The following is a 115,343-nucleotide window of genomic DNA, read 5'->3' as shown; positions in this document are numbered from 1 at the left end:
TTCGGAAAGGACCTTCATGCGCCCCTGATGTTGGTCGGTAATGATGAAGTAAGATACCGCAAGGCCAAGGCCCGTGCCACGTCCCGGTCCTTTGGTGGTGTAAAAGGGCTCGAAGATGTGTTTCAGCACTGCCGCGTCGATTCCCGGGCCATTATCCTCGATCTCCACAACGCCATAGCCGTCCTCTATCCGTGTCCGTAACAGGAAGCGGGGCGCTTCGTTTTTATATTCCTTGTCAGCCATCGCCTGCGCGCCGTTTCTTAAAATATTCAGAAATACCTGTTGGATCTCGTTTTCTATGCAATGCACCAAGGGCGCGTTTGTCGCATACTCTTTTGTAATCTCAATCATTTTGAAAGAGAAGTTCTTCTGGTGGTCATACTAGTTGAAGGCAAGCTCCACGGCATTGTCCAGCATCTGGTCCATGGCCTTGTAGTCCATGCTTTTGCCACTTTTGCGGCTGAAATTGAGCATGTTTTCAACGATTTTAGCGGCTCGTATTCCGGAATCGTAAATGCCCTGAAGCATGGAGGGGATATCCAGCATCTCAAGATATTCGCGGATCTTGTCTTTGGGCACCCCGCACGCATGCGCCGCTTTTTCGCTCTTTTTGCTGTCGGAAAAAAGGCGGCGCCGGGCATTCACGGTGAAGCCAATCACTGCGGTCAGCGGATTGTTGATTTCATGGGCAATACCCGCTGCCAGCCCCCCTAGGGAGGACATCTTGTCTGTCTGTGCCATCTTCTCATACATGCCGGTAAGCTGTGATACATCTTCGAAGATGATTATGATGGCGTAATCCTGTGAATCCAGCTCCACAACCTGTCCCGATATAAGGCAGCGGATGGAGGCTTGGTTCCTTTTTGCGACCTCGGCTTCATGGGACTCCACCTTGCCTTGCTCATGCAGTTTTGCGCCAATTTGCGCGGCAACTCCGTGTTGCACAAAAATACGCAGCTCGTCGAAAGTCTGCCCCTGCACCGCTTCGGGGGTGTAGTCCAATAGGGCCTGAAACGCGTTGTTCGTATCCTGGATGGTCATGTCTGAAAGCCGTACCAGGGCAATGGGGGTGGGGGAGAGCAGGAACAGTTTGGAAAAGGTTTCCTCCGATGTTCTGAGCCAGACCAGCGCCCGCCATAATTCAACGAGCGTGAAGATGACCAGAAGCAACGTTGCAAGAGAAATGGAACCGCTGATCCACCCCAGCCGGGTTGCCGGGCTGAAAATTTCATCTTCATCCATATCCACAACGAGCAACCACCCGGAGCGGTCGTTGTGTTTTGCAAGAAGAATGTGTGTTTTTGCATTCTTATGCAGTTGAGCTGTGCTGTCGCTTTTGAGGGCCGCTCGCAACTGGTTCAGGTCGTCTTGTGACCATGTTTGACCAATGGTTTCCGTGTTGGTGGAAGCCAGTACCAGACCGTTTATCCCGAGTATGGAAATGGAGCTCGACGTGCCGAAGTCTGTATCTTCAAAAGCACTTTCAGCGTAGTTGGGAATGTCAATGATACCCAGCATGACGCCAAGGGTAGCGCCATGAATATCTTGGAGAGGAGCCGCTATCACCAGCAAAGGAAGACCAGTGGGGCGGCCGATGTCCAGGGTTTCGATGTTGAATTCACCCGACATGGCGCGATGAAAGTATTTTCTGTCATCCACCTTGAACCGTTTGGGGGCCTCGGTAGTCGAGGCGATGATCAGTTTTCCAGTGGGGCCGACGATATACATTGCATCCAGCGCGCTGTGCCGCACTCGCGCCTGCATGCGCTCAACTGCGGTCTGTTGTGCAGAGCGGCCGAGGTAAGAATCCTCCAGAGCCAGACGGAACACGTCTTCATGACTCCAGATGCGCATGTTCATAATGGCCTGCGTCACTTTGGCGTCCAGTTCCCGATTCAGGAAGTGCAGGGATTCTGCAGCATGTGACAGGGCCAGATCGGTCACTGTTTGGCGTGTATAAAAATACCCGAACAGCGTGCTGATCAGCACTCCGAGAAAAACAATGGAGAATATGGGCAATAATCTCCGGGCAAGGGGAAAATGGCCGCTTTTCCTGGTTACACTCACTTGATTACCTCCCCTGCAGCTTCGATGAATCTGTAAGGGATCTGAATGTTCAGCTGTTCAGCTGTTCTCAGGTTGAGAAATACTATTCCCTTGTCATTGATGCCCACAGGCAGTTCCCCGGCTTGAATGTCTTTTTCAATAATGGTGCGGGCCATTTTGCCAGCCAGGTACCCCTGTTCATGACCCGATTCGAGGATGCCGCAAAGAATGCCATGCTGCACGGCGATGTCCGAAAAACCGAGTGTTGGATTGTTCATTGTCGCGTTGGTCCAGGCCATTATTTTATCAGGAGAAGCCACCTTGCCTGTTTTCTCGTCCAAAATGGAATTGTACAGGCCCAGGGCCAGAACATCAGCGTTTTTACTGTAGTAGAGTATGCGGTGCTGCCATTGCTTGAAGGTTTGTATTTTTTCAACGCCTGCGAGGGTCAGGGCGTATGGGCCGTCCTGTTGCAATTCCTCCAGGAGGTCGTGCAGAACGTAGCCCCCGGATTCAGAATCCTCCACGAGAAAAGCAACAGTTTGCGCTTCAGGTAGTATTTTCTTCATGAGGGCGAACGCATCTCTGAAATGCCAGCGTTCGCGGATGCCTGAGACATTTGCAGCGGGATAGCCGTATTTTTCCAGTGGTGCGTTTACACCACAAAAAACAACCTGCGGGGAGTTCTGGCCCTTCAAATATTTTGCTGCAAGGTATTGTTGCGCGACATCATCCACACAGATGACGATGTGTGGATCATTTTCCTTAATGAACTGTAGTGCTTCTTGCGCGACATGATTCAAATGCTCTGGCGATGGCAATCTTTTCGCATCCATATATATTATTTTGTCTATAGTTCCATGCCCCGCCAGGGCGTCGCGTATTCCCTCATTGATACGCTGTGTCCAGAGATACTCAGGATCATAGCTATGGACAACCATGATATCTGTTTTGCTACCCGCAGCATCACCGCAAAGGGCTATAGTATACAGTAAGGTGCATAATACAATGAAGAAGATGGTTGTTGTTTTGCTTTGCACAGCACCCTGCATTTTGTAACCTCGTCCGACTAAGCAAGTGTTAGGGGTATGTTAAAATACCCATAGCATTATTTTTCATTTTTGTCTTTTATAAATCCGGAAATAGGCAGACGTTTCAACTTCTGCACAATATGGCAATTCTTTCTGAACAGATTTCGCTGCCTTGATGGAGGGTAAGCGCGCCTGCCAGAATTTGCCGTTTGGGCTTGGAATCCATGGGGGGGAGTAGAAAAAGAAAAAGGGACATTCCGAAAAACGGAATATCCCTGTGAAAAATGTGGTCGGGGCGAAACGATTTGAACGTTCGACCCCCTGCTCCCAAGGCAGGTGCGCTACCAGGCTGCGCCACGCCCCGACATGAACTGAGCTATTTAACCTTTTCGTTTCTGTTTGGCAAGTGATTTGAAGCGGCGAATATGATTTTCACATGCCGCATGCGCCATATGGTTATATTGACAAGAACAATGCCCGACCGATACCAATTATAATACACATGACGTTTTTTGCGCCGTCTGCTCTTTGTTTGAAAAATGGTGCTTTGTGCTGCGGCGGTGCATGTCCGATTCCGGTTATTTTTTGTATATTCTGCTGTACAGCTAGTTATTTTTACTGAAATACCTAAAGCTTCAGGGCTCGGATTTTTGGCGTGGACGTTAAGCCGCATCGCCTCCCGGAAGCCTGTGCGGAGTGACGGATAATGGCGAATGTGTTCAAGAAGGGCCAAGAAGGGACCGGACAACTCACGAGTATACACTCGCGCATGCTCGTGACGTTCATCCTTCTGGTGCTGCTTCCCACTGCAGCCGTCAGTCTGACCTCTGTTTACATGGGGTATCGTAATGGCAAAGAACAAGTCTACAATCAGCTGGAAAGCGTGGTCGCACTCAAAAGGGCGGAGCTGCTGACCTGGACCGAGTCACTGCATACTGAGCTTTTTCCCGTCATGACAGGCACGGAAAGCTACCGTTGGGTGCAACGGCTTATACGCCACCATTTCAACGAAAAACCCACCCAACAACAGGTATTTACTCCCAAACAAGCTTATCTGCTACTGCGTGACAGTTTCCTGCGTGTCACGGAATCTTCCCGCAACCCGTATCCAGAATGCTGACAAACCCTCGCCAATCGGCGAGGGTTTTCTTATACTATCTTCATGCTAAAGCCGCCCAAAAATCAGCAGGTGAAAATGGAGTTTGTTTCGATCAACGAACTTGTCCCCATGAATCATCTGCTTCGCAAAATTGCCAAGGTTATTGATTTCTCCTTTATTCATGAGCTCACCAAGGATTTGTATTGCGAGGGCAATGGCCGTCCGGCCATTGAACCGGTGGTGCTCTTCAAAATGCTATTCATCGGCTATCTGTTTGGCATCCGCAGCGAGCGTCAGCTTGTCAAGGAAATCCAGGTCAATGTTGCCTATCGCTGGTTCCTTGGCCTGGGATTGCAGGACAAAGTGCCCGATGCCAGCACCATCAGCCAAAACCGGCGGCGCAGATTTAACGACACCAGCGTTGCCCAGGACATTTTTGACGGTATAGTGTTCCAGGCCATGAAAAAGAGGCTTGTCGGCGGACACACGCTTTACACCGATTCCACCCACCTGAAAGCCAACGCCAACAAGCATAAATTTACGGAAAAGCTCGTTGCCCAAAGCACGAAGTCATACTTGGGCGAACTTGAAGACGCCGTGGAGGAAGACAGGCGCAGGCATGGAAAGAAACCGCTGAAGCAGGACAACCGCGAAGCGGGGTCCAAGCGGATCAAGCAGAGCACAACCGATCCGGACAGCGGGTACATGGTACGCGAGGGCAAGCCTAAGGGCTTCTTTTACTTGGATCATCGCACTGTGGACAGCCGACACAACATTATCACCGACAGTTACGTAACTCCGGCCTCGGTGCATGACAGCATGCCCTATCTCGATCGGCTGGACCGACAAATCAACCGCTTCGGCTTTGCTGTGAAGCACGTCGGCCTCGATGCAGGATATTTCACCTCACACATTTGCAAGACGCTGGAAGAAAAGCATATTTATGGTGTCATTGGCTATCGTCGTCCCACTCGTCGCAAAGGGATGCTCCCCAAACGCGCCTTTGAATACCTGCCGGACAAGGACTGCTATCTTTGCCCCGAAGGCCAGGAGCTTCACTACTCCACCACCAACCGCGAAGGATATCGTCTCTATGACTCGTTACCAAAGATTTGCCGCCGCTGTCCGTTACTGAAAGAGTGCACAACAAACCGGAATTGCAAGAAAACAGTGACACGCCATGTGTGGCGGGAATACGTGGATACGGTGGATGCGCACCGGCTCACGGAATTCGGAAAAAGAATCTATGCTCGCCGGAAAGAGACCGTAGAGCGCAGCTTTGCCGACGCCAAACAACTGCACGGGCAACGCTATGCTCGGTTCTGCGGCCTGGCTAAGGTCCAGGTTCAAAGCCTGCTTTCCGCCACATGTCAAAACATGAAGAAAATGGCCTTGCTGCTGGCCCCTTTGGAGCTGTCATACAAATATTTGCAGCCCAAATGCCTGTACTTTCTACCTCAGTCTCTCTGTCTCGTTCGATTGGGGCCGATCGAGCCAACATCCCAGCTGGCAGCGGCCTGAAAAGAAATCGGTTCATAAAAACAAACCCCACTTTGCAAAAAGCGGGGTTTGTCAATGAGCTGATCTTAAGGAACTGTTTCTTGTCGCCAGAGACGGCAAGGTCCTGCTTTCGACGGATATTTGGAATGAGAGGCTGGACCTGTCTGCGCAGCATTTTTTTATTTCAGGACTTGAAAAACCTGGTTTGCATGTGGAACGTCTTATTCCTGGCGCACCCAGGCAAGGTGTCTGGGGTATCTTTGTCGTTGAGCCCATCAAGGGTGAACACGGCGAAGCGATAGGCGTTCTTGTTGGCAGAGCTGATATGGACAAACTGAATAGCGCAATGGTTGAACGCAGCGGCCTGGGAAATACGGGGGAAACTTTTCTGGTGGGGACTGGGGGCGTGATGCTCACGGACTCAAGATATCCTGGCTACTCAGGAGGCGATAGCGTTCTGCCGGATGCGTACCTGCAACTGTTTAGCAAACAGCAGAAAGGCCGCGGTATGTATACTAATTATCGCGGTCAGTCCGTCATCGGAGTTTTCAGGCATCTTGTGGATACCGAGCTTGTATTGATTGCAGAGCAGGGGCAGGCCGAGGCCTTTAAGCCCATCTATACGACTTTGCGTTTGAATCTTCTTGTGGCGCTGGTGGCTGTCATTTTGGCGGTCATGGCTTCCGCCGTATATACGCGAGGGCTGGCAGGGAGGTTGAACAGGCTGGCGAGCACGGCGCGATCTATTTCCAGGGGAGAGTTGACGGCTAGCGCTCCTGTGGCTGGAGAACGAGAGATTCGAGCGCTTGCGGCTTCTTTCAACGCTATGACCGCTCGTTTGAACAGGCGTATTGAAATCGAAAATTTGGTGGCTGTTGTCTCCAGAGAGCTAATCCGTATTTTGCCCGAAAATACGGAAGAAGTCGTCCTGGATGTGCTTGAAAGGGTCGGTGGTTATTTGGATGTGCAACGCATGCGTGTTTTCGAGCTGGAGGAAGATGGCGCTCTCAACATGGTATTTGAGTGGCAGCTGGAGGATGTGCCTGCCTCGGATATTCCGATTGAAAATCTTACCTTTGATATGTTTCCGTGGTTTTTTGACACCCTGAACAGACAAGGGATGGTTCATGTCTCCAGGCTGGGGGATTTACCCCCGGAAGCGTCCAATGAACTGCGCCACTGGATCGCCTACAACATCAAGTCCTTGATTGTGAAACCGATAAGGCCTGGAGGAAAACTGCGTGGGTTTCTTTCCTGTGAGGCATGTTGGGGCGAGCGCTACTGGTCGGATGATGAAATTGGCCTGCTCGAACTGGTGGCGGATAGTGTGGGAAACGCCATGGAGCGTGTGGCGAATTTGCGCGCCCTGCATCATAGCGAAGAGCGCTACGCCCTTGCCCAGCAGGCAGCAAACATAGGCAGTTGGGATTGGGATATCATAAAGGGAAGGGTGCACTGTTCCGATGGCTTTGAGTCCATCATGGGACTCAAGCCCGGTCAGTACGACAATACCTTCCGCTCTTTTCTGAAACTGAGCCACCCGGATGATCGTCAGGTCATTATAAGAACCATACGCCGGAATTTGCGAGACAATTCCGACTTTTCACTGGAGCACAGGCTGGCCGCCCCCCGTGATGGACAAACACAGTGGATTCATGTGGCGGGGGCGCTTTACCGCGATACAGAGGGCAGGGTCACACGAGTTCTGGGGATTGTCCGCGATATAACCCTGCGCAAGCGGGCGGAAGAAGAACTCGCCGGCATCAACCGGGAGCTGGAAAGGCTTGTGGATGAGCGCACCCGTGACCTGGAACTCAAGGCGCAGGAGCTGCTCAAGGCCAACGAGCAGTTGCGGGAGCTGGACCAGCTCAAATCATCTTTTTTGGCCTCTGTTTCCCATGAATTCAGGACTCCTTTGACGTCTATCCTTGGATTTACCAAACTTATAGACAAGGATTTTTCGCGCCATTTCAAGGATTGCACTGAAGGGAGCAGCGCCGGAAAAGGTGAACGCATCAAGGCCAACCTTGGCATTATCTATAAGGAAAGCGAGCGCCTGACCCGTTTGATCAATGATGTGCTGGACCTGAGCAAGATAGAAGCCGGCCGCGTGGAGTGGCGAGATCGTGAAATAAGCATGGAGGCGTGTATTCGTAGCGCTGTTGATGCGACCTCCATGGCGTTCGCCAAAAAGCCGGCTGTCTCATTGGAAATTGAAATTGCTCCTGACTTGCCTTCGTTGTTTATGGACCAGGACCGTATCACCCAGGTGTGCATCAATCTTCTTGATAACGCAGCAAAGTTCACTGAAAAGGGGCGGGTTCAGCTTCATGCCGGCATCAGGGGCGACAGGCTGCGTCTTACAGTGGAGGATTCTGGCCTTGGGATAGAGCAGGGCGAGTTGGAAAAGGTCTTTGATTCCTTTCACCAGGTCAGCAGGTACCAGTCCCTGGAGGACAAGCCAGAGGGCACCGGGCTCGGCCTGGCCATCTGCCTTCAGATAGTGGAACACTACCAAGGCCGGATTTGGGCCGAGTCAGAAATCGGAAAAGGCTCCAGATTTATTGTTGAGCTGCCTTTGGAGCACACCGCTGAGAATTCTCTGGGGTAGCTTCCCGGGGCGGCGCAACTGCCTACGGGAGCCTAGAATTCTATGCCGCGCTGCGCCGTTACGCCCTTTTCAAAGTGGTGCTTTATGGGGGTCATCTCGGTGATGAGATCGGCCGATTTGGCTAACCATTCCGGTACGCCCCTGCCGGTAACCACTATATGCGCACCCTTGGCCATGCCGGCGTTGATGCATTCTTTGAGTTCTTCGGCGGTGATGAGTCCTGCGCTGAGTGCGTAGAGGGATTCGTCCAGTACAAGCAGTTCAGCGCCTTCGTAGAGTTGGTTTTCAGCCCAGGCCAAGGTTTTTTGGGCAGCTTCGCGATGCGGTTCTCTATCCTGCCCGGGGCGCAGAAAGCCCAGCCCCCCGATGTGGCAGCGGTCTCCCAGTAGTTTTTTGAGCAGGGCCTGCTCCCCGGCCTGGCCAGGGCGTTTCATGAACTGGCAGAAGGCGACCCGCATATCCTGCCCCATGGCGCGAATGGTCTGCCCCACGGATGCGGATGTTTTACCTTTGCCGTCTCCGGTATAAACGAGCAACATGCAGTTTCCTTTAGTGCCTCCGGTTGCAAAACAGCCGGGCGGCTCTCACACGACGAGGTTTATGTTATTGCCCGGCCGGTCAATTGCGACCGCGGGACAAGGTCTCCATCCCCACTCCCGGAATGGTGGCGCCGCAAACATCGCAGGCTGAGGAACATTTGCCAAGGGTGAATCCACGCCGTTCGATGACCGGGCCACACCCCGCGGGACACATGGTATTGTTGCCGTTGTGCCCCGGCACGTTTCCTACGTAGATATACTGCAATCCTGTTTGTTTGCCTATCTCATAGGCGCGCTCCAGGGTCTCCACCGGGGTGGGCCCCCTGTCGGTAAGTCGATAGCTAGGGTGAAAGCGTGAAATATGCCAGGGGGTTTCAGCCCCCAGTTCGTCCTTGATAAAGGAGGTCATTTCCGCCAGCTCTTCCGGGGCGTCGTTCAGGTTCGGAATGAGCAGTGTCGTGACTTCCAGCCACCAGCCCAATTTTTTGATATGTTTGAGGGTTTGCAGCACCGGTTTGAGTCTGGCCTGACACTGTTCACGATAAAAATGGTCACGAAAGCTTTTCAGGTCGATATTTGCTGCATGAATGTAGGGAGCAAGGGCGTCCAGACAGGCCGGGCTCTGGTAGCCGTTGGAAACCATGATGTTCTTAAGCCCCTTTTCCACGGCCAGTTTGGCTGTCTGCAGCATCAGTTCAAAAAAAATGGTGGGTTCCGAGTAGGTGTAGGAGATGCTTTGGGCGCCGTTGTCCAAGGCAGCCCTGACCATATCTTCCGGGGTCAGCTTCTGTCCCGTAATGGGGCGCCCTTCACGGGGCGGTTGCGAAAGGGAAAAGTTCTGGCAGAAGGAACAGCCTACGTTGCACCCCATGGTGCCGAAAGAAAAGGTCATTGTGCCCGGCATGAAATGATAGAGCGGCTTTTTTTCCACAGGGTCCAGATTGATGGCTGCCACACGATCCGCAACGTGGGTGAACAGTTCCCCGCCCTTGTTTTCCCGCACACCGCAGAAGCCGCGATGGCCAGGGGCTATGCGGCAGTATTGACTGCACAGCCCGCAAAGAACGTCTTCACTATCTTCGGCCTTGCGCCAGAGCATTGCCGGTTGCATTGGGGGCGCCTCCTTCACGTTTTGGGTGGAACTTGGCAATTATCGAGGGCGGACTTTTATTTCCGGCTGAATGAGCAGCATGTTGGGGGATTGTTGCTCGGGTTCCTCCCGCCTGGGCGGTGTCACCTGGATGATATTGTCGCCCGTAACGGGGTCGGGCTCCATGATGATGCCTTCGTTCGTGGTGCCGAAAATATTGTCTTTTCGCTGCTCCTGCAAACCTTGCGCATCCGGGGCGGTCCTTGGGGACTGTCCAGGAGAGGGGGCAGCGTTGCCATTATCAATAGTGCTTTCCGGTGTGCCTGCAGGTGGGGGTGCAAGTTCTTGAGAATATACGTTTGGACACAGGACAACGGAAGCAGAAAGGAGTATAGTGTACATGAGTGCTATGAGCAAAGGGCGGGGTGAAAGCGGACGTATCATAAGGCTTCTCCTCTTGCGCTCGGCTTCTTAAAAGAATAAGTAAGCGCAGCCGTCAGCAGCTTATAAGATTACAGAGAAAGTCTGCTCTGGACTTTTTTAAACGGCCTTGGCAAAACGCGGTTTCGCCGAGGCATACGGATCGCTTTCACTTGTGTGGTGCATTTCCGATCCGGTGCGCCGTCCTGGCGCCAAGGAGACCCGCATACACGGGGTCTCTTATGAGAGAACAAGGAGCAAAGAGCATGCCGGAACGTAGTAAAGCCTATACTGACGCAGGCGTCGACCTGAACGCCGCGAACACCCTGGTGTCGCGTCTCAAGTCCATCGTCAGCGCAACCCACACCAAGGGCGTGCTCTCGGATATCGGTGGCTTTGGGGGCCTTTTCAAACCCGACCTCGACGGCATGACCGAACCCGTGCTCGTTTCCTCCACCGACGGTGTTGGCACCAAAATCAAGCTTGCCGTGGAGTATGCCCGCCACCATACCATAGGTATCGACCTCGTGGCCATGAGCGTGAACGACGTTCTTGTTCAGGGAGCCCGACCGCTCTTTTTTCTGGATTATTTTGCCACGGGAAAGCTTGATCCTGCAACTGCGGAAACCGTTGTTTCCGGTGTGGCGGAAGGGTGCAACCGCGCAGGCTGCGCGTTGCTTGGCGGCGAGACTGCTGAAATGCCTGGCATGTACGCTCCGGGCGATTATGATCTGGCCGGCTTCTGCGTGGGGCTGGTGGACAACTCCAAGATCGTTGACGGATCGGGTATGCATGTGGGCGATGCTGTCATCGGCCTGGCTTCCACGGGGTTTCACAGCAATGGCTACTCCCTGGTGCGCAAAATAGCGGCTCAGGAAGGCTTGCAGCCGGAAGACCCCATGCCATGTCTTGCGCCTGAAGACGGGCGCACGGTTGCCGAGGCCCTGCTCGAACCCACAGCCATCTACACAAAACCCGTGCTCAACCTGCTGCGTGACTTCAAAGTGAAAGGCATGTGCCACATCACTGGCGGCGGGTTTTACGACAATATTCCACGAGTGCTGCCCTACGGCGTGGGAACGGAAATCGAGTTCGGCTCATGGGATATGCCCGGCGTTTTCACCTGGATCAAAAACGCAGCCAACCTTTCCTGGCCGGAAATGCTGCAGATATTCAACTGCGGCATCGGCTACGTGCTCATAGTGGACAAGCAGCAGGAAGCCGAAGTCCTCAACCGCCTTAACCGTGCCTTTGAGCAGCCGGCCTGGATCATTGGCCGCATCAATCGCCACGAACAGGGCAAGAGCGAAGACGAGCGGGTTTCCATCTCCATTCCAGAAGAGCCGGACGCCTGCTGATAACGCCGCATACGATCATTTCAGGGAGCTTCTCACCAGGGAGGCTCCCTTTTTTTATTGTGGGGGAATGTGCAGCACCCTTGCCGCACGCCGTGTTGCCGGCATGGTGTTGCGCGTTTCCTGGAGCAGTGCCTGCAGGTCTGCCAAGTCGTCCACATCGCGCAGGCAAGGGGCGAACACCGTATGTAAACCGGCAGCGCGCTGCAGACTGTGGTTGAGAACATGCGGGCCGCTCCAGGCGATCTTCTCGAACAAATGGGGGGAAAATGCCTCGCGTCGCATGCCCACCAGGTAGTAACCGCCATCCAAAGCAGGGCCAAAGGTCAGGTCCGCATGCATAAGAGCGCGCCATGCAGAGCGCACCGCCCACGGCGAGATTTGAGGAACGTCGGTCCCTACCAGCAGCGCGGCTGCTGCCCCTGCGCCTCCTGCGGACACCGGTGCAAACGCGCGGGCAAACGCATTGGACATGCGCTTTCCAAGATCTGCGCCGTGCTGCCACCAAAAAGGGGGCGGCCAGTCTTCGCGGATTGCATGGGGACTGGGGGCAGGGCAGCAGCGGAGCAGAGCGCCCGCTCCTCGTACTGAGGTCAGTACATCCTGCACAAAAGCCCGATACAGTGCTGCTGCACGCATGGCCCCAATGCTTTTTGCCAGACGCGTTTTCACCCTGCCAGGGGCAGGGCGCTTGCAGAAAACCATGACAAAAGGGGGTTCTTTTTGGAGGAGTGGACAACGCGCAGGCATGGTTCACTCTCCATGGGGGCGATAAGCCCTTGCCAATGTGTCTGGCGAAACGCCTAGTCGAAAGAGAATTCTGAGAAGCTGGTTGCGGCAGGCAAAACGCAACAAGCCTTCGTGTTCTATGCGACGCGCCGAGGTGAGCGCTTTTTGAGGCAGGATGCGGATGCGGTGACCTCCTTGTTTGAGCCTGAGCATGAAGGCCACATCTTCCATGATGGGAATTTCAGGGAATCCCCCTACGTGATCAAAAATGGAGCGACGCACAAAAATTGCCTGATCCCCAAAGGGGACGCGCGTCAGGCGGCTGCGCACAGTGGCGACGGTCTGCACCATACGCAGTATGGGGCGTGTGGAATCAAGACTCAGGGAAAAGGCGCCGCCTGTAATGTCAGACTGGGAAAGGGCTGCCTCTATTGCGGGCAGAGCATCGGCAGGCAGGTGGGTATCTGCGTGGAGAAAGAGCAGGATTGATCCCTTGGCGCGTTTGGCGCCTTCGTTCATCTGCCGTCCGCGACCTGCAGGAGAAACCAGGGGGCGCACCCGTTTTTCCCAAACAGGGGGTGCTGTTTCCATGCTCTGATACAGTGCATCCAGGGTGGCGGCTTCCGGCCCCCCGTCAACCAGAAGCAGCTCTGCGTACTGCATGCTCCCCGGCAAGGCGAAAATGCGGTCGACAAAAGCCCGGATCCCTGCCTGTTCCTGATATACGGGCGCTATAATGCTGTATTTGACGTATGTGCCGGTTGCAGGGCTCATGCATTGCCCCCGGAAGCAGCAATCAAGTGTCGCTCTCTTTGGAAACAACAGGGCGCACTTGCAGCCCCTTGCGTTTGCGGTACCAGCCCAACCCCTTTTTCATCGCCAGGGGGAAGATGCCGAGCAAGGCAAAGGAAACCAGTAAGCCCGGAGAAAAGATGCCGGACAACGATTCCAGTTCTCCCAGCTCCCGCCCCGCATTGAGATAGACGATGGTGCCGGGCAGCATACCCAGTTGGGACACCCAGTAGAATGTCCAGAGCCGCATGGGGGTGAGTCCCATGGCCAGATTTATGATGAAAAAGGGAACGGCTGGGATAAGCCGCAGGGTAAACAGGTAGAACGCGCCTTCCTTTGCAACACCGTTGTTGATGCGCATCAGCTTGTCTTCAAAGCGCGCCTGGACCCAATCGCGGAGCAGGTAGCGCGATACCATGCAGGCCAGTGTGGCCCCAAGGCTGCTGGCAAAGGAAACCGTGATCAATGCAGGCCAGAAACCGAACAGCGCGGCCCCTGCCAGACTCATCACCACGGCGCCGGGCAGATTCAGCGTCACCACTATGATATAAAACAGAAAGTAGCCCGAAAGCGTCAAAAATGCGTGCTGTTCGTAATATTCGCGGAACGCCTGCTGCTGCGATTTCAGGTAAGAGAAGGTGAGATACTGCTGCAGGTCAAAGACGAAAAAGGCTGCGACAAGCAGCAGCAATGCGCCTACCAGGGCAAGTTTTTTGATTGTCTGTGCGCGCACGGTTTCTCTAGCTCCCTGAAAAGCGCCTATTTGTATGGCGCATCGAGTTTGCCGTCCACCAGGGGCGGATTGAAATAGCCGAATTCCAGCCAGGGCGCTGCCTTGCGCAGTCGCTTGCGAAAATTGGTCAGCCCCATGCTTGGGCTGCCGGTGTATGGTGCCGCCAGGTCAACGTACCGTTCGGGGTCCAGGTTCAGGTTGCGCAGTTGGATGAAATCCACATGAAGGGTGGTTACGAATTCCAGCAACGCTTCGAGTTCCTCTTCCGTGTCGGTGACTCCTGGGAAGTATAGCAAATTCAAGGAGACGAACAGCCCGTTCTGCTTGGCCGCATGGATGGTTTCCCGGACATCTGCAAAGCCATACCCCTTGGGGCGGTAATATGCTTCGTACAAGCCCTGGCGGGCGCTGTTCATACTGACGCGGATGGAGTTCAGTCCGGCCTGGGCCAAGGGCTGTATTGTTGCGGGCAGGCTGGCGTTGGTGTTTATATTCACCGTACCGGTGCCGCCCTTTTCCCGGAAGTCGGCTATGGCTGCGGCAATGATTTCCGCTTCGGTCAGGGGTTCGCCTTCACACCCCTGCCCAAAGGAAAACACAGGGCGGGGTTCCCGCTTGCAATGGTACAGCATAAGCTCGCTGATTTCTTGCGGTTTAGGGCGAAAGTCGATACGTCGCTGGGTTGCCGGAAATCCGGAATCCTCTGACTGATGGGATATGCACCCGATGCAGGCGGCATTGCACACGCGGGACGTGGGCAGGGGGGCTTCGAAACGCCCCAGACAAAGATTGCGTGCGGCGGGGCAGCAGTTGCCCAAAGCGCAATGCGCCAGATGTTTTACCAGGCGGTTCTTTGGCAGTGCTTTGAGGATTTTCTGCGCGCCTTGCTCTATGCGCTTACGCGGGATTCTGGAGAAGACTTGCCGCCGGTCTTCATCCACGCGTTTTGCGGTGACGTAAAACCGGCCATTGGCAAAGCCCACCGCAGCATAGGCAAAGAGCGGCAGCACGGGGGGAGGGCACTGTGCATCCTGGTGGCTATGGTAGGCTGTCACACCGGTCAGGGTATGGCCGGGGCTGACAAAAGCTGCAACGGGCCTGACGCCCTCGATGTCCCCAGACATTTCCACGGCGCCGGTTTCAGGGTCCAGACCAAGGGCCTGGCGTCCAGGAAGAAGGAATAATTCACTTTCTTCGGGCAAGGGCATGAGTTCATCGGGGCGCGGTTGTGCGAGATCGCCCCCTCTTCTACAGAGCATGAGCAGCTCTGGATGGTCGAAGATATTGCCTTGAGCGTCTGCAAAAACCATATGTGGAGTTACTTTTGATTTAGCCATAATACTTTGCTTTCTTTCACGCATTGTGGTAGCGCGATATTCAGTAGATTCGGTATTCCATAGCCGGGCATCCACCTTAGCGGAGTTCAAGCGAGGATGAAATGGAAATTTTGGGGCAATTGTTGCAGGGGTATACCCCTATTCTGCTTTTTATACTGATCTGTTTTGCGGCGTTGTTGGTGATGTTCTACAAGGTTGTACGCAGCCTTGACGATGTTGCCCGCACCGTTACTCAGGATCGTGAAAGCCTGCATGAAAGCGTGCGACAGATAAGCGACATGCTTGTCATGCTTGCGCGTAAGCAGGTTGAAGTAGGAAACGCCTTGCAAAAGCTTGGCGCGTCTGATGTTACATCGCCGGTTTCCTCTCCTGAGCAGCCAGTAAAGCACGAAGAAACCGAAAAGCATGATGATCTTGATGCAGCTCTTGCAATGGCTGCCGGCACCGTGCTTCATGAGGCAGCACAAGATATGGCTGCACCTGCTGCCCCCCCTCAGGAATCACAGCCTGCCCCGCATGATTCCGAGAAAGAAGCCGAAGACGAATACCTCGCAGAACTTTTCAATGCCCCCCGTGATGATGAGAGCGACCATATCGCCAGCGATTTGAGCCTTGGCCATGTCATTGAAGATGAAGATGACTACGACATGACCATGACTGCAGAGTCTCTTCAGGTCGCGCCTGAGAGTGAAGAGAGCGTGCTTGAGGTGCCGGAAGACGAGGCGGATTTTACGCTGGACGGGCCTTCTGGCGTAGCGGAAGACGCCCCGGATTTTATGGAGCCCAGCACAGAAGATATTGACGAGGCTTTGATCACCCCGCCTGAAGAAGATGATGAAATCGCCCTTATTGAACCCCCGGAAGATGACGACGAAATCGTAGTAGCTGCGCCGGTGGAGGAACCGGCCGGGGATGATCTTTTTCTGGAAGGGCCTGAAATATCAGAAGAATCACCCGAAGTTGAGCAGTCCGGAGATACCCTGGCTGGCGACGACGATGCAGTGGTGTTTACCCTTGCTGAGGAAGAGGAGCCTGCTGCGACTGAGCGGGAGTGGGTTGGCGAAGAGGACCTTGGCGGTATGGACTTGCCGGAACCCGGGATGCCGGAACAGGAGCCTCCTGCGCCAGAGGAAAGCGCAGTGCATCTGGGTGCTTTTGACCGAGAATCCGAAGATGATGCTGCCATTGATTTTTCGCTGGAAGCCACAGACAGCGAAAGCGGTCCGCTGCTGACAGAAACCGAACAGGAAGTGGCCGAGGTCGAGGAGTCTGAGGCCGAAGAGGCCGAGCCCGGAGATTCTGAGCCCGGAGATTCTGAGGAAGACGTGATGCTTCTGGACGAGCCTCTGCATGCTTCCGCACTGGATGGGGCGGTCTCGGATTCGATGGATGTGGATCTTGATCTGGATGCAACCGAGCCCGATGCCGGGTTTGCGGCCGCTTTTGTACCGGAGCCGGAGGCAGACCTCGAAGAAGAACCCGTGCAAGAGCCCGGCATGGCTACCCTGGAAGTGCCTGATGAGGAAGAGAGCATCCAGTTTGACCAAACTATGGATGAAGACCTTGATATTATAGTGGAATCCAAGCAGGAGGTCGCTGAAGACGATCTGCTTGAAGACCCCCATTCTGCAGATTTTTCTTTGGAAACGCCCGATGCGCCGGTCGCACCGCCGGAGATGCTGCACGAAGAGCAGGAAACAAGGGTTACCTTTGAAGAGGCCGTTGAATTCAATCTTACCGATGAAGATGAAACTGACGCTGCAGCCGCCCCCGAAGAAGAAGGGGAGTATGATCTGGACATGGCTGAAGAGGATATGTTCAGTGATTCCCTTGGGATCGTTCCCGAGATGTACGAAGAGGACAGCACGGATGCGTTTTCCGAAACATTCGATGCTGACACGGTGGCGGCTGCACCGTTTGCAGAGACCACGGATGACGCGGATGATCTGGAAATCCCTGGCATTGAAGTCGATGAAGACGAGGCAATCGTATTCGATACAGCGGCTCCGGAAGACGATCTGCCTGTAGCGGCTGAAGAGGATATGGCCACCGGGCCGACAACGCTGGACCTGGGCATGGCTGGTGATCTTGAGGAGGAATTGGAAGACGCCGACGCCATGGTCGACTTTGAAATGGCAGCACCGCCCGAAGAGGCACGTTCACAGCCCATGGAAGCGTTTAACGGCATGGACGCTGACGCCCTGGATGCCATGAACCAGGACGTTGATGTGGACTTTGACGAGGATGAGGAAGAAATCGACCTGGACGCCGATTTGCACGAATCCGGAGACAGTAGCGATTTCAACCTTTTTGGTGACGAGGCGCAGGGCGAGGACATCACCCCCGAGGACGAGGCTGATATCAGTTTGGGCGCCGCATTGGCTGAAGAGGATGAATTTACTCTTAGCGACGATGAGCCTACCGAACAACATGTTGATATTACCGATGCTGATGCGCAAGACCAGCATCTGGATGTCCTTATCGAAGACCTGATGGATGTTGAGGAAGACCACGCCCAGCCTGATGATGATCTTCCCGTTTTTGATACGGAAATCGTGCTCGACGAAGAGGAAGATGACGAGCCCGAGACTATTCTGGACCTTTCGAGCCAGCGCCCTATGCGTCAGGCGCCGCCTTCGGTCATCTCCATGGATGAGGACGAAGATGAGGACGAAGGCGAGCTGAACTTTTCCCTTGCCGAGGATGATGACGAAGACATTCCGGATATCCCGGACATCCCAAACGTTGCAGGCGGCATGACGGATAAGTTGGAAGCTGAGGACGGTGAGGAAGAACTCTCTTTTTCCCAGGTTGATGAGGAGGAAGAGGCTGTCTTGAATTTCAACGCTCCCGACCTGGAAGATATGGAAAGTCTGCAAGAGGTGGATGATGCAGACGATGGGGGTGACGCTGACCAGGAATTGAGCCTCAGCTTTGAGGATGACGACTTTGCCATTATTCCTGAGGAAGACACCGGCGATGACCTGGACCAGACCATGCCGGACCTTTCGCCGATGATGGGCGGAGGCGCAAGAAACCTCGGCGGCGGTGGTGAAGATTTGGACCTCACCGATCTGGATATCGTTATCGAGCCCGGGGGAGATATGGATGCGCCCGAAGCAGATCAGGGAGATGCGCCCCGGGATGTTCTTGCGGCTGCCCTCGAATTCGAGGATGAAGACGCTCCTGCCCAGCGCAGAATGCCCCGCAAGGATGCAGGTGCGACGCCGCGCAAACCTCCCCAAGATGATGACTTCGACATCGACTTTGTGCTCGATGATGAGGACGATCACTAGCGCCTTCAAAAAAGCGCATTGCCGCTACAAAAAAGGGCCGCCATAGCGCTCTGTCAGCCTGTCGCTCTCTGCGAGGTCAAAAGAAGGGCGGAAGATATCGAGCCCACTATCGCACTAAAAATCCCTGTTGCACTACGCAGCAGGGTTTTCTCCATTTCAGTCTTAAGAGATCAGTTTGAGGGGGAATTTTTCCGATGCTCCAGAGTCTTTTCGGTTTTGTCGCGCTGCTTGCCATTGCCTGGCTGGCAAGCGAAAACAGGCGCAAGATTGACAAGCGCATCCTGATTGCCGGCGTTTTGTTGCAATTCGGGCTGGGCCTTTTGCTTTTGAAAATTCCCATGATCAAGGGCGCTTTCCTGCATCTCAATGCGGTAGTGAACCTGATAGAGACCTCCACAAAAGCCGGCACCTCCTTTGTTTTTGGCTATTTGGGGGGCGGTACGCTGCCTTTTGACGAGCCATACCCAGGCGCTGGCTATATCCTTGCCTTCCGGGCGTTACCCATCATTTTGGTGATGAGCGCCATCAGCGCAGTGCTGTTTCACTGGCGTATTCTGCCCCTGGTGGTCAAAGGCTTTTCATTGCTGCTGCGGCGGGCAATGGGCATCGGCGGTGCTTTGGGCGTGGGTGCCTCCGTCAATATTTTTGTGGGCATGGTGGAGGCGCCGGTGTTCGTGCGCCCCTATTTGCCACAAATGACCCGTAGTGAAATTTTCGCGTTGATGACCACAGGCATGGCGACGGTGGCCGGCACCATGCTGGTGCTCTACGCCGGAATCATCGAACCTGTGGTGCCCGGTGCGCTGGGGCACATACTGGTGGCGTCCGTGCTCAGCGCTCCGGCAGCAATTATGGTATCGCGCCTGATGGTGCCGGAAGACGGGGACGCAACAGCGGGGGAAATGACACCGGCGGTAGATACCATGGGCACCATGGACGCCGTGGTCAAAGGGACTGTGCAGGGCGTGGAGCTTTTCATTCCCATTTTGGCCATGCTGCTTGTCTTTGTGGCCCTGGTGGCCATGATCAATACGCTTTTGGGGCTGTTTCCCGAGGCCTGGGGAGCGCCTATGACCCTGCAACGCATACTTGGCGCGGTCATAGCTCCCGTGGTGTGGTTGATGGGGGTTCCCTGGAGCGAGGCGGGCACTGCCGGTCAGCTCATGGGGACGAAAATCGTGCTCAACGAATTTATCTCCTACCTGGACATGGCCGCCCTTCCCAAGGGCGCTCTTTCAGAGCGCAGCGCTCTGATAATGACCTACGCCATGTGCGGTTTCGCCAACATGGGAAGCCTGGGCATTCTCATCGGCGGACTTGGCGCAATGGTCAAGCAGCGGCGGCAGGAGATTGTGGCCATGGGGATGCGCTCCGTATTTGCAGGTGTGCTGGCCACCTGCCTGACAGGCGCTGTTGTTGGCGTGATTTATTGACCACTGATTTTTCAGGCAGGGGCGAAGTCTGGGGCCCTGGTTATGGGAAAGTTTTGTATGGGCTCTTTCTTCGAAAAAAACGTTCTGGACAAGTTTTGTAAGCGTATGGATAGACAACATATTTCACGTTATTTGCGGTGGTGTGATTGTACGCCCGTTTTTCTTGGGATACTAGGCGTGTGCCTTGCTGTGCTGCTGGGCGGGTGTGCAACAGATCCTGCCTCTTGGAATCAAAAGCAGGTGCTGGAGCAGATTGCCCCCACCCCTGGAGTGGGGAACTTTGCGTCGCTTGGCCCTGCTCTGGAGGGAAGTCTGCGCTATGTGCGCTCCAAGGCCAAGAAGGAGGGCGCCACAGCGTTTGCGGCGAGCGATCCCGAGTCCCCTGTCAGAAGTGTGACATGGGGGCAGATGGAGACCACGCTGTTGCATCTGCAAGAGCTTCTTCCTCACCTGGACGCAAGGCCTGAGCTTTTGCAACAGGAGTTTGTCTGGATGAAGATAGGCGCGTCCACGTTGCTCACAGGGTATTACGAGCCTTTTCTGGAGGCTTCGCTCACACCGCGCCCCGATTATCCGTATCCGTTATACGCTTTGCCCCCTGAGGCCAAACAAGGCGCCCCTTTACCTGCACGTGCGGAAATAGATGGCAAGGGGGCGCTCGCTGGCCGCGGCCTGGAAATTGCCTGGGCAAAAAACGCGGTGGATGTGTTTTTCCTTCAGGTGCAAGGCTCGGGGCGTTTGTTGCTGCCGGACGGCAGTCAGGTGCGCGCGCGGTATGCGGGGGGTAATGGTTACCAGTATGTCAGCCTGGGCAAGAAATTTATCGAGATGGGGCTTTCTTCCCGTGATGAAATGAGCATGCAGAAGATCCGCGAAATTTTGGAGGGTTCTCCTGAAAAAATGCAGGAGCTGATGTTCCTGAATCCCAAGTATATTTTCTTTGCCATTGATGATGATGGGCCTTTTGGCGCGACGGGCGCAAAACTTACCCCAATGCTGAGCTGCGCGAGTGATCCCTCATGGGCGCCCATGGGTTCGGTGATAATGGCGGCTGCTGCCTTGCCCGAAGATGCCGCCGACCAGTCACAGGTTCCTGAGAACCTGGTGGGGCTGCTGCTGGCCCAGGATACGGGGACAATGCAGCGCGCTCATCTGGACCTGTATTGTGGTTCCGGACCACGCGCCGCAGCATTGGCAGGACGCATGAGCGGCAGGGCTGCCGCCTGGGTGCTGGTTTCCCGGAGAGCTTTGGATAATTGATAGGGTAGTGTGATTCTGGCACGAGAGATGCATTTGATTCTGCAATAAGTAACCGCCAACCCCTTTAGCTCAGGGAGGTGCACCATGCAGACCATCAATACTACCGAAACCATGAATCCCGCGTGCCTGCTCGCCCCCAATGCTCGGAGCCGCGATGCATTTTGCCAGATCGACATATTTGCGGATGAGGATTTGTTCTTCAACGTGCGTGTGATCTGTGGACGCATGCGCTTTGTCGCCGGTGGCTTCATGAATCCGGACGAAGCCCAGCGCAAGGGCATGGCTGCCATGTTGGCCATGCACCGTCCTGGCGAGTAGGGAATGGGTGACTGTCTGATGCGACTGTCGGAAAAACGACGGCGTCAGGCTTTGCCCAGCCATTCCTCAAGGGTCGGCGGCATGTCGCCGAGCCCTATCACAGGCTTCCAGGCGCATTGCGCCGTCAATTCCACGCCCCCGTGAATGATGGAAACGGGGCGATCTGAAGAGACAACAACCACAGCGATGTTTTCATGCGCTGCGGTAAAGCGGAGGGCGGAGTTGAAACGCGCTCCCCTTGCGCGGTTTTCTCCTGCTGCCGCAAGCCCGTCCAGAAGACAGGCAAAGCCCTGCAACGTGCAATCAGAGGCAATGTGCAGCGCGCCATCAACCCTGGCCAGGGATTTGGCCATGTCGAGCATGGCGGGATCGCTCAGGTCCAGGGGTTCTTCCAATCCTTGCCCTGCCAGGGGCGCCGGTGTTTCACGCATATCGATGACCAGCGTACACCCGTGTTTGCAATCCTCAGCAGAGTGTACGATGGAGGACACCACCTGAAAAAGGATGTGGGAGTTTTCCTTGGTCATGGGCGTTTCCAGCAGCAGTTCCTCCAATTGCACCAGCTTGGCGCGGCGTGTTGAGGAGTGGAAAGCCCCGTCTGAAAAGCTGCAGACCGGTTGCTCTCCCAGCAAGACAAACCCGTGCCCGCCCCTGAAGTCCGCCACGATACGCGTATCCGGAAGATTTTTCGCCGCCACGCCGATAATGGCGTTTCCGTCGGAAATAAGCACGCGGGAGTCGCTTTCCACGGCCATGAGCAATTTGCGCACGTGCTTGTGGTTGCTCAGTACAGGCTGCTCATGTTTGGGAAAGCGGGCCAGAAATTTTATCTCGTCGTGCAGGTTGGTATCGATGAATACCAATTGCCCCCTTGGCCATGCGCCTTCTTCACGAGTCTTTGAGATGCCGAGAATTGCATCCAGTATGGGGTAGACCCTGAGCCGGGTATCCGGACCGAGCATGACGTTGCGTTCGTCCACGATGTGGTCGCGCACTGAGTGGATAGCGTACCCCTGCAGTACGATGCCGGAGCTGCCCAGGGGCGGTTTTTCCACAGCCAGGTCTTGAGAAAGCAGCCATGCGGCATGCTCCAGCCAACGTTCTGTGGGGCCGATGGAACACATATCCGGGTGGTGCTCTGTGAACCACATCTGATAGGCCACATGGCGGGAACGAACGCCAAATGAAATAAGTCCGGCCAGTTGTAGACTTTCGGGACTGAATATTTCGCTGCCGTCCAAGGATTTTGGGGATTCCTGCCCTTTGCGCCATGCGTCGTCTTCCAGATACAGTTCGCGCAGCCTGGGCTCATGGCCGGACATCAGATTTTGGGGATCATAGATGCGTAACGGGTCGGCAGGAGAGGATGCATAGAGCAGGGCAACCCGGCTGGGGGGTGAAAAATGCGACAATCCATCGCGCAGGCCTTCGACAATGTTGGTAATGCACAGGGTCCGCAATCCGGGGTCGCTCACCGCCTCTCACTCCTTTAGGGCGTAGTGTCTATCTGAAAAGGTAGTTGCTCTTATGCACTAATCCGAAGCAAGTTTCCATTATTTACTGAAAAGTATTCTTTTTCACTGTGAAATACATCCATACCTAGTCTTTTGGCGCTATGGCAACTTTCACACTTTTTGTCCCGCGCTTGTCAAAAGCTGTTGTGAAGGCCTCTCGCCATTGTTCCAAGGGAAAGGTGTGTGTCAAAAGGCCTTCCGTAGGGTAGGTTCCGGATGCCAAAAAATCCATGGCAAGCTGGTAGGTGCGCACAGTTTTCCCATGATCGCTGCCCGAAGCGTAACAATTGGTGCCGTGCATGGTCAGCTCCCTGTGCCAGAGAGGGGAGAGGTCCACGCCTTTGACAGTACCCACGGTGGCGACCATGACGTATGCGCCCCTGCCGCGCAGGCAGAGCAAGCCATCCTGGATGGAGCGCGGGCTGCCTACGCAATCGTAAAAGTGGGTGGCGCCGCCTTCCAGGTTGCCGCCGCCCATGGTGGTTTTGAGCATCCTGGCGCCCACTGCCTGGCCGAGTTTTTTACGGTTCGGCGACATGAGCACCTCGTCGGCGCCGCCTGACAGTGCGAGATCACGCTGGAATCCATATCGCGCCACTACTATAATTTTTGCCTTGCAGCCAAGGGAGCGCAGACAGCGCACCAAGTGCAGGCCGATGATGCCTGCGCCGTACACCACCGCTACACCATCATCCGGTGGCAGGTTGTGCAATGCAGGTTGCAGCGCGGAAGCCAGTGAGTCTACGAGCACGGCCTGGTCATCGCTCACTGCGTCGGGCACGGCTACAAGTTGTGTAGGGTGGGCTGCAAGGTACTCAGCAAACCCGCCCCCTACACTGGAGTTGAAGCCCATGACCATACCAGGGTCCAAAGCGCCTTCAGTGAAATGTTCGCACAGGTTGTAATCACCCTGGGCGCAGTAGCGACAGGGTTCCAATCCACGCGCGGCGCAGCTCAACATCGGCTCCACGGCTACACGCTGCCCTTTTGAAAAGCCGCACCCTTCAGGGGCGTCCGTTATTTCTCCGACGGTTTCGTGCCCCAGGATGCAGGGCAGGGAAGCGTAGGGCTCCATGAGGTAGGATTCAGCCCCCCTGAGGAGCCCGATATCCGAGCCGCAGATGCCACAACGGGAGACCTTGACCGTGGCCCATCCCTCAGGTGGTTTGAATTCTTTGTCTTGCAATCCCAGTGGGGCGACCTGTGGCAAGAAGCGACGGCGCCACAAACGGCTGGCAAGTTGACAGGCCAGATAACGGGGAATGGAGCGGCGATAGACCAGTGCTTGCATGGTAAGTCCGTTAAACGCCGGGTAATCCGGCGTACAAACCCCACCAGTGTGGGGCGGTTGTCATTCGATGATAAAGGCGTATAGTGCGGGCGCCACTCTGGCGCGGCGAGACAGTACTGTCAAGCCGCGGCAACGCCGCACGAAGCGGTGTGTGCGGCAGGGAGGGGCGGCTGGCAGCATTCACAGGGAATGTGAACAGACTTGCCCGATTGTGGGAAATGTGCAAGCCTGCCGACCTTTGGTACCACCACGTCACGGGATGGTCCGTGACAGTGAAAATGTTCAGTCAGCTTTCACCGGAGAAATTTGCATGAGCAGCAAGCGTAGCAAGGTAGCCGCCCAAACGGTATTGAAAAACTTCTGGAAGCTCGCGCGCCACCCTTGGATCGCCAAGAAGCTCGCCACCCTGCAAGGGGAAAAGTGGCTCTTCAACACTATTTATCCCAATTATAAAGAAGGCAAGGCCAACAAGATTCGGCAGGTGAGCATACGCATCACTGACCTTTGCAACTTGCGTTGTGTCATGTGCGGCCAATGGGGAGACGGAGGCTACCTGCATAACCAGGACCTCAAGGAACTGAAGAAGCAGGAAGTCACACCAGAGCGCTACATAGAGCTTTTCAAGGACCTGGTGGACCATGGACACAAGCCCATCATCTACCTTTGGGGCGGCGAGCCCACCCTGTACAACGGGTGGCTGGACATCATCGAGGAAGCCACACGCATGGGGTTGCCGTGCTCCATTGCCACAAACGGAACCAACATCAGCAAGTTTGCCCAGCGCATGGTAGATATCCCCATGTTCCTGCTGCAGGTTTCCGTGGACGGGCACTGCGAGGAAGTCCACAACAAGATTCGCCGCGGTGTGGGCAATACCAACAGCTTCCGCGCCATTCAGGAAGGTCTTGCAGATGTGGTGGAGCTGCGTGAACGTAACAAGTCCACTTTGCCGCTCATCGCCACCTTGTCCACCATTTCCAAGGATAACGTGAATCATCTGGTGGACATTTACGAGACCTATCGTGACAAGGCCGACATGTGCGTGTTCTACCCTTCATGGTGGATAGACGAGGAGCACGCAAGCGCCCATGATCAGGACTTTGCCCGCCGTTTCGGCTTTGCGCCCACCCTGCACAGAGGGTGGATGGGTGGCTGGAAGCTGCAGGATTTTGAGAATCTGAGCCGACAGTTGGACGAGCTTGATAAGATGTCTGCCCAGAAGGGTGCGCCGCCGGTCACCTTCATCCCCAATATTCGCGGGGTGGAGAACCTTGAAAAATATTACAATGACCACTCAGAGCGCTTTGGATACGAGCAATGTATCTCCATCTATCAGGTGGTGGAAATAGACAGCAACGGGAACATGTCTCCCTGTCGCGACTACCACGATTATGTCGTGGGTAACGTCAAGGATCACACCATCACCGAGCTGTGGAATTCTGATTCCTACAAGCGCTTCAGGCAGAGCCTTTCCAAAGACGGGCTCATGCCCGTGTGCTCGCGTTGCTGCGGCCTGATGGGGTACTAGTTTACTCGTCGCGGCGCGTTGCCTCGATACCATCGAGTTTTCGCGCTCCGGCTTTACCATGGTTGCATGAGGGGGAGACCTGACAACAGGTTTCCCCCTTGTACGTCTCCAATCCGTCAACTGGAGCAGAGGGCAATGGCTCTGAAGGTCGTACTGCTGCTCGAAGACCTGCTGTTCGGCGGCACCCAGCGCCAGGCGTTGGAAACGGCCCGCCGACTGGACCCTGCAGAAGTGGACGCCAGGTTATGGGTTCTGCTGGACGGGCGGGATTTCGCCCCTTTGGTGGAACAGGCAGGGCTCGACGCTCTCTGGTTGACCCGCAGCAAATCCCTTGGTCCCCGTGGTCTTTATGCACTCTGGCGGGCGTTGCGGCGTGAACGCCCCGACGTTTTGGTGTTGCTCACCGCTTTGCCGAACATCTGGGGACGTCTTCTCGGGCGTCTTTGTGGCGTGCCCGTTATCATTGCAAACATCCGTCAGTCTGGCGCGCCAAAACGCTATCATGAACGCTGGCTCAAAGGGTTTGCACATCATCATATCTGCAATGCACACGCCCTTGGCGCATTACTGCAGAAGGAATATTCTCTGCCTGCCTCGCGCATCAGCGTCATTCCCAATGGCGTGGATGTGGAGCGGTTTCGCCCTGGGGGTGAACAGAAGGGAGAAGACGTCGTCTTCATGAGTGCAGGGCGCCTGGTGCATGACAAGGACCAGAAAACCCTGATAGCGGCTTTTGCACGTGTGGCGGTGGAAAATCCACATGCACGGCTGGAGCTGTATGGCGACGGCCCTTTGCGGGGCGAACTCGAATCACAAGTAAGCGCGTTGCCTGGAGGCATCGGGCAACGCATCTCCATCAACCAGGGGCGCTCCGACCTGGAAAACGTCTACCCCCAGGCTGATGTCTTTGTGCTTTCTTCTCTGCGCGAGGGGATGCCCAATGTGGTGCTGGAAGCCATGGCCAGCGGCCTTCCCGTTGTGGCCTGCAATGTGGATGGGGTTCCCGAACTGGTGGAGCATGAGCACACGGGGATACTTGTTCCTTCAGGCGACGATGTCGCTCTGGCAGCAGGCATGAGCACTCTTTTGCAGCATGCCGATATGCGGCGCAGGATGGGGGAGGCAGGGCGCGAACGGGCTGTTACTGCCTTTTCCTTTGAAAGCACTGCCCGCGCACACGAGCGCCTGTTCAAGCTGTTGTCCGGCGGCGAGAACTCCTGAGCTCATAGTTTCTAGGCCGGCGGCGAAGAAAATATCGTTGTCAGGGTCAAAATCATATCTTCCGGTATCGACCAAAAAGTCTCTTTAGGGTATGGCCTAACGCAAGTTCTACCGCTTATCAGGTTTACTCAGGTCATATTTTTTTCGCAGGTACGCGCCCGTCTAAATGGGGGACTGGCAAACAATTGATGCTGGAGGTGCGATCAAATGCGGACCAGACCTTTGACTCCGGAGAAATATTTCAGGCTTCCCTGGAACCTTGCCGACAATGCCATTACCTGGCTGGAGCCCACCACCAAATGTAACCTGTATTGTGAAGGGTGCTACCGGGAAAACGATCCGCACGGGCACAGACCCCTTGAAGACGTGATCGAAGAGCTTGAAGCGCTCAAAAAGCTGCGGCGCACGGATGGCATTTCAATTGCCGGCGGCGAACCCCTGATTTATCCGCATATTGTCGATCTTGTGCGCTATGTTGCAGAGCAGGGGTGGAAACCCATAATCAACTCCAATGGCCAGGCTCTGACTCCAGAACTGGTGGAAAAACTGGCCCATGCCGGGCTGGTAGGGTTCACCATGCATGTGGACAGCCATCAAAAACGCCCTGGCTGGTCAGGCAAGACGGAAGAAGAGCTCAACGAACTCAGACTGAAACTGGCCCGGATGATTCATGAGCATGGCAAAGGGAAACTCTCTTGCGCCTTTAACGCCACAATCTACCGCGACACCCTGCCCGATGTGCCCATGCTGGCCCGCTGGGCGCACGAGAATATTTCCATAGTCCATACCATGGTGTTCATCTTGTTTCGCTCTGCCAAGAGCCAGGCAGGTTTTGACGTTTTTTCCAAAGGCCGCAAGGTCGATCCCAAAAATCTGGTGTATCAGCTTGATCATCAGGAAGGGCATGTTGATATTCTTGCCCAGGAACTGGTGGACGCCATCCGCGAGGCATATCCCGATTTCGAACCCTGCGCCTATTTGAACGGCACTGAGGATTCGCGCTCCATGAAATGGCTGCTGACCATCAGAGCAGGCAACAAGGAAGAAATCTATCACCATCTTTCGCCATCCTTTGCCGAACTGGTGCAAGTGTTTCATCATTATGCTTTTGGCACATATCTGGCGTACACGCGCCCCTGGCTTATGAAAGGCACGCAGGTTCTTTTCCCGTTGTCGGTGATCAACAGAAGCGTCTTGTCTCTCTTCTGGAAATGGCTTACCAAACCCTCCCGTTGGACCAAACCTCTGGACATGCAGTCTGTGATGGTCATTCAGCCCTGTGATGTGTTTCAGGACGGGAGGCAGTCCATGTGTGACGGCTGTCCGGATGCCATCTATTACAAGGGGCGTCTGGTTTGGAGCTGTCGCGTCGACGAACTTGAAAAATATGGTGGTTTTCTGACCTGCGCCCCCAAAGAAGAGGGCGCTGCTGCAGATGTGGCAAAGGAAGAAGACACCATGGCAATGAGTGAGGCCTGATCCCGCAGGTGACGGGGTGGTCCTCGCAAAATATCAGTGAGGATCACCCTGTGCATGAAATTGTTTTGGCGTTGATGGTGTTACAGCTGCTTATCATCACCGTGATCTACTTTCACGGGAGAAAGCATGTTCGCCAAAGTCTGCCGGGGAGTGCTGTCTCACCCCGTGGTGTTTCCTGTGAAGGTGCGTGCCCCCGTGTTGCTATGCTGGTGCCGTTGACTGGCGACACACCTGAGATGCGTGTGTGTATCGATTCCCTCTTGCGGCAGGATTATCCCAACCATGAGTGCGTATTTGTCACCAAGGACGAGCAGGATCCCGCGTGGACGCTTGTTCGCGAATTGACACATGACATGTCCCATGCCCGGGGAATCACCAGCGGCCCTGCCAATATGTGTGGGCAGAAAAACCATAATCTGCTGGCTGCCGTGGCTGCTGTGGGTGACAGCGCTGACATTCTGGTGTTTTGTGATAGCACGCACAGGGCCGCCCCCGAATTTTTATCGGAACTGGTGCGTCCTATCGTCAAGGACGGCGCGCCCCTTGCTTCCGGATTTCATCGCATTGTGCCGGGTGATGCGAAAACAGGCACCCTTGGTATGACGTGGACAGTGCTTGCCATCCACATGCTGCAGGCTTTCAGTATTGTTACGCAGCCATGGGGCGGCGCCATGGCCATCAAGCGGGATGTTTTCGAGCGTGAAAATATTGCAGACATCTGGGCCACAAACATAGTGGACGATTTTTCCATGGGTCCCCATCTTGTGAAGCGGGGTATACGCTGTACGCCGGTGTCCACCGCTGTCATGACCACGCATATTTCCGGACGCAGTACAGGGCAGTGGGGCGACTGGTGGCTGCGGCAACTGCAATACCTCAAGTTTTGCATACCGTTTCTGTGGGCCGGCATTTTGCCGGGTATGGCGGCGCTGGCGGTGCCCGTCCTCTATGCAGGGGTGGTTGTGCTCACGGGATGTTTTGGTGCACAGTCCGTGGGAACGTTTTTATTCTGCGCCGGATATCTGGCCTTGCTGGCCTTGCTGGCGCAGGGATTCAGGCGGTTGATCGCCCCCCGTCCTCCACGACTGGCCTGGACGGGCAGTTTTTTTCTTTATCTTCTCATGACGGTATGGTGCTACGCGCAGACCTGGACCAGCAATATCATGGTCTGGCGGGGCATTGCCTACCGTGTGGGATGGGGCGGTGTGGTCCGTGAAGTGATCCGGAGAAAGACTCCATAGAGTTGCGAACACATTGTCCCTGGGAGAATATTCGTTTGCTTGTGCCGTAGTTAATTGTAATGCTTATAAAAAATTGTGCGCTCTGAAACTTCGTGAATTGTGTAGTTGGTTGACAACCGCACTATCAGGAGTGTAGATCAATACATCTTTTGGCCGACGGTATGGCGTCTTATTGGATTAATGTGTAGGGGGCCCCTACACAATGACGCAGGCCATCAAGGCCTTGAATGACCCCGGCACCAGCGCCGGTTTTATATTTTTTCAAGGTGGCGCTACTAGCCTCTCAAACAGTATGTAGGGCTCGTATTCCGAGACTTACAGACCTTAAAGAAATTTCCCAGGATTGCACGCTCGATGAAAGCAAACCAACGCATAAAAGCATTTTCCCGAATCGTCGCAGGTATTAAAGAAAAACAATGTTATCCTTATTTCAAGCCCATTGACAGATCATGGGGGCCTGAAGTGGAGGTGGACGGCCGCAAGCTCGTTATGGCCGGGTCCAACGATTACCTCGGGCTGACGCATGACCCCCGTGTGGTGGAAGCTGCCACCGAGGCCGTGCGCCGTTGGGGCTCCGGGCCGGGTGGCTCGCGCTTTCTTTCGGGAAATATGACCCTGCATGACCAACTGGAAGAGCGTCTGGCAGCTTTTGTGGGTAAAAAGGCCGCTGTTGTGCATACCACGGGCTTTTTGACGAACCTCGGTGCGTTGGGCAGTCTTGTGGCGCCTTCCGATGTTCTTCTTTGCGATCGTGAAGATCACGCCAGTATTTTTGAAGGGTGCAGGGCTTCTGGCGCCAAGGTTATCCCTTTTCGCCACAACAATAAGGAATCAGCCCGGGAGAAAATACTCCAGGCCAAGCAGCGTTACCCTGAAGCCACGATTTTCGTCATCACGGAAGGCGTCTTCAGCATGTCCGGTGACGTGAGCAATCTTCCCGAGTTGGTTGAACTGCGCGAAGAATTTCCTGACATTGTCGTTTACCTAGATGACGCGCACGGGCTTGGCGTAATGGGGAAAAGCGGTCGCGGCACGGCTGTGCATTTCGGCTTGGTTGAAAATGTTGATTTCATTATGGGCACGTTCAGCAAGGCCCTTGCTTCCATCGGCGGATTTATTGCCGCAGATGACCCGGATTTGCTCACCTACATCAAGCACCATTCCAAAACCCTGATCTTTACGGCTGCATTGCCTGCGAGTAATGCGGCTACAGTTCTTAAGTGTTTGGAAATAATGGAAAACGAACCCGAACGCGTCGAACAGCTTTGGGATGTGACAAGGCGCGTGCGCCAAGGCTACAAAGACTTGGGGCTCGTCTATGGCGTTGCTGAATCCCCTGTCATTCCCATTCATGTAGGGGACGAAGACAAGGCTTTCCGTTTCGCTGCGGCCTTATTTGAGGAAGGTGTTTTTGCATTGCCGGCCGTTTTCCCTGCCGTACCCAAGGGCAAGGCTCTCATCAGGACGGCTTATATGAGCACTCATGAACAGCATCATCTCGATTTCGTGATGAATGCTCTTGGCAAGCTTGCAAAAACCTTCAAAGTGCGTGCAGAGGACCTGGCAGAAGAAGCTGGCTATGCGCCTCAGTTTGAGACCACAGAAGGGGACGCCTGCGCCGCTTCGGACCAGGCTCTTCCCTGACCGGCTTACCGTACGGAACTCTCCGGGGGGATTTCTTCAGTGCTGACGGGCTGCTTTTGTCCGTTTGCTAATACCGTCGGTACACAGTCCAGTGATCAACTATGGGTTTGAGCGCAAGTTTACCTCGCTACCTCGACCTGCTGCGTGTGAGTGCGCGTCAGGTCCTGCGGCAACGCAGGAGATACTTCGGGGTGTTGATTTCCATCGCCATCGGTACCGCTGGCGTCATTATCATCCTGACCATGGGTGATATCGTAAAGAAAAATCTCAATAACGACCTCACGCTCATTGGTGGCGCCACAATCATGAACGTCTCCTTTGAGATGCGCGTTTCCCGTCGCAATCCATACGAGCGGTTGATCTGGTTCAAGCAGGAGTCTGTCGATGCCTTGCGCAAGCTGCCCGGTGTGATGCTGGTCAGCCAGACTATTCAGAAGACCAACTCTGCAAAGACTTCAGTGGGGAAGAAGCAGATCGGTTTTCCCCTTATTGGCATAGATTCCGATTTCTGGGCTGTCAGCGGTTATACAATGCAGTCCGGCCGCCCGATTGAGGCTTCCGATGTTGCGGGGCATGAGGTCAACGTTGTATTGGGTGACTGGATCGCCCAACGCATTTTTGGCACAGAGGATGTTGTCGGGATGCGGTTGTTCATCGATGATTCCTATTATAGAATAATTGGCGTCATGGAGGGGGATACCGCCGGTACTATGGCGCGTTTCGCGTATATCCCGATCACTACGGCCCGAGACCGCATGGAAAAATTGCCCGATTCCAATCGTCTTCTTGTTCGGGCCCTGAGTTGGGACGATGTTGAGCGCGTCGCTGCAAAAATTCCTGAGACAATTGCAAAATTTCAGGACGTCGAACGGCTGAAAGTAGACGTTCCTGAAGGGGCGCTTGAACAAGTGAAGCGCATCGCTTTTTGGGTGGAAAGCTTCATATATTTTGCGGTGATAGCTACACTTGTCCTGGGCGGATATGGAATCTGGAACGGAATGATGACGGCGGTACGTTCTCGCATTCGTGAAATTGGCTTGAAAAAAGCCATGGGTGCCAAGGACTTAGACATCATGTTTCAATTTTTGTCAGAAGCGGTTTGTCTGAGTTGCAGCGCGGCGGTTCTCGGTATAGGTTTAGGCGTTGCTGGTGTGTTTTACACGAGCAAGATAATGAATTCATTTCCGAGTCAGGAACTGGTGTTAATGTACTCGGTGCTCAGCTTTTTATTTTCATTGCTGCTTGGCATTATCGCAGGGTTCTATCCGGCTCTGCGCGCCAGCCGAATGGAAGTCGTTTCAGCGATACGCTATGAGTGAGAACACGCAAAAAGAACCAATTATTATGGTCCGAGACCTGGTAAAGGAGTACAATACCGGCTCGGAACCCATTCGTATTTTGCATGGTGTGAATCTTGACGTCATGCCAGGCGAAATGATTGCCATCATGGGCCCCTCAGGCATGGGAAAGTCCACGTTCCTGTTTGTTCTGGGGCTACTGCATCCGCCAACCTCCGGCGCCTACTGGGTGATGGGGGAGGACGTGCTCAAACGTGACCGCTCTTCCCAGGCAGAATTCAGACGTGATTTTGCCGGCTTTGTGTTTCAGAGCTGTAATTTATTTGAGCACACAACAGTCTATGAAAATCTTGAATACCCGCTTATATACGCGAATGTTCATCGTCGAGAGCGCAAGGAAATGATCCTTGAGGCTCTGGAGAAGGTTAACATGGGGCACCGTATCAATCACCCCACTAATCGTCTTTCCGGCGGTGAGCAGCAGCGTGTTTCCATCGCACGGGCATTGGTGAACCGCCCCAGCGTGATTTTTGCTGATGAGCCGACTGGACAGCTGGACCGCAAACATGGCGATATGGTCATGGAGCACTTTCACAAATTTATTTCCAGTGGTGAAACGGCAATGGTCCTTGTTACGCATGACCCGGAAATCGCAGCACGGTGTACTCGCGTTTGTAATTTGCGAGACGGCAACCTTTACTCCGACTGAGGAGAGGAGTTTCTAATGATACACCCCTTCACGGCTTTGAAAACAGACGACGGGAAGACATATCCCTCTGCCAGCAGACTTGCAGGATATGTTGTTTTAACTGCATTACTCTGTTTCATGCTGGTGCCCGTCTCTTTGCAAGCCGCTGGTACAGCAGCACCCTCAAGTGGTTATGCCATGCCGGAAATGTTGGGTGCAAAGTCGAGAAAAAGGGCCAGCCGTGAGGAGCAGCCAGCCAAAAAAACTGAGCAGCAGGCTCTCGATAATAACAAACCGGATGCAGCGACCGTCGCATCGGAAGAACCTGTGAAGGTGGAAGGACCGGCGGAAAAGGCTGCAGCACGGGCCAGGGCATTTTTGCAGAGCAAAGAGGCAAAAGGCATAGCCGCGGGCGATAAAGGTGGGAAAAGAGTCGGAGATACGACTGTTTCCGCTTCTGGCGCTGAACAAGTGGAAAATACCCTCAATATCGCCGAGCCCGTCGTTCCTAGCGGCAAATTGAATTTTACCCAGTGCGTGCATTTGGCCCTCAAGCAGTCTCCATATCTTGTTGAGACCGCCATGGAGGTGCAACTCAGACGCATTGATGAATCGGACAGTATGTGGAACCTGCTGCCCAAATTCAAGGTGGCGACCAGCTATGTGATTGCTGACCCTGACCAGGAATATCAAGAAGACGAGCGTTGGGACATTAATTTCCTTATGGAAAGTTGGGATCCCATTGAAGCTGGTCTGTCTATCATGGCGAGTCAGGAGATCACCAAGATCGCCATCCTTGCCCATATGAAGGTTATAAACGAGGGCTTGAAGCAGCTTGGAGAGCTTTTCATAGGCCTTGGAAGCATCGAGCAAATGATTGCCATTCAGGATGAGCTGATTTCTGTTTCCCAGCATCAGAAGACGTTTTTGACAAATCTTCTAGATTCTGGCTCTGCCAACCCGCTGGAAGTACGTATTGCTGATCAGAGGGTGGAAATGGCAATTCTTGAGCGGGAACAGATGCTTGCCAAACGCGATGAATTGAAAGAAAATTTGAAGACCTTTTTGGGCATTGGTGAAGGTGAGAACCTGGAACTTGATCTCGCGGATGCCTCCAACCAGGTCCATGGCTATTTCTCTCCTTCTGAAATTTCAGTGGAAAATATCAAAGACAACAGTATCGACATGAAGATCGAGTCGCAAAAGCGAAAGCTGGCGGAGTATCAAATTTCTTTGGCATGGGCTGCTTACATACCCCGCCTGAAGTTTGGTTTCAGAACGCCAGATGTCGTCGATAGCGATAAGGACACCAACGACGGTTTTTATACCACCATTGGTTTTGAATGGCAGTTCTGGGATTGGGGAGAGCGCTACAGGAATGTTCGTAGAGAACGCCTTGAAGCACGCAAGGCCATCGCTTCTGAAAATATTACAGGGATGAGCGTTTCCAGTGACTGGCGCACGACGATTACGCGTAAACGGAGTTCGCTGGCTGCCCTGAAAGTCAATAGGGCTCTTGTTGAGCTCGCCGGTCTGCGTAAACGGCAGGGCGAAATCAGCTATCAGGCTGGTACACAGCCTTTTCCAGAATATCTGGATACGATCAAGGCTTATTTTGAGGCCAGAAAGAAAGCCGTAACGTCTGAGATGGACGATGACATGGTCATGCTTGACCTCAGATATATATCGGGAGATTTGTTCAATGCATACATTTCTGCAAAAGAAATATAAACTGCAAGGACTCTCCAAGTCCTTCGCGTTCATTTCCTTTCTTGCGTTGCTTGTCGGGGGCGCCTTGATTTTGGGCCCTGTCAGCGGCAAGTCCTTTGCCGAAGAAGGTAAGAACGAGGAAAAAAAGCAAGAAGAAAAACAACCTGAGCCCAAGCCTGAACCACAAGCTGACCCGCAAATCGTCGTCCAGGGAAAGCTGTATTCTTCCCTGAAGCGCGTGGTTCCCGTTCTTTATGATGGTGTTGTAAAGGAACTCCTTGTCCATGCAGGGCAAAAGGTTTCCAAGGGCGACCCGTTGATGCTGTATGAGCTTGACCCGCGCGTTGTTTCCAACCTGCGGCAGCAAATCTCCCCACAGCCCTTGCGCGTTTTGGAGGCCAGGATTGCCGATATTGCCGCCAAACTTGCACCTCTGCGTGCAAAGATGGAGGAAACTAAGCAACTTCTGCAGCAACAAATGGCTTCCGACAGTAGCGTCAAGCAATTGCAACTGCAGATTGAAGCTACCCAGATTGCGCGGCAGAACCTCGTAAAACAGCTGGAAATCAGCAAGCAGGGCCTGACGGATTCGATTACATCTTTGGAAGACACTCTCGGCAAAGGGGTAAGTTACGATAATTTCCCCAATGTCATTACCACAACTGCCCCCATTGATGGCCATGTGCTGTGGGTGAACCCGGAAATCCGCAAGGATGCGACACTTACCAAAGACACTGCTTTCATTATCGGCGTCATGGACCCGATGATCATTCGCACCAACATTTTTGAGATTGAAGCCAGCCGTATTGATGTCGGTGACAAGGCCACCGTGACGCTCTCATCTCTGCCCAATAAGACCTTTGATGCTGAAGTCTCGCGCATTTCCTGGACACCAATCACTCCAGGGCTGGACCAACCCTCCTACTACCAGGTCGAACTTACGGCTCCCAACCCCAATAAAGAGCTCAAAGAGGGCTTTAAGACGCAGATCAAAATAACGCCATCAAGGTAGCCACCTCCGCTTTATTCGGTATATATCTGAAAAGTGGCCTGGGCTGCTGTCGGGAGTAGTGTTTGCATGCATGCCAACCGACTGCTGTCTGCTGAAAGCTTTGGCCGTGATGTGGCGTTGGCTTTTGGCCTTACTGCCTTACTGTTTCTTCTTGGGCACGGATACGCTTTTTTTGATCCGTGGACAGTAAACGACGATACCAGACAACAGCTGTTCTGGATGCAGCAGTGGAACGACCCTGGGCTGTATTACGGAGACTGGCTGGCTGATTATGCCCGTCATTACGTGACCTGGGGCGTACGCGGTCTCTACCACCTGGCATCGTTTGTTTTTTCTCCCCTCTTGTTTTCCAAGATTCTGACCGGCGCGGAGTTCGTTTTGCTGGGCGGCATGCTGTTCGCCCTCGGTCGTCTGCTGGCCGGTCGCATGGCAGGGTGGGGGGTGCTCTCTGTTTTCTGGCTTATGCCAATCTTCATGCACAACATCTCTGGGGGGTTGGCGCGCTCCTTTGCTGCGCCTCTGATGGTGATGTTCTGGCTCTTCTGGCAGAAAGGGAGGGGGGGCGACCAGCCTTCTTCCGTTTCTCGATGGGGAATCCTTTGCAGCCTCGTGCTACTCGGTTTCTTTATTCCGTATATTTATGCGTTATGCGGTCTGTCCTTGGGGCTCGCTTGGTTTTTTGGCATCATACGGCTGGCGCCAATGCCCCCTGTCCCGCGCAAGTGGTGGGAGTATGTGGTTGTGGCGGCAAGCGCAGCGCCTGTTCTTTTGTATAACAAGGGGTTAGCTGGTTCCGGTTTTGGCCCGATGGCCGATATGTCTGAAATGGCGGGCAATCCTCTTTTTGGCCCCCTGGGCCGATTTCCCATTGTCCCAGTGCCCTCGCTGCCTTTTGAGATAATTGTCCGCCCTTGGGAGCGTATGCTTCCCTTCAGGGAGTGGGGCATTGTTCCCGGCATTATTGCCGCAATTCTGGTGCTGTTCCTTTTTATATATGGAGTTCGGAGGATATCCTGGCGCTCCCTCCTGCTAAAGGGCGCTCCTTTTATCTGGATTTGTCTTGCGTCCTTGATGTTGTGGTTCGCAGCTCGCTTGCTGCTGCTGCAGTTGTTTATCCCCTCACGGTATCTGGAATACACCACTGCTTTAGGGTGGTGTGTGATTCTTGGCCTGCTCCTGGCGCGGTTCATGACCGACAAATGCAAGCCGTGGCTTGCTGTGCTGCTGATTGCCTGTTGTTTCGCAATGGGAAGCGCGCGGTTACATGGTGAAGCGCTGTATGATTATGGGGGGGACGCGCCCTTGTATGCAGCGGTGCGGGAGACCCCAAAGGACGCATTATATGCCGGGCACCCCTATACCATGGATAATGTGCTTACTTTTGGGCAGCGTAGCGTGTTGGCTTCCTATGAGTTGGCCCACCCTTGGAGCCGCGGCTACTGGAATCGATTCAGCCCTCGTTTTGAAGATATGCTTCGCGCTTATTACGCCAAGGACGTGAATGTCGTTAGGATTTTTTGCCAGCGCTGGAAAATTGATTATATTGTTGTCGACGACAGGCAATTTGAAAAACGCTTTCTGCTCCCGGATCGGCAGCTTGTGCCTGTATGTCAGGCGCCTATGCCAGACATGTTGCATTCAATATGCAAACGGGCGGGATTGCGGTTTCCAGTTGTTGTGTATCCAGGGAAGAAATTGAAAGGGGTGCCCAGCGATCACCCCATGTTTTCACCCTATGATGCCTTGATTGGCCGTTTGGCAAGAAAACCGGGCCGCTTTGTGTTGCTCGATGAAAAGCTGTTTCCAAGCAAATCCGTAGGACAGCACATCAGACTTGTGGATGTCCGCAGGATGCAAGTTGAATAACCTTTTCAGCGTCATGTTTTGGACTGATAAAAACGAGAGGTTTTGACTCGCTGCTGTTGCTTGCAGCAAGGAGAAAAATATGTTGCGACGTATTGCAATTATCGCGCTTATCATGTGTTTTGCCGGAGTGGCCTTCGCGGCTGATCCTCCTGTTCAAACAACAAAGGTTCCCGATTATACGGGCGTGTGGAAGGGAAATTGTATGCTTTCCGCTGTCGAAGCCCATGTTTACCAGAAGGGAGACAAGATCAAGGGCGTGGCCGTTGTCCGAGCTTGGGGGCAGACAAACTATTACCACTTCAAAGGTAAGGTCACCCAAGACGGTATCAGCGCCGCTCACTTCAGGGGGCACAGCTTCAAGGGAAAACCTTTGGTGGATGATACGGTGACGGGTGTGCTTACGACCGCAAAAAAAGGCTATAAACTGGATCTGACGGCAAAAAGGGTGTCGGACACGCCGACTTTGGAATAGAGCGCTTTAGCGGGGCAGTATCCCGCGCTCTTCAAGGACTTCTGCCATGGCGTCTGCCACCATATTGCGTCCCAGATCCTGGAGATGAACGCCATCCGCCTTATAGGCAACGTCTTTGCGTTTCGTCAGTACATTACGGAAGTCTATGAAATACGAGCGATTCTTGAGTGAGGCTTCCAAGGCTTCATAGACTGTGGTGAAATTGCCGCGCATAGTGCTGAAGCGCTCTGTGTTGATAAAGTGCTTGTTTTCTTTTTCGCGCACTTCCACCATTACGTCTTCCTGTTCAACCCACTGGGCAGGTTGCCAAAAGACGAGAAAACGCGCCCCATAGCAGGCTGCAACCTTGTTTGCGAAAGCGTACCGCTCACCTACTTGTTTGACGTGTTCTTTCAGTTCCTTGGATTCCGGATCGATGGGGACCTGTACCTGGAAGAATTTGTCCATTAGTTCCTTGGTGAAGGACGCCTGAATTGCTGCATTCAAGGCTTTGAAAACACCAAAAAAACTCTTGTAGTAGCTTTCTACCAATGCTTTTGCGCGGCGGTAGCCATGATGCCCGTCTGGTGTGCGATGTTGGGCAAAATAGACACAATCGTTCGCACCGTCATAAAAAATGACAAGGTCGGGGCGTTCGCCATTGTGAATGAGCTGCTTTTCAAAATACTGGATTTCCAGCAAAGAATTATAAGAATTTTCACCAAAGTTGCGCACCTCATAGCACACCCCGTCATTACGGGAATTGAGCTGTGCTGCAAGCTGGCTCGGAAGGGTCATCGCGTCATCTTCCGTATTGCCGCGTGTAGTGGAACCGCCAAATATCCAAATGACAAAGTGACGATTGGCGCCGGGGGAGCATTCATTCAGTGTTGGGCGAACGCCTTCGCTGCTGCGAAATGTGGTATAGGGATCATAAAAGGCGCGTGATCCTTCACGAATGTGTCCATACAACACGTAGTTGCTGACCGAGACAATGGCGAAGGACAACAATTCAATGCTTATGAGTATGAGCAGCGCCCATTTGAAAAGAAAAAACAGTGCCTTGAAGAACTGTTTCACAACGTCCCCCTGCAACCTTTTGCTAATGTCCGGCCAGTCATCAGATTCCTGTACACGTTGCGTTGGCGGTCAAGGGAATAGGGGCGATTGCAGCAGCCCCATTCTGGCAAGGCGAAACCTGACCGCAGTGTCCAGACACCCCAAGCCGTAGGTTACACTCCGCTTGAAATTGATTGAGGACGAATCCGGCTCATACAGCGTAGGGCATGAAATCTCAGCAATTTTATGTCCCAGCCAAACTACCTGGGCAAGCATCTGATTGTCGAAAACAAAGTCATTGGAATCTCTATCAAGGGGCAACTCACGCAACAAATCAGCAGAAAAGGCGCGATACCCCGTGTGGTATTCGGACAACTTGGCGCCAATGAGCAGGTTTTCCACAAAGGTCAGCCCGCGGTTGGCAACATACTTCCAGAGGGGCATGCCCCCCTGCAGCGCATATCCGCCCAGAATTCTGGAGCCCAGTACGCAACTATAAAGGTTGTTGCCGATGAGGGAGACCATGGCGGGGATCAGCTTGGGCGTGTACTGATAATCGGGGTGGACCATAATGACTATGTCACCCCCATTTTCAAGGGCCAGACGATAGCAGGTTTTTTGATTGCCCCCGTAGCCTCGATTCTGTTCATGCACATGGACGACAGTTTTTTCAAGATCTCTGGCTACATCCGCTGTATCGTCCTGTGAGGCGTCGTCCACCACAATGACCTGGTCGACAACACCTTGAGCCATGACTTCTTCGTATGTTTTTACAAGGGTTTTGGCCGCATTGTACGCGGGCATAACCACGATTACTTTTTTATTATTGAACATAATCTAAGGGATGCCTTTGATTGGATTGTCCAGTGCACGTCGAAATGGGCAGGCCGGCCGAAACTTCCAAAATGGAAAGGATCACGGTCCAAGTATGCCCTATGAAAAATCACATTTCGCCCTGCTCTTACAAGCAAGAGCGCTGCCAAAAGATTGTCGCCTACGACAAACCAGGGAGAATGTAAAGGTCCTTTGGAAAAGAGACAAGGAGCATCTGTAGCTTCGTAGTGTTGCGAATCACGCACCAAATCGCAATGTAAAACCGCCGCTGTCGTCAACACCCAGAGAAGCAGCACGAGGGGGAGCACCTTGCTGCATGCGTTCAAGCAGTTCCTGGCTCATGCGGGGGAGCACATCGAGGGCCAGTACATGCTCTACGCCCCGTGCGCCAGAGCCTATGTGCAGACTGCGTTCTGCAATACGCAGAGGCGTTTCAGGGGTATAGGTAAGGTGCATGCCGCTGCCGCTGACAAGCTGCTCGGCCAGGCGCTCAAGTTTGAGTGCGGCAATTTCTGCAAGTATTTGCACATCCAGTTCATAGTAGGGGACAATTGTCAGCCGTGCCAGCAGTCCCGGTTTGAACTGCTCCAGGAGTTCGGGGCGAATCGCCTCCAGTACCGAATCCTGGGAGAGCGTGCTTATTTCCCCGGCCATACCGCTCAAGGTCGCCGCCGCCTGATTGCTGGTCAGGAAGATGATGGTGTTGCGAAAATCCACTTCGCGGCCTTCCCCATCCGTGAGGGTCCCCTTGTCAAAAACCTGCAGGAAAAGGTGCAGAACTTCCGGGTTTGCTTTTTCAGCTTCATCCAGCAGCAGAACGCAGAAAGGGCGACGTCTGATCGCCTCGGTCAGCAACCCGCCTTCCCCGTACCCTACGTAACCAGGGGGCGAGCCAATAAGACGGCTTACGGTATGGCGCTCCTGAAATTCACTCATGTTCAGCGCCACAATGGAAGACTCGTCGCCGAAAAAGGAGTCTGCCAAGGCGAGGGCGGTTTCTGTTTTGCCCACACCGCTGGGCCCCACCAAAAGAAAGCACCCCAAAGGCCGTGACGGGTCGCGTAATCCCGATGTTGCTGCCTTCAGCGTGCCTGCAATGACATCCAGAGCCTGTTCCTGGCCGCGTATGCGGGAGGCAAGGGTGTATTCCAGGTTGAGCACCGCCTGTGCATGGTCGCGCAGTAACTTGCCCAGGGGGATGCCGGTCCAGTCGGAAATGACATGAGCCACCACATCAGGGTCGACTTCATGACGCAGCAACGGATCATCCTGCTGCAGGTCCTCGAGGTTTTGCAGCATTTGGGTCAGTTGGTCCGTGTCCACAATACTGCTTTCACGCAGCGTCACGATCTGACGTATAAGGTCTCGCTCCATGCGCCAGCGTTGTTTGAGGTCCTGTGAACGCTCCTCCAGAACAAACAGCCGGGAGCGCATGCCGGCAAGGGAGTCCATATCAATGGGGGCGCCCTTGCGCTGATCTTCCTCAAGATTTCTGATGGAGCGGCGCACCTTGTCTATACTGCGCTCAAGGTCTTCAAGGGCTTCAGGGGGGTGGCTCAGATTGATTTTAACCCGGGCTGCAGCCGTATCCAGAACGTCCACAGCCTTGTCAGGCAGCATGCGCCCAGTGATGTAGCGGCGGGATAATACTGCCGCAGCGATCAACGCGTCGTCACGCACGCTCACGCAGTGGTCTTTTTCATAACTGGGCTTGAGACCGCGCAGAATGTCGACGGTTGCTTCCATGTCGGGCTCATCAATACGGACAACCTGAAAGCGCCTGGTCAGGGCCTGGTCTTTTTCGAAATATTTTTTGTATTCTGGCCACGTAGTGGCTGCAATGGTCCGCAGCTCGCCCCTTGCAAGGGCAGGCTTGAGCAGGTTGGCCGCGTCACTGCCGCCAATGCGTCCGCCGGCGCCAATCAGGGTGTGCGCTTCATCGATAAACAGGATTATGGGCTCTTCGGCATCCTTGATTTCCTGGATGACCGACTTGAGGCGGTTCTCGAATTCCCCTTTCATGCCAGCGCCGGCCTCCATGAGCCCGACGTCCAGGGTCAGAATGCGCACGCCTTTGAGCATGTCCGGCACATCATCCGCTGCAATGCGCAGGGCGAGGCCTTCCACCACCGCGGTTTTGCCGACACCGGCGTCGCCTACAAGGATGGGATTGTTTTTTTTGCGACGGGCCAGGATGTCGATAATTTGTCGCATTTCCCGGTCGCGCCCCAGCACCGGGTCCATTTGGCCGGCTTCTGCTGCAGCTGTAAGGTCGCTGCAAAAACGGGCCAGCCCGCTTTCATCTGCACTCCCCTGGGGGGAAAAAGCGGCGCTTCCCGGCAGACTCTGCACCTCGTTTTCCACTGATTCTGCAGTGATGGTGGCAATACCCGAGAGCAAACGCTCGCGCGGAATGGTTCTGAGCACGGATGCGTACTGGCCATGGCATGCTTCAGCAGGAGAGCCGAGTATTGCCAACAAAAGCGCGCCGGAGCGGATGAGCTGGCCTTGCAGTTCAATGGTCGTGGTCAGCCAGGCGTCCTGAATCAGCTCCACCAGTAGGGGAGACATGGCAGGACGCCCGCTGTGCCCCTTGGGCAGTTCAGCCAGGGCGTGTTCGATAAGCAGCGCCAGGGCTTCGGGCTCTATGCCGAAGTGGCGCAATATGAGGGGGATGTCGCCGGTTTCCTCGCGACAAAAGGAGAGCAGCAGATGCTCTATGTCGACTTCATAATGCGTGCGTTCCGCACTGGTGGCGGCAGTGCGCTGCAGCTGTTGCAGGCAGAAGGGAGTTAGACGCTCCACCAGGGCGTTTAAGGGAACCTTGAGCATGTCTGGCCGGAGCCTGGTTTTACGGCTGCGTTATGGATTCACGAACGTAATCGTCTTGGATAGCAAGACTTCGTCGCCGTTCTTTATCTCGAAGAGATAATCTCCAGGGAGATCATTCTTGGTGAATTCTATGTTGGTGACGGTGATATTGTCCGTGAACAACTCCATGTTGCCCTTGGAAACGTCCCCTGCAGGGTTGGTGATATGCAGTTCGACGTCAACCTTGGCTTTTGGATCGGGGCTTTTGAGCACGTATTTTATGCTGAAGAACGTGTTTTCACGGAAGGGGATTTCAAGCGTGGTGGCCAGGTGCCTGATGTTGGACAGTTTTGTCGACCCATGGCGTTCTTCCACGACCACAACCTTGGAGTCGTATGTGTAAAGACCATACTCCAACACGTCCACACCGTTGATGGTGGCCGCTGTCGCCACGTATGAGTAAAGCAGGAATGCAATCAATGCAGCGGCGAAAAACAGACGTTTCATTCCCTTCTGCCTCCGTCTTGAGGTGATGCATGCCCCCCAGGCAGGGCATTTTTAAAGGGCGGACGGCCCTTCTTCCTAACCTGAAACTGGCGGATGTTGAAACTATGAGCAGAATGATATCAGGCGTTTATCAAGGCGGACAGAGCGCCGTTTCATAGCTGCTCAAACGATAATCGTACTGCTTTTATGCAGCCAACCAACAAAATGCCAAGCATTTTCTGGTCTCAGTAATAGTATGCTTCGCCCACTTGCACAACCCTGTTGGAGCATTGACACCCCTTATGTGCGTACAAAGGGTTGATAAGTATCTAAAAAAACTCTAGAAAAAATTTGAAATCAATTATTTCAGTAGGTTGAAAAATTTAATATTTATTTTTTCAAGTATTGGCACACTCTTGGCAAAACCCAGTGCAGATTTTGGCTTTATTAAACGGCGCCCCCTCTTGCGGGCGGGCCCAAAAAAGGAGAGGACAGCCATGAAGAACATTGCACTGATTATCATGATGTTGGGAGTGTTGGCCATAGGCAGTTCGGCGTTGGCATTCAATGTTACTGTCAGCAGCAGCGATGCATCTGGTCATGAAAACGAAACGTATCAGATTGTGGAAATGCAACCTGTAAACGATCAAGGTACTGCTTCCGCGCAGGCTGACGACACTGGGAAGAATACTCCCATTGTTGCAGAAAAGGAGTAGCGGAAGACGCTGTTTCGCTCTGCCCGCCTGACAGGTGGCCCTGCCGGGCGGGCTGAGACGCACTGATAGCGACACGCTGAAACGATACGCAAGGGGAGAGCGGAATGAAACGTTTCGTCGCGATCGCCACCCTGTTTATTCTGGTGCTGCTGCATGCTTCGCCGGCCACGGCAGGGGGGTATGCAGTCAAATCTGCAATAGTAATGGACATGGGGACTGGTCAGATACTTTTCGAACAGAATGCGGACAAGCGAATTGCCCCGGCGTCGCTGACCAAAGTGCTGACAATGTACTTGGTCTGGGAAGACGTAGAACAGGGGCGGGTCAAGTTGGACGACAACGTGACCATCAGCAAGGCCTCGGCAAAGACCGGCGGCTCCAGCATGAAGCTTGTTGCAGGGGAAACTGTCACAGTATCTGAACTTATGCGTGGAATGGCCATTGCTTCCGGCAATGACGCCTGTGTGGCGATCGCCGAGTACATCGGCGGCGGAAAGGCGGAATTTGTCGAGCGGATGAACCGTAAAGCAAAATTTCTGGGCATGGACCACACCACGTTCAAGAATCCGCACGGATTGCCGGCAAAAGGGCAACTGACCACGGCCAGGGACATGATGCGTCTTGCCTATGCCTATTTGCGGCGTTTTCCCGAATCTTTGGAATTGCATTCCAAAACCCACATGTACCACAGAAAAATCAAGCGCCGGAACAGCAATAAGCTGCTGGGTAAGGTGCCGGGCGTGGATGGTCTTAAAACGGGGTACGTTGCAGCGTCCGGTTTCAACATCATCGTCACGGCCAAGCGCAATGGCAGGCGGTTATTGATGGTTGTTTTGGGCGGCAAAACCTCCGCCATCCGTAATAGAGAAGCCAAAAAGCTGCTGGAAGCGAGCTTTGATACGCTGCCGGTACAGCAGCAGACACCCAAGGTGCAGCTTGCCAAGGCGCCGGATAAGAGCCCGCAGCCCGTTGCCAACGCCAAACTATCTCCCCGGCGAAACGCCATTGTCGATGCCGCTGTCGACCACGCAGCTTCCATGGCAATGTCCGCCAGCAAAGGCCCCAGCCTGAGAAACGCAGCCTACGATGTTGCCGCCCCCACCTTGCAGGGCAGTTATTCTCACCCGCTGTTCTCGCTGCACGAAAGTTCCTGGCGCACAGGAAGCAAGGCCAGGCAGCGAGCCAAAGCCTTGCAGCGTCGCGGTGTGCAGAATGTGCGCTCGCAAGAGGTTGATCTTGGATCCAAAGGCATCTGGTACAGGGTTTATATCGGGAATTTTGACAGCATGCGGCAGGCCAAAGCCTATAAGGATCGACTTTCCCGTACAATGAGCATGCGCCATGCCGTTATCATGGAATTGGGGTCCTGATATATAGCGTCAAATTTTTGGGGAATGTGGAGGAGCGGCCCGGTCCGGCGAAGGCAATAGCCTCGTTGGGCCGGGCTTTTTTTTGGTTCATTGCCCCGGGCAATACAGTGTTTTGCAAAATGCGTAATAGTTTGCCATCAAAATGTAACAAAATAGGTAATTGACGATCCGGTGGGGTGGGTATAAAAGCAATAACTGAAACAATTTGCACAGCCTGGGGAGCTTGCTGCGCAAACCTAATGCTGTGTTTGGTATGAAAAAGCCCCCTTTGGTGTGTCCAGCAAAGGGGGCGCTTAGTCGGAAAGTAGGTGGTCTACGGTTTATTTGATCTGGATTTTGAGATTGTAAGAGGCATCCTTGCCGTCCAGAGCAGAGACCAGGATGATGAAGTCGCCATTTTGGTCTGTTCTGCCCAGCCAGTGGGACTCGCCGGATGTGATGGACGAGCCTGACGGTGAAAAGATTTGGAACACGGCGTTATCCGTGGCCGAGGTCAGCCAGACCTCCATCCATTGGTTCTTTGAAACGCCCAATTGGTAACAATGGGTTCCCCCTTGCTCCAGGGATCTGTCCACTGAGCCGGATACTGCACCGGGTTGGAATTTGATGCGCTTGCAGTCCGCCCCTTGCGTTACCTGGGGCTCCACAGAAGCTATGGGCTCGGATTTAGCGCCGGGGGCAGGGGGAGTGGCCAGCGGTTCTTCCTGTGTGGTCGGCGCAGGAGTCACCAACGGTTCTTCTGCAGGCGCTGCTTCGGCCGAAGATTGCGGTTCAGGCGAAACGAGAGGTTCCCCTTCGGGCGCCTGATCGGGGGCGGGCTTTTGCTCAGGAGCGACCGATGTGGAAGGCGTCTCTGGCGGCTTTACGTCTCCGACTGCAAATCTGGCGGCAGCATCTGGATTGCTGCGAAGGAAACGTTTGAAAATATAGCCGCTTTTGCCATCAGCCGTAGTTACCTTGTGCCAGCCGTTTTCAATGGCCGTGCCCTTGAGCAGGGTACCTGGCTTGAGCGTGATGATTATGGATGCGTTATTTGAAGGTGCTGCTCGTAAGTGAACACCCCGGACAACCTCAAAATATTCAGGCTGATCAAAAACCTGGTTCCATTCATCGGCGTTCACGGTTGGAACAACGATGCACGAGAAGACAGTCAGGAAAGCCAGCAGCGACGTCGACAGGATAAATGACCTCAGAGACATCGAAACGCTCCTTTTATCACAGATGCTTGGCTGCAAAATGGCAATTTTGTTGATGTGGGCGCAGAGATGCAGCCCGCAGTGCTGAAAATACGGAATTGCTGAAGAAATGCAACTGTTTCGTCGTAGGCGCCACACCGTCGACATGGAACGGTTTTTTTTTTGAGAGTACTGTGGTCGTGGAAAAGAAACAGGTATGACACCTGATCTTCATTGTAAGTGATTATGCGTATTATGTAATGACAATATCACATGGGGGGATGGGAGGCTATCGTGAGTAAAATGAGGATAACATTCTACATTTCGAAAGATGTTGTAGAAAGTGCTAAAAACGCTGCCTATTGGACGCCGGGCATGACGCTTTCCAGCCTGGCTGAAGAAGCGTTGTCAAACTATATTGGTGATATGGAAACAGATCGTGAGGCCCCTTTTCAGCCCCGCGAGAGTGAACTGACCAAAGGACGCCCCGCAAAGTAAAGAACGCTGGTGTGGAAGGATCATAACCCATTCAAGGGGGGGAGCAGGCCCTGGTCTGCGAGCCCCTTGCATAGTGCCAGACAATCCGTTGCCACGTAATCTGCTCCAGCATCGGCCAGGGTTTCAGTGTTGATGCGTCCGCTTGCGACGCCAGCACTATGCGTGCCCATCAAACGCCCTGTTTCAATATCCATAGGGTGATCACCGACCATCAACGCTGCCCCGGGTGGACATTGCATCCGCTCGAGGGCAGCGCCCAGGTGGGCAGGGTCCGGCTTGACCCGGGTCACATCGTCACGGGTCAGCATCACATCCACATAGTCCGCTGCATCTGGAAACGCCACTGCCAAGGCGGGGGCGCAGTTTCGCGTTATGACACCCACCCCTATGCCGGCATTGCGTAACGCAGCAAGCAAGGGACGTGTGTAAGGGAACAATCCTCCGTTTGCAGCTGCCTCTACTTCCACTTCCCTGATGCTTGTTGCATTGGCGGCATTACGCAATGCAGCCGCCATGGCATGGCCGTCAGAGGCATTGCTGTTCAGGAGCTCTTGGGCAAGCTGCTCCACCCATTCCAACATCGGTATCCCCGGCGGGGCAGGGGGGTGTGGAAAGAACGTGGCAACTGTTGCAACCACATTTTGTTGCATCCTGGCAAAATCCAAGGTCAATGTTGCCAAAGTACCGTCGAAGTCAAAGACAACGGCCCGGTAGCGCAAGCTGGTATCGGATCCGGTGGAGATATGGCGAAAATCCGTCATTGTCAGTTTTGCTCCCGCCAGGGGCGTGCCACTTCTGGTACAATGATGGAGGAAGGGTAAAAGGCAGCGTACGCAAACCAGAACGCATGATAGGTAGGGTGGGGTTGCAGACTGCGTCCGAAATAGACGCCGGAGAGGCATTCGCCTTCCATGCTCCAGATCGAACGGGTTTGCTTGTCTCGAAGCTCTCCAGCAACCATCTCGAATGCCAACTCTTTGCCGTCAACTTCCCGGTTGTATATGCGCACCGTATCCAACTCTTGATCGTGTATGGCAACCAAAGAGAGCATGTTTGCCTGGAAATTAAGCGCCCCGGCCTCACGCACCGCATCCACACGGACGGCAAAGGGTTGGCCATCCGAGGACTGCACTGCTTGAATACGCTCTTTCGGGCGGAGACGTTTGTCCCAATACGTCAGGGGATAGACGATCATATCATCGTAATAATAGCTGCCCTGCAACCGGTAATTGCCATAGGGATCACGTCCGTAATTCCGGCTGAGCCCCGTCGTCCGGGAAAGAACCCTGGCCTCCGGGTATGCCTTTGAAGCCCTTTCAAAGGTGGTCCAGAGCAAAGGGAACCGATCCAGCTTCTCGCCCCTCAAGGGACCGTCGATGGCAGCGCCAAGTAATTGCGGCCACTGACTGTTTGTGGCGCGGTCGTAAAGCACGGCGTTGTCGTTCACCAGCAGGCCGGTGACACCGAAATTGGTGGTGTAGTCTCCCACACGGGAGCGGTATCCCACCAGGGATCCCGTTAACGGGCAGTATGTTATGGCCACGCGTTCACCCATGTCGGTGGTGTCGTTGACCACCTGATGCCAGACCATGATGCTGTGGGGGTAGATGCGAACATCTCGTTGCCCTGATGCGTTGACCCCGAAATCAGCAACAAAAACAACATCCTTGTCATCTTCCACAAGGGCCGCATTTGAGATGTCCACAAAAATGGGGGCATCGATGGATCTGATGGCATCAGGCGCCAGTCCCGTTTCCACAATATTCTCTTTCAACGTATTGAGGCGCCCCGTACTGAGGTCTGCGCCAAGGGGGTCGGGCAGGGTGAGTTCAATTTCGCCTTCGGCAGCCATACCCTGAAGCGCAGGCGCCAACACGCAAAACAGCAGGACAACCAGACCTGATAACCGCACAAAATGCGGGCGGATGCATGACATGGCTTGCAATTTCATGAGCACACCATACGGGGGGGAGCTGCCGGAATCAAGTGTCGTTCGTGGTGTGCGAATTCAAGAGCCCTGGAAACAAGCACGGTGGCAGCCGTTTATAAGGACGGACCAGAAGATATTTCCGGTGCGGCATCTTCAGGAGGGGTTGTTTCCACGCCGCATACCTCGAGCACAGCCTGTGCGGCGCGCAAGGGAGCGCCTGTTCGCCCCAGCAAGGGGTGCAGGCGTGCAAGTTCTTTGCGGATGGTTTCCAGCTTGGGTAGGTCTTCAAGCCAGCTAAGCGCCGCTTGCGCCAATATATGCCCGGAGGCATCCTGCTGCAGGTGTTCGGGGAAGACGCCCTTTTCTAAAATAAGATTGGGCAGGCTGATAAACGGGACCTTTACCACGCGTCTGGCCAAAGCAAAGGTGACTGGTGAAAGCTTGTAGGCCACGATGGTGGGGGTGCCCAAAAGAGCGGACTCCAGGGTTACCGTGCCAGAGGCGCAAAGCAGCATGGTGCTTTTACGCATCATTTCATAGCGTTTTTCGGGCTCCACGATTTCAAGGGGCAAATCCTCTGGCCATAATTCCCGGATGCGGGCTTCGGGAATGTTTGGCGCGCGTCCAACAGGAAAGCGCAGGCCGGGCATACGTTGTCCCATTTCCCGGGCGGCAAGGGCAAATTCAGGCAACAGGGATAGGATTTCTTTGCGTCTGCTGCCTGGAAGGATGCCGACCTGCATAGGGTCGGGGGAAATATCCGAGATGGCGCCCCAGTCTATGGCGTCAAGCAGGGGGTTGCCCACATATTGAACGGGAACGCTATAGCCGCGGTAGAAATCCACTTCAAAGGGGAGAATGCTGAGCATGCGCGTGACGTGCTCTTTTATGAAACGGGCGCGCCCTTTACGCCAGGCCCAAATTTTGGGGCTGATGTAATAGACCACCGGGATGTTCAAGGCGTTGGCCATGCGTACGATGCGGAAATTGAAGTCCGGGGAATCGATGCAAACAACCACGTCTGGCCTGGTACGTTGCAAATCCTTTTTCAGGCGACCCAGCAGCCGCAAAATTTTGGGAAGCTGTCCCAATACTTCGGTAAAGCCCATGACGGAAAGCTCGTCGATATGGGCGTATTGTTCTTGACCGGCAGCTCGCAGCTCGCTTCCCCCCATCCCAAGGATGGAGACGCCAGGCGCCAGGCGCAGGAGCGCATCAGCCAGCAGCCTGCCGTGCAGGTCTCCGGAGGCCTCGCCTGCATTGATCCAGATACGTGGGGCGGTCATGGCGCAACCTTATCGGGGAGACGCCGCCCCTGGCTGTTCCAGGTTTTTTGCGCTGCGTTTCGCTTCCTGTCTGGCCTGGCGGTACATATAGATACGGGTCAGCATGGCAACCGCCACCAGGGAAAAGAGCAGCCGAAACCACATGGTGCCCAGGGTGTTGGCGCCTATCAGGGTCATGAGCAGCGTATCTTCAATGAGCGCATGGGAAAGCCCCATCAATGTCATGGAGGCGAAAACATCCTTATGGGGCACGTGCCCCTGGCGCACTTCATGGATGATAAGCCCCCCGCCGTAGGCAATGCCCAGGGTCAAACCAATGACGGTGATTGTGGCGGCCTGGGGGCCAATGTGCATCAAACGCAGGATGGGGCGCAGCAGAAAGTTGATGAGGTCGGTTATGCGCAGGTGTTGCAGTACACGCATGACGCCCATGAGCACCAGCACAATGCAATAGATGCCGGCCAGGTTGCGCAGTTGGTGAAAGCCCCACACCAGCAGACTTTTTTCCTCAGGGCTGGGAGTAAAAAGCAGGGTGCTTTGCTCCTGCAGCAGGCCAAATTTGGAGAATATGAGGTTCAGGAGCACGCCAGCAAGCAGTGCGGAGCCGATGCGGATGGCGGCCTGAGCTTTGAAGCTGAGGCCGCACCCTTGTGCTATGCGCAATTCGAGAGGCATGTTGTGGGCGATGAGAATAACGGTCGCCAGCCCTGTGACCTGGGCAACAGACATGGGGGATATGTCCGGCAGCAGGGCAGCGTAGACCACAATGCCACTGTAAATGTTCGTAAGCAGCGAGGTGGCCCAGACAAGCCCGGTCTGGGCGGGCAGCCCCATGATTTCCATGATGGGTTCAAGGGGCAGGGCCAGGTAACTGATCAAGCCTAGTTCCTTGAGCACCTTGACCACAAGAATCACGGGCACCATGACCTTGAACAGTTCCATGCTGGCGCGGTTGGCGTCCTTGAACAGCGCAACGCAGGCACGGCCTAAGCGAGTCTGCCAGGAACTGGCAGAAGACTGAACTTCCACAAATCCTCCGAAAAAATGCAAACAGATTTCAGAAAACCGTGTTTTCTCAAAATCCGTGAATGTAGCGACTTATTGGTAGTGCGCTCTACAATAATTTTTACAATTGTCTCTTCCATAACGTATTGTCGGCGTACAATCGCTGCCAATGTCGTTACGAAACAGCACGTCGTACTTGGCTGTGCAGGCGTTGATGCAGTCCTGACGGCTGTCATACTCCTGATCAATGACATGAACATACTCATCGCAGATGGAAGGCTGGTCACCGCAGGAGTATCCACCGTCCATCATGCTCCCTGGAGAGAAGGTCAAACAGCGCCCTCTGAAAGAGGATTCAGTGATAACAGGACCTGCACAAGCGCTCAACGTCATCAGGACTATGCCTGTAAGCATACAAATAAACGGGAGAATTATTTTGTACACGTCGCTCTCCTTGGCCGCTTCATACGCGGCGATGTTTGCAATCCAAGCTGGATTGCCCTGAACACTTTTTTTGAGCCATAAGGCTCAATGATCCACCGTATTTTCTAATATGCTTTTTTTCATTGCTGCACCAGTGGGGAGATGGGGCAAAAGGGCTTATTTTCCCAAGGAAGGTCAGGATGTTTCTTTGTCCTGTTCTCTTATTTTTTGTTCTTCCATGGCCTGTCGCTCCGCATCGATGAGCTGGGGAAAGCGATCTTCCAGCATTCGCGTCAACACATGGGAATCCATGTCCAGTTGTCGCAGGTCGTTGTCCTGGCATTCGGCCAGCAGCGCCTTGAAGCCCTGCCGCGTCAGTTCGATGGTGTCTTCCGCGTCCATGAGTGAACGTTTGCGCTCCTGGTGGCGTTTGGGGTCGGATTCTGACGGAGGAAAAGGGAGATTCGACAGCTTGGCGTACACTTCCACAAGCCGCACCGCCCTGTTCAGGTTGGTTTGCAAAAAAGCCTGAGAGGCGGGCAACCGCATATCGTCAGGGTCTTCGACAAAATCCTTGAAAATTTCCCGCACCAGTTCCGCAGTTTCGCGGACCGTGCCAGCCACGCTTGCAGAGGGTATTTGCTGTGACAGTGCTTCAAAACGCTCTGCCGCAGTCGCCCCCTGCCGTATAAGCAGTTCCTGAGACGAGGGGGCGCTGTGTTGCGCCACAGCTCCCTCGGATTGCCCGGCTGAAAGTTTCTCGCGGTGTTGTTCCTCCAAAGAAGGCGTGATGGGTATGCGATCCCTGGCGAAAAAAAATGTCGCCACCCCAACAAGCAGGGCGATGAGCGGATGGATGCGCAAAAAGGGCAACACAACGGTGATGCCGGCTCCAAGGGCTGTGGCAACGATGGTTCTAGATTCCTTATCCATGGGACGCCTTTTTTGTTCTGAGCAGAGAAAATGCCAACCGCTCGGTATGCGTATCAATTTTTAAGATAGCATTGCCACCGTACTGCGGGCAAGGCGTAAACGGGACGTGAAAGTCACCCTGGACACAGAACTGTAACTTGCAAGTGTCTTGGTTTTGTGCATACAATTGGATATGTACAAACTTTCAATTTTGTAGCAAGTCCTGTCAGGAGAACCACACATGGGACAAAAACTCGTTTACCAGCCATCGCGGCATGAAGATTCTGGAAATACAGACGAATGCGCTCCTGAAGCCCTGGACGCGCCAGCTCCGAAAAAAGGAGTGCGCCCCAGGGGAGCCAGTCCACTGTATAAGCCGGTCAAAACACGGGTCACCATTCGTCTGGATGCGGATATTATCGAGACATTCAAGCATATGGCGGAAGAAACCAATGAGTCGCGGGGGTATCAGACGTTGATCAACCAGGCCCTGCGTGATTATTTGGTAAAGGTCGGCCGCAGCTAGCGCAGCAGGGCGTCCTAGTCTTCCTGGAGTTCCACGTATTGGAAGATATAATCTCTGAGCGCCTGAGCCCAGGGGCGGGGAGCTACTCCGGTCCAATGCGTGAATTTGTCCGTTGAAAGCACGGAATATTGCGGTCGCTTGGCTTTGGCCGGATACTCGTCAGTGGTAATGGCCGAAACGGAACAGCTCAAACCTGCCAGATTCACGGCTTCAGCAGCCAGTTCGCACCAACTTGCCTCGCCGCTGTTCACCACGTGGTAAACGCCCTGCGCATCCTTTGCCTGAAGCAAAGCGATGCTGTATTGGGCCAGATCCATTGTGTAGGTAGGGGAGCCGATCTGGTCATGCACCACGCCAAGCTGCTCGCGGTTTTTTGCCAGGGTGAGAATCGTTTTTACAAAATTCTTGCGGCCAGGGCCGAAAAGCCAGGCTGTGCGTATGATCAATGCACCGTTCAGACCTGACCGGAGCAGGGCGTTTTCTCCTGCAAGCTTTGTTTTGCCATAGACGCTAAGCGGGTTTGGCTCCTCGGAAAGTGTGTACGGCGTAGTGGAGCGACCGTCGAAGACAAAGTCCGTGCTGTAATGTACGAGCCGAAAGGGGATTTTTGCCGCGATGCCCCCTAGAGCTGCAGGCAGGTCCGCATTGAGCCGCTGGGCGGCCTCCGGCTCGTCTTCAGCGCGGTCCACCGCCGTGTAGGCAACGGCATTGAAGACCACGTCCGGTGCAATGGATGCTATGTAGTTCTCAAGGTTGGAAAAATCCAGGACGTCGGCGTCTTCTCTTCCGTGGAGGAGGGTTTCGTACCCGGCGGCGGCGAGTTTGCTGCCCAGCGCCTGCCCCAGCATCCCGTGGCGTCCTCCCAGAACCAGGGCTTTCACCTTGGGACCTGATGCCTCTTCGGACTTCATGGCTTGTGTCATCCTCGCTCTCCATACCATTGCTTCATAAATTCGAGGTAAGCGCCACTTTGCACATCGTGCAGCCAGGATGCATTCTCCTGGTACCAGGCCAGAGTCCGGGACATGCCTTCCGCAAAGTCCACGGAGGGCTCAAAACCCAACTCCCGACGAGCAAGCTCGAAATCCATGGCGTAGCGCCTGTCATGGCCAGGGCGGTCCGTAACGAAGCGAATCATGCTTTCGTCTTTGCCCAGGGTCCTCAGAATGGTCTTGACGACATCTATGTTTGTCTTTTCCGCGTTGCCGCCGAAATTATAGACCTTGCCTTCGCGCCCTTTGGTTAATGCCAGGTGCACACCGTGGCAATGATCGTCCACGTAAATCCAGTCGCGGACATTCATGCCGTCGCCGTACACGGGCAGGGGCTCGTCTGCAAGGGCCTTGAGAAACATGAGAGGGATGAGTTTTTCCGGAAATTGGTAGGGCCCGTAATTGTTTGAGCAGCGCGTGATGACAACGGGCAGGCCATAGGTCTTGAAGTAGGCGCGGGCCATGAGGTCTGCGCCGGCCTTGGAAGAGGAGTAGGGGCTGTTCGGAGCAAGGGGCGTTGTTTCCATGAATTTGCCCGTCGCACCCAGCGAACCGTATACCTCATCTGTAGAAACATGCACAAACCGCTGTATGTTCAACTTTCTGGCGGCTTCCAGCAGCACCTGGGTGCCGAGGACGTTGGTTGTCACAAAAGGAGAAGGATCATTGATGGAGCGGTCTACATGGGATTCCGCCGCAAAGTTGACCACGGCGTCAATGCGGTGCTCCTCCATGGCGCTTTGCACAGCCTCGGGGTCGGCTATGTCCGCATGCACGAAAAAATAACGCTCACCTTTATGTTGAGCCTCGATATCCTTGAGATTCATGGGGTTGCCGGCGTAGGTGAGCTTGTCCAGGTTCACTATCACCGTGTCCGGCTCTGTTTCGAAAATAGAGCGGATGTAATTGGTGCCAATGAAGCCACAACCACCGGTAACAAGAAGTCGCATAGTCATTTTTCTCCAAGACTGCCGTTCACGACAGCGAATTCACTTTCGCGACGTGTACCCTTGCGCGCGGAAGCGGTCAACTTGCGTGAAAATTGCTGGCAAACGGTCAGGCTGGGCACAGCCAGACAAACTGCCTGCGGCACGGTGAAATCTTGAGGTGTTCTTTTAATTTGCTGATTTTATGATATTTTAGTGGACAGGTCATAATGGAAAGAAAAAAATGCTTGCACCAGGGAACGTAAATCCATATGTTGCTCAGCGGGCGATTAACTCAGCGGTTAGAGTGCCATCTTCACACGGTGGAAGTCCCGAGTTCAAATCTCGGATCGCCCACCACGAAAAATAACAAACCCGGCCATTTAGCGCCGGGTTTTTTTGTGCCTGCAGCACGTTGCAAAAGAGACAAAAAAAAGGCCGGGATGCGCTTCCCGGCCTTTTGCGTGTCGATCAGTACAAACCTTTGAAGATGTATTCTTTTGGAGAACAAATACCCAGGGCACCGTGCGGCGACAGACTCTGTGCTAAATGGGTCAAGCCCTTGTTTGCTTTGTATGGTCGTCCCGTCACCAATGTCCCAGGCATAATAGTAGGTAATACTGCAGACGCTGTTGTCAAGGTTGAGGAGTAGTCTTCCATTGGCGGCTGCGGGGTGATTCCTGGTCTGTGCAAGGGCCCCTCTTTGTAACTTGTTTGTCATAAATCGTTGCTAGAGCATAATAGCTGTCCTGCGAATATTGATTTGGCAGGCCTATGTGCCCGCGCCACTGAAATGCTTTACATAGATGGGGGCCCTCGCGTGAATTTCCTTCTCCATGCCGCAACCATTCGTATCGTCACAATTATGCTTGTATTGTCGGTCCTTGTTCTTTGTTGGGGCTGCCAAGGGACGCCGGATGATCCTCTACGTATCGTTGCAGGCTCTGAAAGCAAGGAAATTGAGCATATTATCAAGGATGTTGCTGCGGATAACGGGTTTTCCGTGGAGATGCACTATCTCGGCTCGGTAGACATGATGCTTGACCTGCAGCAGAGCGATTTCGCCTTTGACGCAGTGCTGCCGGCAAACTCCATGTGGATACGACTCGGCGACAAGGAACTCCACAGAGTCGACGGGGAGGCATCGATCATGCGCTCCCCGGTTGTGCTGGGGGTAAAGCGCTCAAAGGCCGAGGAGCTGGGGTGGGTCGGCACGGATGTGAACGTGGAGGACATCCTTGCGGCTGTGCGCTCCGGGAAATTGGAATTCGCCATGACCTCTGCGACACAGTCCAATTCCGGCGCTTCTGCATACATGGGGCTGCTCTACGCCCTGGCGGGACAACCGGAAATGATGGGCCTGGAGGATCTGGAAAATCCCGAATTGCGGGAAAAGATCAAGGCGCTGTTTGGCGGTATAGAGCGCTCTTCAGGCAGCTCCGGGTGGTTGGAGGAAATGTTCCTGAAACGCTACGATCAGCTCGATGGCATGTTCAACTACGAATCCATGATTATTGCCGCCAACAGGGAACTTGTGGCGGCAGGCAAGGACCCCTTGTATGTCATTTATCCGACGGACGGGCTGGCCATTGCCGATTCCACACTGGGTTTTGTGAACAAACCTGGCAATGAAAAGAAGAAGGCCTGGTTCGAAAAGCTGCGTGATGGATTGCTCGCGCCGGAGGCGCAGGCGCAGATATTCAAGACGGGTTTTCGCACCGCGCTTATCGGCATGAATCCCGAAAGCGTGGATAAAAGCGTCTACAACCCGGAATGGGGTATCGACCTGGAACGGACCATCTCGCCAATCCCCTGGCCGCCGGCGGAAGTCATCAGCAAGGCGCTTTCCCTGTATCAGACGAGTTTCCGCAAGCCTTCTTTTACAGTATATTTGCTGGATGTGAGCGGCAGCATGAAAGGGAAGGGGCTTGCCGAAATGAAACAGGCCATGGCCGGGTTGTTGGATCAGCAGGCCGCTGGACGGTATCTGCTGCAGGCCTCGGAAAAGGACGTCACCGTGGTGATTCCCTTCAATGACCGCTATTTCAAGGAAGTCCGGGTGGATGGCAACTCTTCCGAACAGCTGGACAGCCTTCTCAAGGCCGTGGATGGCCTGGAAGCAGGGGGCGGTACCAACATTTATTTGCCCGTCATGCGCGCCATGGAAATCATGGCCGAAGAGGGAAGCAAGCTGAACAACTACCTCCCCTCAATCATTTTACTCACAGACGGGCGCTCCAACAATGGAAGCCTGGAAGAAGTCCAAAGGTATTGGCAACAAGTGAACGCCACCTTTGCTCTGCCGCCTGTCTTCGGCGTCACCTTTGGAAAGGCGGATGAACAGCAGCTTGACGAGCTTGCCGGCTATACCGTGGCCAGGGTTTTTGACGGGCGCAAGCGTGGGCTTGTGGGCGCTTTTCGTCAGGCAAAAGGCTACAACTAAGCGACAGTGCAGCCACTTTGGACAAATGAACATGAATTTCTTTCTGCGAAATGTGGAACTGGTAGCCGGCGTTGTCGGCGCAGCCGTAATGCTGGTGGGTACGCTGGTTGTTGGCGCGCCATGGTGGGGCAGTGTGGTTGTCGGCATTGCCGTGTTTGGGGGCATATTCCTTGTCGGCTCTTCCTGGATGGATATGCGGATTAGCAGCGAAGCCAGCAGCCTGGGCAAGGAGGACATGCTGCGCCGCATCAGAGTCGCCAGAAAAACGGTGGACGGTATCCAGCAGTTGGCGGCCAATGTTCCGGACAAGGAAATTCATGACCGTTTGTTGCGTGTAAGCGCCCTGGCTGACAAAATATTCGACAACTTTGAAGATGACCCTGGCGACATTGCAAAAGCCAGCCGCTTCCTGCTGTATCTTGACCGTTTTCTTCCCCTTATCGAAAAGTATGCAAAGCTCAGCTCCACCCCGCAGGGGCGTGAAATGTTGCAGAAATCAGGTGACGAAGAGGAATTCAAGGAGCTGCTGCAGGTTGTGGAAGAAGGTTTTGGCAAGGGATTTCAAAATTATCTGGAAAACGATGTGGTGGAGTTGCGCACGTTTGGCCGGGTGCTCAAGAAAATGATACGTGTTGCTGAGATAGGAAAATAGCTGCCTATGCACGTGAATCGGGACACAATATGAACAAGGCGAAAATTTTTGTCGGCCTTTTGTTGCTGGTGGGGGCGGCTGCTGCGTCCGCCTGGTTTGGATTGCAATCGGGAACCAAGCAGAAAGGGCCTGCTCCGGCCACCCTCACTGTCCGTTATGGAAGTGAAAAGAGCGGCCTGCTGCATGATCCTGAATTCATCTCCATTATGCAAGAACGCTATGGGCTGACCATTAATGGTGTAAAGATGGGCAGCCTGGAGATGAGCGAAGGAGGGCTGGACGGTGTGGACGGGCTCTGGCCTTCCAGCGAGCTGGCCGCTCTGGTCTTCAAGCGACGCCACCCGAGCGCCAATGGCAAGCAGCAGAACATCTTCAATACGCCTATTGTGTTTTATTCCTGGCCGGATATTGTGGACGCGCTGCAACAGGAAGGTGTGGTGCAGAAGCGCGGCAAGACCACTGTGGCGGATACTGCCGCATTTCTGCGTTTGATGGAGCAAGGGCGGCCCTGGAAAGAAATGGGGTTGCCGCGTCAGAATGGTGTTGTGAGCGTGCAGTCCACCGACCCTACCAAGAGCAATTCGGGATTTCTTATGGCCGGGCTCATGGCCGTAATCCTGAATGACGGCGCGGTGCCAGATACGGTGGCCTTGCAGGGCTTGCTCGGGCGTATCGACGCCGTCTACAAGCGCATGGGGTATATGGAAAATTCCACTGGTATCCTGTTTGACAAGTATATCAAGCAGGGGCAGGGGGCTTTTCCGGTTATAGCGGCTTACGAGAGTTTGATAATAGAATTTTATAAGGCGCACCCTGATTATCAGGAGCAGATCAAGAAATTGGTGCGTGTGGTATTGCCCGAGCCTACCGTGTGGAGTGAGCACCCTTATATAGCTTTGACTACTGCAGGCGAGCGCTTGCTGACGGCGCTGCAAGACCCCGAAATTCAGGAGCTGGCCTGGCAGCGCTATGGCTTTCGGTCCGGTGTCATGGGCATAGACAACGATCCGGCCATTCTGGCCGAGATAGGATTGCCAGAGCGCATCGAGTCGGTAACGCCTTTGCCTTCACCAGAGGTGATGGACGCCATTCTGCAGGAGCTTATGTAACCATTTCAGCTTCGGATGCGCGAACCAGTGACCGGCTTGCGTTTTGACTGCAAGAAAAGGGTTGCTGTTTCGTGTTTTGAGCAATAATACCAAGAGCACAAAATGGTTAGCATTTTGTTGCTCGCATGAAAAAAGCGGGCACGCCGAAGGCGAGCCAGCGGAAAATACCGTGGAAACGGGTTTAGAGACAAAAACTGCAGGCACAAAATCGAATGCATGCCGTCGGCGCGGCAACGGAGGGAGATGATGCAGAGCGATAACAAATCGGCCGAAGATGTGTTGGTGGAAGAACAGACTCCGGGCAGCGCTTTGCAGGTGCGCGAAGAGGATTTGCTGCCTGCCGTACTGGAGCCGCCCAAGGGTGCTTCCGAAGAGGAAGTGCGCAAGGCCGAGGACGACGCGCAAACGTTGCTGCAACTCATGCTCGATGGCAGTGAGGACCGTTCTTCCCTGCGCGCCGTTACCAATGTAGGGCATTCGGCGCAAACCCGCGCCGGCGAGGAATTCAAGCTGCTGCGCACCAGTCTGGGCAAGGTCATGGACCGCATGAAAGAGACCGGGCAGAGCACCAGCATTCCCACCGATCTTGAACGTCTGCGCCGGATCATGGACGACATTAATCCTTACCCTGCCATAGAGCAGATCAAAAAAGCCCGCACCGCCGGTTTCTTAAGCAGGCTTTTCAGCCGTGTGCCTGGGGTGGGAAAAGTGCTTTCCGATATTGCGCGCCGGTATGAATCCGTACAGGCCCAGGTGGATACGGTTATCCAATCCCTGGAAAGCGGTACGGACAAACTCCTCGAGAATAGCCTGGAGCTTGAAGAGCGATACAAGAATCTCAAGGTCCTGCAACAGAACGTAAAACTGGGCGCCTATGAATTGCAGGTGCTGTTGCGGAAAATCGAGGAGGCCAGACCAGCTGTTACCGAATCCGTCCAACAGCAATTTCTGGACGCCGCAGAGGCCAAAGCCATGCGTCGGTTGCAGAACCTGAAAGTCACTGAACATGCCTTTGCCCAGTTCTTTGTGACAATCAATACAACGCTGAACAATCACGAAAATCTGCGTGACGCAGTCCGCTCGATGATTGACCTTGTGCGGCCAGTGTTGGAAAATGGACTGGCGTTGCAGGTGGCCCAGCAGGACGAGAAAGAGATCGCCCGAGCGCTTGAGTCCACCCAGGACTACCTTGGCGGCTTGATGACCAGCATTGCCCAGGAATCCATGGACAACGCCGCTGAAGTGGCCAGAATCACGAACCAGCCGCTGATCAAATTTCAGGACTTGATCAAGGCCTACAAGATTCTGGCAACGCGCATGGAAGAGGCCAAGCAGATAGAATCGAATATGGTGCAGAATGCCCGGCAGAACATCACGGAACTCGAGAGCCTGACAAAGGCGTTGGAGGATGAAGCCGAAGCGCAGGAAGCCGGACGTGAGGCGGCGCGCAGCATCTGACCGATAAGCAAGGAAGATTGCAGACCATGAGATTGAGCTTCAATGCCCCGGTTTCGCTGGGGTTGACCCTAGGAGGATTGACCGTACTTGGGGTGGGCATGGTGGCCCCTGACCTGTTGCAGAACTGGTTCACCTCCCCCGCGCAATTGGGCAGTTTCGGGCCCGAAGTGGTGGTGCGTTGCCTGAGTTACGTACTTGGGCACAACTCCTGGCCTCATTTCATGGGGAACGCGTTGTTTATTCTGCTGGCTGGTCCGGCAGTGGAGGAGAAATACGGCTCGTGGACAACGCTGCTCTTCTGTCTGGCCACAGCCGCCATCACTGCCCTTATCAGTGCCCTCGTGTTTCATACCTCCATCATGGGTGCCAGCGGTCTTGCCTTCATGTTCATTGTGCTGAATTCCATCACCAATGTCAGGCAGGGCGAACTCCCGCTGACCTTCGTACTGGTGGCCGGCATTTTTCTGGGGCGCGAGGGCTTTGCCGTGTTTGCAGATGACAATGTTTCCCAGCTCGCACATATTCTCGGGGGCGCTCTTGGCGGTGCATTCGGCCTCATGAAAGGACGCAAAAAGCCGCAGCAGGATTAACAGGCGCTCCATCGCCGGTTGTTCTTATTCAGGAAAAAACAACGCGCCCGCAGATGTTTTCGTCTGTGGGCGCTTTTTTTGCATCTTGTCTAGGGGGCGCTCGTATGTTTGGCTGAGAAAAGCGCGCTGAACGCCCTGCAGTATTGCTATCTCAATGTATTTGATTCCATGGAAGTATGATTGCAAAAATGTATCACGCCACGTTTTCGTGCCTCACAAATTAGTAGGGCAGTACGTGCAGCATACCGGAGAAAAACAATGAAGACTTTGGATGAACTCATCTTTTCCGTTGGTCAGATGGGGCAGGACGACCGCCCTGAACCTGGTGACCTGGATTTGCTGTTGTATTCACCGTGTCCTGTGAAGTTGGCCGTGAAAGAGAAGCTGGACGCCGTGGCCGCCCTTTATGAAGAACAAGGGGACCCGGTCTCCATCCATATTCCCATGGGCTGTACTTCTGTGGATCCGTATGACCCGTTGCATCTGGAAAGTGATCCTGAACAATTGCCAGGGATTATCGCCTCCATCGGGTTTGGGGACTTTTTTCGCAAGGGGTTTTCCGAACGTTTTGTGAAGAAGGGGCAGTTTACAGCCGTCTTGCCTGAAAGCGTGCATCCGCTGCATGAAAAGACCGGCATCCTGGACCCAGAAGGTCATTACACCGTATACGCGCTCACCCCTTATATTTTGATGGTGGACACCAAGCGTCTGGGGGACGCACCGATGCCCACATGCTGGGACGACCTGATGGATCCCTGCTACAAAGGGCAGATCAACATGTGTGGCGATGGGGATGACATGGCCGACGCCGTGCTCATGAATTACTACAAAGATCACGGCATGGAAGGCATCAGGCGTTTTGCCGCCAATACAAAGTCGCTGCTGCATTCCTCACGCATGGGCAAATCCGGCGGTGCAGCGCACGCAGGGGGCATCTATATCCTGCCCTATTTTTTTGCAGAGACCTCCCAGCAGCCGGCGCACATGCAGGTTATCTGGCCCGAGGACGGGTGCGCAGCCAGCCCCATATATTTTCTGGCCAAACAGGATGCGCGCCCGCGGCTTGATCGTGTCTTGGACTTTTTCATCAAAGGGTTTGGCGAGATAGACAGCGCCCGATGGTTTCTCCCCCTTGGGGGGCCTTTGCCGCAGGAACTGCCCGCAGAGGCCAAAATCAAATGGGTTGGCTGGGATTTCATTTATGACAATCATATCACCGATATTCGTGATGAACTGAACAGCGTCTTCAGGGAACTGGTGCGGGTGGCGCCATGCGACTGATTACCGTTGCCGGCCCTCCGTCCTGCGGCAAAACATCCATATTGCTGCGCGCGTGCGCAACGCTCAAGGAACGGGGTGTTTCCTGCGCCGTCATCAAGTTCGATTGCCTGCAAACCAAGGATGACCACGCCTATGATGCGGCTGGGATTCCATCCACGGCTGTGCTTTCGGGCGGGCTTTGCCCGGACCATTTTTTTGCCACCAACCTGGAGGAGGCCTTTGACTGGGCCAAGGGCAAGGGCGCCGAGTGCTGTGTCATTGAGACGGCGGGGCTGTGCAACCGTTGCTCCCCCCATTTGCGGGGGGCGTTGGCGCTGTGTGTCATCGACAATCTCATGGGGATCGACGCCCCCGGCAAGATAGGCCCCATGCTTAAACTGGCCGACCTGGTTTTGGTGACAAAGGGCGATCTGGTGTCTCAGGCTGAGCGCGAAGTCTACCGTCACCGCATCCGTCAGATGAATGCGCGGGCGTTGATACGCCACATCAATGGGCTGACAGGGCAGGGGTGTGAGGAACTGGCGACTGTGCTGGCAAAGGCCCCTGATATACCTGAAGTGACGGATATGAAACTGCGTTTTGCCATGCCCGGCGCCATCTGCTCTTACTGTTTGAGCGAGACACGCATCGGCAGTCGCTACCAAAAGGGCAATGTACGTAAGGCGGCCTTCGGAGGTGCGCATGAATGATGCAAGCAGTGAAACCCGCGCTCTGGCGCTGGAAAGCCTGCGCGTTACGGCAGGGCACGACAAGTCCGGGACGCCTGGAGCGTGGGACGTGGAATTCAAGCCCGGGCGCATCACGGCCTTGCTCGGCCCCACAGGCGCCGGTAAAAGCCGTTTTCTTTATGACATTGAATCCCTGGCGGACAATGATACGCCTTCAGGTCGCTGTGTGTTTTTGGATGGCGAAAAGCCGGACCATGAACGCCGTTTTGAACTCCAGGGGCGTCTTGTGGCGCAATTGGCCCAGAACATGAACTTCGTACTGGACATGGGGGTGCGCGACTTCATCCAGACCCACGCTGCAAGCAGAGGGGTGGCGGACCCCGAAACCACCGCCGATCGCGTCATCGCTGCTGCAAATGACCTTGCAGGTGAATCCTTTGACCCGGGGACGCAACTGACCCAATTGTCCGGAGGGCAATCCCGCGCCCTGATGATAGCGGATACCGCGCTGTTGAGCTGGTCCCCCATACTGCTGATAGACGAGATTGAAAACGCGGGCGTGGATAAGCAACGCGCCCTGGATTTGTTGCTGAAAAGCGACAAGATAGTGGTCATAGCCACCCATGACCCTGTGCTGGCCCTCTCTGCAGACAGGCGACTTGTTTTCGGGCACGGGGTGGTGACAAATGTTTTGGAACGCACACAGGAAGAAGAGCAGTTGCTGGCCAGCCTTTTGGAAATGGAGGGGACCTTTTCCAGGATTCGTTCGCAACTGCGAAGGGGTGATGTTCTGGAAGGCTAGCTGCGGTGTGGCGTGCAGGTTTTGGATCAATATTCCGGGGGAGAATTTCTCCCCCGAAGGGCTGATTTTGAGTAACTCCTTACCCCAGTTTCATGCCAGGGGCGGTGGATGATATCTGCACAGCTTCCGGAGATTCTTCTGCGTCCCAGGAAACCTCCAGGCTGATCTTTTGTTTTTCCTTTTTGCGGGAAACCTTCATTTCAAACTGAACAACGCCAGCGGGGCATAGTTGCATGGTTTCCTGTCCAAGCTGCACAGAAATGGTACCGTTTTTCAGCGAGCAGGCCAGTTCTTCCAAGGTCGCCGCAGCTTGCTCCAGCGGCATCATGCTGTCCATTTTCAATTTGTCTTTGCCCATGGATTTTCTCCGTTGTGGTGCGCATGCATCAACTGAGATGCGCGCCTGGTTGGTTGCTGTCAGTGGCGTAATCGATTTCGGATGGATTCGCTAACAAGGCCTCGCGGACACATGAATTGCCACATACGCATTTGGCCGCTTTTTTAACGTCAGCCACCCGGGTCGAGAGCATTTCCATATTGAACGGTGGCGCGAAATCACAATCTATCACAGCTATTGAAAGCGACGTAAGGGGGAATTTGGACGTCTTGCCATCGCGCCCCTTGCCGACAATGTAACCACGTTCGAGATCTTCCTGACGGTAGAGCTGCGGTGTCTGGGCGGCAAAGTCATCCAGAGCTTTCTGGCAGATGCTTTCAGCTCTGGAGGGGTCTGCCAGGATCAGAAAATCATCGCCCCCAACGTGTCCTACAAAGTCTTCCCTGTCGCCTCTGGCGCCAACGGATTCAGCCAGCACCTTGGCTGTCAGCAGGATTATCCGGTCTCCGCGTTCAAATCCAAAAACGTCATTATAGACCTTGAAGTTATCCAGGTCCACATAGATCAGGCTGGTGGGTATGCGCTTGTGGGCACGGTTTTCAAGCTCTTTTTCTATACTCACGTTTCCGGGCAGTCCTGAAAGCGGGTTTGCGCCTTTGGCCAGCTCAACCTGGGTCTGGGCCAGGCTGTCCAGCATGCGTTGCACCGAGACGACGCCTTTGAGCTTTTCTCCCGAAATGACAATGATATCATCGTAAATTTTAGTGCTTTCACGTTCCATTGCCTTGCGAGCGACTTCCTCGGTGGGCAGTGAGGCGTCAACAATGAGCGGGGATACATCCATGATGCGCCCCACATCGCGATGGTGGTAGAGCGACATGCCGAACTGCGTGCTCAGGTGGCGGTCCATGGAGTATTGCATCAGCAAGCCCACTGGGCGGTTGCGCCGCAGCACGACCACGGAAGTCTGGGGCGGTTTGTCGGCAAGCATGGCCTTGACTTCGCGTACCGTGGTGCGTTCGTCCGTGGAGATGGTTTCCTTGGCCAGGTCGCTGATTGGCAGGGAGCACTTGAGGGCCTGGATACCTTCCTCGCTGAAGGCCGCATGGACGGGAATCGCGATGTTGCGAGTGCTCTTTTCCATGCAAGGGGGGGAGATGTAGTTGCCCTGCCCTCCGTATATGCCCATGGAAACCAGGGAACTAAGTTCCGTTTCCGTTTCAATACCCACGGCCACCACATTGGCGCCGATCTTCTCGGACATGTAGGCCAGGCTTTCCACCATGATGCGGTGAAAAGGGTTGGAGTCGATATTGCCGATGAGGGAAACGTCCACCTTGACGTAATCCGGGCGCAGCTGGGGGATGAAGCGCAGGCTTGATTGCCCCGTGCCCACGTCGTCGATGGCGACGTGAAACCCTTCGTGGCGAAATCCCTGCAGGGTGGAGGAGTAGTAGTTGATATCCTGCATGCGTTGGCGTTCGGTAAATTCAAGCACAACATTTTCCGGTGTCAGGCCGGAATCCCTCACTTCCTGTGCAACAGCCTTGGGCGTGAAATTGGGGTCGCTGAGGCTGGCGGGGTGCACGTTGATGAACAGGTACTGGTGATCTTCTATGGGACCGAGATGGCGCAAGGCCATGCGCCGGCAAAGGCGATCCAGCCTCAGGGCCTGGCCGTTTTCGTCTGCATAGCGGAAAAGCATCTCCGGCATGTGAAAGAAATTACCGTCCGGTCCGCGCATAAAGGCTTCCCAGCCCGTGACCCTGCCGTTCTCAAAGCAGATGACGGGTTGGTAGTGCATGTCTATGCGCTCGCTTTCGAGCAGCCAATGGAACTCGTCGTGCATGGGCAGGTAGTCGCATTCCTTGGGCTTTTGGGCCATGCCTTTGGCTTGGCAAAAAGCGCGGAAAAAGACTTCGTCGAAATTGTCCCTGCGCCATGATTCGATGTGGGAGTAACCGGCAAGAACATCCACCGGCTTGGGCAAAGAAGCGCTCAGCGTGACGTTGATACGCTCGTTGACTTGCAGCCGGAAAAGGTGGGTGGCATTGGCAAACGCTGTAAAATCATCAGTGATTTCAAAAAAAATGACAATACTGCTGAAGCCCACATGCATGGAAAAAAGCACTTTGGCGTGATGAAAAAACTGGGGGATGAGTTTGACGGCTTCGAACTCGAGGCAGTCCAGAAGCTGCAAGCCAATTATTTCACTGGAGCCGGTGGGCAGGTGGTAGAAATCCCGGATTTCCAGCGTGGTCAGCCCGATGTGGGCCTTGCCGTACAGCATGCGCAGGCGGCGTGCATCTTGCTCGTCCAGGAATTGCAACGGTGAGCGAGTATAATCGATATTTTCGTTATTTTCTGTGAAGTAATTGAGTTTTTTAGAGATATACTTCTTGAGTCCCGACATCGCTGCACCCGAGTGTTGGCTTGTCAGCCGCACCCCTGGTTAATTGGTTGAAATCCCGGAGATTGATCTGGCGGGGACAGCAAAAAGCTAGGATAGTTACGTTACAGACGTATGACGATAATGGTAGTTTTTTAAGCATCAACCTTTTAGTTTGTATTTACAGCTTTTTTTGCAGGTCTTGCATACAAGAATGCCCCAACTAGTGCAGTAAAAGGCGCCACAGTGACCAGACCAAAACTACCCACCAGGGTTTTGACCACCTCTGCGGCCACGTAAACCATATTGAACAGGTTGGCCAAAGGTACGCCCTGGGCCATGAACGCCATAAGCAGCGTTATGTACCCGCCTGAGTATGCAAGGAGCAGGGTGGTGGTCATGGTGCCGACCACGGCGCGCCCGACGCGTATGCCCGAGAGGAAGATTTCCCAGCGCCCCAGTCCGGGGTTGGAGCGGACTACCTCTTGCTGGCTGGCTGCAACGTCCATGGCCAGGTCCATTACCGCGCCCGAGGCGGCGAGAAATATGGCGGCGACAAAAAGCCCCTTGAGGTCAAGGTGCCCGTACCCGGAGTAGAGCATGGTCTCGGCAAAGGGGAGCACCGCGCCGTGGAGGTGCAGCGCATCGGTGAAGAAAATCGCCAGCAGGCAGGACGTGAGTACGCCGAGAAAGGCGCCGAGAAAGGAAACCAGACCCAGCCGGCTGAGCCCCGCCACCAGAAAAATGATGACCGCGGTAAGCGTTGCCGAAACCCCCAGGGTCAGCCAGACAGGGTTATACCCTTCCAGCATCATGGGTACTTCTACCTTCCAGAGAAACAGAGCGGCAAAAAGAAAGGAAAGCAGCGCCTTGACTCCAGTCCACCCTCCGAATGCCAGCAACAGCAGGGCAAACAGGCCGAGTAGCGTCAGTTCCAGGCCAAGGCGGTAATGGTCTTGCGGATTAACATAGACGATCTCCCCGTCGCCATTCAAACTAAGGACCACAAGAGCATAATCGCCGGGGGTGAAAATTTTGTCTTTGTCCATCTGCCCCAGCAGGTTGTTCATCCCGGTGACGACTTTTCCTTCGAAGGGGCCTCCCAGCAACTCGAGGGTGACGCTCTGTTCGCCTTGTTTGACGATACCAAAGGTCTGCACTTCGCTGTTGTCTACGTCCAGAACCTTGCCTTTGCAGCGTACGGCATTGGTATGCACCAGTTGCTCGAATCCCGTCTCCAGAAAAGATAGCGCAACAGTTAGGACCAGGAAGCATATGACAAGAGTGATGTCACGACGATTGCTGCCACCGGGGATATCCATGAAAAAGCTCCTTATAAGATTAGAGGCGGCGCACCTTTTTCAAGGCAGCGCCGCCCCTGGCATCTAGTCGAAGAGAGGTAAGGGGTTATTTGGAGGCGACTTTCGCAGATTCATTGGCGGCGTGGACCACGGGGTCAACACCAATGATGGAGTACATTTTCAGAGCTACATCGGTGTTGTCGTAGTAGCCGTTGAAGCTGTCTGCGCCAACGCCCATCGCGGTGGTGCCAACGGGCACACCGGTGTGCTTGTAGGAGGTCCAACCCAGGCCGGCCTTCTGGTTCAGAATGTGCGTCAGGGTTACGGACAGGGGGTTGTAACCACCGTACAGCAGGTAGGTTTCTTCGTTGTCGGACTTCTCAGCCTCACCGGCCTTGGCGCGATCAAAGGCGGCTTCGATCTGCTTCACCTGGAAAGGAGCCAGGACCATGGGATCGGCCTTGGCATCGCCTTCGAACTTCAGACCAAAGTTTTCAGTGATCAAGGGCTTGAGAGCATTGAAATCACCTTTGAAGTTCTTGAATACGTCGTCGTCCCACTTTACGTAGGATATCTTCTGGTTGCCCAGGACGTTGAAGTAGGTTTCGTATTCAGTGCCGGCAAAGCCGATGGTCAGGCCGCCGCATTCGTGGTCGCCGGTGACGACGATCAGGGTTTCGTCAGGGTGTTTTTCAGCAAATGCAACAGCCTTGGCGATGGACTGGTCAAAAGCCATGGTGTTGGTCACGGCGGAGGTAGCGTCGTTGGCGTGGCAGGCCCAGTCGATTTTGCCGCCTTCAACCATCAGGAAGAAGCCCTTGTCGTTGTCCAGCATTTCAATGGCCTTGCCAGTGAACTCAGGCAGGGTGATGTCATTGTCGGTCATATCGATGGCGTAAGGCAGGGCGCCGCTGTCTTGCAGCCAGGAGTTCCAGGCAACAACCTTGCCATCAGCCGGAGTCAGCGCCATGAACTCTTCTTTATCGGTTACGAATTTGTAGCCGTTTTCTTTACCCTTGGCCACGGCATCGCCCAGGGTCTTGGCGTCAGGGTTCTTTTTCAGAATGCGCTTGCCTTCGGGGTCTTTCATGCCGCCACCGCCGAAAAAGTCAAAACCGCTTTCAACAAGCGCGTGGTCGATTTGATGGTACATGCTGCGCTTGGGCACGTGGGCGTAGAAGGCAGCTGGGGTTGCGTGGTCGATGGATACGCTGGAAATAATACCGACCTTTTTGCCTTGCTCCTTGGCCAGTTCAGCAATGGTCTTCACAACGGTTTGGTCAGGCTTCATGCCGATCATGCCGATGTTGGTCTTCTGGCCGCTGGCCAGAGCCGTGGCGGACGCGGCAGAACCGGTGATGAAGCGGTCAGCAGCGTAGGTGGTGGTTACGCCCTGGGCGGGAAAAGAATCCATGACCAGTGTTTTGCCCTGAAATTGTTCGGCAGCGGTCTTTTGGGGAAAGCCCATTCCATCGCCAATGAACAGGAAAACGTATTTCGCGGGCTGTCCTTTGTAGAGGGTTGTTTTGGCTTGTGCAATGCCTTGGCCGATGAGCAGCAGACCGGCAACCGCAAATGCGGAGACGGCGAGCTTGAAATTCTTGCCAATACGCATGGTTTGAGTCCTCCTTCCTTGCATGCATGAACTTACGGGTTTGCCAATATTGCGGTCAAGATGACCGGTACACAGGCAGTAGTGACAAATGCTTGGTGACAATGAAGAGACGACTTGTTGAAGAATGGATTACGTTCTGTAACGTTCCGGTGTAGCTGCGAGAGGCCGCCACAGTGCTGGAATCAGGGATGTAAGGGTTGTAGGACAGTTTGCGGAGGCGTGAGAGGCCTGCCACGGAAAGGTGTTTACTGTTCGTTTTCGAGCAGGCTGGCGAGGCAGGCAAGCAGGGAGCTGTCCACACCCTTAAGGGCCGTGTCCAGAAGGGCTCGACCGAGTATTCTGGTTTCCTCTTCCGGCAGCTCCAAGGGGGCCAGGCGTTCGATGAACAGCGCCAACATTACAGCGTCGCCCTTGAGCGCCTTCTTAAGAAGTTTCTCTATAATTGGTGTGATGGCGTTGCTTTGTTCATCCTGCAGTCCGGTGAGTCGCAGGGACAGATCCATGGCAGCAAGATCGCCCTGCATGGCGCGCTTCGCAAGAATATCCGCCATGTCTGCGGCTTCCTCCACACTGGGGACGGGGCAGGATTCAGTGCCTGCCAGAAGCGCCAGCAAAGAGGGCGCTCCTTTACGCCCTTTTTCCAGGGCGGCCTCGGTCAGGGCCGTGGTCATGCTATTAAGGATACGCTCGGGCACCAGCCGCTGGATGCTGAGCATGAGGGCCATGGTATCGCCCTGCATTGCTTTTTGCAGAAGCGCCTTTGCAAGTTTGGGCGTATGTTTTTGTAGCCTGCTGGCCACGGCTTCACGGGCTTGCAGCCGTGCCTGCCTGGTGTGCTCCACAGATGATTCATCAACAAGAAATTCAGGTTCCTGGGGATCATCGTCCTCTTCTTCGGACAAGGCCTTAAAGCGGCGCAACGCCTGTTCCGCTGCAGAAAGAGGTTTCTTGCTCTTGCCACTTTGTTCCTCAGGATCATCGATGATGGGCTCGATCTCGAGCTCCTCGATCTCTTCCACCTCGGCAACGTTGCTATTGGATTCCTGGCGTTTTTTGCTTGCCTTTTTGGGGGGGATGGAATCAAGCAGGCGGGAAGGGTGCGTATCTTCGTCGCTAAGGACCATATCCATGTCCAGATCATTTTCACGCGCCTTGTCCGCATCTTCTGCGTTGTCGAACTCAGGCGTAGCCTCCTTCTCGTCGTCGTCATCCTGCATTTGGAGAAGCTTGTCGATATCCAGACCTGCAGAGCCGGAAGAGATTGAAAAAATGTCTTCTTCCGCATCATCCTCTTCCAGAAACTCGTCATCGTCCAGATGTAGATCGAAATCTTCTTCTTCCTGGTCGGGAGTTTCCTCAGCTGCTTCAGGCGCTGCCTCCTGGGAGGAAGCACTCTCCTCTTGCGCTTCCATTTCCTGCTCCACAGGCAGGGGGCCAGTCACGTCTTCAAACTCGTAGGAGTCTTCAAACGCCTCGTCCGGGGCTTCCTGAAAAAGGTATTGGTCCAAAGGATCGTCCGCAGATGATTCTTCAGGCGCTTCTTCAGCTACTGCTTCAGTAGCAGCTTCAGGGGCGTCATCCGTCTCCGTGGTGGCTTGCAGCAGATACTCGTCCAGGGGGACCGGCTCTTCTTCGCTTTCCTGCTCTTCTGCCACAGGGGGCGCTGCGTCCTCAAACTCGTACGCATCTTCTGCGGCGTCTGGTGCCGGCTCTTCAACCTCGGGGGCAGGGGTGTCCTGCGCGTCGTCAGCAGTTGTGCCAGCTTCTTCCGCTGGTTCGAGCGCAAACTCGTAATCCTCGGCGTCTGCAGACTCCTCTTCCAAGGCCGCGTCTGAAGAAAGCGTCTGGTCTGTTTCATCTGCCGCTGTGCCCTCTGCTTCATTGGCATCGGCTTCGTCAGCGTCCTCCATAAGGGAGGGGTTTTCGGACGTTTCCGGCTCAGGCTCGGACTCGGGCAGGGTCATGCCGCCAAGCGTGTCAACGTCCAGATCAAATTCGTAAGAAGCGTCGTTTTCTTCAGAGGATTCCCCAGTAGTAACTTCCGCAACAGGCTCTGGAAGAGAAATATCGTCTTCAGCCGCGGCTTCGAGTTCAAACTCGTAGTCCTCATCATCATCGGCAATACGGGCTGGTTCGGGTCCAGTCTCCAGAACGGCGGTTTCTTCAGAGTCCTGTTCCGCAACAGTCGTCGGCGCTTCTTCGAGATCCGGGGGCAGTGGTTCGGCCTCTTCTTCAAGCTCGAATTCGTAATCGTCTTCTTCTGCGGCACCGGCGGCATCTGGTACTGCATCTTGTTCAGCCGGTTCTACCGGGGATGGTTCCGGCATTTCTTCAGGGAGTACGTCCGGCTCCGAAGGCAGCGGTTCAGCCTCTTCCTCAAGCTCAAATTCGTAATCTTCATCCGGCTCGGGCTCAGGTTCCACAGGCAAGGGGGCAGATTTCTTGAAATTGCTGGTGTCACCAAAATCAAGGTCCGGGAGTTTCTCGTCTTCCATGACCGCGTCTGGATCAATCCCCAAGTGGTCCTGCAGCGCCGCTATGGCCTTGTCGCGGACCCGTGCGGCTTCCTCCAGACTGATGCGTTCGTCGAATTCGCCTTCCTCTCCATCCGGCAAGGGAGGAAGCTCGTCTTCCGCAACCGCCTCCATGTCAGGGGCGTATTCCAGTATATCTTCAGGGGCAATGACAGCGTCATCATGTTCGGGATCTTCAAGAAGCGGCAACTCTTCCATATCCTGAAGATCAATGTCCTGTTCTCCATGGGATGCATCCAGAGATTCCTCTGAAGCATCCTGAATGATCAGTGCGGAATCCAAAAGCATGGGCTCGTCAGCCTGGGACGCCTCTTCTTCAAAAGGAGTGTCTTCCAGATTCTGGGTGGCTGCCGCCGCCTTTTCGGCTTGTGCGGATTGGATAGCCCTCGCCGCTGCCACGCTTTTGTCCGACGCAACAGTGGAAGCCTCCGGTTCCTCTGCAGCTATCGGAGAAGGCTGCGCCTTTTCTTTTTCCGGGGGCGCTGGGTGGGATATCGGTTCCGGGTCGGGCTCTTCGAGTTCAAACTCGTATTCATCTTCTGGCTCGGGTTCCGGTTCGGGCTCGGGTTCCGGTTCGGGCTCTGGCTCTGGTTCGGGCTCCGGCTGCATCTGAATGTCGCCCTCGACCTCTTCTTCATCTTCTTCGTAAGGAAAGTCATATTCTTCGGGAGCATCAGACGCAGGCGCTTGAGGCGGTGAGGCGGGCTCGTCGGTTTCGGAAAACTCTATTTCGCCCATACCGAGGCCCGTAACGAAGTCGCCTTCGTCACTGGCGACATCCTGAGAAAAATCCTGTTCCGGAAGGGGGGCAGGTTTGGCTTCAGGCTCGGGTTGTTTTGGGGATACAGGGGCTTGTTCTGCAGCGTCCTGGATCGCCATGCGCTCCCAGACCTGTCGGTCGCGTTCGGAGAGCTCGTTTTGCCAAACCTCCCAGGCCACACCACGCAACATTTGTGCATCGATGTTGTATTGCGACTGAAATGTCTGGGTGAAAAGCTCGAAGCCTTTGCTCTGTTTGACAGCCATGTACTGTGCTCTGCGACCTGTGCCCTTGAAGATGGAGTGATGCGTATAGCATGAGACGCCACCTACCCATTTAGTGCTTTTTATTGCAAGTGGCAACCCATGAGGAAAACAGAATTATTGGAGTGGCTGCAAAATGGGATCATTTTGCGCTCTGGATAATTTCCTAGTCCGGAGAGATGGATATCAGACGTCGGCAAAGGGCGGTGACGCGGCAAAAACCGTGACCTGTGCGAATACGCTCAATAGCGCCTTTCAAAGCGGGATAAGCGCGTATAATCCGGTGCTTGCCGGGCATTGAAGTAGCCGCAAGCGCGGTAGTATCCCAGGTCTTCCCACCATACTTTACGCATTTGGCGATCCTGCACCAGGTTTTTCAGGGTCGCTGCAGGATGGTGCAGGGCACCTGCCAGGGGAGCCAGCAGTTCAGAAGGGTCCCGGAAACATTCCCAGTCGCACTTGTCGCAAAAGGGAGGCCGGTTCAGGCTGGCAAGGTCCAGATCCCAGAATTTTCCAAGGTTGTCCCCCCCGCGATAGCCGCAGGGGAAGGTGTTCATGTCTTTGGCGTCCACAAAGAAAAAATCAATACCACCCCTGCAAGGGGCATAGGCGCCATTTTTTTGGTATTGGCGCATCAGTCCCAACAAGGAACTGCGGGGGGTGAAAATGCGCAACTGCCCTCTGTGTTGGGGCAAGGTGTCGTAAAGCGCTCGAAACAATTCTATTTTTTCTGCGGTGCTGAAGCTGATGAAGTGATCCTGGGCCGTCGCTGCATATACTGCATCGTCCGAGGACGCCTCATCCATGCTCATGGGGTAGCAGGCATTGACGATGGTGAAGCCGACGTCGGCAACAAAGGAGTAGAAGCGGTTGAAAGCATCGCAGGCGGCCAGGTAAAAGGCATCGCGGTGCTGGCCGTTTGTGTTGGGAGGGATAAGGGGTAGCGCAAAGGAGCCCTCCCCCCCTGTATAGCGGTTTATGCCCAGGTTGGCAGAGGGGTAGAGCCCATGGCTGTGGAATATGGGCAATGCTTTACGTATGCCTTCCACAATGCCGGCAAAGCCGCGATTTCTCTCGTGCAACGCCGGCACTGCGGAATCTATGCTGATCCAGAAGGTATTGATGGGCGTTGCAGCAAGGGTGCTTGCCAGACGCTCCATGCGCTCTTCAAAGTCGGGGCGGTCGTGCCCCTTGAATATGTAGCCGTTGGTCCCGGTGCGAATAAAGCGGATGCCGGCATCCCCCGCGTATTGCATCAACGGGGCGATTTCATCGAGACACAGAAGGGGTTCTCCCCCGGTAAACGACAGTGCCTGGACTCCCTGGCGGGCCATTGCGTCGATGAGACGCTTGACATTATCCGGCTCCATGGTGAAGCGCTCCATCTTGGTAGAGGCGCGCATGCCACATTGGGCGCAGGATGCATTGCAGCGATCCGTGTACTGCAGAACGACCTGTCCGGGTACACGTCCTTTTGCCAGAGTTCTCAAAGTCCCCAGGCCGAGCAGAGGGTGGTTTGCCCGTTGCTGTGTTGTTGTCTGTGTTTCTTTGGGCATAGCTTAATTCATGTTGCCTGCGTAAAGCTGCCAGGTTTCGTCAAAGCTTTTCTCCAGGGAACGTGCTTTCATGGCGTTGCAAGCACAGGTACCCATGGCGCGGAGCCTTTCGGGATTGCAAATCAAATCCAGCACTGCGCTGCTGAATGCCTCGGGGTCGTCTGCAGGAACTATGCAGCCAGTCTCGCCAGGCTGGATGTTCTCTTGCGGGCCGCCTTTGTCAGTGACAATTACAGGCAGGCCAGATGCCTGCGCTTCGAGCACTACCTTGCCGAAGGTGTCTGTGGTGCTGGGGAAGACGAATAGGTCGGAGGAGGCGTAGGCCTGGGCCAGATCATCACCTTCCAGGGTGCCCGTAAAGGTGCAGTTCATACCCTTCAGATTTTGCTCCATCTCTTCGCGGTAAGGACCATCGCCCACCAGGATTACATCCAGATTCGGTACACGCGCGGCCACCTTTTTGATGACGTCTTCCAAAAGGGGCATGTTTTTTTCTTTGGAAATTCGCCCTACATAGAGAAGCTTCAGATTGCCATTGAGACTGTAGCGCTTGAAGAATCCGTTGCGCCTGGCCGGGGTGAAGCGTGTGACATCCACACCACGGGGATATGTACGGATTTTGTCTTCGCGCACGCCTTTGGAGATGAGTTCATCGCCAATGGCCATGGAGGGCGCGTAAACAGTTTCGAGTTCATTGTAGAACCAAACCATGTAGCGCCACATCAAGTCTTCCATGGCATGGTCACCGGTAAGGCGCCCTGCGTATTGGGGCAGGGCCGTGTGGTAGGTGCCAGCCATGGGCAGCTTGAGGATTCTGGCAATGAGCATGCCAGCCATGCCGACGGGGCCGGGCGTGGCCAGGTGGACATGGGTGAAGCCGTTTTCGTAAACGTAGCGCAGCATCTCAAGGACGGGGGGGTACAGGAGTTTCAGTTCCTGATATTCCGGCAATTCGTATTCCCCGATTGGAGCAAAGTTTTTCAGGTGCTTGCTGCGTTCAGACATGTCTGGGTGGCTGGTTACGACGACAAAATCCTTGTCCCCCGTTTTTTCAGCCAGAGTGATGTGCTCCCGCAGCGTGATGGCCACGCCGTTGGTATCGAAAAACGTGTCGGTAAAGTGCGCCAGTTTGAAATGGGGCGTTTTCTTGGAGATTCCTGGGATGCCCTTGCGCAGGTCCTTGATGCGTTCCAGGGCCAGGCGGCAGAAAGCACGGTCTTTGGTGAACAGGGTGTAGGCTACGAAGTAGGGAGAAAGTGCGGTGTAGAGCGCGCCTGCCGAGGCAATGGTCTGGAAAAGGTCGAACAGATTGGCGCCGGAGACATTGTTCAGCAATTTTTCCGCGTAGTGGGAAAGGACCTTGTCCGCGGTGCGGTTGGTGAAATCAAACCAGCGTTCTTCAGCTTCGCCCTGTGTGCCGCCATGCGCTTTGGCGCGTTCAAGCAGGCCCGAATCTTCGCTGAAGACTTCTTCGGCCATGTGTTTGAGCAGCATGGCGGGCTGGGCTGGAAGGCTCTTGTCCCGCTTCAGGATGCCGGAATTGTTGATGGCGGCCTGCACTTTGGTGATGGCGCCGGAAATTCCTTTGGGCTCGGCGGATTCCGGGGCCAGGGACAGGTCCATGAATTTGAGGAATCGGTCCTTATTTACTTTGGATTGGAGATCGTACTTGTCCTTGAAGAACTGGTAGCCGATGCCGTAGAGGTTGTGCGCCATGGTCAACGGGGAGGCGTGCTCGCCCCTTGCCTTGGAACGACCATTGCGGACGCCGTTGAAGAAGTCCTGATGCGTTGCGACGTCGGCGACTTCGGTATGAATGCGGGCGATGTTCAATCCGCTGTGGTCGTCTGAGCCACCCGAGATGCTCTTTTTCCAGGGCATTTCACCAACAGGGGCAATACCATGCTTGTCCGCCATCCGCTGCATCACACGCTCGTCCAGCAAGGCCAGAATTTTACGCAGATGGTTGTTCTGCATGCCGTCGCGAGTGCCGTTTATCTCAAAGACATGGAACAGAAGAAGCAGCTTTTCCAGGTGCCCCGGGGTCAGCTTGTCGTTGCAGGCATACAGCGGGTGGGCGACAGCATGGTTGATGCCGTTTTCACGCAGGTAAGCGGCCAGATCGTAGATATTGAAGCGCAGCCGCTGCACGTCTTCATGGATGCCTTCGTCGATGTCCCAGGCGAGGATATGCACCTTGCACTGATCTTCAGGAAAAAAGCTGGTGATTTCCTCGCTTATGAAGGTGCCGGGAAGATGCGCAATGGCGAGGGCGCCTTCGATTGTGTTGTGATCGCTAATGGTCACCATGTCCATGCCCTTCTGCCGCGCGATGCGGTAGAGGGCCTCAGGCTCCACAAAGCTTTCCGGACAACCCAGTTTTTGCAAAAACCACTGCGAGGGCTTTGAGGAAAACTTGGAATGAACGTGCAAATCGATCTTCATGGCTCACCCCTTGTGCTGCAGGTCGGACAAATAAAAACAAGAAAGGGCTCCGCATGGAACCCCTTCATCGGAAGCGTTAGGGCTGAAAACGCCCCTTTGCACACAATATTCCCTAGAAGGAGGTGTAGTGCGGGGCGTACTCATAACAAAATCTCCATTAAAGAATGGCAGGTCCGAAAAGGCAGACCAAACCTGAAATCTGTCAACCATCGTTTGAAAATGTCTAGACGCTTCTTTTTACGGCGAGGTGACGATAGCAGCATGATTCTGTGCCGGACGGTTACATTTGCCGCAAAAAGAAAGGGGTAAAAAAAACCGGCACACATCAAGATGTGCGCCGGCGTGCGTGTGTAGCGATAAGGCTTTAAGATTACTTGGGAAGATTATCTATCGCCTGCATCAGGCTTCCCAGTTCGGGGCGGGTATTAATATCGGTAATATCAATGTACCGAATGATGCCTTGTTTATCGATGAGGAAAAGAGCCCGTTCACTCGTGCCAGATGAACGCAGGATACCGTAGGCTTTCGCGACAGCGCCATGAGGCCAGAAATCGGAAAGCACAGGAAACCACAAGTGCCCCATGGCCTCGGTCCAGGAGAATAGTGTCGGGATATTATCCACACTTAAACCAAGCAGTACAGTATCCTTTTGGGCAAATTCCTCTTCAAGGATGTTGTATCCCGGCCATTGTCCGGAGCATACAGGCGTCCATGCCGCCGGTACAAAGGAGAGTAAGACGTTTTTTTTTCCTTGAAAATCGGAAAGTTGCACGTTTGGTCCGCCGATGGAGGGCAGCTCAAAATCAGGCGCCTTATCACCAACCGCGAGTGTGGATTTACTGTCAATCGGAGCCAAGTGTCCTGGATCGAAAAGGTGCTGTTCGAATCCGGCATACAGGGATGACGGTTGTAAAAAGAGTACCCCTACAACGAAAAGTATATATAAGGTATTTTTCATTGTGGACTCCTGTTGTTAATTTGTGGGCAGATTTTTAACCATATCCACAATCTCTTTGTAAAAGGCGTCAGGATCGCTGAGCATGCCTTCATTGATCTTCATTATCCGCAATCCTTTTCCGTTTGGGTCCTTGCGGACCAAAAGAAAGAAGGGCGTGCCCACCTGGCCTATTGTATCGTAAACGGAAAAGTCTTCATCGTCGAAAAGCGGGATTTTTACATCAAACTTTTCGCGAAAGACATTCACTTCATATTCTGAATTGCCAGTGCCTACGCCGATCATTTTCAACCTGTCCGCCATGTCAGATTGGATGAGCGTGTTGTACATTTCGTTTACAACAGGGGCTTCCCGCTGACAAAAAGGACAATACATGCTGAATACTTCGATGAGCACGGCGTCGGCTTTGATGTCTGATACCCTGAATGTGCGCAGGTCATCCGGCAGTCCAAGATACCTCTTGGCGGCGGGAGTCTCCGGTAGTTTCAGTTCAAAGTCAGCAAGAGTGCCGCCCTCTTTAGGCTTTTCGCCTTCTGTAAGGGAGCCGGAAGCGGCAAAAACCGCTGCGTGCGAAAGCATGACGAACATGCAGAGTGCGGCGACAATCGAGGCAGTGCGCATAGATTAGCTCCAAAAGAGTATGTAAAAGGGTCTCAGGATAACGAGGCCTTTGAAAGATCTCTATTGTGTTCTTTTAGACATGCTAACAGCGTTTGTAAAGTGCAGCAAAAAACATCATAAAAATAAAGTCATGCTTTTCAGAAGCTTGTAGTGTCCAGGGAGTAGGGTCATATTTCCTCTGGTAATTCGCCGGGAGGCCGTTTACGCAGTTTGTCTATAAGACGCCCCGCCTTGTAACTGTCTACTGGTTTGGAGAACATATATCCCTGGGCTTCATCGCAATGTTCGGTAACCAGGTGCCTGAGCTGATCTTCGCTTTCCACGCCTTCCGCCACAACTTTGAGTCCCAGGTTTTTGGCCAGGTTGATGATGGTTTTGACGATTTCCAGGGTAATTTCACCCTGGCCGCTGATAAAGCTGCGGTCGATTTTGAGCATGTCAACAGGCATGAGTTTCAGGTAGCTGAGGGATGAATATCCCGTGCCGAAGTCGTCCACCACAATCTGCAGGCCAAGCTCTTTGAGCGCCCGGATGGTTTCCGTGGCGCGGGGTGTCTCCTGCATGAACACGCTTTCCGTGATTTCCAGCTTGAGGCAGCCTGCCGGAAGCATGCAGTTCGCCAGCAAGTTTTTGATGTCTTCCACGAGTTCGGGGTCCCCGAGCTGCTTGCTGGAGACATTCACGCTCATGGTCAATGCCTGGAGTTCCGGAAATTCTTCACGCCACTCGCGCATTTGTTCGCAGGCATTTTGTAACACCCACCGGCCTAAAGAGCCGATCATGCCTGTTTCTTCGGCAATGGGAATAAAGCGATCAGGCCCAACCAGCCCCCTGCGGGGGTGGTTCCACCGCACCAACGCCTCAAATCCTAGCAATTCCTGATCTTCAACAGAGACAATGGGCTGATAGTGCAGCTCCAGCTCGTTGTTGGTAATGGCGTGGCGTAATTCGTGCTCGATGTGCATGCTCTCTTCAGCTTTTTCAAGCATGCGCTTGTTGAAAATCTTGAATCGCACCTTGCGGGCGCGCCCCTTTTCTTTGGCCCTGTACATGGCGATGTCGGCGTCACGGAGTATGTCTTCAGCAGTTTTGTAGTCTTCTGTTTTGAGGACAATGCCGATGCTGGCGCGGCTTACAAGCTCCTGCCCCCCGATGGAAAAGGGCGGCTCCATGACTTCGTGGATGCGAATGGCCACCTCCGCAACATCCTGTGGTGAAAGATATTCCTCCAGAAGCACTGCAAATTCGTCTCCCCCGAGTCTGGCTACGGTGTCCACACTGCGGATACATGACTGAATCCGTCTGGCAACGCCCATGAGCATTTTATCACCGGCCTGGTGCCCCAGGCTGTCGTTGATGATCTTGAAGCGGTTGAGATCGATCATGAATACGGCGAAACTGTAGTCCTCGCGCCGTTTTAAGCGTTGTACAGCGCGGTCCAGCCGCTCCATGAACAGCGCCCTGTTGGGCAGGCCGGTCAGGGAGTCATGGAAAGCCTGGTGTTGCAATTGCTCCTGGAATTCGTGACGTTCGGTGATATCCACATAGTTGTAGAATATACCATTTACCTTGCCTCCCAGTGTGATGGGGTACCCTATCACCTGCACGGGAATGCGCCTGCCATCCAGATGCTGCCGGAAGGTTTCCTTTTCTATGGAAGCGCCCTGCAAGCAATGATTGTTGAATTGCTCTGCTTCGGAATGCAGATCGTCCGGCACAACCACTTCCCGGTTGCGTCGGCCGACAACCTTGTCTGCTTCCAGTCCAAAGAGGGTTTCGAACCCTTTGTTCACTTCAAGTATGTAGCCGTCACGGTCCACACGCACAATCGCCTGGGGTGCATTTGCAAAGAGCTGGCGGGAGTGCTCGCGTTGCATGGCCAATTCGGCCTCGGTGCATTTTCTGGTGGTGATGTCTACGACCGTACCTTCATAACAGGTAATTTCGCCGGCATCGTCACGCACTCCCCAGGCGTTTTCGCTGATCCAGATGATGCTTTTGTCCTTGCGGTATATCTGGGATTCAAAGTCCCACACCTCACCATTATCAGCCATGATGCGCTTGAAGTCCTCGCGGCGGGCGGGGTTGACGTAAAGCTGGTTTGCAATGCTCGAGAAGTTCTGAATCAGCTCCTGGGCGGATGCAAAACCGTATATGCGCGCCAGGGCCGGGTTGCAGTCCAGGTAGCGTCCTTCCGGAGTCGTGCGAAAAATGCCTTCCACCGCGTTTTCAAAGAGCTTGCGGTAGGCATTGTTTCCATTTTGATTAAGCGCGGTAATGGTTTGCACAGAGGCCGAAATATCGCGGAATTGAAAAAGATAGACATTCAGTTGCGGCAGTGGATGCGCGGAGCAGTCGGTGTGTACTTCCTCACCGCCTTTGCTTTTGCAGAAAAGGGGGAGGCGGACGTTTTCGCCACGGGCAAGGCTGGCGAATATGGAAGCGACGGCCTCACTGGACTTTTTATGCACCAGCAAGGTGCGTATGTTCTGCCCGGCAGCGCCATCGGGAGGGTGACCAAACGTGACGGAAAAGGCTGTGTTACACCACAGTATGGTGCCACCGAAGGCAACGGCAAGCGCCGGGTCGGCAGCGCCCTCTAATAGTGATGCAAAGAGGGCGTTATCGTCATTGGTCATTGTTTTTCCTGCAAATACGTGTTTGGGGTTCGATGAGAACGTAAAGCAGGTTTTGAGCCATTTTGTAAGAAGCTGTAATCATTGATCAGTTGCTGCCTTGATAAGACGAAGAATGCAAAAATGTCACTATGAACGTAAGATCTTTACTGGGCTACAGTGACGGGGGGCTGTAACCTTCTACATTGTTGGTGAAATCATCCTGTGACAGGATGAAAAGTTGCGGCAGCAGAAATGTAACAAGAGTCTGCAGAATTTACAATATTGCAAGAGGGCGCCACGTACGCGGCGCCCTTCCTGGTGCTGCTTTTGGGAATAGGGTGGCGTTACCACTCTTTGAAGCGATTATCCTGCCATTTTTTGCAACAAAGCCTTGCAGAAATCCGGCAGATCATCAGGGGTGCGGCTGGAAATGATGTTGTCATCAATCACCACTGCCGCATCTTCCCACTTGGCGCCGGCGTTGACCATGTCGTCCTTGATGGAAAAAAACGAGGTGCAGCGTTTGCCGTGGACAATGCCTGCAGAGGCGGCGAGCCAGCCTGCGTGGCAGATGAAGGCAATGGGTTTGCCTTGTTTGCATACGCTGGCAACCAGGTCTATGGCCGCCTGATGGCGGCGCATGATATCCGGGGCGTAGCCGCCAGGAATGATCAAGGCATTCACCGAGTCAGGGGTCAGGTCTTCGTAGGCTGCGTCGGCGGTTGCCGGCATGCCGAATTTGCTGGAATAGGTCGCCCCCTTTTTGGGGCCGGCGACGATCACCTGGCCGCCTGCTTCCTGGAGCCTGATTTTTGGGTACCAGAATTCAAGGTCGTTGTAGTGGTCCGCAACCAGAATGGCCGCTCGTTTACCGCTGATGTCGTACATAATTGCAACTCCTGTTGTTTGTCGGGCTTGTGGTCAAAATTAGCGCGAGCATAGCACGCCCATGAGCGTTGTGGAATGTCGGTTCCATGACATGGGCTGAGCCCGGTAGGCATCTTGTTTGACAGAGTACAACCGACAGCGGCTTTTGTGAGCGGTGAAATTTCAGGGAAGTAAAAAAGCCCCCTGACCAAAAAGGCCAGAGGGCAGCATGTTTCGTCTTGCAGGCAGTAGGATCAGTCCGCTTCCTCATCCTGCGCAGGGGCGTTCTGGTCATCCATCTTGAACTCGACCTTGATCTTGAACATTTTTTTTGCCGGCATGTTCAGAATCGGGACCCCGGTTTCTTCCGTTATGGAATCAAGGGCAGCGCACACCGCATCCCAGCTGGGACCAATGTACGTGAACCAGACATTATATTCATGCTGGCGGATGTAGTTGTGCGTTACCCCGGGGTGCTTGTTCACCGCGGAAACAAACTGGTCAAGCTTATCCTCGGGGACTTTGGCGGCGCAAAGGGTGCTGCGCCAGCCCAGCGCCTTGGACTGAAAGCTGGCGCCCAGGCGCCGGATGATGCCGCGCTCTTTCAAACTGCGAACACGGGCAAGGGTTTCGGTTTCAGTCAGGCCTATCTGTTTGCCTACCGCCTCATACGGGCGAGGCGTCAGAGGAAATCCGGACTGGATAATGTCCAGAATCTGCTTGTCCATCGGATCCATGGTTATTTCTCCGGCTGTTCACGCAGTTTGCGCGGGATGTAAGAGCAGAGCGGCTCTTGCTCGAGATAGTGCCCTTGCATGGTTTGAGCGCGGGCGCGGCATCCCCCGCAGACGCGGTGGTATTCGCATACGCCGCATTTACCGCGGTATTGCTCCTGGTCGCGAAGCTCCAAAAAGCGTGGAGAATTGCGCCAAATCTCAGGGAAGGGCGTTTTTGTCACGTCCCCGCAGTCCAGCTCCAGATAGCCACAGGGCTGCACCATTCCCGTGTGGGAGATGAAGCAGAACCCAATGCCGCCCAGGCACCCTTTGGAGTGGGCGTCCATGCCGAAGGTGTCAGGGGTGACGGCAATTCCTTCTTCTTTGGCGCGCTGGCGCATGATGCGATAATAATGGGGCGCGCAGGTTGCCTTCAGGTGCATGTCGGTCTGTTTGCGGAAGTCATAAAACCAATTGAGCACTTCTTCATATTCCTCGGCGCTGATGACTTCGGTGCCGAGCTCTGCGCCTCTGCCTGTGGGCACCAGCAAAAAGATGTGCCAGGCGGCTGCGCCCAGGTCCTTGGCGAGCTTGAAAATATCCTTGAATACCGGAAGGTTGTTGCGTGTGACCGTGGTATTGATCTGGAATTCGATGCCGGCCTGCTTCAACCGCTCTATACCGTTCATTGCGCCTGCAAAGGCGCCAGGCACGCCGCGGAAAACGTCGTGACTGTCGGCGGCGGGGCCGTCGATGGAGATGGAACAGCGCTGGATGCCGGATTCGCGCATTTTTGCCGCGTTTTCTTCCGTGATCAAGGTGCCATTGGGCGCCATGACGCAGCGCAGCCCCTTGTCGTTGGCATGGGAAACCAGTTCAAAGATGTCCTTACGCAACAGCGGTTCCCCACCTGTGAAAATGATGATGGGATCGCCCGCTTCCGGAAAGGTGTCGATCAGCGCCTTGGCCTGGTCTGTATCCAGTTCTCCCGGGTAGGGATCAAGGTGCGCTTCGGCACGGCAATGTTTACAGGCCAGGTTGCATGAGCGCGTTACTTCCCAGGCGATGAGCCTGAGAGGCGGCGGGCCGCCGGCTTCACCGGCCGGGCCTTTTACGCCGTGTGGATGCCCCCCGGGGTGGCCGTGGAGCTGTTGTGCATGGGGGTGCTGCATATTCTTTCAACCTCCGGACGCATGTGCGCCCTGGTAACATCAAAGACCGATGCGTGCAGAACGCATGGGCCGTGCTATTCAAAACAAGGCTGCGGTTCAGGAAGCGTCCCACAACTGCAGCATGTCTTCGGCAAAGTAGGTGATGATCATGTCCGCACCGGCGCGTTTGATGGCGACCAGGGATTCGATCATGCTTTTTTCCTTGTCCAGCCAGCCGTTTTGCGCTGCAGCGGCGATCATGGCGAATTCGCCACTGACCTGGTAGGCGCACAACGGTTGCGGAAAGCGCTGCCTGAGCGCGTGGAGTACATCCAGGTATGGCATTGCGGGTTTGACAATGAGCATATCTGCGCCCTCGGCAACATCTGCCGCAGCCTCGATGAGCCCTTCGCGTCCGTTGGCGGGGTCCATCTGGTAGGCTTTGCGATCCCCGAATTGCGGCGCCGAATCGGCGGCTTCGCGGAAGGGGCCGTAGAAGGCGGAAGCATACTTCACCGCATAGGACAGGATGGGGGTGTTGGCGTAGCCACCGTTGTCCAGAGCCTGCCGGATGGCCATGATGCGGCCGTCCATCATGTCGGACGGGGCCACGATGTCCGCTCCGGCTTCCGCGTGGGAAACTGCGGTCTGCGCAAGCAGTTCCAGGGTGGGGTCATTGAGCACTTCATCGCCCTGTATCAGACCGCAATGCCCGTGCGAGGTGTATTCACAAAGGCATACATCGGTGATGACTACCAATTCGGGGAAGCTCTGCTTAAGGCGTCTGACGGCCTGTTGCACGATACCGTCCCTGGCGTAGGCCTGGCTGCCACGGGGGTCTTTTTCCTTGGGCAGGCCAAAAAGAAGCACTGAAGCCAACCCCATGGGCACAAATTTGCCCACGCGTTCAACCAGCGCATCGAGGCCGAGTTGCTCCTGCCCTGGCATGGAGCCGATTGGCTTGCGCACCGTGGGGTCGTCGTCTTCGATAACGAAGTACGGCTGGATAAGGTCGGCCGGATGCAAGACTGTTTCACGCACCATGCTGCGCAGCGTGGCGCTTTTGCGTAGCCGGCGGCCGCGATGAAAGCGGGAATTCATGGTCACGGCAATATTCTCCAGTAGCGTTTTGATTGCCTTATTCCGGCGCGATTTCTTCGTCCGTCAGATAACAGGCCGGATCCTGAGCCCATTCGTCACCGTAGAATGCCTCGGCGCGGGCGCGGAAGTTGCCCCCGCAAATGCCCAGGTAGCGGCACGTGGCGCAGCGGCCCTTTACGTGGGCTTTTTTGTCCTTGAGCTTGTGCAGCAACTCGATGTTCGGGTCGGTCCAGATTTCGGAGAAGGGGCGCTCCAGCACATTGCCAAAGGTATGGTTGCGCCAGAACTGGTCGGCGTGGACCTTGCCGTCCCAGGAAATGCAGCCAATGCCACGGCCGGAGTTGTTGCCTTCGTTGAACTGCAAGAGCTCCATAACGTCCTTGGCGCGCTCGGGGTCCTCGCGCAGCAGGCGCAGATAGACGTAGGGGCCGTCGGCGTGGTTGTCCACGGTCAGCACTTCTTTTGGCTTGCCCTTGTCGTGCAGCGCCTTGGTGCGGTCCATGATCAGGTCCAGCACCTTGCGGGTTTCCTGATGATCCAGGTCTTCCTTGATGAGTTCGGAGCCACGGCCCGCGTAAACAAGGTGGTAAAAACAGATGCGGGGCACTTCACGTTCTTCCAGGATGTCGAAGAGCGTGGGGACTTCCTGCACGTTACGACGGTTGATGGTGAAACGCAGACCGACCTTAAGGCCTTCCTTCTGGCAGTTCTCAATGCCTTTGAGCGCGCGCTGAAATGCGCCGGGAACACCGCGGAAATGGTCGTGCACGGCTTCGCCCCCGTCAAGTGAAATGCCGACGTAGGACAGACCAACTTCCTTGAGTTCCTTGGCTTTTTCTGGGGTGATCAAGGTGCCGTTTGTGGAGATGACTGCACGCATGCCCTTGGAGACGGCGTAGTGTGCAAGCTCCAGCAGGTCTTTGCGGACCAGGGGTTCACCGCCGGAGAAGAGCATGACGGGGGCGCCAAAGGAAGCCAGATCATCGATCATGACCTTGGCATTCTCAGTGTTGATGGGGTCGGAGCCGTCTTCTTCTATGGCCTTGGCGTAACAGTGTACACACTTGAGGTTGCAGCGCTGGGTCATGTTCCAGACGACAACCGGCTTCTTGTCCTTGGAAAACTGCAGCAGGTGCGACGGCATCTGCCCGGAATCCCGTCCGTAACGCAGGGCGTCTGATGGTTCAACCTGGCCGCAATAAAGTTTGGATATGCCTATCATCTTCTCTCCTTCATGAAAGCGGCGGCCCTGTGAGCCGCCGCCGGTAATAGCTTGGGTTCTGGAAAAGGTTTTTGGCCTTAGAGCGTGTCCTCTTTGGGGCAATCGTCGCAAGGCGTCTTCTCACGAACAGGCTCCATCCATTTCAGGACAGGGTCGCTCATGTCCATGGCCAGTGCAAATGTTATCGCGTAAATGGGGTCGTTGGGCATTGCTGAACGCTTACGGAACAGAATGTAGTCCTGCATGCCGCGATTTTTGATTTCACCGGCATGGGACATGGACCAGACAAGCGCCCCGGAATGAACGTCGTATATCTCCAAACGCAAGGCAACCTGAGAATCGCCGAGGTCGCCGCCGGCAATAAGGTGCGTTACCTGACCGCCAATGACAAGGTCAGCGCCTTTTGCGCGGCCCTGGGCCACGGCGGCGTCTCCACCTGGCCAGGGGCGTCTTTCGTAAAATTCCATGACCGGAAATACTTTTTCCTGCAGCCAAGCCTCCCAGAAAACGCGTCCCACTTCGCGGCCGTAATGAATGGGGTCCTGCATGCTCTGGCTCATGCGGAAAGGAAAAAAGAGCGCGGTGAGCTCCCTGTCCGGGTGGTCTTTGGGGCGCAGATACACCTTTGGCGACCAGGGGCGGTGCACGAACTCTTCGACATCCACGTTGATTTCACGGATGTCGCCTTCCAATTCCACAGGGCCGCAGCCAAAGAGAGTGGCCATGCACAAGGCTGCCCAGGCGCAGGTGATAATGGCGGTCTTTACTCGCATGGGGGCTCCTTCGGCCTTCATTGCAATGTGGCCGTAGGTGACGGCGCGGTCTGCACCGTCTCGATAAGCTGCTCTTTGGACTGCAACAGGCTTTCCCGCAGCTGCAGCCGTTTCTGCGCGGAAAGCCGTTTGAATTCAGGTTTTGAGGCCAGACGATCGAGTTGCTCCATCTCCGACTGAATGCGCTTGATCTTGGCGTGGAACTGATGCTGCTTAGGCCACATGCGTTCGGCAACCCGGGTCAGTTACCAGAGTTCCTTTGCAATGGACTTGAAGGAGGCGGGATCGATTTCACGGGCGTACCGCTTGCGGTCCTTGCGCTCCTGCAGCATTCGTTTGAACCAGGCTTTCATCATGCCCACCTGCTACACACCACGCTATTGTAAAGCCGAGAAGGCCGCGTGGAAAATGTAAATCATCAACCCGAAGAAAAGCACCAACATGACGGCAAAAGCCAGCAGCACCCTGGTGTAGCTGGTGCGGTGTATTTCTTTGAGACCTATGAACGTGATTGCGAGCGCCCAAAAGCCGGCAACGAGCCACCCCAGAATCGGGATGACCACCAGTATCGTGGGCGCGCTGCCATAGGCAACGGCGCGGAAGGTCGCTTCGTAACCGCGGTTGGCAGCCTGAAAAACCGTTAAAAAGAGGTGCATGACCCCAGCCCAGATGAACAGGAATATTGCTGAGAATACAGGGACCAGCAAAAGATTCATTACTGAAGCAGCACCCATGCCCATGAATTCGGCGCCGCCGGGCATAGCTTCTCCCTGCGGGAAAAAGTTGGTCAGCATGGTTACGCCCAGGATGTTGAATGCCGTTGACACCACTGTGCTGAAGAGCGAGAGCAGTACGTAAAAGACCAGTGGGCGCAGGATTCCCTGCCCCACAGGCATGGTGGCGAAAAAGCGGACAGGCCTGAGCATGGCGCGTTTGAGGGTGGCCATGAGCCCGGGGAAAAATCCGTAGGCATCCAGGCGCTCCCAGGGAACGTCCTCCTCGTAGTATTCACCTTCCGCATCATCGGCGGTTTGCTTGTACGCTTCCCTGCCTTGCCTGGCGCGGTCCCCGTCCCCCATGCGCTCGAGCCCTGCAAACACGTCGCCTTGGGGCTGTTGCCCCGGCTTCTGGCCTGGGATGCGAGGCCGGGGGAGCTGAATGTAATCTTCGTTATTTTCGTACGGCAGTCTGGCGCCCATAGGTGATGCGTCTTCTTCCCGGGGCGCTTCTGCGTGCATGTCAGGCGCTGCCGGGGGTGTGTGGCCCGGCATTTCAGGCACCTGGGGGGGCGTCTCAGGGCGAGATTCAGGCCTGCCAGCCCCAAAGTCAGACGCAACCGTAGGACCTGCAGGCGGTGTTTCGGGCCTGGGCGCAGGTTTTTGCGGTGCTGGGCGGTCGGCCTGTTCCTGGGCAAGCTGCTCCTGGAAATCCGCAGGTTTGCTCAACGTACGGAAACGGAATTTCGCCTTGCACTTCGGGCAGGTAGCCACCTCTGCCGTGGGGGGAACCTTCTCGTCCGGTACGGTGCGGGAAAAATTGCATTCAGGGCAGATTATATCCATGGGGCGTCCTTGGAATGTTTCATTGGGATTGTTGTATGTGCTGTCAGGACAGTCTACTGTCGCTACTTCCCATAATCAAGAATTTCGCTCGCAAGAGATGGTGCATAAAATGTTGCAGTGACGCGTGTCAAACGCCTTTCTTGCCCGCTCCAGGTCTGCCTTTGGCAAAGGTGCGCAAGCAACAGCAGGGGCGTCGTCGCATACGAAAAGATCTTCTCCCCATGGCGTGACAAGGCGCGACCCGCCTGCCAACTGCCCTGCAGGGGATGGGCCGCAGGCGTTGCAGGAAAGTAAAAAGCTTTGATTCTCCAATGCTCTGGCCTTGGTGAGGATTTCCAGGTGCCCGGCCCTGGCGATGGGCCATTGCGAACAGAGCAGCATGAGCTCCATGCCCTGAGCACCCTGGTGACGAAAAATTTCAGGGAAACGCAGCTCAAAACAGATGGCCACGCCACAGGTGACCCCCTGCACATCCACGGGCTGAGGCGGCCTTGTGCCGGCGGAAAAGTGTTCATGCTCGGCAGAAAATGTGAAAAGCTGCAGTTTAGAGCGAATTCTTTGAGGCGCTTCCACCCCCGTACCGGCCAGGTAGAACGTATTGCGCAGGGTGTTTTCGTATTTTTCCCAGAAGGTGCCGCCAACAAGAAGTCCACGGTCTCCAGCTTCCTTCTGCAACCACTGGAGCAGGGCGGGGGTGGCGTTTGCAAGCTCTTCTGAGCGGTCGTAATCAAACCCGCCCCAGAATATTTCTGGAAATAGAAACATCGACCTGGCGCCAGGCGCGTGACGTTGAACGTCCTGCGCTGCCAGGTCAAGAAAATGCGCGAGTTCCGAACGGTTTTTGAGAACGGGTGTCTGGCATACGCCAAAGACAGGCGTTTCGTTTGTCTCCATTCGGATGGATATAATACACCAAAGGGCGGAAGGGAACTGATAGAGGGCAAAAAAAGCCCTTTACGGCAGGAGGCCGGTTCTGCACCAGCAGATACACGGACGCTATTCCTGAGAAGCCATCCGCTTGTAGATATTGGCGCCAGCCAAAAGCCGGCTCTGCTTGGGCGTGGCCGTGACCTTTTGCTCTGTAGGAGCCCCTTGGGTCTCCGCCGCCTTTTTTTCAGGTTCGGGGGCATGCTTTTCCCCTTGCGATTGCTGCGGAGTAGACGTCTTTGCTTTTGCCTCTTGCGCCGGTTTGGGAGCAGGCGCCGCAGTGGGTGCCTGTTTGCCCTGTTTGGGAAGGGGGGTTACGTTGGTCTTAGGCGCAGGCGCCTGCTGTTGCGTTTGGCTGGGTGCTGGTTTCGGGGACTGGGAGGTCTGGAGGGAAACCCCTGCGGCCTGACCAAAGGCTTTTGCCCTGGCTCCATTGTTGTTAGCAGGCGCAGCGCTTTGCTGGGCGGGTGCTTCGCCGGATATTTGCGCAAAGGCGTCCCGCAAGCTCAAAAGAATATTGATGACTTCATCAATAAGCGTGGTGTCCATCTTGAGGTTTGCTTGCAAGAGTCTGGTATTGCAATAGAAATAGAGGTGGTGCAGGTTGGTGGCCAGATCGCCCCCTTTTTCGGGGTTCAGGCTGCCATCAAGCTCGGCAATGATGTCCAGCGCCTTGGATATCAATATGCCTTTTTCAGCAAAGTTCTTTTCTTCAATCTTGATCTTCGCCTGCTTGAGGAATTTTATCCCCCCGTCATACAGCATGAGCAAGAGTTGCGCCTGTGAGGTGGTGTTCACCTGGGTATGTAAATATGCTTGCGCCGCTTTCAGCATTGCATGCTCCTATATGGTCTCTATTGAGTTTGAAGCTGGGCTACTGCACTGTTCAAAGACTTGCCAATCTGGTCATATTCACCCAGAAGGGCTTCGAGCCTGGCGAATTTGAGCTTAAGTTCCTTTGCTCTGCGGTCCAGGCGATCTTCTTCGTAAAGAATCTTTTTGTCTATGCCTTGGATGATGTCTTTATAGTTATCGACCACAATATGCATAGGGCCGTCTTCTTCATTCGTGTACTCCTTGAGAATATCCGCGATTTCCCCGGCTTTGCCTTGCTTAAGGCTGACTGAGCCCCCAAAAGTGCCGTCCGAGCTCGTATCAAGGACTTTGACGACCAAACCTTTTGCTGCGCCAGACATGACCGTAAGAGTGCCATCGTTGTTGTTGATTTTAGTCTTGACGCCGCCAACGGTGGCATCGGTCACCTTTCCACCGGAAACGGTGTACGAAACATCGTAGTGCCCGGGCTTGGTGACTGTAGAAACATGCGAATAGTATTTGAAACTGCCGGATTCAATCGTCTGGGTGCCCTCGTCCTTTGCGGCGAACACCTTTGCTACGGCTTCCGGATCCTCATTCAATACCTCGAGAAATTTCTCCTTGTCGAGGACAAGCAAGCCATTGGTCGGTGACGATTGGTCCGCATCAGTCAGGATTCCCAGTTGGGAAAGAGTGGAGTACTTATCGCCTTTCCCTGTTTTTTCGTCGTAGTAATCAAATCCCTTGGCGATTTCCGCAGTGACGCTTTTCAGGTTGCTCATAACGAGTTGCACTGCATAGTTGCCCGTCATGATGGACCCGCGCGGCTTATTCTCTTTTTCTCCTTCCTCGACATCGGTCAAGCCTTTAAACAACGTTCGCATCTCGTTGACCTTCTCAATGAAGGTGGCAACGTTTTCGACAACGCTGTCAGTATTCGTCTTGACATTTACCTGTGAGGTGCCGGTCCCCTTGAGCGTCATGTTGATGCCTGCTAACGTATCTTCCAATGTATTGGTGCTGTTGGAAATGTATTCGTCAGCTGCTGGCGGCCAGCCATCAACTTTAACTTTTGCGTCCTGATTTGCCTGCGTCTCCGTTATCGATGTGAAGTTTCCAAAATAGCCGTTAGAAACGAGAAGATCCGCTTCTTCTCCTGTATCCATACCGCGCAGTTGTAGATAATAACTATGGCCATCAGAAACTTTGCTGGCTTTGACCCCGGGATTGTCCGGATGTGTGTTGATCATGTTGATAAAGTCATCGAATTTGGTGCCGACAGGCACCCATATGCCGACTGATTTTGCGCCTTCGTCGTCGTTGGGATCGTCGTAGTAGAATCTGAACGTCTGGCCAAAAGGTGTCACCACGCCATTCGCATTGGAAAGTCCGTTGCCACTCATCCATACCGAATTCTGTGCAAGCTGGTGGACCTCGATAATATGCGATCCTTCTTCGGCTTTGTCATCGGCGGTGGCAGAAAGTACGTCTGTTTCGCTGCTTTCCGCGTCTTTGACCAAAAATTCTCCCACCGAATCCATACTATCAAGAGTCGTCCGTAAGGAAGCGATGGAGTTGTTAAGCGCATCAAGCGCTTCGATTTTAAGTGCCCAGCTTTCTTTCCAATACTCGAGCTGATTCTTATGGATCGACTCCACTTTGATCAATTGATCGATCATGGTCTGGAAGTCGGTACCGGAACCAAGTCCTGCAAAAGATATTTGGCCGGAAACATAATCACTAGCCATGGAGGGATCCCCCTTCGCTCATGCAGCTGACAGTACGCAAAAGCTGAGAGAGGTTCTTTTTTGCTGCCCCATTGGTGACATGGGTGATAGGCGTGCAGGGAATCTCTTCGTTGCAGGTGTTTACCTCCACGACCAGAAAGGCTTCCATGGTGTCAGGGCCCAGCAAGGGGGCATTCAAAGACACTCTGGACGCAGTATATGCAGCAACATCTTCTTTATTGCGTTCCAAACTCTCTTTCCAACATACACGCTGGTGTTGCAAAGCAGAATCCATACAAAACAACAGACCAGGCACGCCATGGGGGGCAGTGCCGGTTCCGTGTCCGGTATGGAGATTCTGGCCGGAGATGTAATTGTTCATGGCTACCTCCTCCAAAGAGGGGGAAATCTTTTCCTGTTATGCGACTCCGGCTGTCAGGTTGCAAGGAAAATGCCATCAGAAAACAGGTTCAGCGTGTGGCGGAGCCATAAATCCAGGCGAAAGCAGGGTGCCCCCCACTTTCACCTGGATTGCTATGCTGTTAGTGCGTCTTACTTACTAACCTCCCAAGAGCTGCATGGCCATTCTGGGCAAGGAGTTGGCCTGCGAGAGCATGGCCACTGCGGACTGCGTGAGAATCTGCTGCCGCACGAATTCGGTCATCTCGAGGGATACGTCTACGTCGGAGATGCGGGATTCTGCTGCCTGCAGGTTTTCGGACTGGATTTCCAGGTTGGTGATGGTATTTTCCAGCCGGTTTTGCAGAGCGCCCAGGTTGGCTCTGATCTTATCCTTGGAAACAATGGCGTTTTGAATCTTGACCAGGGACTCCTGCGCAAGCTGCTGCGTGGAGATGGAGTTCCCTGCTGCCAGGCCGAGCCCAAGGGCTGAAGCCGTGGATGTATCTATCTGGATGTAGTAGTAGTCTTCCGCCGAGTCGTTGGCAGTACCGAAGTGAACCTTCAGCTTGCCGGTGGAGTTCAACGTAGCCCCGCTGTGGGTGCCGCTGGAAAGGTTACCATTCAGCAGGTAGATGCCGTTGAAGTCGGTGGCGTTGGCGATACGTGTGATTTCCGAAGCCATGGCCTGGTATTCGGAATCGATGATCATACGTTGATCGGAAGTATAGGTACCCGTTGCGGCCTGTTGCGCCAGTTCTTTCATGCGGATCAGCTTTTCGTCGATGACGCCAAGGGCGCCGTCAGCAGTCTGAATGAGAGAAATGGCGTCGTTGGCGTTGCGGACACCCTGATTGAGAGAGGTGATGTCTGCGCGCATGAGCTCGCGGACAGCCAGCCCGGCGGCGTCGTCAGAGGCGGATACAACGCGTAAACCGGATGACAAACGGGAAACCGAGTTGCCCAGGTTTCCATATGAAGTGCGCAGGTTGCGCGCTGCGTTCGCCGCCATCAAGTTGTGATTGATTACCAGAGACATAGTTCTTTCCTCCGTGAAAGATGATCGGCTTCCTTGCCGTAGTGCGTCTTAAATGCCTGAGGAGGATCCTTCCCCCTGTGCCAACAGGTTTTCTCCGACGCGGTTGCATCCTTGATCGTCTGGTAAAATTTTTTCTTTAGGGAGAAATAACGAAAAAAAGCCCGGGCGACGTGCACCCGGGCTAGAATAGGAAAAGCTGGAATACAGAAAGACTTATGGCTCAGATTTAGAGGAATGCCCCGTTTCTTCACCCATAAAAGCCCTGAGCCGCTCAAGGTCGGTTTTCATGGCTTCGGGATCGCGCCTCTGTTTGCGGGCGATATGCTCTATGTTTTCTTCCGCATCTGAATCCCGCAAGTACATCGGAGCGGGAGCCTCCATGCTATAGGGCGCTCGGAGTCCATGGCGTAAAAGCGCTTCGGCTGTGGGATGATCCCATGACGAGGAAAGGGCAGTTACCCCTTGCGGCAACACTGCAAAAACACCGGCATTCCGCCGGAGGCCGCTCCCGAGAACCAATGACGGGTGGGGCGCCTTTTCGAGCTGGGAGAGAGCCTCGGTGGCCGTAACGGAGACAGGGGGCGCCAGGGGGCACAGACTCCCGGAAGCATCAGGGGCGAACCCCTGCATATAAACCTCTCCGCCCCTGGAATGGGTGACGACCCACAGGGATGTACAGATGTTTTCCGGCGCCGGCAGTTCCTGCCAGGCACTGTCAGCCAGCAACGGCAAGTAGTCGATGCCAGCCAAGGGTGCGTTGCGCGAGCGCGAGAGGCCCAAGGCTGTGGCCAGGGAAAGGCGCAGCCCTGTAAAGTTGCCAGGCCCTCTGACACAGGCGATACCGCTAAGCCTGGGCGCCTGCTGGAAGAGCATGGAAAAGGCGTGGTGCAGGGAGGGCGCCAGCAGGCCCATGGCCTTGCCAAAGGCGCTCCACTCCTGGGCATGCAGGAGTTCCAGCTCCTGCATGGCGTCTTTCTCCCCGACAGCATGGCCAAGGACGATCTGCAGCCGCCCTTCAGCGGCATTCAAGACCAGAAGCGGCGTTGGCTCAATTGAACGAAAGCCACGGGAAGTTGCGCGCGAGGTCATTGTATGTCGCCAGAATCATGAGTGTTATAAGCAGCGCCAGGCCGATTTTTGTCGTCAGGTCCTGAATTTTTTCCGGTACGGGACGTCTGAAAATCGCTTCGATGCCAAAAAACAGGATGTGCCCGCCGTCGAGAACGGGGATGGGCAACAGGTTGATGAGCCCTAGGTTGATGCTGATGAGCGCCGTGAGGGCCAGCAGATTGACGAATCCCTGGCTGGCCTGTTCTGAGACCATCTGCACGATGAGGATCGGGCCGCCCACCGTGTTCAGCGGAATGACCCGTTCTATGATTTTTTGGACGCCTTGTCCCGTGAGTTTGACGATCTGCCAGAACTGGACAAAGGCCTCTGTAAATGCAGAGCCCGCCCCTAGCGGGATGGTCGTGGTATCCCCTTTGGAGGTGATGCCGATGAGGGGCGTTTTGATGTCCTCGCCAAAGATGTTCTTGTGCACTGTGAGTTCAGGCTGCACTTCGCGGGTGAATGTTTCATCTCCGCGTTTGACCGTAAGGGTCAGTGTTTTGCCTTCGCTTGCCTGGATAATGGAGGAGAGATCGCGCCAGAAATTGACGGGTTGTCCGTCGATGGCTGTAACCTGGTCGCCCGTCTCCAGTCCGGCTTCCATGGCGGGGCTTGCGTCGCGGACATCGCCGATGACGGGGAGCATTTCAATGGCGCCCTGCGCCCAGAAAACGCCCCAATAAATGAGTACTGCCAGAATGAAGTTGAAGACCGGTCCGGCAGCGACTACCAGCATGCGATGCCAGGCGGGGCGGTGCATGAAGCTTTGGTCGATGGTGAACCCTTCGGGCAAATCTTCCTCACGAGTTTCTCCCACCAGGGAGACGTATCCGCCAAGGGGGAGCAGGGAGAGCTGATAGCGTGTCTGCCCCCATTTGAATGAGAAAATCTTGGGCGGAAAACCCAGGGAAAAGGTTTTTACGCCAATTCCCAGAGCCCGTGCCACGAGAAAATGGCCCAGCTCGTGAAAGGCGATGAGCAGGCCGAGGACGAGGACGACTGCGAGAACACTTTGCATATGGTATTTTTTCCTGCTCCTGCTCAGAAAGAAGGTGAGGCGACCATGGCCTCTGCCTGCTTTCGGGCGGAGCTGTCGAGTTCGAGAATTTCCTCCAGGCTGCCAGGCTGCCCGTTACTGGAACGGGCATATTCTTCCAGCGCTTTGCGCAGCAACCGGGGAATGTCCAGATACGAAATCTTTTTTTCCAGAAAAGCGGCCACGGCGATCTCGTTGGCCGCGTTCAGCACGATGCGTTGCCCCGGACCGCCAGTGGCGGGGTCCAGGCTTTGCATTGCCAGCGCCAGACAGGGGAATGCCTCCAGGTCAGGCTCCTGGAACGTCAGGCTGCCCACTTTGGCCAGGTCCAGTGGCTCCAGGGAGAGTGGCAATCGCTTGGGCCACCCCATGCAGTAGGCAATGGGAATGCGCATGTCCGGCTGCCCCAGGTGCGCGAGTTGCGACCCGTCGTGGTACTCGACCAGAGAGTGGATAATGCTCTGGGGGTGGACCACGACCGCAATATTCTCCAGGGGCTGGCCGTACAAGTGGTATGCTTCAATGACTTCCAGCCCTTTATTCATCAGGGTGGAGGAATCAATGGTGACTTTGGCGCCCATACTCCAGTTGGGGTGCTTCAGGGCCATTTCCGGTGTGACGACGGCCAGTTCCTCTTTGGTGCGCCCCCGAAATGGACCGCCGGAAGCTGTGAGGATGATGCGTCGCACATCTTCGGGGGCGTGCCCTGAGAGTCCTTGGAATAGAGCATTGTGTTCAGAATCCACCGGCAGGATGACAGCGCCGCTTTCCGAACAGGCCTGGCGGAAGAGTTCCCCCGCCAGAACCAGGGCTTCCTTGTTGGCCAGGGCGATTGTCTTGCCAGCTTTGGCCGCTGCAAGGGCGGGGCGCAGTCCGGCGGCTCCAACCTGTGCGGCCACTACCATGGAAACCTCTGGCAGGGTGGCCAGGGTTTCGTTGCCATCGGCCCCCCAGACGATTTCCGGGCTATAGCCTGCGGGCAGGAGTTCCTGCAGCTTTTTGGCGCCGTTTGCATCAAGCACCGCCAGCCATTTGGGGCGCCACTTGTCGGCCTGCTTGGCCAGCAGTTCTATATTGCGTGCCCCTGCAAGGGCGATGATTTTGAAAGCGTCGGGGTGTTCGGCTGCAACATTCAGGGTGTTTACCCCGATGGAGCCGGTGCTGCCCATGACTGCGATGGAACGTGGAAAATCAGCGGCAAGACGTTCGGCCGGCAGTTGGGAAATATAGCCGCTGTGCAGAGCGGAAGAAGAGGTGCTGGCATTGCTGGGCATGTAAGTTCCTTGCATGGTAAGCAGGAGGGCGGGCAACTTGTTCGGCTGGTCGGGCGCGCACCTCCAATAAAGCTACAGCAGATACAGGCTTCGGATGAGCATGTAAACCGGCAACGCCAAGAGCATGCCGTCTATGCGGTCCAGCATGCCCCCGTGTCCGGGGAGGAAGGCGCCGGAGTCCTTGATATCCAGGCTGCGCTTGAGTGCGGATTCGAAGAAATCACCGTACTGGGCAGCGAGATTCAAGGCCAGGCCGAGGCCGAGCCAAGTCCAGAATCCTGCGCCCTGCAAAACTTCCGGGGGCAGGAAAAGGGCGAAGAAAGCGGTTATCAGCAGGCATACCGCCAGCCCGCCAAAGCTTCCGGCCCAGGTTTTCTTGGGGCTGATGGCAGGCCAGACCTTGGGGCCGGACAGGATGCTCCCGGCGTAATAGGCTCCGGTATCCGAAGCAAAGGTGGTCAGCATCACAAAGAGAATTTCTATGGGGCCAAGAAACAGGAAGCACTGCAGCGATACAGGAATGTAGAGCAGGCCGCACAGCAGCAATATCTTTGACTGATAGTCGGCCATGTGCGGCGCGCTGGAGTATTGGAAAAGAAAGCGTAATTGAAGAATCCAGAACACTGCCAGAAGCAGCCCGCCCCCCCACAGTGGGTGGCCAAGGGCGCCGAGAACCAGGATCAGGATGCCTAGAGCAAGGCCGACGATTTTGGCGGCAAAACGCGCATCGCGCCAGAACATGGTGTAAAATTCGAATTGCGCGATACAGGACACGAGCGCAACGGCAAAAAAGAGCCACCACCCTCCAAGATAAAGAATGAGTGCCAGCAAGGGCAATAAAAGAAGGGAGGTGAGCCAACGCTGGCCGTGCGAAGACATGGTCATGGCGTTATTTGCTCCTGTGTCTTGCCAAAGCGCCGGCTGCGGCCGGCAAAGTCACTGATGGCCTTGTCCAGTTCTTCTGGGGAAAAATCCGGCCACAACACATCGGGGAAATACAGTTCCGAATACGCGGACTGGTAGAGCAGGTAGTTGCTCAGTCTAATTTCTCCGCTGGTGCGTATGACCAGGTCCGGGTCTGGTTGCCCTGCTGTGTAGAGATAGTTCTTGAAGGTCTCTTCGTCCAGGGCTTCAGGGTCCAATCCGTCCTGCATGATGCGTTTGCACGCGCGTACGATCTCAGCCCGGCCAGAATAGTTGAGGGCCAGGTTGAGTTGCAAGGTGGTGTTGCCTTTGGTGGAGGAGACGGCGTGCTTGAGCACCTGGCGGGTGGCAAAGGGCAGATCGCCAGGTTCGCCAAGAATACTAATGCGGATGCCCTTCTCCATGAGGCTGGCGAGTTCCCGCTTGAGAAACTGGGCCAGGAGGTCGAAGAGGAAGGAAACCTCATCTTTAGGCCTGGCCCAGTTTTCTTTGGAGAAGGTATAGAGCGTAAGATACCCAATGCCGCGATCGCGACAAGCTGTGACGATGGCCTTGGCCGCTTCGGTGCCGGCTTTATGCCCTTTGCTCCTTGGCAGACCTCGCTGTTGCGCCCAGCGGCCATTGCCATCCATGATGATAGCGACGTGCTTGGGCAATATTTGAGCTGACAGCGTCAAATCTCCATGATTTCGGCTTCTTTTGCCGCGTAGATTTCATCCGACTTGGCAACGTACTGGTCAGTGAGCTTCTGGACGTCGTCCTGCCCCTTGTGCATGTCGTCTTCCGTGATTTCCTTGTCGTTTTTCATTTTCTTCAAGGTTTCGTTGGCATCACGGCGGACGTTTCGCACGGCGACCTTGGCGTCTTCGGTGTACTTTTTGGCAACCTTGGCCAGTTCTTTGCGCCGTTCTTCAGTAAGGGGGGGGATGTTGATGCGGATGATCTTGCCGTCATTCACTGGGGTCAGGCCGAGATCAGACTTGAGCAAGGCCTTCTCCACATCGCCAAAAGCGTTGCGGTCCCATGGTTGAATGGTGATGGTGCGGCTGTCAGGCACGGAAATGGAAGCAATCTGGCTCAAAGGCGTGGGCGTGCCGTAATAGTCAACACGCACGTCTTCAACCAGCATGGATGAGGCACGGCCGGTGCGCAGTTTGGAAAATTCTTTTTCAAGGTTTTCCATTACTTTGCTCATGCGCTGTTTGCTATCTTTAAGAACTGATTCCATGGCTGTCTAACCTCCTTGAACGGTGGTGCCGATGCGTTCGCCTGTGACGACGCGCTTGATATTCCCCGGGGTGGTCAGATTGAATACGATGATGGGCAGGTTGTTGTCCATGGCCAGGGATATGGCTGCGGAATCCATGACCCCCAGGTGTTTCTGCAGGGTTTCGTCATAGGAGACCGTCTCGTACTTGACGGCGTCATCATGCTTCATGGGGTCTTTGTCGTAAACGCCATCGACCTTGGTGGCCTTGAGAATGGCCTGAGCCTTGACTTCATTGGCGCGCAGGACGGCGGCCGTATCCGTTGTGAAGAATGGATTGCCCGTACCGGCCGCAAAAATGACCACGCGGCCTCTTTCAAGGTGCCGCATTGCGCGGCGCCTGATGTAGGGCTCGGCCACTTCGCGCATGGTGATGGCGGAGAGCACGCGGGTTTGCAAGCCGGTCTTTTCCAAGGCGTCCTGGACGGCCAAGGCGTTCATGACAGTGGCGAGCATGCCCATGTAATCGCCGCTGACGCGGTCCATGCCCTGTTCCGAGGCGGCCATGCCCCGGAAAATGTTGCCACCGCCAATAACAAGGGCCATCTCGACACCCAGCTCAACGACCTCGGCGATTTCTCTGCAGAAACCGCGGATGGTGTCAGGGTCGATGCCGAATTCCTTGTCTCCGGCCAAGGCCTCGCCGCTCAATTTCAACAATATCCGGGGGTAGCGCAGAGTACTCATCGGGAACCTTTTAAAGCGGCGGAGGGTATTAGCCTCCGCCGCGGAAGTGGTCTGGCAAGAAAAAACGGGCCCGAAAGCCCGTTTAGTATCACAAACTAGTCTTCGGCCTTTTCTTCGCTCGCGGGCTCGGCGCCGAGTTCCATGCGGTCGAAACGTCCGACATGGATGCGCTCGCCAATCGCAGCGACCAGCTCGTTCACCAGGTCGCCGATAGTGACCTTGTCGTCCTTGATGAAGGGCTGGTTGAGCAGGCAGACTTCCTGATAGTACTTTTTGACGCGGCCCTCGACGATCTTGTCCACGATGTTTTCGGGCTTGCCTTCAGCCAGAGCCTGCTCACGGAAGATCACCTTTTCCTTTTCGAGCAAGTCCTGGGGCAGGTCTTCAGGAGATACGCACACAGGGTTGGCTGCGGCGATCTGCATGGCGATGTCTTTGGCCAGCTGCTGGAAACGTTCGTTGCGAGCAACGAAGTCGGTCTCACATTTGAGCTCAACCATGACGCCGATTTTACCAGTGTTGTGGATGTAAGAGCCGATCAGGCCTTCAGAGGTAGCACGGCCAGCGCGCTTGGCAGCCTTGGAAAGGCCCTTCTGGCGCAACCATGCGACGGCTTTTTCTTCGTCTCCTCCGGACTCCTGCAAGGCTTTCTTGCAGTCCATCATACCTGCACCGGTCTTTTCGCGCAGGGTTTTGACCTGTTGAGCGCTGATAGACATTCGCGTCACTCCTTATGATTATACTTCTGGTGGCGTGTTCTCGGTTCTATGTATTTGCCAAAACAGCAACTTGCTGTCTTGATTTCCTTTTTCTACAGCATGCACATGAAGCAGCAGGGCGTGCTCCACCCCGGCATGCTCACCCCTGCAACAGGGGAAAACGTTATTCGGCTTTGGGTGCGGCTTCTGCAGGCGCAGCTTCGGCAGCCTGTTCAGCAGCGGCGGGAGCCTCCACAGGGGCCTTTTCGCCTTCCTTTTCAGCCGCCATGTCACGATCCTTCTGGGAAGCTGTTCCCTCGAGGCAAGCGTCGGCAATGGCCGTAACGAACAGCTTGATGGCGCGGATAGCGTCGTCGTTGCCGGGGATCACGTAGTCCACCACGTCGGGGTCGCAGTTGGAGTCCACAATGGCGGCGATGGTGATGCCAAGCTTGCGGCATTCCTTCACCGCGATATCTTCACGCTTGGGGTCAACGATGAAGGCCATTTGCGGAATATCGTCCATGTCTTTGATACCGCCCAGGACTTCGTTCAGCTTGTCCATCTCGCGTTGGAAGAAGAGCACTTCCTTTTTGGTGAAGCGGTTGATGGTGCCGTCGGCGAACATGGATTCCAGCTTCTTCAGGCGTTCGATGCTGCGGCGTATGGTCTGAAAGTTGGTCAGCGTGCCGCCCATCCAACGGTTGGTGACATAGTACATGCCAGAACGCTCGGCCTCGGTCTTCACGGATTCCTGTGCCTGGCGCTTGGTGCCGATGAAGATCACCTTGCCGCCCTTGGCCACCGTGTCCACGACCTTGTCGTGAGCTTTTTGGAAAAGCTTTACGGTCTGCTGCAGGTCCATGATGTGGATTCCGTTACGAGCGCCGAAGATGTACGGACGCATCTTGGGATTCCAACGGCGAGTCTGGTGACCAAAGTGGACACCGGTTTCGAGCATCTGCTTCATGGTTACGTAAGCCATAACTACTCCTTGTAAATGGTTTTTCCTCCACCCCAGCCGTAAATCTCCCATTCCGGCCCGCGCATGTGTGCAGACAGGTCCGGAACACCCGGAAGACGGCAAACGGGGTGTGCGTAGTGCAAGAACACGATCGCATACGCCAAATCAAACTTCCTGGCAAGTGTAAAACGACCGTTAGGTAACTGGTTATTGCAACAAGGAATCCTGATCAGCTTTTTGTTGCGTTTTTTCAGCTTCTATCTCTTTGAGCTCCGCTTCACTCACTACAGGGGTGATGAGGGTGCCAACCTGAGATATCTCGACACGAACTTCGTCGCCCGACTTGAGCGCTCCCACTCCGGAAGGCGTGCCGGTGAGGATCACGTCACCAGGAAAGAGCGTCATGGATTTTGAAATATTGCTCACCAACTCGTAAGGAGAGAATACCATGTCAGAGGTGTTGCCTCTCTGCTTCTCCTCACCATTGAGCGAAGTGATGAGTTCCAGATTGCTTGGATCCTCCACCTGGGTTTCGATCCATGGCCCAATGGGGGCAAAGGTGTCGAAGCCCTTGGCCCGGCCATACTGCCCATCGCGCTTCTGGATATCACGCGCGGTGACATCATTGGCGCAGGCATAACCGAAAATATGTTCGGCAACCTGGTCCGGGGGCACGTTACGACAGTTTTTGCCGATGATCACGGCGAGTTCCCCTTCGTAATCCACCCGCTGCGAAACAGAGGGGAGGATCACAGGCTGTCCACTGCCGATGACAGCGGAAGGGGGCTTGAGAAAAAGCACCGGTTCCTCTGGTACAGTGTGCCCCATTTCTTCGGCGTGTTGGCGATAATTAACCGCCACGCAAATCATTTTAGTGGGTACCACCGGCGGCAGCACGCCACACATTTGCAAAGGAATAGGCTCGGTGAAGCCAAGTTCCTTGTTCAGGCATTGAACAAACAAATCAAAGGAAGCTCCCCCCTCTTCAGGGGATTCCTTGGGCACTTCTTGCAGCGCCCCGTAAAAGACTTTGTCCTGAAAGCGTACTCGTAAAACTCGCATGACACTCCTCACTTTATCTGCTGGGCATTACGACATCATGACTACTTCATCACGATAGCAGCAGGGGGGCTTCATGTCTAATGCATGAACGACGCCTGACACGGTATGTTTATATCCTATCTGGAAAGCCTGTCCGGACAATGGGGCGTTTGCATGCCGTAGTTCTTCGCACAGGACGTAACAGATCTGCGCGTTTTGCCTTAGAAGCAGTATTCTGTCGTCTTCCTTTCTCCATGGTTTTCCTTTGCGCTGGAAATCTTGCCTGAGAAAAACTGGTCTGAATTGCGAAAAACGGGTGTGGTTGCGTGGGGGCGATTCTCCCAACAAAGATGGACAGCTGGACAACGCTGTCTATAGAGGCGGCCCCTTGCGTAGGTGAAAGCCCTACACTGCCACTACCCGAAACACAACGTGTTTGTACCCTTCTTCAGTGTGGAACAGTGGCATAAAAGGGTAACTGTAGAGATTAGGGGAATTATGCGCAGTAGAATTGCTTTTACTGCATGAAGTGCTGGCATAAAATTACAGAAAACACGTCTTGCCCTCAAAAATGACCTTTTACTCCAAGGAGACTTGAAATGAACGCTGAAATGCTCAAAGGAAAATGGAACCAGTTGCAGGGTGATGTGAAAAAGCAATGGAGTAAGCTGACCAACGACGATATCAGCTATATAAATGGTGAAGAAGAAAGTCTTATCGGGAAGCTGCAAGAGTTGTACGGATATACAAAAGAACAGGCTAAGGAGCAGGTAGACAAGTGGTACAGTTCGCAGCAGTAGCTGCGTAATCGTATAGTTTCCTGAAAGAGGCTGCTATTGTGAACACAAAGTTGTATTGACAAAAAAACGGAGTATATATGGGAACGATATTGATTATTATCCTGATACTTCTTTTGATAGGAGCTGTTCCGGCCTGGCCCTACAGCAGAAGATGGGGGTACTACCCCAGCGGTGGGCTGGGGCTCGTGCTCCTCATTGTGATTATCCTGCTTTTAATGGGGCATATCTGAGGATACAACAGTAGTCAGAACTTCAAGACAACCGGCTGTTGCAGAATGGCCGGTTGTCTTGCGTTTGGCCCCCAGAAAGAGGGGCAGACGAGAAAATCTTGCGGCGGGTCACTTGGCAAAGGTGACAGGTAATGCCATCTGGGATTTTTAGACCACCATCACCAGGGGCAGAACCACGGGATCACGCTCCAGCACCTTGCGGAAAAAGCGGCGCAGCGAGGAGCGGATACGTTCGCGCAGTTTTTCATCCTCTCCTGGAGGGATGTTCTCGAAAATGTCCAGGATGATGCACTTGGCGTCTTCCAACAGATGACTGTATTGTTGTTCGAAGACGAATCCCTTGGATTGCACGTCCGGTCCCAGCAGGATTTCCCAGTTTTCTTCCTCGATGACCATGACGGCGACAACCAGTCCGCCACCTCCCAACAAGTGGCGTTCCTTGAGCACGGTGTGCCCCACATCTCCAACACCTTTGCCATCCACGTATATGGAATCCACGGGGATGTGTTCTTCAAGGCGAATGCCCCCGTCGGGGAGCAGGGTGATGGGTTGGCCGTTTTCTATGACAATGGCGCGTTCAGGGGCAACGCCGTTTTCTGTGGCCAAACGGGCGTGTTTGACCAGGTGGCGGTATTCGCCGTGCACCGGAATGAAGTATTTTGGTTTGACGGTCTGCAGCATGAGCTGGAGCTCTTCCCGGTAGGCGTGGCCAGAGGCATGGATGGCCTGGACCCGTTCGTAAAGCACCTCCGCCCCCAACCGGTAAAGGTTGTTGATAACCTTTGTGATGGCGCGGACATTGCCCGGGATGAAGCGCGAGGACATGAGAACGGTATCGCCAGGATTGATGCGCAATTGGCGGTGCTCGTTGTTGGCTATGCGGGCCAGGGCGGAAAGGGGCTCGCCTTGTGAGCCGGTGACGATCAAGACAACCCGTTCATCGGGCAGGTTGCAGATTTCCTCGATATCAACATAGGTGTTGTCGGGAATGCGAAGGTAGCCCAGGTTGCTGGCCACATCTATGTTGCCAAGCAGGGAGCGGCCATTGACGGCAACCTTGCGGCCGTATTCTTTCGCCAGGTCGAATATTTCCTGAATGCGTTGGATATGGCTGGAGAAAAGTGTGACCAGGATACGGCCGTCAGCCTTGGAAAAAATATCGCCCAGGGTGGACATGATTTCGCGTTCGGTAATGGAGTGGCCACTGCGTTCGACATTGGTGGAGTCGGAAAACAGCAGTTCCACACCTTGCGAGGAAAATTCGCGAAACGCTGCAAGATCGGTGAAGTGCCCCCCCATGGGGTTGTTGTCGATCTTGAAATCCCCGGTGTGCACAAAGCGGCCAACAGGTGTTTCTATGCCCAGGCCAAACCCTTCGATGATGGAGTGGCAGACACGGAAAAAAGTGACGGCCATTTCGTCGAATTCAATGCGGTCGCCAACGTTGACCTGGTTGAATTTGACATGTTTGTCCAGGCCATGCTCGCGCAGGCGGTTTTCCACCAGGGAAAGGGTGAAATGGGAGCCGTAGATCGGGACATTAATATACGGCACCAGCCAGGCCAGTGCGCCTATATGGTCTTCATGTCCGTGGGTAAGGATTATCCCTTTGAGCTTGTGCTTGTTGGCCAACAGAAAGTCGAATCGCGGAATGACGATATCAATGCCAAGAAGGTAGTCGTCCGGGAACATGAGACCGCAGTCGACGACGATCATTTCGGTATCGGTATGAATCAACAGACAATTCATGCCGATTTCGCCAAGTCCCCCCAAGGGGGTGATGGTCACTGGTTTCGGGGTGTTCATCTGGCCATCTCCTGGTAGCCGGCGTGCATCACCTTGAAGAGGTCGTCCTTGAAACGTTCGCGGTCCTTCAGGGTATAACCGCTGGTATCGATAGGGGGCAGCGCCTTGATATAAATGTCCTTGTGCTCCTTGCAAAGCATGTTGCGTCCTTTAGGGAGAGCAGGGCCCGAGCCATAAATAAGAACGGGTGCGACAGGCAGTTCCGTTTTGAGGGCAATGATCATGCCGCCGACTTTGAAATCCTGCAGCGTAGAATAATCCGTGGCGCGGGTTCCTTCCGGAAATATGACCACGTATCGCCCCTCCTGGGCGCTCTGCACTGCCTGCTCCACACTCTTCATTGCCTTGCGACGGTTACCACGATCGATGGCAACGTGGCCAGCGGCTTCCATGGCTTTGCCGAAAAGCGGTACCTGGAACAGACTTTCCTTGGCCACAAAGTTGATGGTCCGGCCGCTCAGTGCCGTGTACAACAGCGGAATATCCAGCAAACTCTGGTGGTTGGCCATTATTACAACAGGCTTGTCCTTGGGCAGCGCGCTCAGGTCCGTGTGAATGCGCAGGCCGGACGCAAACAGCGTGGCCTGGCTCCAAAGTCTGCCGCTGATGCCTGCCAGGCGCTTGTTGCGGAAAAGGCGTCCAAAAATAATGGAGCCCAGCGAACAAACAATGGTCGCAGGTATGAATACGCTCAGGAAAAAAATATCTCGAAGCATGGTCAGCAATAGTATCAGGTTTGCGTTTTCGCAACGTCCGTGTGTAAAACATAATGGAGATAAAGGCCATGGGAAATTATAGGCCCTCCCTGCAGGACGTTTGCATTGGAATACAAATGTACAAAAAAAGCCCCGCACACATTATGTGCGCGGGGCAGGTGTATTAAAAGAAGAATTCGTTATTCCATGACCTTCCAGTCGCCGTTTTCAATGGTGACCATGGTAAAGGCGCTGGCGTCCAGGCCGTTGTGGTCTTCAGGGGAGAAGTTGAAGACGCCGGCTGTACCTACCAGGCCGGTGACCTGCTCAATGGCATTGGTGATGGCAGCGGGATCATCGGATCCGGCCTTTTCTATGGCTGCCACAAGAATTTTTACGGCGTCCCAGCCATGCCCGCCAAAGGTGGACACTTCACCGTCGTATCGATCCTCGTAGAGCTTCTTGTATTTGAGCAGTTCGGCCTTTTGCGGATGATCATCGGGGATTTGTTCGGCCACGATCAAACGCCCTGCAGGCAACATCAATCCCTCGGCAGCTTCGCCGGCCAGTTCGATGAACTTTTTGGAGGCAACGCCGTGGCTCATATAGAGGGGCGTTTCAATCCCGAGCTGCGCACGGTTACGGGCCACCACTGCAGGGCCGGGGTTGGTTCCCCAGCACACGATGGCGTCAGGGTTCAACCCCTTAATCTTGGTAAGTTGCGCTGTCATGTCGGTGTCTTTGGGACCGTAAACCTCGTCCGCCAGCAGTTCGAAGCCCATTTCGGGCACCATCTTTTTGAGAAAAGCCCGGCCAGCCTGGCCAAAGCCATCGGAAACCGTGATGATGGCGATTTTTTTGTAGCCCTGCTTCCCGGCGTGGGTCAGGATTTTTTCCACGGCGTAGCGGTCCGAAGGCGTATCCTTGAAAACATGCTTTTTGAGAGGCACCGTGATTTTTTCGGCCGCGGCGCACGACATCATGGGCACCTTGGCCTGTTCGGCCTTCATCACCACGGCCAGCGTGTTGCCCGAAGTGGTCGGGCCGATGAGGGCAGAAACCTTGTCCTTGCGCAGCAGCTTGTCGATGTTCAGTACGGTTTTGTTGACGTCGGTCTCATCGTCGTAAATCACCACCTCGAGGGGGCGCCCCAGGACGCCGCCAGCAGCATTGATCTGTTCCACTGCCAGTTCAACAGAGTTTCTTTCAGGTTCACCCAGAAACGATGCCGGCCCGGTAATGGAGAAGACCGCGCCCAATTTGATGGGGTCGGCCGCCAGGGCCGGCACGGCCAGTAACAGGCAAAATGCGATCACAAACAAGGAGCGGCTGATGCGAAACATGGCTCGGTGTCCTCCATGGGCTAAGGTTGATCGTCTACATCCTTCTGCGGCGCATTGCGCAACACGGAAGCAATATCTTGCTCGAGTTCGGTCAAAATATCCTTAAATGATTGCTGGAATGCAGCGGCAAGGGCCGGGGCGGAGCGGTCGTTCAACGGAGTTTCCTTCTGGTAGTCCTTGCAGAAAGCGACCTTGTAGCGGGCCATCTCATCCTTGAGCAAAAAGAACTGGATCTCTATGACAGCCTTGGACTGGCCTGGCGCGCTGTAGTCCCCATACAACCGGGTAACGTTGGATTCCAGTATATAGTTGGGGCGCATGGCGCTGGAAGCTGGCACCACGTGGCTGAACAGCCCGGAACTGGAGAACCACTCGTAAATGCCTTGCGTCAGCATGTCCTGAGGTTGCACCAGGAAAAGGTTGTAATAATCGCTGTCGTATTCCTCCGACCCGATGCGGTAGGTGAATTCACGCGCTGCAAAGGTAGGCGCCACGGCAATACGACGAATCTTGAGCACTTCCCCTGCCGAAGCGGAACAAACCATGGTGTCGCGCTCCGATTGCAAAGAAAAGTATCGTTTGACGGGATCGGGCTGCTTCAAGATGGAGCCGCCGCTACAGCCTGCCAGCAGCAGCAACACCACGCTTAACAATAGGATGCGTTGAGTCGTCACGGCAGTTGCTCCGGATTGATGTGCGCCGGGGGCTCGCTGAAGAACAGCCTGGAAGGTTGCTTCTTCACGTCCTGCACCAGCTCGTTGAAGTTCTGGATCGCCGTCTTTGTGTCTTCCATGATTGCGCTGACATTGCCGCTTTCGCCCTGCAACAGATCGTTGAGCCCGCGTAGCAGCCTGTCCAGTTCTACGGCGCTGCGCCGTATGTCTTTGGATGCCTCGTCCACGTTGTTCAGTGTCTGGGGTAATTTGTCTGCGCTCTTGTTCAACGCGGGGTCGCCAAGGAGTTTGTCCAGATTTTCCGAAACCTGGCGGATCTTTTGAGCCGCCTCCTGGATGGCGACAACAGCGTTGCCCACACGGTTTTCAGAATGCTCCAGAATGCGTTTGGCGCTGGCAGCCGCATCCGAAGCGTCTGGTATGATGGTATCGGCTTTGGGGTCTTCCACAAGCACGTGGACTCTGGCGAGGGTATCGCGCAGTTCGGCCAGGCTCTGGACCAGAAGTTCGCCAATATCCTTGACGTTGGCTTCCTTCAGGGACTTGTCCAGGGTGCTGATAAAATCGTCCAGTGTCTCGGCAAAGCCAGCAAAGTTGACCTTTTCAAGATCGCGCATAACTCCGCCCACGGCGTCCAGAGCAGATTCCAGCCGGCTCATGGTGCTGGGGGCAGAAGGAAAATACAGAGATTCCGGGTCCCAGTTGATTGGCAGGGGTGGGTTGGTCTTGGGGTCGAAAAAGTTGATCTCCAGAAAGGAAACTCCGGTTAGCCCTTGAGATGTCAAACGAACCCGTAACCCCATGTCCACGGTTCTCTGCAGCCGTTCCTCTATATCTTTTATGGGCAGGAAGTTTTTGAACACTTCTTCGCGCAGTTCCATTTCTACCAGCACGTAACGCGAGGCGCGTTTGCCGTCCTTGCTTTGGGGGTACTTGTTCATGAGAAAGCCGATATTGCTTACACGGCCTATGGGAACCCCGCGGTACTTGACGGGAGCGCCGATGTCGAGTCCCTGTACGGATTCATTGAAATATGTTTCGGCTGGAATTGTGGACTGGAATAGAGCAGCGCCGCCGATAACAATTACCGTCGCCAGCAATATGCCCATGCCTGTGAGCACAAATACGCCGATTCTGAAGTACGTTCCTTTAGTAATGGACATGAGGTCTATTCCGGCTTGCGGTTGAAAAAGTTGCGTACCATGGGGTTGTCCGAATTGTCACGTAGCCATGTGGGACTTCCCTCGGCAATAATTGACTTGCTGCGTTTATCCAGCAGAATAACCTTGTCGGCTATGGTGTATATGCTTTCCAGTTCATGGGATACAATGACAAAGGTCATGCCCAGACTGTCCCGGAGTTTGAGAATAAGCTGGTCCAGGCTGGCCGAGGTGATGGGGTCGAGTCCGGCTGAAGGCTCGTCAAGGAACATCATCATCGGGTCCAGGGCCATGGCGCGCGCCATGGCGGCGCGTTTTTGCATGCCCCCGGAAAGTTCGGAGGGTAAATGGTGCTCGTATCCCAGAAGGCCCACGAGGGACAGTTTCATCCGCGCTATGAGGTCCATGGTGGCTTCGGGAAGTTCGGTAAATTCTTCCATGGGAAGCCTGACGTTTTCCAGCAGGGTCATGGAGCCAAAGAGCGCCCCTGATTGGTAGGTGACGCCGAATTTACGCAGGATGCGGTGCTGTGTCTTGGCGTCGGCCCCCACAAGCTCGTCGCCGTCGATCACGATGCTCCCTTGCATGGGGGTGTATAAACTGATGATGTGCTTGAGAAGCGTGCTTTTGCCGCATCCTGAGCCGCCCATGATCACAAAGACTTCACCTGCGTTGATATTGAAGGTCAGGTCGTGGAGTACGATGGTCTCCCCGTATCCGATACGCAGGTTGCTGATTTCGATTATGGGGCCTTTGGAATCTCGTTTTGGAGACATGCCTCACCACCCCACAATGTAGAAGCATACGGCCATGATGCCGTCCGAAACGGCGATGAGCACCAGGCCGCTGACAACCGCAGAGGTAGTGGACGTGCCCACGGAACTCGCGCCGGCGCCGGTTCGCAGGCCGCGCAGGCACCCGATGCCGGATACCAGAATGCTGAAGACCATGGCCTTGAACAGACCGCCCCATACGTCGCCAAGGTTGATGGCGGATTCCACACGCAGAATATAGGTGATGAAGGGGTAGCCAAGTTGCACCACGACCACGGCGCCCCCTGCCAGCGCGCAGACATTGAAGAATATGGTGAGCACGGGGGTCATGACCATGGCCGCGAGCACACGGGGGACGGCAAGGAACCGCACGGGGTCCAGTCCCATGGTTTTGAGCGCGTTGACTTCCTCGTTGACCGTCATGGTGCCGATTTCTGCAGCAAAGGCTGATCCGGAGCGCCCTGCCAGGAGAATGGCGGTGACAAGCGGTCCGAGTTCACGCACCATGGAGATGGTCAACAGGTTGGCGACATAGATATCCGCGCCAAAGCGTTGTAGCGGGACAGCGGACTGAAACGCCATGATAAGCCCCATGAGGAAACCTATCAGGGCCACAATGGGCAGGGCGAAAACACCGGCGCGTTCGCAAACCAGAATGAAATCCTTCCAACGAACAGAACGCGGGTGGCGCGCCACGTAGGTCATGGCGGCAACCATTTCGCCCACAAATGAAACCAGTACGGAGAGGTCGTTCCAGACATCAACCGCACTCCGGCCTACGAACTCGGCCAGGTCAAATTTGGGGCGCGCCCCTGTATCTACAAAATCGGTTGGGGCGAACATATCCAGCAAAGGGCGGAATTCCTTGCGCAGATCATGGATTTCCAGAAACTTGCCGGCGCGGCCGCGGCGAACTTGCAACTCCGTGAGCAGACCTGCCCCGGCCATGTCCATGGAATCGACCTTGGCCATGTTCAGGACAAGCTTGTTGTCACCGGACTCTTTTGCCGCCTTGAGCGCATCTTCCCATATCGCGGACACGCCATTGTAGTCCAAGTGCCCTTGCAGCTCGAGAACAACAATGCCGTTTTGCTCATAACGCTCAAGAGACGCAACAGGGCGCTCTTTTGCATTATATCCGTCCTGATGACGGGTTTTATCCCGTTTATCCTGTTCGCTCATTCCCTGGCGTATCCGTTAGGTTACCTTGGTTTGCTGATTACAGAAGCCTTGTAACATTCCAGCCATGGGATTCAAGCTGTTTCAGGGCTTCGCGAGACCCCAGGGCCGCAGTGGTTCCGTTTGCGGCAAAGACTTCCAGCGCTTCGACCAGGGGCTCAATGTCTTCGGCAGTGGCTTCAAGTACCTGTTCACGCAGGGTTTGCCGGTTTTCATCGGTATCCCCGACCAGCCAGCGTAAAAGAGATGTGAGCCCTTTGGCATCCGGCAACAAATGTTCATCCAGCGCGCCTACAGTGCCGATGATGCCGCTCTCCAACACGCTGCGGTCCTTGGCGATGGCGCGCAACGCCTTTGCTGAAGCGTCAAAGGCCTCGATGGTGGTCAGAAGGTTGGGATCGCGGTAGCTGCCCATGCTCACCACACCGGAAAGGCGATCGATGTTGCAGAAAGCGCCGTACGCGCCGCCTTGCACCCGGACGCGGTCCCACAGCCACCCAGTGGAGAGCAGCCTGGACGCGACAAGGGCGGAACCGTGAAACTGGTACTTGTCCGTGTAAAGATTGGAGGCCTTGGCCACAAAGTTGATCTGGGACGAGATGCTCATTGCCTCGTTGCAGTGCCCCAGATGGTAGGCCTTACCAGCAGGCGTGGCGAAGTCGTCGCCCAACAATTCTTCCAATGTGTTTGTGGCAGCAGCGCCGTAAGGGCCTTTTGGCAGTGCGTTGAAAAAGCTTTCCAGAACAGGCGCTACACCGCGCATGGATTTTTCGGGCGTTGTCACGTTGCACACCAGCTTGTCACGCTGCAAGACCATGCTGCGAAAATGCTCCAGGGCTTCCTGCAAGGCTTCCACTGCGTTGCGTTTGCTGCTGAGTACGGCGGTGAGGCGGCGCAGAAAAAGCAGTTGGCTGGCGCCCTGTAGGGCTTCGCTTATCGCCGCTGCCTTGGAATGGGGCGTTTCTGCCCGGAGCATGGCAATGCGATGCCCCATGGGCGCGATCTTTTCCTCCATGCCGGCCAACTCTTCCTGCACCAGCTGCACCAGTCTGGAGGCATCGGCAAAACTTGCTTCACAAAGGATTTCCTGAAAAATGTCAGTCAGGTCTCCCACCTTGAGCAGCGTGGACTTGCCGCGCATTATCAGCCGCGCTGCAACGTCGCCTGAGCAGTTCATGGCGCTGACAAAGGGGTCGGCGTCGATGCCGCCCGTTTTGCGGGCGATGCGGGTGGAGAGCTCAACGTAATCTCTGCGGCTGGTGCCCATTTCCAGCAGTGCCCTGCAGAAAAGAGGCGTCAGCAGTTTGAGAAGGGGGCGTTTTGAATACGTGGGCAGCAGATCAAAAGCCAGGTCCAGATAGAGCAGGCCATTGGTGGGAATGTCATGCAGCAGCGTTTTTACACCGCCGTATACACGCTCTTCCTTGGCGATGGTGACGTTTTCCCGCGGCAGGTCGTCAATGGTCAACCGGGGCAGGGTTGCCAGCGCATCAGGGGAATCCGGCGTTTCCTGCAGCTTGCGCAGCACGTCGGCCTCTTCTGCCAGGTGCTTTTTGCCGGCTTCGTCCAGCTCCGCCAGCTTCTGCTCCACGCGTTTTTGCTCCTCTTGGAGCAGCGTCTGCGCTAAAGTGTCGTCCGGTTCGAGCAAAAGCGTCACCCTGTGTGGGTTGCGTAACAGCAAGGTGCGTATGCAGTCTTCAAAGACGGGCTGACCGGCAGCCAGACGTTCCTTCACGCTGTTCAAGGGAGCGGCAAACGCCAAAGGCGCGAAAGGTGACTTGTCATACAGCCATTGGGTCAGACTGCGCAGCATCAGGTTGAGCCCACGGGGGAAGCGCCCTGTGTTGTTTTCGCGCAGGTCGAACTCCAGGCTGTTCACAGCGGCTTCCACCAGCTCCGCCGGGAGTCCGTCGTTTGCAAGTCCTTCGAGGGTCGAGATGATCAACGCTTCGACGCGCTCTGCATTTTCTTTGGCTATACCTTTGAGCCCCGTGGAAAAGTAGGATTGCGCCAGTTCGGTTTCCAAGCCGATGCCGACCATGTCCTCCCCGAGTCCTGAATCCAGAAGCGCCTTGCGCAAAGGCGCGCCGGGAAGGCCGACAAGGATTGTTTCCAACATCTGCCAGACAAGGGAATCCTCCACTTCCGGCGCCTGCGGAAAGAGCCAGGAAACAGTCACGAGACAACGCTCCCTGCGATGATCCTCATCTTCTTCCTGCGCATCCGCAGGGTAGGGCAGAGTAAGGGTGGCCGGCTCAGTCATGGCTGGCTGCAAAGGAACGGAGGTGTCCACATCCAGCTTCCCAAAAGGAGCGATGCACGCGTCGATCAGTTCCAGTCGTTTTTCCTCGGGGTCGTTGCCGTGGAAAAAGAACCGGGCATTGCTCGGGTGATAGCAGGTGTCATGGAAACGCTTGAAATCTTCATAGGTCAGATCGGGAATGTTGGCCGGGTCGCCCCCGGAATCCAGGCCGTAGAGCGTATCGGGAAACAGCGTCTGCTGGGCCTTTTCGTGCAATTGGGCGTCGGGAGAGGAATAAGCGCCCTTCATTTCATTATAGACCACACCCTTGAAAGCATATCCTTGCGGCGCATCCGGCGCAGGTTCAAGACGCCATCCTTCCTGCCGGAATACATGCTCTGGGATCAGGGGGTGGAATACTGCGTCGAGATAGACATCGATAAGATTGTAGAAATCCTGCACGTTGGCGCTGGCCACCGGGTAGCAGGTCTTGTCAGGAAAGGTGAATGCGTTGAGAAACGTCTTAAGCGATCCCTTTAGCAATTCGACAAAGGGTTCTTTGAGTGGGTATTTTTCTGAACCGCACAGCACGCTGTGTTCGAGGATGTGGGCCACCCCCGTGGAATCACTGGGAGGGGTGCGGAAGCTGACGCCAAAGACCTTGTTTTCGTCTTCGTTCACCAGTGACAGCAGTTCAGCGCCGCTGGCTTCGTGGCGCCACAATTTTACCGTGGATGCTATTTCTTGAATTTCTTGCTCTTCCAAGAGCTTGAAACCGTGTACCAAATCCATGTATCCTCCTGTTGCGTCCCTGTTGGATTTACATAGTGATTGACTTGTGATTTTCGCCCTGGGGCGAGGAGCATCAAGGCCTGCGTCAAGCAACAGGGTGCAAAAAATAACCTACCATGCTACAGGCATGGCGAAAGGGGTTATACATGAGCTTTGTAAAGAATAAAACTCTGATCGTCACAGGGGCTTCCACCGGGGTGGGGCGGGCACTCGCCCTGGAATTGGCGGCCAAAGGCACCAAGCTCGTGCTCAATGCACGGGGCCTTGGCACAGACAGTAAACTGGATGCGGTTTGTTCGCAATGCGCGGAGTTGGGGGTGCAGGTCGCCTGCGTCACCGGAAGCGCCGGGGATGACGCCACTGCTTCCGAGATGGTGGAAAAGGCAATGGAGCTTGGTGACTTCGTCGGCTTTATCCACGTGGCAGGGGTGCACAGTCCGGGGCCTTGCATCTGGGAACTGCAGCCTGAA

Annotated in this window: 99 protein-coding genes, 2 tRNA genes and 1 pseudogene (2 of these 102 only partly in view); 35 read left to right on the top strand and 67 right to left on the bottom strand. The window is 54.7% G+C overall.

The annotated features are described in order from the left end of the window. From ACZ5EH_RS22470 to ACZ5EH_RS22455, 4 genes are all read right to left on the bottom strand, one after another. Nucleotides 1–351, bottom strand: partial view of a sensor histidine kinase gene (locus tag ACZ5EH_RS22470; protein ID WP_464276085.1) — the 5' portion only. It extends 111 nt beyond the left edge of the window; the window shows 351 of its 462 coding nt (coding positions 1–351); its start codon is at nucleotides 349–351; its stop codon lies off the left edge, out of view. A 30-nt stretch (nucleotides 352–381) separates the two neighbouring features. Then, nucleotides 382–2,067, bottom strand: coding sequence for a PAS domain-containing protein (locus ACZ5EH_RS22465; protein ID WP_464276084.1), 1,686 nt, complete (start codon nucleotides 2,065–2,067; stop codon nucleotides 382–384). Then, nucleotides 2,064–2,987: an ABC transporter substrate-binding protein gene (locus ACZ5EH_RS22460; protein WP_464276083.1), complete on the bottom strand. Its 924-nt coding sequence runs from the start codon at nucleotides 2,985–2,987 to the stop codon at nucleotides 2,064–2,066. The genes ACZ5EH_RS22465 and ACZ5EH_RS22460 overlap by 4 nt, the downstream gene beginning before the upstream one ends. Nucleotides 2,988–3,364: 377 nt before the next feature. Further along, nucleotides 3,365–3,441 (bottom strand) — tRNA-Pro (locus ACZ5EH_RS22455). A gap of 405 nt (nucleotides 3,442–3,846) precedes the next feature. Here ACZ5EH_RS22455 and ACZ5EH_RS22450 point away from each other — a divergent pair. From ACZ5EH_RS22450 to ACZ5EH_RS22440, 3 genes are all read left to right on the top strand, one after another. After that, nucleotides 3,847–4,197, top strand: coding sequence for a hypothetical protein (locus tag ACZ5EH_RS22450; protein WP_464276082.1), 351 nt, complete (start codon nucleotides 3,847–3,849; stop codon nucleotides 4,195–4,197). Nucleotides 4,198–4,239: 42 nt separating this feature from the next. Then, nucleotides 4,240–5,697 (top strand): IS1182 family transposase, encoded by a 1,458-nt coding sequence (locus ACZ5EH_RS22445; protein WP_464275709.1) that lies wholly within the window; start codon nucleotides 4,240–4,242, stop codon nucleotides 5,695–5,697. A 190-nt stretch (nucleotides 5,698–5,887) separates the two neighbouring features. Next, nucleotides 5,888–8,287, top strand: a complete 2,400-nt coding sequence (locus ACZ5EH_RS22440) for an ATP-binding protein (protein WP_464276081.1) — start codon at nucleotides 5,888–5,890, stop codon at nucleotides 8,285–8,287. A gap of 32 nt (nucleotides 8,288–8,319) precedes the next feature. Here the strand turns inward: ACZ5EH_RS22440 and ACZ5EH_RS22435 are convergent, their stop codons facing one another. From ACZ5EH_RS22435 to ACZ5EH_RS22425, 3 genes are all read right to left on the bottom strand, one after another. Beyond that, on the bottom strand, nucleotides 8,320–8,826 hold the full coding sequence (locus tag ACZ5EH_RS22435) for a cob(I)yrinic acid a,c-diamide adenosyltransferase (protein ID WP_464276080.1): 507 nt from the start codon (nucleotides 8,824–8,826) through the stop codon (nucleotides 8,320–8,322). Between the two features lie 79 nt (nucleotides 8,827–8,905). Further along, nucleotides 8,906–9,937 (bottom strand): AmmeMemoRadiSam system radical SAM enzyme, encoded by a 1,032-nt coding sequence (gene amrS, locus ACZ5EH_RS22430; RefSeq protein WP_464276079.1) that lies wholly within the window; start codon nucleotides 9,935–9,937, stop codon nucleotides 8,906–8,908. Nucleotides 9,938–9,976: 39 nt separating this feature from the next. After that, a complete protein-coding gene (locus ACZ5EH_RS22425; RefSeq protein WP_464276078.1) occupies nucleotides 9,977–10,360 on the bottom strand; it encodes a hypothetical protein in 384 nt (127 codons plus the stop codon). Between the two features lie 242 nt (nucleotides 10,361–10,602). Here ACZ5EH_RS22425 and purM point away from each other — a divergent pair, with 242 nt between their 5' ends. Beyond that, nucleotides 10,603–11,694, top strand: a complete 1,092-nt coding sequence (gene purM, locus ACZ5EH_RS22420) for a phosphoribosylformylglycinamidine cyclo-ligase (protein ID WP_464276077.1) — start codon at nucleotides 10,603–10,605, stop codon at nucleotides 11,692–11,694. A 54-nt stretch (nucleotides 11,695–11,748) separates the two neighbouring features. On the opposite strand, the gene ACZ5EH_RS22415 is transcribed toward purM, so the two are convergent. From ACZ5EH_RS22415 to ACZ5EH_RS22400, 4 genes are read right to left on the bottom strand one after another with little or no spacing between them, the layout of a single operon-like run. Next, nucleotides 11,749–12,441 (bottom strand): TIGR04282 family arsenosugar biosynthesis glycosyltransferase, encoded by a 693-nt coding sequence (locus ACZ5EH_RS22415; RefSeq protein ID WP_464276076.1) that lies wholly within the window; start codon nucleotides 12,439–12,441, stop codon nucleotides 11,749–11,751. A gap of 3 nt (nucleotides 12,442–12,444) precedes the next feature. Beyond that, on the bottom strand, nucleotides 12,445–13,194 hold the full coding sequence (locus tag ACZ5EH_RS22410; protein WP_464276075.1) for a TIGR04283 family arsenosugar biosynthesis glycosyltransferase: 750 nt from the start codon (nucleotides 13,192–13,194) through the stop codon (nucleotides 12,445–12,447). A 22-nt stretch (nucleotides 13,195–13,216) separates the two neighbouring features. After that, the gene (locus ACZ5EH_RS22405; RefSeq protein ID WP_464276074.1) at nucleotides 13,217–13,945 is read right to left on the bottom strand and encodes a TVP38/TMEM64 family protein; all 729 of its coding nucleotides are present in this window, start codon (nucleotides 13,943–13,945) and stop codon (nucleotides 13,217–13,219) included. A gap of 26 nt (nucleotides 13,946–13,971) precedes the next feature. Continuing rightward, nucleotides 13,972–15,282, bottom strand: a complete 1,311-nt coding sequence (locus ACZ5EH_RS22400) for a radical SAM family protein (RefSeq protein WP_464276073.1) — start codon at nucleotides 15,280–15,282, stop codon at nucleotides 13,972–13,974. A 101-nt stretch (nucleotides 15,283–15,383) separates the two neighbouring features. Between ACZ5EH_RS22400 and ACZ5EH_RS22395 the strand changes: the two genes are divergently transcribed. The 4 genes from ACZ5EH_RS22395 to ACZ5EH_RS22380 all read left to right on the top strand — a co-directional run bounded on the left by ACZ5EH_RS22395 (nucleotide 15,384) and on the right by ACZ5EH_RS22380 (nucleotide 21,589). Then, entirely contained in the window at nucleotides 15,384–18,578 is a 3,195-nt protein-coding gene (locus ACZ5EH_RS22395) for a hypothetical protein (RefSeq protein WP_464276072.1), read from the top strand. 194 nt (nucleotides 18,579–18,772) lie between these two features. Next, nucleotides 18,773–20,011 (top strand): NupC/NupG family nucleoside CNT transporter, encoded by a 1,239-nt coding sequence (locus ACZ5EH_RS22390; RefSeq protein WP_464276071.1) that lies wholly within the window; start codon nucleotides 18,773–18,775, stop codon nucleotides 20,009–20,011. Nucleotides 20,012–20,188: 177 nt separating this feature from the next. Next, nucleotides 20,189–21,271, top strand: a complete 1,083-nt coding sequence (locus ACZ5EH_RS22385; protein ID WP_464276070.1) for an MltA domain-containing protein — start codon at nucleotides 20,189–20,191, stop codon at nucleotides 21,269–21,271. Between the two features lie 84 nt (nucleotides 21,272–21,355). Further along, nucleotides 21,356–21,589: a hypothetical protein gene (locus ACZ5EH_RS22380; protein ID WP_464276069.1), complete on the top strand. Its 234-nt coding sequence runs from the start codon at nucleotides 21,356–21,358 to the stop codon at nucleotides 21,587–21,589. Nucleotides 21,590–21,633: 44 nt separating this feature from the next. Here ACZ5EH_RS22380 and ACZ5EH_RS22375 read toward each other — a convergent pair whose 3' ends face one another. Together ACZ5EH_RS22375 and ACZ5EH_RS22370 are read right to left on the bottom strand one after the other, a co-directional pair. Then, nucleotides 21,634–23,064 (bottom strand): DNA integrity scanning protein DisA nucleotide-binding domain protein, encoded by a 1,431-nt coding sequence (locus ACZ5EH_RS22375; protein ID WP_464276068.1) that lies wholly within the window; start codon nucleotides 23,062–23,064, stop codon nucleotides 21,634–21,636. A gap of 124 nt (nucleotides 23,065–23,188) precedes the next feature. Next, nucleotides 23,189–24,394, bottom strand: a complete 1,206-nt coding sequence (locus tag ACZ5EH_RS22370; protein WP_464276067.1) for a zinc-dependent alcohol dehydrogenase — start codon at nucleotides 24,392–24,394, stop codon at nucleotides 23,189–23,191. A gap of 310 nt (nucleotides 24,395–24,704) precedes the next feature. On the opposite strand from ACZ5EH_RS22370, the gene ACZ5EH_RS22365 reads away from it, so the two are divergent. The 11 genes and pseudogenes from ACZ5EH_RS22365 (at nucleotide 24,705) to ACZ5EH_RS22315 (ending at nucleotide 38,553) form a co-directional block, all read left to right on the top strand. Then, nucleotides 24,705–25,922: a radical SAM protein gene (locus tag ACZ5EH_RS22365; RefSeq protein WP_464276066.1), complete on the top strand. Its 1,218-nt coding sequence runs from the start codon at nucleotides 24,705–24,707 to the stop codon at nucleotides 25,920–25,922. Between the two features lie 135 nt (nucleotides 25,923–26,057). Beyond that, nucleotides 26,058–27,143, top strand: a complete 1,086-nt coding sequence (locus ACZ5EH_RS22360; RefSeq protein WP_464276065.1) for a glycosyltransferase — start codon at nucleotides 26,058–26,060, stop codon at nucleotides 27,141–27,143. 207 nt (nucleotides 27,144–27,350) lie between these two features. Beyond that, nucleotides 27,351–28,559, top strand: a pseudogene (locus ACZ5EH_RS22355) (radical SAM protein); the annotation flags it as partial. Nucleotides 28,560–28,672: 113 nt separating this feature from the next. Then, on the top strand, nucleotides 28,673–29,863 hold the full coding sequence (locus ACZ5EH_RS22350; protein WP_464276064.1) for a glycosyltransferase: 1,191 nt from the start codon (nucleotides 28,673–28,675) through the stop codon (nucleotides 29,861–29,863). A gap of 354 nt (nucleotides 29,864–30,217) precedes the next feature. Further along, on the top strand, nucleotides 30,218–31,507 hold the full coding sequence (locus tag ACZ5EH_RS22345) for an aminotransferase class I/II-fold pyridoxal phosphate-dependent enzyme (protein ID WP_464276063.1): 1,290 nt from the start codon (nucleotides 30,218–30,220) through the stop codon (nucleotides 31,505–31,507). Between the two features lie 191 nt (nucleotides 31,508–31,698). Beyond that, nucleotides 31,699–32,826 (top strand): ABC transporter permease, encoded by a 1,128-nt coding sequence (locus ACZ5EH_RS22340; RefSeq protein ID WP_464276062.1) that lies wholly within the window; start codon nucleotides 31,699–31,701, stop codon nucleotides 32,824–32,826. 25 nt (nucleotides 32,827–32,851) lie between these two features. After that, nucleotides 32,852–33,514 (top strand): ABC transporter ATP-binding protein, encoded by a 663-nt coding sequence (locus ACZ5EH_RS22335; protein WP_464276061.1) that lies wholly within the window; start codon nucleotides 32,852–32,854, stop codon nucleotides 33,512–33,514. Between the two features lie 15 nt (nucleotides 33,515–33,529). Continuing rightward, the gene (locus ACZ5EH_RS22330; protein WP_464276060.1) at nucleotides 33,530–35,224 is read left to right on the top strand and encodes a TolC family protein; all 1,695 of its coding nucleotides are present in this window, start codon (nucleotides 33,530–33,532) and stop codon (nucleotides 35,222–35,224) included. After that, complete coding sequence (locus ACZ5EH_RS22325; protein ID WP_464276059.1) at nucleotides 35,196–36,215, top strand: efflux RND transporter periplasmic adaptor subunit; 1,020 nt, start codon at nucleotides 35,196–35,198, stop codon at nucleotides 36,213–36,215. Before ACZ5EH_RS22330 ends, ACZ5EH_RS22325 begins: the two co-directional genes overlap by 29 nt. Before the next feature lie 66 nt (nucleotides 36,216–36,281). Continuing rightward, on the top strand, nucleotides 36,282–38,081 hold the full coding sequence (locus ACZ5EH_RS22320; RefSeq protein WP_464276058.1) for a hypothetical protein: 1,800 nt from the start codon (nucleotides 36,282–36,284) through the stop codon (nucleotides 38,079–38,081). A 79-nt stretch (nucleotides 38,082–38,160) separates the two neighbouring features. Further along, entirely contained in the window at nucleotides 38,161–38,553 is a 393-nt protein-coding gene (locus ACZ5EH_RS22315; RefSeq protein ID WP_464276057.1) for a hypothetical protein, read from the top strand. A 6-nt stretch (nucleotides 38,554–38,559) separates the two neighbouring features. Here ACZ5EH_RS22315 and ACZ5EH_RS22310 read toward each other — a convergent pair whose 3' ends face one another. From ACZ5EH_RS22310 to ACZ5EH_RS22295, 4 genes are all read right to left on the bottom strand, one after another. Then, nucleotides 38,560–39,612, bottom strand: a complete 1,053-nt coding sequence (locus tag ACZ5EH_RS22310) for an SGNH/GDSL hydrolase family protein (RefSeq protein WP_464276056.1) — start codon at nucleotides 39,610–39,612, stop codon at nucleotides 38,560–38,562. 69 nt (nucleotides 39,613–39,681) lie between these two features. Further along, on the bottom strand, nucleotides 39,682–40,395 hold the full coding sequence (locus tag ACZ5EH_RS22305; protein ID WP_464276055.1) for a glycosyltransferase family 2 protein: 714 nt from the start codon (nucleotides 40,393–40,395) through the stop codon (nucleotides 39,682–39,684). A 267-nt stretch (nucleotides 40,396–40,662) separates the two neighbouring features. Further along, nucleotides 40,663–43,257 carry a type VI secretion system ATPase TssH gene (tssH, locus tag ACZ5EH_RS22300; RefSeq protein WP_464276054.1) on the bottom strand — a complete coding sequence of 865 codons (2,595 nt, stop codon included), beginning with the start codon at nucleotides 43,255–43,257 and terminating at the stop codon, nucleotides 40,663–40,665. Nucleotides 43,258–43,287: 30 nt separating this feature from the next. Further along, nucleotides 43,288–43,743 (bottom strand): hypothetical protein, encoded by a 456-nt coding sequence (locus ACZ5EH_RS22295; protein ID WP_464276053.1) that lies wholly within the window; start codon nucleotides 43,741–43,743, stop codon nucleotides 43,288–43,290. Nucleotides 43,744–44,219: 476 nt separating this feature from the next. On the opposite strand from ACZ5EH_RS22295, the gene ACZ5EH_RS22290 reads away from it, so the two are divergent. Together ACZ5EH_RS22290 and ACZ5EH_RS22285 are read left to right on the top strand one after the other, a co-directional pair. Further along, nucleotides 44,220–44,438 carry a hypothetical protein gene (locus ACZ5EH_RS22290; protein WP_464276052.1) on the top strand — a complete coding sequence of 73 codons (219 nt, stop codon included), beginning with the start codon at nucleotides 44,220–44,222 and terminating at the stop codon, nucleotides 44,436–44,438. Between the two features lie 104 nt (nucleotides 44,439–44,542). Beyond that, on the top strand, nucleotides 44,543–45,808 hold the full coding sequence (locus ACZ5EH_RS22285) for a serine hydrolase (protein ID WP_464276051.1): 1,266 nt from the start codon (nucleotides 44,543–44,545) through the stop codon (nucleotides 45,806–45,808). A gap of 320 nt (nucleotides 45,809–46,128) precedes the next feature. Here the strand turns inward: ACZ5EH_RS22285 and ACZ5EH_RS22280 are convergent, their stop codons facing one another. Continuing rightward, nucleotides 46,129–47,007 carry an SH3 domain-containing protein gene (locus ACZ5EH_RS22280; RefSeq protein ID WP_464276050.1) on the bottom strand — a complete coding sequence of 293 codons (879 nt, stop codon included), beginning with the start codon at nucleotides 47,005–47,007 and terminating at the stop codon, nucleotides 46,129–46,131. Nucleotides 47,008–47,277: 270 nt separating this feature from the next. Here ACZ5EH_RS22280 and ACZ5EH_RS22275 point away from each other — a divergent pair, with 270 nt between their 5' ends. Continuing rightward, nucleotides 47,278–47,481: a hypothetical protein gene (locus ACZ5EH_RS22275; RefSeq protein WP_464276049.1), complete on the top strand. Its 204-nt coding sequence runs from the start codon at nucleotides 47,278–47,280 to the stop codon at nucleotides 47,479–47,481. A gap of 20 nt (nucleotides 47,482–47,501) precedes the next feature. On the opposite strand, the gene ACZ5EH_RS22270 is transcribed toward ACZ5EH_RS22275, so the two are convergent. From ACZ5EH_RS22270 to ACZ5EH_RS22245, 6 genes are all read right to left on the bottom strand, one after another. Then, on the bottom strand, nucleotides 47,502–48,242 hold the full coding sequence (locus ACZ5EH_RS22270) for an HAD family hydrolase (RefSeq protein WP_464276048.1): 741 nt from the start codon (nucleotides 48,240–48,242) through the stop codon (nucleotides 47,502–47,504). A gap of 2 nt (nucleotides 48,243–48,244) precedes the next feature. Further along, nucleotides 48,245–49,432 (bottom strand): DUF3179 domain-containing protein, encoded by a 1,188-nt coding sequence (locus tag ACZ5EH_RS22265; protein ID WP_464276047.1) that lies wholly within the window; start codon nucleotides 49,430–49,432, stop codon nucleotides 48,245–48,247. Between the two features lie 92 nt (nucleotides 49,433–49,524). Further along, nucleotides 49,525–50,697, bottom strand: coding sequence for a lipid-A-disaccharide synthase (lpxB, locus tag ACZ5EH_RS22260; RefSeq protein WP_464276046.1), 1,173 nt, complete (start codon nucleotides 50,695–50,697; stop codon nucleotides 49,525–49,527). A 9-nt stretch (nucleotides 50,698–50,706) separates the two neighbouring features. Continuing rightward, a complete protein-coding gene (locus ACZ5EH_RS22255; RefSeq protein WP_464276045.1) occupies nucleotides 50,707–51,726 on the bottom strand; it encodes a hypothetical protein in 1,020 nt (339 codons plus the stop codon). A gap of 69 nt (nucleotides 51,727–51,795) precedes the next feature. Beyond that, nucleotides 51,796–52,146 carry a hypothetical protein gene (locus tag ACZ5EH_RS22250; protein WP_464276044.1) on the bottom strand — a complete coding sequence of 117 codons (351 nt, stop codon included), beginning with the start codon at nucleotides 52,144–52,146 and terminating at the stop codon, nucleotides 51,796–51,798. Between the two features lie 174 nt (nucleotides 52,147–52,320). Beyond that, nucleotides 52,321–53,058: a 5-bromo-4-chloroindolyl phosphate hydrolysis family protein gene (locus tag ACZ5EH_RS22245; RefSeq protein ID WP_464276043.1), complete on the bottom strand. Its 738-nt coding sequence runs from the start codon at nucleotides 53,056–53,058 to the stop codon at nucleotides 52,321–52,323. 220 nt (nucleotides 53,059–53,278) lie between these two features. Between ACZ5EH_RS22245 and ACZ5EH_RS22240 the strand changes: the two genes are divergently transcribed. Further along, on the top strand, nucleotides 53,279–53,563 hold the full coding sequence (locus ACZ5EH_RS22240) for a BrnA antitoxin family protein (protein ID WP_464276042.1): 285 nt from the start codon (nucleotides 53,279–53,281) through the stop codon (nucleotides 53,561–53,563). A gap of 14 nt (nucleotides 53,564–53,577) precedes the next feature. On the opposite strand, the gene rfbD is transcribed toward ACZ5EH_RS22240, so the two are convergent. After that, nucleotides 53,578–54,486: a dTDP-4-dehydrorhamnose reductase gene (rfbD, locus tag ACZ5EH_RS22235; protein ID WP_464276041.1), complete on the bottom strand. Its 909-nt coding sequence runs from the start codon at nucleotides 54,484–54,486 to the stop codon at nucleotides 53,578–53,580. Next, complete coding sequence (gene rfbB / locus ACZ5EH_RS22230; RefSeq protein WP_464278349.1) at nucleotides 54,483–55,505, bottom strand: dTDP-glucose 4,6-dehydratase; 1,023 nt, start codon at nucleotides 55,503–55,505, stop codon at nucleotides 54,483–54,485. The genes rfbD and rfbB overlap by 4 nt, the downstream gene beginning before the upstream one ends. A gap of 260 nt (nucleotides 55,506–55,765) precedes the next feature. Here rfbB and ACZ5EH_RS22225 point away from each other — a divergent pair. From ACZ5EH_RS22225 to ACZ5EH_RS22185, 9 genes are all read left to right on the top strand, one after another. After that, a tRNA-Val gene (locus ACZ5EH_RS22225) sits at nucleotides 55,766–55,841 on the top strand. A gap of 460 nt (nucleotides 55,842–56,301) precedes the next feature. Next, a complete protein-coding gene (locus ACZ5EH_RS22220; RefSeq protein ID WP_464276040.1) occupies nucleotides 56,302–57,924 on the top strand; it encodes a vWA domain-containing protein in 1,623 nt (540 codons plus the stop codon). A gap of 31 nt (nucleotides 57,925–57,955) precedes the next feature. Beyond that, nucleotides 57,956–58,576: a 5-bromo-4-chloroindolyl phosphate hydrolysis family protein gene (locus tag ACZ5EH_RS22215; protein WP_464276039.1), complete on the top strand. Its 621-nt coding sequence runs from the start codon at nucleotides 57,956–57,958 to the stop codon at nucleotides 58,574–58,576. Between the two features lie 29 nt (nucleotides 58,577–58,605). After that, nucleotides 58,606–59,685: a hypothetical protein gene (locus ACZ5EH_RS22210; protein WP_464276038.1), complete on the top strand. Its 1,080-nt coding sequence runs from the start codon at nucleotides 58,606–58,608 to the stop codon at nucleotides 59,683–59,685. A gap of 243 nt (nucleotides 59,686–59,928) precedes the next feature. Beyond that, the gene (locus ACZ5EH_RS22205; RefSeq protein ID WP_464276037.1) at nucleotides 59,929–61,143 is read left to right on the top strand and encodes a toxic anion resistance protein; all 1,215 of its coding nucleotides are present in this window, start codon (nucleotides 59,929–59,931) and stop codon (nucleotides 61,141–61,143) included. A gap of 26 nt (nucleotides 61,144–61,169) precedes the next feature. Then, nucleotides 61,170–61,733: a rhomboid family intramembrane serine protease gene (locus ACZ5EH_RS22200; protein WP_464276036.1), complete on the top strand. Its 564-nt coding sequence runs from the start codon at nucleotides 61,170–61,172 to the stop codon at nucleotides 61,731–61,733. A 258-nt stretch (nucleotides 61,734–61,991) separates the two neighbouring features. Beyond that, on the top strand, nucleotides 61,992–63,014 hold the full coding sequence (locus ACZ5EH_RS22195) for an ABC transporter substrate-binding protein (RefSeq protein WP_464276035.1): 1,023 nt from the start codon (nucleotides 61,992–61,994) through the stop codon (nucleotides 63,012–63,014). Next, nucleotides 63,005–63,703: a GTP-binding protein gene (locus ACZ5EH_RS22190; protein WP_464276034.1), complete on the top strand. Its 699-nt coding sequence runs from the start codon at nucleotides 63,005–63,007 to the stop codon at nucleotides 63,701–63,703. Before ACZ5EH_RS22195 ends, ACZ5EH_RS22190 begins: the two co-directional genes overlap by 10 nt. Then, nucleotides 63,696–64,484: an ATP-binding cassette domain-containing protein gene (locus ACZ5EH_RS22185; RefSeq protein WP_464276033.1), complete on the top strand. Its 789-nt coding sequence runs from the start codon at nucleotides 63,696–63,698 to the stop codon at nucleotides 64,482–64,484. The genes ACZ5EH_RS22190 and ACZ5EH_RS22185 overlap by 8 nt, the downstream gene beginning before the upstream one ends. Before the next feature lie 79 nt (nucleotides 64,485–64,563). Here ACZ5EH_RS22185 and ACZ5EH_RS22180 read toward each other — a convergent pair whose 3' ends face one another. The 33 genes from ACZ5EH_RS22180 to ACZ5EH_RS22020 form a co-directional block, all read right to left on the bottom strand. Further along, nucleotides 64,564–64,842, bottom strand: coding sequence for an amphi-Trp domain-containing protein (locus ACZ5EH_RS22180; RefSeq protein ID WP_464276032.1), 279 nt, complete (start codon nucleotides 64,840–64,842; stop codon nucleotides 64,564–64,566). Between the two features lie 28 nt (nucleotides 64,843–64,870). After that, nucleotides 64,871–67,234 (bottom strand): EAL domain-containing protein, encoded by a 2,364-nt coding sequence (locus ACZ5EH_RS22175; RefSeq protein WP_464276031.1) that lies wholly within the window; start codon nucleotides 67,232–67,234, stop codon nucleotides 64,871–64,873. Nucleotides 67,235–67,380: 146 nt separating this feature from the next. Next, nucleotides 67,381–68,532 (bottom strand): YibE/F family protein, encoded by a 1,152-nt coding sequence (locus ACZ5EH_RS22170; protein WP_464276030.1) that lies wholly within the window; start codon nucleotides 68,530–68,532, stop codon nucleotides 67,381–67,383. Nucleotides 68,533–68,617: 85 nt separating this feature from the next. Continuing rightward, nucleotides 68,618–70,126: an alkaline phosphatase gene (locus ACZ5EH_RS22165; RefSeq protein ID WP_464276029.1), complete on the bottom strand. Its 1,509-nt coding sequence runs from the start codon at nucleotides 70,124–70,126 to the stop codon at nucleotides 68,618–68,620. A 245-nt stretch (nucleotides 70,127–70,371) separates the two neighbouring features. Next, complete coding sequence (locus ACZ5EH_RS22160; RefSeq protein WP_464276028.1) at nucleotides 70,372–73,686, bottom strand: midas domain-containing protein; 3,315 nt, start codon at nucleotides 73,684–73,686, stop codon at nucleotides 70,372–70,374. Between the two features lie 239 nt (nucleotides 73,687–73,925). After that, the gene (locus ACZ5EH_RS22155) at nucleotides 73,926–75,239 is read right to left on the bottom strand and encodes a radical SAM protein (protein WP_464276027.1); all 1,314 of its coding nucleotides are present in this window, start codon (nucleotides 75,237–75,239) and stop codon (nucleotides 73,926–73,928) included. Nucleotides 75,240–75,242: 3 nt separating this feature from the next. Continuing rightward, the gene (locus tag ACZ5EH_RS22150; protein WP_464276026.1) at nucleotides 75,243–77,684 is read right to left on the bottom strand and encodes a glycosyltransferase; all 2,442 of its coding nucleotides are present in this window, start codon (nucleotides 77,682–77,684) and stop codon (nucleotides 75,243–75,245) included. A 370-nt stretch (nucleotides 77,685–78,054) separates the two neighbouring features. Beyond that, a complete protein-coding gene (locus ACZ5EH_RS22145; protein WP_464276025.1) occupies nucleotides 78,055–78,642 on the bottom strand; it encodes a peroxiredoxin in 588 nt (195 codons plus the stop codon). Nucleotides 78,643–78,657: 15 nt separating this feature from the next. After that, nucleotides 78,658–79,260, bottom strand: coding sequence for a TlpA disulfide reductase family protein (locus tag ACZ5EH_RS22140; RefSeq protein WP_464276024.1), 603 nt, complete (start codon nucleotides 79,258–79,260; stop codon nucleotides 78,658–78,660). A gap of 167 nt (nucleotides 79,261–79,427) precedes the next feature. Further along, nucleotides 79,428–81,899: a sensor domain-containing protein gene (locus tag ACZ5EH_RS22135; RefSeq protein WP_464276023.1), complete on the bottom strand. Its 2,472-nt coding sequence runs from the start codon at nucleotides 81,897–81,899 to the stop codon at nucleotides 79,428–79,430. Between the two features lie 342 nt (nucleotides 81,900–82,241). Beyond that, nucleotides 82,242–82,766 carry a type 1 glutamine amidotransferase domain-containing protein gene (locus ACZ5EH_RS22130; RefSeq protein WP_464276022.1) on the bottom strand — a complete coding sequence of 175 codons (525 nt, stop codon included), beginning with the start codon at nucleotides 82,764–82,766 and terminating at the stop codon, nucleotides 82,242–82,244. 233 nt (nucleotides 82,767–82,999) lie between these two features. Next, complete coding sequence (ahbA, locus tag ACZ5EH_RS22125) at nucleotides 83,000–83,482, bottom strand: siroheme decarboxylase subunit alpha (RefSeq protein ID WP_464276021.1); 483 nt, start codon at nucleotides 83,480–83,482, stop codon at nucleotides 83,000–83,002. A gap of 2 nt (nucleotides 83,483–83,484) precedes the next feature. Then, entirely contained in the window at nucleotides 83,485–84,633 is a 1,149-nt protein-coding gene (ahbD, locus tag ACZ5EH_RS22120) for a heme b synthase (protein WP_464276020.1), read from the bottom strand. Between the two features lie 96 nt (nucleotides 84,634–84,729). Beyond that, nucleotides 84,730–85,713 (bottom strand): porphobilinogen synthase, encoded by a 984-nt coding sequence (hemB, locus tag ACZ5EH_RS22115; protein ID WP_464278348.1) that lies wholly within the window; start codon nucleotides 85,711–85,713, stop codon nucleotides 84,730–84,732. A gap of 37 nt (nucleotides 85,714–85,750) precedes the next feature. Continuing rightward, nucleotides 85,751–86,935, bottom strand: a complete 1,185-nt coding sequence (gene ahbC, locus ACZ5EH_RS22110; RefSeq protein WP_464276019.1) for a 12,18-didecarboxysiroheme deacetylase — start codon at nucleotides 86,933–86,935, stop codon at nucleotides 85,751–85,753. Nucleotides 86,936–87,012: 77 nt separating this feature from the next. Next, entirely contained in the window at nucleotides 87,013–87,708 is a 696-nt protein-coding gene (locus ACZ5EH_RS22105; RefSeq protein WP_464276018.1) for a hypothetical protein, read from the bottom strand. A 17-nt stretch (nucleotides 87,709–87,725) separates the two neighbouring features. Then, nucleotides 87,726–87,932 carry a hypothetical protein gene (locus ACZ5EH_RS22100; RefSeq protein WP_464276017.1) on the bottom strand — a complete coding sequence of 69 codons (207 nt, stop codon included), beginning with the start codon at nucleotides 87,930–87,932 and terminating at the stop codon, nucleotides 87,726–87,728. 153 nt (nucleotides 87,933–88,085) lie between these two features. Next, the gene (locus ACZ5EH_RS22095) at nucleotides 88,086–89,270 is read right to left on the bottom strand and encodes a YIP1 family protein (protein ID WP_464276016.1); all 1,185 of its coding nucleotides are present in this window, start codon (nucleotides 89,268–89,270) and stop codon (nucleotides 88,086–88,088) included. Between the two features lie 75 nt (nucleotides 89,271–89,345). Next, on the bottom strand, nucleotides 89,346–90,164 hold the full coding sequence (locus ACZ5EH_RS22090) for a nitrilase-related carbon-nitrogen hydrolase (RefSeq protein ID WP_464276015.1): 819 nt from the start codon (nucleotides 90,162–90,164) through the stop codon (nucleotides 89,346–89,348). 102 nt (nucleotides 90,165–90,266) lie between these two features. After that, nucleotides 90,267–91,031 carry a flagellar export chaperone FliS gene (fliS, locus tag ACZ5EH_RS22085; protein ID WP_464276014.1) on the bottom strand — a complete coding sequence of 255 codons (765 nt, stop codon included), beginning with the start codon at nucleotides 91,029–91,031 and terminating at the stop codon, nucleotides 90,267–90,269. 20 nt (nucleotides 91,032–91,051) lie between these two features. Continuing rightward, nucleotides 91,052–92,761 carry a flagellar filament capping protein FliD gene (fliD, locus tag ACZ5EH_RS22080; protein ID WP_464276013.1) on the bottom strand — a complete coding sequence of 570 codons (1,710 nt, stop codon included), beginning with the start codon at nucleotides 92,759–92,761 and terminating at the stop codon, nucleotides 91,052–91,054. After that, nucleotides 92,754–93,122, bottom strand: a complete 369-nt coding sequence (locus ACZ5EH_RS22075) for a hypothetical protein (protein WP_464276012.1) — start codon at nucleotides 93,120–93,122, stop codon at nucleotides 92,754–92,756. The genes fliD and ACZ5EH_RS22075 overlap by 8 nt, the downstream gene beginning before the upstream one ends. 177 nt (nucleotides 93,123–93,299) lie before the next feature. Next, nucleotides 93,300–94,178: a flagellin N-terminal helical domain-containing protein gene (locus ACZ5EH_RS22070; protein ID WP_464276011.1), complete on the bottom strand. Its 879-nt coding sequence runs from the start codon at nucleotides 94,176–94,178 to the stop codon at nucleotides 93,300–93,302. Between the two features lie 213 nt (nucleotides 94,179–94,391). Further along, entirely contained in the window at nucleotides 94,392–95,267 is an 876-nt protein-coding gene (gene tsaB, locus ACZ5EH_RS22065) for a tRNA (adenosine(37)-N6)-threonylcarbamoyltransferase complex dimerization subunit type 1 TsaB (RefSeq protein ID WP_464276010.1), read from the bottom strand. Next, nucleotides 95,227–96,306, bottom strand: a complete 1,080-nt coding sequence (gene rseP, locus ACZ5EH_RS22060; protein WP_464276009.1) for an RIP metalloprotease RseP — start codon at nucleotides 96,304–96,306, stop codon at nucleotides 95,227–95,229. The genes tsaB and rseP overlap by 41 nt, the downstream gene beginning before the upstream one ends. A 23-nt stretch (nucleotides 96,307–96,329) precedes the next feature. Next, the gene (locus ACZ5EH_RS22055) at nucleotides 96,330–97,598 is read right to left on the bottom strand and encodes a 1-deoxy-D-xylulose-5-phosphate reductoisomerase (protein ID WP_464276008.1); all 1,269 of its coding nucleotides are present in this window, start codon (nucleotides 97,596–97,598) and stop codon (nucleotides 96,330–96,332) included. 72 nt (nucleotides 97,599–97,670) lie between these two features. Further along, on the bottom strand, nucleotides 97,671–98,483 hold the full coding sequence (locus ACZ5EH_RS22050) for a phosphatidate cytidylyltransferase (protein WP_464276007.1): 813 nt from the start codon (nucleotides 98,481–98,483) through the stop codon (nucleotides 97,671–97,673). Next, on the bottom strand, nucleotides 98,480–99,193 hold the full coding sequence (locus ACZ5EH_RS22045) for an isoprenyl transferase (protein ID WP_464278347.1): 714 nt from the start codon (nucleotides 99,191–99,193) through the stop codon (nucleotides 98,480–98,482). The genes ACZ5EH_RS22050 and ACZ5EH_RS22045 overlap by 4 nt, the downstream gene beginning before the upstream one ends. Nucleotides 99,194–99,195: 2 nt before the next feature. Continuing rightward, nucleotides 99,196–99,750 carry a ribosome recycling factor gene (gene frr, locus ACZ5EH_RS22040; protein ID WP_464276006.1) on the bottom strand — a complete coding sequence of 185 codons (555 nt, stop codon included), beginning with the start codon at nucleotides 99,748–99,750 and terminating at the stop codon, nucleotides 99,196–99,198. 6 nt (nucleotides 99,751–99,756) lie between these two features. After that, nucleotides 99,757–100,476: a UMP kinase gene (gene pyrH, locus ACZ5EH_RS22035; protein WP_464276005.1), complete on the bottom strand. Its 720-nt coding sequence runs from the start codon at nucleotides 100,474–100,476 to the stop codon at nucleotides 99,757–99,759. Nucleotides 100,477–100,571: 95 nt separating this feature from the next. After that, nucleotides 100,572–101,195, bottom strand: coding sequence for a translation elongation factor Ts (gene tsf, locus ACZ5EH_RS22030; protein ID WP_464276004.1), 624 nt, complete (start codon nucleotides 101,193–101,195; stop codon nucleotides 100,572–100,574). A gap of 163 nt (nucleotides 101,196–101,358) precedes the next feature. Further along, nucleotides 101,359–102,159, bottom strand: a complete 801-nt coding sequence (gene rpsB, locus ACZ5EH_RS22025; protein WP_464276003.1) for a 30S ribosomal protein S2 — start codon at nucleotides 102,157–102,159, stop codon at nucleotides 101,359–101,361. Nucleotides 102,160–102,345: 186 nt separating this feature from the next. Next, nucleotides 102,346–103,200 carry a fumarylacetoacetate hydrolase family protein gene (locus ACZ5EH_RS22020; RefSeq protein WP_464276002.1) on the bottom strand — a complete coding sequence of 285 codons (855 nt, stop codon included), beginning with the start codon at nucleotides 103,198–103,200 and terminating at the stop codon, nucleotides 102,346–102,348. Nucleotides 103,201–103,778: 578 nt separating this feature from the next. Between ACZ5EH_RS22020 and ACZ5EH_RS22015 the strand changes: the two genes are divergently transcribed. Together ACZ5EH_RS22015 and ACZ5EH_RS22010 are read left to right on the top strand one after the other, a co-directional pair. Beyond that, on the top strand, nucleotides 103,779–103,979 hold the full coding sequence (locus ACZ5EH_RS22015; protein ID WP_464276001.1) for a CsbD family protein: 201 nt from the start codon (nucleotides 103,779–103,781) through the stop codon (nucleotides 103,977–103,979). A gap of 77 nt (nucleotides 103,980–104,056) precedes the next feature. Next, on the top strand, nucleotides 104,057–104,209 hold the full coding sequence (locus ACZ5EH_RS22010; protein ID WP_464276000.1) for a DUF3309 family protein: 153 nt from the start codon (nucleotides 104,057–104,059) through the stop codon (nucleotides 104,207–104,209). A 147-nt stretch (nucleotides 104,210–104,356) separates the two neighbouring features. Here the strand turns inward: ACZ5EH_RS22010 and ACZ5EH_RS22005 are convergent, their stop codons facing one another. The 8 genes from ACZ5EH_RS22005 to ACZ5EH_RS21970 all read right to left on the bottom strand — a co-directional run bounded on the left by ACZ5EH_RS22005 (nucleotide 104,357) and on the right by ACZ5EH_RS21970 (nucleotide 114,873). Continuing rightward, complete coding sequence (locus ACZ5EH_RS22005; protein WP_464275999.1) at nucleotides 104,357–106,015, bottom strand: ribonuclease J; 1,659 nt, start codon at nucleotides 106,013–106,015, stop codon at nucleotides 104,357–104,359. Beyond that, the gene (locus ACZ5EH_RS22000) at nucleotides 106,012–106,731 is read right to left on the bottom strand and encodes a lysophospholipid acyltransferase family protein (protein ID WP_464275998.1); all 720 of its coding nucleotides are present in this window, start codon (nucleotides 106,729–106,731) and stop codon (nucleotides 106,012–106,014) included. The genes ACZ5EH_RS22005 and ACZ5EH_RS22000 overlap by 4 nt, the downstream gene beginning before the upstream one ends. A gap of 179 nt (nucleotides 106,732–106,910) precedes the next feature. Continuing rightward, on the bottom strand, nucleotides 106,911–108,053 hold the full coding sequence (locus ACZ5EH_RS21995; RefSeq protein ID WP_464275997.1) for an ABC transporter substrate-binding protein: 1,143 nt from the start codon (nucleotides 108,051–108,053) through the stop codon (nucleotides 106,911–106,913). Between the two features lie 20 nt (nucleotides 108,054–108,073). Further along, nucleotides 108,074–108,727 (bottom strand): ABC-type transport auxiliary lipoprotein family protein, encoded by a 654-nt coding sequence (locus tag ACZ5EH_RS21990; RefSeq protein ID WP_464275996.1) that lies wholly within the window; start codon nucleotides 108,725–108,727, stop codon nucleotides 108,074–108,076. Beyond that, complete coding sequence (locus ACZ5EH_RS21985; RefSeq protein WP_464275995.1) at nucleotides 108,724–109,890, bottom strand: MlaD family protein; 1,167 nt, start codon at nucleotides 109,888–109,890, stop codon at nucleotides 108,724–108,726. Before ACZ5EH_RS21985 ends, ACZ5EH_RS21990 begins: the two co-directional genes overlap by 4 nt. A gap of 5 nt (nucleotides 109,891–109,895) precedes the next feature. Further along, entirely contained in the window at nucleotides 109,896–110,663 is a 768-nt protein-coding gene (locus ACZ5EH_RS21980; protein ID WP_464275994.1) for an ABC transporter ATP-binding protein, read from the bottom strand. A 3-nt stretch (nucleotides 110,664–110,666) separates the two neighbouring features. Continuing rightward, on the bottom strand, nucleotides 110,667–111,842 hold the full coding sequence (locus ACZ5EH_RS21975) for an ABC transporter permease (RefSeq protein ID WP_464275993.1): 1,176 nt from the start codon (nucleotides 111,840–111,842) through the stop codon (nucleotides 110,667–110,669). Nucleotides 111,843–111,879: 37 nt separating this feature from the next. Continuing rightward, a complete protein-coding gene (locus ACZ5EH_RS21970; RefSeq protein WP_464275992.1) occupies nucleotides 111,880–114,873 on the bottom strand; it encodes an insulinase family protein in 2,994 nt (997 codons plus the stop codon). Nucleotides 114,874–115,019: 146 nt separating this feature from the next. Here ACZ5EH_RS21970 and ACZ5EH_RS21965 point away from each other — a divergent pair, with 146 nt between their 5' ends. Next, on the top strand, nucleotides 115,020–115,343 hold the 5' end (the start) of the coding sequence (locus ACZ5EH_RS21965; protein ID WP_464275991.1) for an SDR family NAD(P)-dependent oxidoreductase. Its footprint extends 456 nt past the window's final position; only the first 324 of its 780 coding nucleotides appear in the window; it begins with the start codon at nucleotides 115,020–115,022; its stop codon lies beyond the right edge, outside the window.

The organism is Desulfovibrio biadhensis (assembly GCF_055388615.1).
This window is presented reverse-complemented; position numbering and strand designations above follow the sequence as displayed.

Excerpts from the sequence above, each read along its gene's own strand:
- ACZ5EH_RS22460 (WP_464276083.1), bottom strand. The coding sequence starts at position 2,987 with ATGGTTGTCCATAGCTATGATCCTGAGTATCTCTGGACACAGCGTATC.
- ACZ5EH_RS22450 (WP_464276082.1), top strand. The coding sequence starts at position 3,847 with ATGCTCGTGACGTTCATCCTTCTGGTGCTGCTTCCCACTGCAGCCGTC.
- ACZ5EH_RS22445 (WP_464275709.1), top strand. The coding sequence starts at position 4,240 with ATGCTAAAGCCGCCCAAAAATCAGCAGGTGAAAATGGAGTTTGTTTCG.
- ACZ5EH_RS22435 (WP_464276080.1), bottom strand. The coding sequence starts at position 8,826 with ATGTTGCTCGTTTATACCGGAGACGGCAAAGGTAAAACATCCGCATCC.
- amrS (WP_464276079.1), bottom strand. The coding sequence starts at position 9,937 with ATGCAACCGGCAATGCTCTGGCGCAAGGCCGAAGATAGTGAAGACGTT.
- ACZ5EH_RS22425 (WP_464276078.1), bottom strand. The coding sequence starts at position 10,360 with ATGATACGTCCGCTTTCACCCCGCCCTTTGCTCATAGCACTCATGTAC.
- purM (WP_464276077.1), top strand. The coding sequence starts at position 10,603 with ATGCCGGAACGTAGTAAAGCCTATACTGACGCAGGCGTCGACCTGAAC.
- ACZ5EH_RS22415 (WP_464276076.1), bottom strand. The coding sequence starts at position 12,441 with ATGCCTGCGCGTTGTCCACTCCTCCAAAAAGAACCCCCTTTTGTCATG.
- ACZ5EH_RS22410 (WP_464276075.1), bottom strand. The coding sequence starts at position 13,194 with ATGAGCCCTGCAACCGGCACATACGTCAAATACAGCATTATAGCGCCC.
- ACZ5EH_RS22400 (WP_464276073.1), bottom strand. The coding sequence starts at position 15,282 with ATGGCTAAATCAAAAGTAACTCCACATATGGTTTTTGCAGACGCTCAA.
- ACZ5EH_RS22395 (WP_464276072.1), top strand. The coding sequence starts at position 15,384 with ATGGAAATTTTGGGGCAATTGTTGCAGGGGTATACCCCTATTCTGCTT.
- ACZ5EH_RS22390 (WP_464276071.1), top strand. The coding sequence starts at position 18,773 with ATGCTCCAGAGTCTTTTCGGTTTTGTCGCGCTGCTTGCCATTGCCTGG.
- ACZ5EH_RS22380 (WP_464276069.1), top strand. The coding sequence starts at position 21,356 with ATGCAGACCATCAATACTACCGAAACCATGAATCCCGCGTGCCTGCTC.
- ACZ5EH_RS22370 (WP_464276067.1), bottom strand. The coding sequence starts at position 24,394 with ATGCAAGCACTGGTCTATCGCCGCTCCATTCCCCGTTATCTGGCCTGT.
- ACZ5EH_RS22365 (WP_464276066.1), top strand. The coding sequence starts at position 24,705 with ATGAGCAGCAAGCGTAGCAAGGTAGCCGCCCAAACGGTATTGAAAAAC.
- ACZ5EH_RS22360 (WP_464276065.1), top strand. The coding sequence starts at position 26,058 with ATGGCTCTGAAGGTCGTACTGCTGCTCGAAGACCTGCTGTTCGGCGGC.
- ACZ5EH_RS22345 (WP_464276063.1), top strand. The coding sequence starts at position 30,218 with ATGAAAGCAAACCAACGCATAAAAGCATTTTCCCGAATCGTCGCAGGT.
- ACZ5EH_RS22335 (WP_464276061.1), top strand. The coding sequence starts at position 32,852 with ATGGTCCGAGACCTGGTAAAGGAGTACAATACCGGCTCGGAACCCATT.
- ACZ5EH_RS22330 (WP_464276060.1), top strand. The coding sequence starts at position 33,530 with ATGATACACCCCTTCACGGCTTTGAAAACAGACGACGGGAAGACATAT.
- ACZ5EH_RS22325 (WP_464276059.1), top strand. The coding sequence starts at position 35,196 with ATGCATACATTTCTGCAAAAGAAATATAAACTGCAAGGACTCTCCAAG.
- ACZ5EH_RS22320 (WP_464276058.1), top strand. The coding sequence starts at position 36,282 with ATGCATGCCAACCGACTGCTGTCTGCTGAAAGCTTTGGCCGTGATGTG.
- ACZ5EH_RS22315 (WP_464276057.1), top strand. The coding sequence starts at position 38,161 with ATGTTGCGACGTATTGCAATTATCGCGCTTATCATGTGTTTTGCCGGA.
- ACZ5EH_RS22305 (WP_464276055.1), bottom strand. The coding sequence starts at position 40,395 with ATGCCCGCGTACAATGCGGCCAAAACCCTTGTAAAAACATACGAAGAA.
- tssH (WP_464276054.1), bottom strand. The coding sequence starts at position 43,257 with ATGCTCAAGGTTCCCTTAAACGCCCTGGTGGAGCGTCTAACTCCCTTC.
- ACZ5EH_RS22295 (WP_464276053.1), bottom strand. The coding sequence starts at position 43,743 with ATGAAACGTCTGTTTTTCGCCGCTGCATTGATTGCATTCCTGCTTTAC.
- ACZ5EH_RS22290 (WP_464276052.1), top strand. The coding sequence starts at position 44,220 with ATGAAGAACATTGCACTGATTATCATGATGTTGGGAGTGTTGGCCATA.
- ACZ5EH_RS22285 (WP_464276051.1), top strand. The coding sequence starts at position 44,543 with ATGAAACGTTTCGTCGCGATCGCCACCCTGTTTATTCTGGTGCTGCTG.
- ACZ5EH_RS22280 (WP_464276050.1), bottom strand. The coding sequence starts at position 47,007 with ATGTCTCTGAGGTCATTTATCCTGTCGACGTCGCTGCTGGCTTTCCTG.
- ACZ5EH_RS22270 (WP_464276048.1), bottom strand. The coding sequence starts at position 48,242 with ATGACGGATTTTCGCCATATCTCCACCGGATCCGATACCAGCTTGCGC.
- ACZ5EH_RS22265 (WP_464276047.1), bottom strand. The coding sequence starts at position 49,432 with ATGAAATTGCAAGCCATGTCATGCATCCGCCCGCATTTTGTGCGGTTA.
- lpxB (WP_464276046.1), bottom strand. The coding sequence starts at position 50,697 with ATGACCGCCCCACGTATCTGGATCAATGCAGGCGAGGCCTCCGGAGAC.
- ACZ5EH_RS22245 (WP_464276043.1), bottom strand. The coding sequence starts at position 53,058 with ATGGATAAGGAATCTAGAACCATCGTTGCCACAGCCCTTGGAGCCGGC.
- ACZ5EH_RS22240 (WP_464276042.1), top strand. The coding sequence starts at position 53,279 with ATGGGACAAAAACTCGTTTACCAGCCATCGCGGCATGAAGATTCTGGA.
- rfbD (WP_464276041.1), bottom strand. The coding sequence starts at position 54,486 with ATGACACAAGCCATGAAGTCCGAAGAGGCATCAGGTCCCAAGGTGAAA.
- rfbB (WP_464278349.1), bottom strand. The coding sequence starts at position 55,505 with ATGCGACTTCTTGTTACCGGTGGTTGTGGCTTCATTGGCACCAATTAC.
- ACZ5EH_RS22215 (WP_464276039.1), top strand. The coding sequence starts at position 57,956 with ATGAATTTCTTTCTGCGAAATGTGGAACTGGTAGCCGGCGTTGTCGGC.
- ACZ5EH_RS22210 (WP_464276038.1), top strand. The coding sequence starts at position 58,606 with ATGAACAAGGCGAAAATTTTTGTCGGCCTTTTGTTGCTGGTGGGGGCG.
- ACZ5EH_RS22205 (WP_464276037.1), top strand. The coding sequence starts at position 59,929 with ATGATGCAGAGCGATAACAAATCGGCCGAAGATGTGTTGGTGGAAGAA.
- ACZ5EH_RS22200 (WP_464276036.1), top strand. The coding sequence starts at position 61,170 with ATGAGATTGAGCTTCAATGCCCCGGTTTCGCTGGGGTTGACCCTAGGA.
- ACZ5EH_RS22195 (WP_464276035.1), top strand. The coding sequence starts at position 61,992 with ATGAAGACTTTGGATGAACTCATCTTTTCCGTTGGTCAGATGGGGCAG.
- ACZ5EH_RS22190 (WP_464276034.1), top strand. The coding sequence starts at position 63,005 with ATGCGACTGATTACCGTTGCCGGCCCTCCGTCCTGCGGCAAAACATCC.
- ACZ5EH_RS22185 (WP_464276033.1), top strand. The coding sequence starts at position 63,696 with ATGAATGATGCAAGCAGTGAAACCCGCGCTCTGGCGCTGGAAAGCCTG.
- ACZ5EH_RS22180 (WP_464276032.1), bottom strand. The coding sequence starts at position 64,842 with ATGGGCAAAGACAAATTGAAAATGGACAGCATGATGCCGCTGGAGCAA.
- ACZ5EH_RS22175 (WP_464276031.1), bottom strand. The coding sequence starts at position 67,234 with ATGTCGGGACTCAAGAAGTATATCTCTAAAAAACTCAATTACTTCACA.
- ACZ5EH_RS22170 (WP_464276030.1), bottom strand. The coding sequence starts at position 68,532 with ATGGATATCCCCGGTGGCAGCAATCGTCGTGACATCACTCTTGTCATA.
- ACZ5EH_RS22165 (WP_464276029.1), bottom strand. The coding sequence starts at position 70,126 with ATGCGTATTGGCAAGAATTTCAAGCTCGCCGTCTCCGCATTTGCGGTT.
- ACZ5EH_RS22160 (WP_464276028.1), bottom strand. The coding sequence starts at position 73,686 with ATGGCTGTCAAACAGAGCAAAGGCTTCGAGCTTTTCACCCAGACATTT.
- ACZ5EH_RS22155 (WP_464276027.1), bottom strand. The coding sequence starts at position 75,239 with ATGCCCAAAGAAACACAGACAACAACACAGCAACGGGCAAACCACCCT.
- ACZ5EH_RS22150 (WP_464276026.1), bottom strand. The coding sequence starts at position 77,684 with ATGAAGATCGATTTGCACGTTCATTCCAAGTTTTCCTCAAAGCCCTCG.
- ACZ5EH_RS22145 (WP_464276025.1), bottom strand. The coding sequence starts at position 78,642 with ATGAAAAATACCTTATATATACTTTTCGTTGTAGGGGTACTCTTTTTA.
- ACZ5EH_RS22140 (WP_464276024.1), bottom strand. The coding sequence starts at position 79,260 with ATGCGCACTGCCTCGATTGTCGCCGCACTCTGCATGTTCGTCATGCTT.
- ACZ5EH_RS22135 (WP_464276023.1), bottom strand. The coding sequence starts at position 81,899 with ATGACCAATGACGATAACGCCCTCTTTGCATCACTATTAGAGGGCGCT.
- ACZ5EH_RS22130 (WP_464276022.1), bottom strand. The coding sequence starts at position 82,766 with ATGTACGACATCAGCGGTAAACGAGCGGCCATTCTGGTTGCGGACCAC.
- ahbA (WP_464276021.1), bottom strand. The coding sequence starts at position 83,482 with ATGGATCCGATGGACAAGCAGATTCTGGACATTATCCAGTCCGGATTT.
- ahbD (WP_464276020.1), bottom strand. The coding sequence starts at position 84,633 with ATGCAGCACCCCCATGCACAACAGCTCCACGGCCACCCCGGGGGGCAT.
- hemB (WP_464278348.1), bottom strand. The coding sequence starts at position 85,713 with ATGAATTCCCGCTTTCATCGCGGCCGCCGGCTACGCAAAAGCGCCACG.
- ahbC (WP_464276019.1), bottom strand. The coding sequence starts at position 86,935 with ATGATAGGCATATCCAAACTTTATTGCGGCCAGGTTGAACCATCAGAC.
- ACZ5EH_RS22105 (WP_464276018.1), bottom strand. The coding sequence starts at position 87,708 with ATGCGAGTAAAGACCGCCATTATCACCTGCGCCTGGGCAGCCTTGTGC.
- ACZ5EH_RS22100 (WP_464276017.1), bottom strand. The coding sequence starts at position 87,932 with ATGTGGCCTAAGCAGCATCAGTTCCACGCCAAGATCAAGCGCATTCAG.
- ACZ5EH_RS22095 (WP_464276016.1), bottom strand. The coding sequence starts at position 89,270 with ATGGATATAATCTGCCCTGAATGCAATTTTTCCCGCACCGTACCGGAC.
- ACZ5EH_RS22090 (WP_464276015.1), bottom strand. The coding sequence starts at position 90,164 with ATGGAGACAAACGAAACGCCTGTCTTTGGCGTATGCCAGACACCCGTT.
- fliS (WP_464276014.1), bottom strand. The coding sequence starts at position 91,031 with ATGCTGAAAGCGGCGCAAGCATATTTACATACCCAGGTGAACACCACC.
- fliD (WP_464276013.1), bottom strand. The coding sequence starts at position 92,761 with ATGGCTAGTGATTATGTTTCCGGCCAAATATCTTTTGCAGGACTTGGT.
- ACZ5EH_RS22075 (WP_464276012.1), bottom strand. The coding sequence starts at position 93,122 with ATGAACAATTACATCTCCGGCCAGAATCTCCATACCGGACACGGAACC.
- ACZ5EH_RS22070 (WP_464276011.1), bottom strand. The coding sequence starts at position 94,178 with ATGTCTCTGGTAATCAATCACAACTTGATGGCGGCGAACGCAGCGCGC.
- tsaB (WP_464276010.1), bottom strand. The coding sequence starts at position 95,267 with ATGACCTCGCGCGCAACTTCCCGTGGCTTTCGTTCAATTGAGCCAACG.
- rseP (WP_464276009.1), bottom strand. The coding sequence starts at position 96,306 with ATGCAAAGTGTTCTCGCAGTCGTCCTCGTCCTCGGCCTGCTCATCGCC.
- ACZ5EH_RS22055 (WP_464276008.1), bottom strand. The coding sequence starts at position 97,598 with ATGCCCAGCAATGCCAGCACCTCTTCTTCCGCTCTGCACAGCGGCTAT.
- ACZ5EH_RS22050 (WP_464276007.1), bottom strand. The coding sequence starts at position 98,483 with ATGACCATGTCTTCGCACGGCCAGCGTTGGCTCACCTCCCTTCTTTTA.
- frr (WP_464276006.1), bottom strand. The coding sequence starts at position 99,750 with ATGGAATCAGTTCTTAAAGATAGCAAACAGCGCATGAGCAAAGTAATG.
- pyrH (WP_464276005.1), bottom strand. The coding sequence starts at position 100,476 with ATGAGTACTCTGCGCTACCCCCGGATATTGTTGAAATTGAGCGGCGAG.
- tsf (WP_464276004.1), bottom strand. The coding sequence starts at position 101,195 with ATGTCTATCAGCGCTCAACAGGTCAAAACCCTGCGCGAAAAGACCGGT.
- rpsB (WP_464276003.1), bottom strand. The coding sequence starts at position 102,159 with ATGGCTTACGTAACCATGAAGCAGATGCTCGAAACCGGTGTCCACTTT.
- ACZ5EH_RS22020 (WP_464276002.1), bottom strand. The coding sequence starts at position 103,200 with ATGCGAGTTTTACGAGTACGCTTTCAGGACAAAGTCTTTTACGGGGCG.
- ACZ5EH_RS22015 (WP_464276001.1), top strand. The coding sequence starts at position 103,779 with ATGAACGCTGAAATGCTCAAAGGAAAATGGAACCAGTTGCAGGGTGAT.
- ACZ5EH_RS22010 (WP_464276000.1), top strand. The coding sequence starts at position 104,057 with ATGGGAACGATATTGATTATTATCCTGATACTTCTTTTGATAGGAGCT.
- ACZ5EH_RS22005 (WP_464275999.1), bottom strand. The coding sequence starts at position 106,015 with ATGAACACCCCGAAACCAGTGACCATCACCCCCTTGGGGGGACTTGGC.
- ACZ5EH_RS22000 (WP_464275998.1), bottom strand. The coding sequence starts at position 106,731 with ATGCTTCGAGATATTTTTTTCCTGAGCGTATTCATACCTGCGACCATT.
- ACZ5EH_RS21995 (WP_464275997.1), bottom strand. The coding sequence starts at position 108,053 with ATGTTTCGCATCAGCCGCTCCTTGTTTGTGATCGCATTTTGCCTGTTA.
- ACZ5EH_RS21985 (WP_464275995.1), bottom strand. The coding sequence starts at position 109,890 with ATGTCCATTACTAAAGGAACGTACTTCAGAATCGGCGTATTTGTGCTC.
- ACZ5EH_RS21980 (WP_464275994.1), bottom strand. The coding sequence starts at position 110,663 with ATGTCTCCAAAACGAGATTCCAAAGGCCCCATAATCGAAATCAGCAAC.
- ACZ5EH_RS21975 (WP_464275993.1), bottom strand. The coding sequence starts at position 111,842 with ATGAGCGAACAGGATAAACGGGATAAAACCCGTCATCAGGACGGATAT.
- ACZ5EH_RS21970 (WP_464275992.1), bottom strand. The coding sequence starts at position 114,873 with ATGGATTTGGTACACGGTTTCAAGCTCTTGGAAGAGCAAGAAATTCAA.